Below are 115,343 nucleotides of genomic sequence, written 5' to 3'. Positions count from 1 at the left end.
GATGCAGAGTGCATTGGCTGTGAGGCTTGTGTGAGGGTTTGTCCAACTCACATTGATATACGAAAAGGCATGCAACTAGAGTGTATAAACTGCTTAGAGTGTAGCGATGCGTGTAGTGAAGTGATGGGTAAGCTTGGTAAAAAAAGTTTGATAAATTGGACAAGTGCTAAGGCTGTAAAAACTGGAAATAAGGTTAAATATTTTAGATTTAGAACAATTGCTTATATGGTTGTGTTGTGCGTAGCTATAATCGCACTTGGCGTTATGACGACTAAAAAAGAGCATATGCTACTAAACATAAATAGAGCAACCCAGCTATATAGCATTCAAGTGCTTGATGATAATAGCTTAAAAGTTCAAAACGCCTATACATTTTTAATCCAAAATACAGATAATACAGAGCACTCTTACTATTTTGATGTCAATGAGACTAAAATAGCAATCGATAGACCTCTAAAGCCTATAACTCTCAAAGCTGGTGGCAAGAAGAAGATTATAGTAGTGCTAAGCACCACCCATACTTTGGTAAATGATACTAGACACGATACGCCAATAGATATTATGATTCATGCATACGCTAATGATAATAAAGAGTTAATTAGCGTTGATCGTAAAACAATTTTTGTCTATCCTAAACAGATTGAGCTAGAAAAAGCTTTAAATTCAAAATAATTATCAAATGGAGATTTGGCTCTCCTTTTGATAACAAATATCAAGATAAAACTGGAAAATATTAATCATTTTTTTGGTTAAAACTGCTTATATTAATTTTTTTTTATTAAATTTGTTGTAGAATATCGCAAAAATTTGAAAGGCTATATATGAATAAATTAGGGAGAATTTTGGCTCTTGGCTTTACTGCTTTGATGATGGTAAGCTGCAGCGATAGTAAGAAAAATAGCACTCAGCAAACCGCTCCAGCATTGCCAGTAAGCGTATTGGTAGCAAAGATGGGAGATATTCCGATAACTCTTGAATTTAATGGTCAAGTTGTTAGTGATATGGATGTGATTATCAAAGGTAAGGTAGTTGGCTCCATTGAAAAGCAGTTTTTTACCCCTGGAAGCACGATTAAACAAGGAGAGAAGCTATATCAAATCGATGAAGCAAAATATAGAGCCAATTATAATGAGAAGCTAGCAACTTATAAAAACGCCAAAGCACAATATGATAGAGCAGTGATATTAAGATCTAAAAATGCAATATCAGCTAAAGAATTTGACGCATCTAGTAGTGCGTATGGCTCAGCACTAGCAAATTTAAATAACGCTAAAGTGGATTTGGATTATTCGGTGGTTAGGGCACCATTTGATGGGGTGATTGGCGATACTCTTAAAGATGTTGGCTCATATGTGAGTGCTACTGATAATGATCTAGTGCGTATCACAAGGCTAAATCCGATATTTGTAGAATTTGGCATTTCTGATACTGATAAGCTCAATATAGATGAAAAAAGTGCAAGCGGTCAGTGGAAGCAGCTAGATTCTAAAGTGGAGATTAGGCTAAGTAATGGCAATGAGTATAATGGGACTATTAATTTTATCGATAGCGTAATCGATCAAAATAGTGGCACGATAAAAGCAAAGGCTAAATTTGATAATAACCAAACCCAAATTCGCCCAGGAGTATTTGCCGCTGTTAAAGTGCATGGATTTTATCAAAAAAATGGATTTAAAATTCCGCAAATTGCCGTATTACAAGATTTAGTAAATCCATTTGTCTATGTCGTTCAAGATGGTAAAGTGGTAAAAAAAGCCATTAAAATTGCCTCTCAAGATGCCATAAGCGTAGTAATCTCAAGTGGATTAGAAGATGGAGATAAGGTAGTTTTGGATAATTTTAAAAAGATCAAAGATGGCTCGCTTGTGCAGATTGTAGCAACAAAAGGCGAATAGATGTTTTCTAAATTTTTTATAAATCGCCCAGTTTTTGCGTGCGTTATCTCTATCATAATTGTTTTAGCTGGTTTAATCGGGCTTAAAAATGCCGCCGTGGAGGAGTATCCACAACTCACCCCACCACAAATCGTCGTCCAAGCCACATATAGTGGTGCTGATGCTCAAACCATAGCCAGTGCCGTAGCCGCTCCATTAGAAGAGGCTATAAATGGCGTTGATGATATGATATATATGCAAAGCACATCAAGCTCATCTGGGACTATGAGCTTAAATATATTTTTTGAAATTGGCACCAATCCGCAAACGGCTTCAGTAAATGTCAATAATAGAGTAAGTCCGATACTATCAAAATTGCCAGAAGAGGTGCGTAGGGTTGGCGTAAAGGTTGATGAGCGAAGTAGTAATATATTAGAGGTTTTAGCATTTTATGATCCAAGCAAAAAGATGAATGATACAGAGCTATCTAATTATGTAAGTATCAATATAGCAGATGAGCTAAAGCGTGTAAAAGGCGTAGGGGATGCCGTAGTAATCGGTAATAAAGAGTATTCTATGCGAATTTGGATCAAGCCTGAAATGCTAAAACACTATAATATGACTATAAATGAGGTAATAGCGGCCATTAGAGAGCAAAATTCACAATATGCAGCTGGTAAGATTGGTGAGCAGCCTATGGCTACTGGTAACCCTTATGTATATTCTATCAAGCCAGAGGGTAGGCTAACGCAGATTAGCGAATTTGAAGATATTATAGTAAGGGCTGATTTAAGTGGTAATATTATTAGATTAAAAGATGTCGCTAGTATAGAGCTTGGATCGCAAAGTTATGCATTTGCTGGGCGTTTTAATGGTGGTAGTATGGTGCCAGTGCTTATATTTTTACAAAGTGGTGCAAATGCCCTAGAAACTGCTGAAGCTGTAAAGGCTAGAGTCGATCAGTTAAAAGAGAGTTTCCCAGGGGATATGACCTATAGAGTAGCATATGATACGACTGAATTTGTCAAAGTATCTATTGATGAGGTTATTAAAACCTTTATAGAAGCAATTATTTTGGTTGTGATAGTTATATATATGTTTTTAGGAAATCTTAGGGCTACTTTTATTCCACTGCTTACCGTTCCAGTATCTATTTTGGGGGCATTTGCGGGAATTTATGTAATGGGATTTTCTGTAAATTTAATTACCCTTTTTGCTCTTATTTTGGCTATTGGGATTGTCGTTGATGATGCTATTATCGTTATAGAAAATGTCGAGCGGATTTTACACGAAGAGCCAAATTTAAGCGTCAAAGAAGCCACCATCAAGGCTATGGATGAGATTATGGCACCTGTTATATCCATTGTGTTAGTGCTTTCAGCGGTATTTATCCCAGTTTCTTTTATGGAAGGTTTTGTGGGTGTGATACAAAAGCAATTTGCTCTAACTTTGGTTGTATCTGTGTGTATATCAGGGCTTGTAGCTCTTACTCTTACTCCTGCACTTTGTGCGATAATACTGCGTAAAAAGGAGAAACCACCATTTTGGTTTGTGCGTAAATTTAATGAATTTTTTGACTTTTCAACAAGGATATTCTCAGCTGGTGTAGCAAGGATTTTGCGTCATGTGATTATTAGCTTAATTAGCGTTGGGATTATAATTTTTATGATGATTGAGCTGTTTAAGATAATTCCTAGCGGACTAGTCCCAGCTGAGGATAAGGGAAGTATTTTAACTATCATAAATTTACCTCCAGCCTCAACCCTACCAAGAACTCTTGAAGATGCTGCATTTATAGAAAGTGTTGTATCTAAAAATCCAAATGTCAAAAGCGTAACCACGCTAACAGGATATGATATGATGGCTGGGTCGCTTAGAGAGAATGCTGGTATGATGTTTATCACTCTTCAGCCGTGGAATGAGCGTCCCGGTATAGAAAATTCAGCCGCTACTATGGCGGGGCAATTTATGGGTATGCTCTATGGTGCTGATAGAAACTCTTTAGCTTTTGTTACTACGCCACCGCCGATTATGGGGCTATCTATGACAGGTGGTTTTGAATTATACGCACAAAATATAACCGGTAAGAATTATAATCAAATAGAAGCCGATGTGCAAAGGGTCGTAGCAAAAGCCAATCAAAGCCCAGTTTTAACTCAAGTTAGAACCACGCTTGATACTAATTTCCCTCTATATAATCTAACGCTAAATAGAGATAAGATTAAGATGATGGGAATTTCATTTAATGATATATTTGATACTATCAATTCAACCATAGGTCAATACTATGTAAATGATTTTAACATCCTTGGTAAGACCTATAAGGTAAATATAAGAGCCTATGAGAGTTATAGAGATTCTCCTGATGATTTGGGGCTACTTTATGTGCGTAGTGCAAGTGGAAATTTAGTGCCACTTGATTCTATTGTTACTCTTACAAGGGGTCTTGGCCCTGATAATGTCGATAGATTTAATGGCTTTCCAGCCGCTAAAATTATGGGTGAGCCAAAGCCTGGATATACTTCTGGAGATTCTATTAAAGAGATTGAAAGGATTATAAAAGAAGAGCTTGGTAATGAGTATAATATAGGTTGGGCCGGTTCAGCATATCAAGAGGTCAGTAGCACAGGTAAAGGAGCTCAAGCATTTGTATTTGGTCTTATATTTGTATTTTTGATTTTGGCAGCTCAATATGAGAGATGGCTAATGCCTTTAGCAGTTGTGACAGCCGTGCCATTCTCGGTATTTGGGGCGTTAGCTTTTACATATTTGCGTGGTCTTAGCAATGATGTCTATTTTGAGATTGGATTGCTTCTTTTAATAGGCTTAGCGGCTAAAAATGCGATTTTGATAGTTGAATTTGCTATGCAAGAGCATATCGCTGGTAAAAGCATAAAAGATGCGGCCATTAGTGCTTCTAAGATGAGATTTAGACCGATTGTTATGACTTCACTAGCCTTTACTTTAGGGGTTTTACCGATGGCGTTAGCTACTGGAGCAGGTGCTGCATCACGCCACGCATTAGGTACTGGCGTAATTGGTGGTATGATAGCAGCATCTACAATTGCGATATTTTTTGTGCCACTATTTTTCTATATATTAGAGAGCTTTAATGAGTGGCTAGATAGCAAAAGAGCTAAATTTGGAGCAAAAGATGAATAGGATTATTATGGTTTTTATAGCAGCTATTATTAGTGGTTGCTCACTTCGCCCTGATATGATTGAGATAGAGCAAGAGTATAGATACCAGATGGATTATTATAGCGTTAGTCAGAAGTGGTGGGAGAGCTTTGGTGATGATAAGTTAAATATATTAATCCAAAAATCATTACAAAACAATAGCGATCTACTCATTGCGTTAAATAATATAGAAAAAGCTAGAATCAATCTAAGGCTAGATAGGCTTGAGTATCTTCCAAATATCTCATTACAAGGCGAAGCGACTAAAGATGGTAGAGCAGATACTAGTAGCAATAATATAAATAAATTTTCTCTAAGTGCTGTTTTGAGCTATGAGCTTGATTTGTGGGGTAGAGTAAGAGATAAGGCAAATGCAAGCCAGTCTATATATAATGCTACTAAATTTGATTATGAGAGTGCTAGAATTAGCCTAGCAAGTAGCGTGGCAAATACATATTTCTTGCTTGTCTCCTTAAAAGAGCAAGAGCAGATCTTGCTAGATACGCTAAATTCATATATTCAAAGTGTGGAGTATAGAGCTATGCAATTAGCTGCTGGTGAGATAGATGAGTTGATATACGCTCAAGCTGTTGCTACTGCTGATGAGGCAAGGGCTCAGCTAGCTAGCTTACAAATGCAAATCTCACAAGCTAACTCATCTCTTGTAATATTAGTTGGCGGAGATTTAAATGAAATTTTGTATTCTGATATGAATGTATCTACTAATTTACCGATGTTGCCTGAAGTTCCAAGCGGTATTAGCTCAGATATTTTATTAAAAAGAGCCGATGTAGCAAGTGCGCTTGAGAGATTAAAGTCAAGCAATTTTTTAGTCGGTGTAGTTAGAACTCAGTGGCTACCTCAAATTTCCATCACAGGTATGTTTGGCTATACTAGCAATGATTTAGATAATTTGATAAATTCTAATAAAACAGCGTGGAATGTAGGCGGGAGCTTACTAGCACCGCTTATAGATTTTGGTCGCACATATAATAGTGTTGAACTAGCAAATTTGGATCAAAACGCATCTTTTTTAGCCTATGATAAGGCTGTTAAAAATGCCTTTAGCGAGATTAGAACCGCACTTGATGATAGGAAAAATTCGCTTATGAAAGCCCGTAGTATGGAAAATTTAGTATCAAGCCAACAAAAGGTCTATGACATAGCTCAAAGTCGCTATGATGCTGGTTATAGCAGTCATTTGGAGCTACTAGATTCTCAAAGAAATTTGCTATCGGCAAAATTAAGCTTATCTAGTGCGAATTTAGAAGCTGTAAATAGCATTGTTTCTGTATTTAAGGCTTTTGGCGGTGGTTTTGAGTATGAGACAGATAATAAAACAAGAGAGAATTTAATCCAGCAAAGCTCAAATTAGTCTAAATTTCTAAAATTTATGCTATAATTGGAGCTATTTATCTAGATTTTTAAGGACATATTTTGGAGAGTTACCCCATTATTATGATAATTTTGGCAGCCATTTTCATATTTTTAAATGGCTTTTTTGTCTTGTCTGAGTTTTGTATTGTTAAGGTTAGAAGGTCTCGTTTAGAAGAGCTTGTCAAAGAGAGACGACCAAATGCTAAACTCGCCCTAAGAATGTCAAATTCGCTAGATACTTATCTTAGTGCTACGCAATTAGGCATTACCCTTAGCTCCCTTGCTCTTGGATGGATTGGGGAACCAGCCGTGGCTGATATTATTAGAGAGCCGTTAAAATCAATATTTGGCATTGATAATATCACTACTTTACACACAGTATCATTTGTTATCGCTTTTAGTTTTATTACTTTATTACATGTTGTCTTAGGCGAGCTTGTGCCAAAGTCAGTAGCAATCGCTAAGGCCGAACAAGCCGTGCTTTTGATAGCTAGACCATTATACTTTTTTTGGATTATCTTTTTCCCAGTTATTCGCACATTTGACTTTATAGCGGCTATGTTTTTAAAGCTAATTGGCATTAGACCTGCTAGAGAGAGCGAATTAGCACACTCTGAAGAGGAGATTAAAATCATCGTTGGCGAGAGCCTAAAAGGTGGTGTGCTAGATAGCATGGAGAGCGAGATTATAAAAAACGCCGTTGATTTTAGTGATACAGTGGCTAAGGAGATTATGACTCCACGCAAAGATGTTGTTTGCTTGAATAAAAAATTGAGTTTTGAAGAAAATATGAACATAATAATAAAGAGCAAATATACTAGATTTCCATATATCGATGGTAGCAAAGATAGCGTTTTGGGTATGATTCATATAAGGGATATTTTACAAAACGATCTAGATGGCAAAATAGAAAATTTGGATAAAATCGTAAGAAAATTTATCATAGTCCCAGAAAATAGCTCAATATCCAAAATTCTTGTTATGATGAATAAAGATAGAATTTCAGCCGCCCTTGTAGTAGATGAGTATGGCGGGACAGCAGGACTTCTTACTATGGAAGATATAATCGAAGAGATAGTGGGCGATATAAATGACGAACACGATGATAAAGACCAAAACTATAAAAAAATTGCCGATGATACATATGAATTCAATGGTAGATTTGAGATAGAAGCCGTTGAAGAGATAATGGGTATTAGATTTGATGAAGAGACAGAGCAGCTTACGATTGGCGGTTATGTGTTTAATCTATTTGAGAGATTACCGGTTGTGGGCGATACTATAGAGGATCAAAACTGCATTTATGAAGTTATAAAGATGGATGGAACTAGCATTGGAGCCGTTAAAGTAACGCTTTTAAACTCCAATGATGATGAAGATGAATTTGACTAGTGTGCTACGCCCTTTGGCGTGGTGCCAAGCTTTTACCATCAATTTTAATCTAAATATTAATTAAATTTTTATCTTTCTTTGGATACTATTTCAACTTCATCTTTTATATATAATCCAACTTTTTATATTTTTAAAGATGCAAGCATAAGACAAATTGGCAAATCTTATACACATACCCCATGTCATCACTTAGTTTCACCATCGCCACTAACAATATTTGAAAATGATGTATATGTATGCACAAACGCTCTTTTAAAGCCAGGAATTACTCTACATACAGGATGCGTAGTAGCTCAAAATGCCATCGTTACAAAAGATGTACCGCCATATGCTATAGTAGGCGGAAGCCCAGCTAAAATACTAAAATACCGCTTTGACGAGCCAACAAGAAATAGGCTTTTAAAATTAAAATGGTGGGAGTATCATTTTGCAGATTTTGATGGTATAGATGCAATGAAAGATATAAATTATTATTTAGATGAGCTAGAGAGTAGAATTCAAAACCAAACTATAAAGCCATTTTATCCCAGAAAAATGCAGTTTGAAGAGCTAATACAAATAAGCAAACAGCCAGTATCTGTAGTAAAACCACAAACCACGCCACAACCACCACAAGAGCCATCTTTACAAGATCAGATAATTTCTCTCAAAGAGCAGATATCTAAAAAAGATAATGAGATTAAAGCCTTACAAACTAGCTACCAAAAAGCAGCAAATTTCAAAAATCATCTAAGCTATAAACTAGGCAACTCCTTAATCAAGGCACACAAAAGTTGGTATAAGGGCGGATATATTAAATTCATATTTGAAGCGATAAAGATAAAAAATAAGCATAAGAATTAATAATATCCAAGACAGAGCGTATCTGTGATTTTGATACGCTTTTCAAATGGTGTTGGCGAAAAATATTTACATTTTTCTATATATATATGAGCTGAATATGGCAACCCAAGGTCATCATAAAGCTTTTTAAGATTGACAAATTTAAACTTATCAACCATCTTAATCTCAAGTAAATTAATTAAATTTGAGCCATTTGAAATAGTCAAATGCGAACTAGCCACGCCAGTAAATGAGCAAAATGCACTTGCTAGCACAAAACCATCTAGACTTGTGCAGGATTTTATGGCATATTGATACTTTGATGGAATTGATTTTTTATGCAAAAATACAGTGCGAGAGTTTTGATATGAAGCCGCGACCACTTCTTTCCAAAATTTATAAGCACCATTTGAAATTTTACAAATATGAGAAAATTCGCAATTCAACACATACTCATCTAAAAAATTATTAGATGCCAAGGTAAATTTAATCACGCTAACTCCAAAATTTTTAGCATATTTTAATAAATAAACAAAAAAATTTCAATAAATTCCATCCCCCTCCCCAATCATTCAGCAAACTTTAAGTATATCTCTTATATAATTCCAGCTCACGAATTGAGAAGCACCTTCTTATAGTTGGATAAATCATCTCTTTATCGTTTCTGTTTTTTAATTTTTATAATGTTAAACTATCATTTATAGTCAATCTTTGAAATCTAAACAAGTGATCGATTGAGCCAAAGGCAATTTTAATTATTTAAATTAAATAATTGCTAATTTAATAGTTACAAACAATTAAGTTTTTAGATTAAAACTTCATAATAAATTATTACTTTGCTAATTTGCGAAGTATTTTTATGGAGAGTTTGATCCTGGCTCAGAGTGAACGCTGGCGGCGTGCCTAATACATGCAAGTCGAACGGACAAGTAAGAGCTTGCTCTTATGAGTTAGTGGCGCACGGGTGAGTAATGTATAGTTAATCTGCCCTATGCTGGAGGACAACAGTTAGAAATGACTGCTAATACTCCATACTCCTTCTTAACACAAGTTAAGTTGGGAAAGTAGCTCTTAGTAATGCATATAAAATGGATTTTAAAACAAAAAGCTAAAAAGATAACAATAAACTTTTTTGAAGTCTTACATAAGTAGTAAGGCAAGAAAAAGTGAAGCAGTTAGCTTTTAAAGATTTTTGTAAAATTCTGAATTATAAAGTGGTTTTTAAATTAAAAATATTTTCTTTAAAAGAGATTAATAAAAATAATTTTAAAACCTTTTTTATGTGTATTACTAAGAGCTCTCGGCATAGGATGAGACTATATTGTATCAGCTAGTTGGTGAGGTAATGGCTCACCAAGGCTATGACGCATAACTGGTCTGAGAGGATGATCAGTCACACTGGAACTGAGACACGGTCCAGACTCCTACGGGAGGCAGCAGTAGGGAATATTGCTCAATGGGGGAAACCCTGAAGCAGCAACGCCGCGTGGAGGATGACACTTTTCGGAGCGTAAACTCCTTTTGTTGGGGAAGAACCATGACGGTACCCAACGAATAAGCACCGGCTAACTCCGTGCCAGCAGCCGCGGTAATACGGAGGGTGCAAGCGTTACTCGGAATCACTGGGCGTAAAGGACGCGTAGGCGGATTATCAAGTCTTTTGTGAAATCTAATGGCTTAACCATTAAACTGCTTGAGAAACTGATAATCTAGAGTGAGGGAGAGGCAGATGGAATTGGTGGTGTAGGGGTAAAATCCGTAGAGATCACCAGGAATACCTATTGCGAAGGCGATCTGCTGGAACTTAACTGACGCTAATGCGTGAAAGCGTGGGGAGCAAACAGGATTAGATACCCTGGTAGTCCACGCCCTAAACGATGTATACTAGTTGTTGCTGTGCTAGTCATGGCAGTAATGCACCTAACGGATTAAGTATACCGCCTGGGGAGTACGGTCGCAAGATTAAAACTCAAAGGAATAGACGGGGACCCGCACAAGCGGTGGAGCATGTGGTTTAATTCGAAGATACGCGAAGAACCTTACCTGGGCTTGATATCCTAAGAACCTTGTAGAGATACGAGGGTGCTAGCTTGCTAGAACTTAGTGACAGGTGCTGCACGGCTGTCGTCAGCTCGTGTCGTGAGATGTTCGGTTAAGTCCGGCAACGAGCGCAACCCACGTATTTAGTTGCTAACAGTTAGGCTGAGCACTCTAAATATACTGCCTTCGTAAGGAGGAGGAAGGTGTGGACGACGTCAAGTCATCATGGCCCTTATGCCCAGGGCGACACACGTGCTACAATGGCATATACAATGAGACGCAATATCGCGAGATGGAGCAAATCTATAAAATATGTCCCAGTTCGGATTGTTCTCTGCAACTCGAGAGCATGAAGCCGGAATCGCTAGTAATCGTAGATCAGCCATGCTACGGTGAATACGTTCCCGGGTCTTGTACTCACCGCCCGTCACACCATGGGAGTTGATTTCACTCGAAGCCGGAATACTAAACTAGTTACCGTCCACAGTGGAATCAGCGACTGGGGTGAAGTCGTAACAAGGTAACCGTAGGAGAACCTGCGGTTGGATCACCTCCTTTCTAGAGTACAAAGTGATAATCTCACAATTATCACTTCAATATAGTCTCAATCAGCTTGTTTAGGTTTGAGAGATTGACAAGGGGAATTAGCTCAGCTGGGAGAGCGCCTGCTTTGCACGCAGGAGGTCAGCGGTTCGATCCCGCTATTCTCCACCATAGTTTAAGTTAAAAGCAAGTTAAAAGATAGTTAAGATATATTTCTAAGGTTTAATCAGAGAGTTTGCGTTTGAGCTTTCTGATTAGACTTTATAAATGGTCTAAAGTTATTTAATTTCCCTATTGTTAAAAGTCACAATCAAGTTTTAATATTTAAAACAATTTTACAGGACTTGTTAAAGCTTTAAATATGGACTTAGTTTAGCAAATAGTTAATTAAACAATCTGTTATCCCAATAACTAAATATATTAACTATCAAGTTTAACTTCACAATCTATTAAGTTTTAAAACTTACTTAATAGTAGTTAATGCTTTCCGTCTTATAAGTTAATATTTAAACACTATAAATTTAATAGTCATATCTTTAAATAAAATATCTTATTTTTAAAAAAGATTAACTAATTATATTTATCTTTAACAAGGAAGTGATGCGAATTAGAATATATAATAATCTAATAAAAAAGGTAAGCTACTAAGAGCAAATGGTGGATGCCTTGGCTAGTAGAGGCGATGAAAGACGTGCCAGGCTGCGATAAGTCTCGGGGAGCCGTCAAGGGGCTTTGATCCGGGAATTTCTGAATGGGGCAACCCAGTATATAGTGATATATACTACCGCAATGCGGAGCGAACGTTGGGAATTGAAACATCTTAGTACCAACAGGAAAAGAAATCAAACGAGATTACGCTAGTAGCGGCGAGCGAACGCGTAAGAGGGCAAACCACTAGCTTGCTAGTGGGGTTGTAGGACTGCAACATAGACTTAAACAATCTAATAGAATAAGCTGGAAAGCTTAAGCATAGAGGGTGATACTCCCGTATATGAAAGTGCGTTTATACTTAGCAGTATCCTGAGTAGGGCGGGACACGTGTAATCCTGTCTGAAGCTGGGTAGACCACTATCCAACCCTAAATACTACTACTAGACCGATAGTGCACAAGTACCGTGAGGGAAAGGTGAAAAGAACTGAGGTGATCAGAGTGAAATAGAACCTGAAACCATTTGCTTACAATCATTCAGAGCCCTATGATTTATCAGGGTGATGGACTGCCTTTTGCATAATGAGCCTGCGAGTTGTGGTGTCTGGCGAGGTTAAGGAAACCCGGAGCCGTAGCGAAAGCGAGTCTTAATAGGGCGTATAGTCAGATGCTGCAGACCCGAAACGATGTGATCTATCCATGAGCAGGTTGAAACTGGTGTAAGAGCCAGTGGAGGACCGAACAGACGGCCGTTGAAAAGGCTCCTGATGACTTGTGGATAGGGGTGAAAGGCCAATCAAACATCGTGATAGCTGGTTCTCTCCGAAATATATTTAGGTATAGCGTTGTGTAGTAACTTTGTGAGGTAGAGCACTGAATGGGCTAGGGCATACACCAATGTACCAAACCCTATCAAACTCCGAATGCGCAAAGTGTAATCACAGCAGTCAGGCGGCGAGTGATAAAATCCGTCGTCGAGAGGGGAACAACCCAGACTAACAGCTAAGGTCCCTAAATCTCATTTAAGTGGAAAACGATGTGGAGTTACTGAAACAACCAGGAGGTTGGCTTAGAAGCAGCCATCCTTTAAAGAAAGCGTAATAGCTCACTGGTCTAGTGATTCTGCGCGGAAAATATAACGGGGCTAAAATGAGTACCGAAGCTTTAGACTTGCACTTAATTCTAACTATAATTTAGAATTTTAAATAGATTAAGTTATGTTTCTCATAATTTAATTTAGCTCATAAATTAAATTATGAGAAAGTATCAATCTAAAAGTAGAGTAGTTAGAATTAAGTGCAAGTGGTAGGAGAGCGTTCTATTCAGCGTTGAAGGTATACCGGTAAGGAGTGCTGGAGCGGATAGAAGTGAGCATGCAGGCATGAGTAGCGATAAAAGGGGTGAGAATCCCCTTCGCCGTAAACCCAAGGTTTCCTACGCGATGCTCGTCATCGTAGGGTTAGTCGGGTCCTAAGCAAAGTCCGAAAGGGGTATGCGATGGAAAATTGGTTAATATTCCAATACCAATTATTATGTGCGATGGAAGGACGCTTAAAGTTAGTGGAGCTAGCGGATGGAAGTGCTAGTCTAAGGATGTAGATTGAGTGGTAGGCAAATCCGCCACTCTTTATTCGAGATCTTAAAGGCTCTTGACGCTCTTCGGAGTAGATGGAGAATCCATGATACTATCGAGCCAAGAAAAGTTTCTAAGTTTAGTAATAATTGCCCGTACCGTAAACCGACACAGGTGGGTGGGATGAGTATTCTAAGGCGCGTGGAAGAACTCTCTTTAAGGAACTCTGCAAAATAGCACCGTATCTTCGGTATAAGGTGTGCCTAACTTTGTATTAAGATTTACTCCCAAAGCAAAGAAGGTTACAACAAAGAGTCCCTCCCGACTGTTTACCATAAACACAGCACTCTGCTAACTCGTAAGAGGATGTATAGGGTGTGACGCCTGCCCGGTGCTCGAAGGTTAATTGATGGGGTTAGCATTAGCGAAGCTCTTGATCGAAGCCCGAGTAAACGGCGGCCGTAACTATAACGGTCCTAAGGTAGCGAAATTCCTTGTCGGTTAAATACCGACCTGCATGAATGGCGTAACGAGATGGGAGCTGTCTCAAAGAGGGATCCAGTGAAATTGTAGTGGAGGTGAAAATTCCTCCTACCCGCGGCAAGACGGAAAGACCCCGTGGACCTTTACTACAGCTTGACACTGCTATTTGGATAAAGATGCGCAGGATAGGTGGGAGGCTTTGATCCATAGATTCTGGTTTATGGTGAGCCATTGTTGAGATACCACTCTTCTTTATTTGGGTAGCTAACTAGCCTAAGTTATCCTTAGGTAGGACAATGTCTGGTGGGTAGTTTGACTGGGGCGGTCGCCTCCCAAAGTGTAACGGAGGCTTACAAAGGTTGGCTCAGAACGGTTGGAAATCGTTCGTAGAGTATAAAGGCATAAGCCAGCTTAACTGCGAGACATACAAGTCGAGCAGAGACGAAAGTCGGTCTTAGTGATCCGGTGGTTCTGTGTGGAAGGGCCATCGCTCAAAGGATAAAAGGTACCCCGGGGATAACAGGCTGATCTCCCCCAAGAGCTCACATCGACGGGGAGGTTTGGCACCTCGATGTCGGCTCATCGCATCCTGGGGCTGGAGCAGGTCCCAAGGGTATGGCTGTTCGCCATTTAAAGCGGTACGCGAGCTGGGTTCAGAACGTCGTGAGACAGTTCGGTCCCTATCTGCCGTGGGCGTAAGAAGATTGAGGAGAGTTGACCCTAGTACGAGAGGACCGGGTTGAACCAGCCACTGGTGTATCAGTTGTTCTGCCAAGAGCATCGCTGAGTAGCTAAGCTGGGATGTGATAAGAGCTGAAAGCATCTAAGCTCGAAGCCAACTCCAAGATGAATCTTCTTTTAAGAGCTCTAGTAGACTACTAGTTTGATAGGCTGGGTGTGTAATGGATGAAAGTCCTTTAGCTGACCAGTACTAATAGCTCGTTTGCTTATCTTAATAAGCATCACTTCCTTGTTAAGGATAAAATATAATCCTTTTAGGTTTTTAAAATATTTTTAGATATTAAACTTAGTGATTTTTAACTTTAATGCTTTAGCAGTGTTAAATAAGATATTACTCTTATTTAGATAATGTTTTATTTAACACTGCTCGTGGCTATACATGATTAGGAAACGCCTTGCTCCATCTCGAACCAAGAAGCTAAGCTTTTCATGGCCGATGATACTCTCCCTTACTGGGATGCTGGAAAAGTAGGTTGCTGCGAGCTTTGTTTTTATTCTCTATCTTTTTTATTTTAAATCAGCTTTTTATGATTGTTAGTGAGTGGTTTTTATACTTTTAATTATTTTTCAATTTATTAAATCATTTTACAATTATTAGAAATTTTAAAAGATTTATATTATTTCATATTATTTCATATTATTTCATATTATTTCATATTATTTCATATTATTTCATATTATTATCAAAACAAAAATCAACTTATTAGAGTTAATTGGTTTTTTAAATTTAGTTTTTAGGTGTTATTTTATATGGATAACTTGTATTTTACATATTTTATATAGATTTATTTTTTAAATTTTTATTTTTCTAGTTATTAAATTTAGTTTTTAGGTGTTGTTGTTTTATATCGAGATTGAATTTATTATATTATCTTTATTCCTATTAAAATATAGATAGTATATGCTAGATTATAGTGTTTTTATTTGATTGTATGGTAAAGCTTATTTGGTTATATGGCTTATGCTATGGTATTTTTAGCTAGTTATGTTAAATTAAGGAATATGGATTGAATAATAAATGAGCTTTTATTTTATGGTGATTATGGTTATTATAATAGCGATTTATTAATATAACAAATTTAAATCAAAGTTGTAATATTAAGCAACTTGACATTTTTAAAAATAGATATTAAAATAGTATTGCAACCCATATAATATAATTAATTAGACTATGGATTAACTCTTAAAGCAATGAATGTATTTATAAATAAAAAGTTAAAATATTTTTAGATTTATAAAGAATTATTTAATATATAAAATAATAAAACCTTATTCTTTTTTATTTTATTTAAATAGTTAGGATTGATATTTGAATTTAATTTAGATACCATCTTATTATTAATTTTTATATTATTCAAATAATAATTATAAATTTTTAAAAATATTTTATATTTGGAAGTTGAATGCTTATTATAAAGTGAGTAATTTGGTAATTTATTAGATTAAACTTATAAAAGTTATAAGACTGCTTTTATTTATAATATTTAATATGGAATTAATAAGTCATTTTAAGTTTTACATTTTTGATTATGAGCTTAGTATATTATAATTAATTAAAATTTAAATTAATAAAAAAGCAAATTTGGCTATTTTAATTATGATAAGTTCATTATTTGTTACAAATTTAAATGCCTTAACTGGCGATAGAAAAACAGCTTGCGAAGTGTTGCTTTGCCTCTCAAGCGGAACACGCCCTAGTGAATGCAATCCACCACTTGCTAGATTTTTTTGCTATTAAAGCTAAGAAGCCTTGGAAAATTTTTAATCGTGCCTATGAGCTCATATCTATAACCATAGTATGATAAATTAAGTCCAAATGATAGGCATTGTGCAACAAGAAGTTACTCATATGAGCGTGGTGGTGGAAACTTGCTATATAATTATTACTATAAAAAGCAACAATTATAAAAATTTGCTGGAGTTATTAAAATTTAAGATAAAATAAAAGAAGCCATAGGGGGTTTGTATTTCCTCACTTTCGTGGGGCAAGACTAATAAGCCTTGACAACAATTATACAAAGTAGTATAATTACCGCAAATACAAATGGCATATACTTATCTCCTTTCTATAGAGACAAAATTTGCCATAGTGGTACCAGCCCTATGGCATATCCCCATAAGGGAGTTATAGCAAAATATAGTTTTAAATTCTTTTATATCGATACACAACTTTTTCTATGTGTAAAACTTAATTTATATCTCTTAAAAGTAAAATTAGTAGCCATACGCAATCCTTATTTTATTTAAATCTATTTTAATATTTTTAAATTTAAGTATATTTTTAGATAGGGGGGGGGGAGCTGTATTTGAAAATCCCGAGCTTTTAAGGCAAGAGCTTGGCAAATTTTTAGACACTCCACAAAAGGTGGAGATTTATGCCACGGCAGCTGAGAAGTTTTTTAAAGCTGGAATGAGACCTAGGCTTAAATTTGAACCTACTTGGTCGTGGTGGGGACTTATTTTTGGTGGGTAGTTTTTATTTTATAGAAAACTAAACAAAGAAGGCTTGATATATTTGATAGCTTGTATTTGTCTTGGCTGGATCCCTGTGATAAACTTTCTTATTGGGTTTTATGTTCCTATTTTTGGTAAGTATTTAGTAATAAAACGCTTTGAAAAAGCCTTGGATATGAATAATAAAATGGTTTTTATCAGATGTCTGGCGTGGCTAAATGGGCTATTTATGTAGGTATCGCAGTGCCGATTGTAGCTTTTATCATTATTATTATAGCTTTTTCAATTTTAGGTTCTGTTGTGAGCTAAGATCAAAAAGCTAAAATATCTCTTCATCATAGCAAAAATTAATCTCTTTTTTGCGATAGGGTAGAAATTATAAAAATCAATTTATAAATTGAAGTTATATTTCTAGCCTGTGCGAAATAATGCTAAATCAAGGGGCAATTAAGCCCCTTATACGCAATAAAAATTAAAATTTATATTTAACCTCTATATTACCGCTTAGATAGGTTTCATTTTTAGAATCTACTTTTCCGGCTAAAATTTGCTTAGCTCCAACTCCAGCATCTAAACTTAGTCTATCATTTAAAGCGACATTTCCGCCTATGATTAATTGTCCATAAGTCTTTTTCTTATCATCTCCTTTGATAGAAAATGCAGTATTTGAGCCCATAAAGTTTGCTATGTAGTCATCGCCATTATTGATTATATATTGCTCTATTTTAGGTGCGATAAATAGATATGAGTCTTGGCTAAAGTATTTTCTACTCTCTAGACCAAGCTCTAAACTAACAGAGTTATTAGTATTAGATCTTACCTTTCTTGATAAAGCACCAGATTCTGTGTAGTTAGGCGTATAGCTATAGTAGTAGTTTGCTCCTACAAAAGGTTTTAAAAATAGATCGTTGCTTACGCTAAAGATCTTGCCGATATTGGAGCTAAATCCAGCAAATTTTCTATTAAAATTTGAGCTATTTACATTTCCAGCTAAGCTTATATCTTGTTTTGTATCCCCTATTTGCCCATAAAGCTTAGAGTTTATCTCATAAGAGTCAAATCTATAAGAGCTATAAATACCTATTTGATAGTTATTTACTTCTTGCTCGTTTAGCTTATCTTTGATATTTGAGTTTGCATAAGTAGCATATACACCAAGAAGCAAATTATCATTAAATTGTCTATCAGCACCTACGCTAATACCATATAGTCCACCGCTATTTCCATCTATGATATTTACACCGCCAAATGTATTTGCCCATACGCTATTGTCATAGCTGCTTACCCCATAGTAGTCATAGATAGCATCGCTTGCTACATTTGCACTATTTGCTAAAAGAGTAGATTTAAGTATATTAGCAAATTTTACGCTATTATAAGGGTTATTTATACTTGCTACTCTTTTGTTTATACTCATATCATTTGATATATTAATAGCACTATTTATGCTACTTCCAGTATTTAAGATATTTATATTGCCTTTAGAGCTATCTCTAACATTTTTAAAGAAGTTTTCATCTGTAATTGCTTTTACGCCGATCGAAGGGTCGATATTAGAAGCTACTAGGCTATCAAATATATTTTTGGACTCATCTATATTTCCTGATGTTTGCATAGAGTTAGATATTTTTTTAGTATTGTTCGCTCCGCCAACTACTCCTGTGGTAAGAAGTAGTTTATAGCCATTTGCTTGTCTAGTTTGTAGGCTAGATACTTTTTCAAATATAAATTTAGAAGTTTGAGTAATCTCAATTCCGATCGCTTCCATCTTTTCTTGTGTGCTTAGCTTGCTTTCATCACCACCGCTACTATTTATCTTAGAAATAAGATTATCTTTATTGGCAATTTGTGTTTTTAGGTTTTCTAAGCTATCTTTCATAACTGGATTGAATTTGGCATTTTCTTCTAAATCATAGTCTTTAATCACAGCATTTAGATACTCTTTTTCAGTTTCAAGTATGGCTTTTATGCTATTTATTTTGCTAGTTGGACCACCACTAATGATAAGATACTCTTTATTTCCATCTTTTTCTACGCTTAGTTTATACTCTACTAAGTCTTTTAAATCCATTCTAGTAAGGTAGCTACCATTTGTTATTGATGAGAATTTATCTGCGAGTTCTTTACTAAAAACTTCATCAATTCTCTTAAAAAAGCTAGCTCCAGCTGTATTTTTGGTGGTTATATCTTCATTGAAGTTTTCTGCACTCATAAATGTAAATTTATTTAATGCTAGATTGCCTAAATCCCTATTTAGCACTAAAAATCTAGAATCTGTGATATTTGCTTTATTTCCAACATTAAAGTTCAAATTTCCATTAGTAGCTGCTCCTTCAAATTTAGTTTTACTAGCCTCTAAAGCTCCAGCTATGTTTAAGGAAGCATTAGAGCTGTCATTTGACAAGCTACTTATGACTAAAATAGAGGAGTTTGAAGTATTGGATTGCGGATCGTTACTTATTTTCACATTTGCATTTATTGAATTTGCATTTTTATAATACTCCAAACTCATATCTTTTAAATTGACATTAGAAGCGCTAAGGTTTGCATTATACATTCTAGATGCTGTATCTGCTAGCTCACTATCTCGTATGTTTTCTATATCAAGTGAGTGAGTGCCTACATTGATATATGTAAATGTATTTTCTTTATTTATTTTATCTACGACAAAATCATTTACATTGCTTTGGATATTTAACGCTTCGTTTGTATAAGTATCCTTTATCGTCATACTTGCGGTATCATTAGCTATACGCACATCAAAGTAATCTTCCAAATCACCTTGATTTGGATATATGTATTTAGCATTAGCATTGCTTACCAATCCTAAACTGATTATTGCACTTGATGCAATAAGTGATAATTTCATAATATCTCCTAAAAATAAGACTAGTTTGGTATTATATATAATTATTATTAAATATTATTTAAATAATAATTGAATTTAAATTTTCTTTGCTTAACTCAAATATTAATAAATTTAGATAGAATTTGCCAAAATTTGATTAAAGGATTAATATGAGCAGTGTTTTTGTAGGTAAAATCCCAGCTAAGGGCTATGCGATGCTATCTAAGGATTCTAAATTTACCCCTTTTGAATTTACTCGCCATAGCCTGGGTGATGGGGATATTTTGATTGAAATTTTGTATTCTGGTATATGCCATAGTGATATACACACGGCCAAAGATGAGTGGGGTGGTACTATGTATCCGTGCGTTCCAGGGCATGAGATAGCTGGACGAGTAGTCGCAGTTGGTAAAAATGTGAGCAAATTTAAAATTGGCGATTATGCTGGTGTTGGCTGTATGGTAAATAGCTGTGGGGAGTGTGAGGCGTGCCTGGCTAGCAAGGAGCAGTTTTGTCAAAGTGGTAAGACGGTTTATACCTATAATTCTACTGATTATTTCCACAATAATGAAAACACATATGGCGGATACTCTAATAATATAGTTGTGAGTGAAAAATTTGCCATTAAAGTGCCTAAAAATGCTCCTTTGGATAAGGTTGCTCCTTTATTGTGCGCAGGGATTACGACATATTCGCCGCTTAAATTTTCTAAGATAAAAGCTGGGGATAAGGTAGGTGTGGCTGGATTTGGCGGTCTTGGAATGATGGCTTTAAAATACGCTGTTAAAATGGGTGCTGAAGTTAGTGTATTTGCTAGAAATGATAAGAAAAAATCTCAAGCCTTAGAGCTTGGCGCTACAAATTTTTATACTTCAACAGACCAAAATCAGATAAAAGAGCGATTTAATCTCATCATCTCTACTATTCCAACTTCATATAATATAGGAGATTATATAGATCTGCTTAAATTTGGCGGAGAGTTGGCTATTGTAGGACTTCCGCCTTATGAGATAGCACCTAGTATAAGCGTTATTGAGCTAGTGCATAAAGCTGGTAAGAAGGTCTATGGCTCACTAATTGGTGGGATTAGCGAGACTCAAGAGATGATGGATTTTTCGCTTGAAAATGAAATTTACCCTGAGACTATTTTGATTAGTCCATCGCAAATCGATGAAGTGTATGAGAAGCTGACAAACGGCTCTGGAGAGTTTCGCTATGTGATTGATATGAAGGTTTAAATGGCGTTTATAATCTTTACTATTTCTATGCTTATGATCTACACTAGAGCGTTTAGCGTGCCTGTGTGGGCTAGTGCGGCTCTTGGGGGATTTGCTACGCTGATATTTGGCGTGATTACTTTAGCAGATGCTTTGAAGGTCCTAGCGATGGTGTGGGACTCTACTTTTGTATTAGTAGGGCTTATTATCATCGCTATGGCGTTAGAAAAGATGGGCTTTTTTGATACCTTAGCTAGTAAGATTATACTATCTTGTGCTAGATATAGTGATGGTTATAGGATTAATACGCTTAAATTTTTTGCTATTATGATGGTTTTTGGGCTGTTTGTGGCTACATTTTTAGCAAATGATGGGGCGATTTTGGTGCTTACACCACTGATGTTTGCTATATTTTCTAAGACAAATCAAGAATTTAACTCTCCTTTGGTGGCATTTTTAATATTTTTTGGATTTTTAAGCGATTTTGGCTCAAATGGCTTAATCATCTCAAACCTTACAAATATCATCACCGCTAAGCTTTTTAATATCTCTTTTGGTGAGTATTTTGGCTCTATGATTTTGGCTCAATGCTTTGCTTTTATAGCTGCGTGTGTGATATTTTGGGCTATTTTGATTAGGAAGTTACCTAAGGTTTTAAAGTTTCATTTACCAAGTAGGCAAATGGGTAAATTTGATTTTATAATCACTTTTGGGTTATTGATTTCTTTGCCTTTTGGGAGTGCGATTTTTGGGGCGATGGGGCTGCCTATTAGTGGATTTATATTGATTGTAGCGGTGATTGCTATAATGATGCAAAAGAGTGGTAAATTCGAGCTTTTTAGCAAGGCTCCATTTGGGGTAGTGATTTTTAGCATTGGGCTTTTTGTGATGGTTTATGGCGTGGGAATGGCTGGAATTTTAGAGTTTTTACGCTTAAATATCCATACTCTTGTAAATTTGGATAGATTTACCTCTATGCTTGGCATAGCAGTTGGATCTAGTATTGGCTCAGCGCTTATAAATAATCTTCCTATGGTTATGCTAGGGGATTTGGCACTTAGGGATTTTGGGGCGGATGTGGGGCTTGTGTATTCCCATCTTTTAGGGTGCAATATCGGCTCTAAGCTCACTCCCATTGGCTCTTTAGCGACACTTTTATGGCTTGTTAGTTTAAAATCGCGTGGAGTAAATATCAAACTTTTAGATTATTTTAAGCTATCATTTATATTTAGTTTTGGTGTGCTTATAGCTGCGGTTTGTGGGCTATGGATTGGAGAGAAGCTTGACATTTAAAACTCATCTTGCACTTGGGGCTTTGGGGGCGATTTGTTTTGTGGGGGCTGTGGATAGAGCTGAAAATATCTATATTTTTGGACTGATTTTACTAGGCTCTGTATTGCCTGATATTGATGAGCCTAGGAGTTTTATTTCGCGTAAATTTCCGCTAATTTCTAGGGTAACGGCGACATTTTTTACCCACCGAGGTCCTACTCATTTTCTTTTTATTCCAGTTTTGCTGTTTGTAGCGTGGGCTATTTTTGGCTATTTGGCACTTGGAGCTATAGGCTTTGGAATGATTATCCATCATTTAGGGGATATGCTAACGCCGAGTGGAATTTATGGATATTTTTACCCTTTTAAAAGGAAATTTGTAGCTAGAATTTTGCCTAAAAACTACGCCATCAAAACTGGCTCAAAGCTTGAATTAACTCTGGTTTTGCCTAGTGTTTTGATGGTTGATGGAGTGCTTGGGGCTATGGTTTTGGGATTTGATATTGATATGGCTAATATTATTAAGATTTTAAATTTAGTTTAATGGAATTTATATAGTTGTAGTGCTATTTAATTAAATACTTAATCTATAAAAATATAACAAAAGTAATATAATTAATTAATATAAATTTAATACATAATTTACCATTGATTTGCTTTGTAAAAATATACTTTTAAGAAAAAATATTAAAAGGATAGTTAAAATATGGCAAAATTTGCTATCTTATTTTTAGCAATTGTGCTTGGATTTAGTGGTTGTGCTGTGCCTAATGCGTTATCCATAGCTATGAAACCGGCTGATTATACAAATAAATTTAGCTCACTAGATTGCTTAGAGCAAAGCTATTTTGATAGTGAGCTACAAAGAGCAAAGGATGGAAAAGATCCGATTTATACAGCTATAAACGCAGGTTCTATCGCAAGAATTTGCCAAAATTTCGCACTTAGCAATGAGCTTTTAGATATTGCAGAAGATAGGTATAAGTATGATGTGGATTTAGAGAGTGCTGGTAATAAGGCTCTTAAAAATCTTGTTGGAGTGCTTTTAAATGATACATTTACTGATTATGATGGGAATTTGTATGAAAGAATAATGGTAAATGTCTATAAGGGGCTTAATTTTATGAGTTTAAATGACTTTGAGAGTGCTAGAGTGGAGTTTAATCGTGCCTTAATCCGCCAAGATAGAGCTAAAGACTATTTCGCCCCACAAATCAAAGCCGCTAAAGATGAACTAGCTAAAAATAGAAAAAATGATCCAAATTATAAGGAGAATTTAAAAAATACTAAATTAGTATATGATGAATATTCTGGGCTTTTTAAAGAGTTTAAAACTAGCGAAGTATTCATTAATCCATATGCTACCTACGCAGCTTCTGTGTTTTTTTATTTAGATAAGGATTATAAAAACTCAGCAGATAAATTCCGTGAAATAGCTATAGCTAATCCTAAAAATAGATTAGTATCAACTATAAATAAGAGATTACAAAATAGAGCCAAAAGCATAAAAGATAGTGGCAAAAGATATATATTTTTAGCCTATGAAGATGGTCTTGGGACTATAAAAGATGAATTTACTATAAATATTCCATATATGATTGGCGATGGGGTTGCGACTTTGAACTTATCCTTGCCAACGCTTAAAAAGCGTGAGTTTAGCTATAAAGATATAAGCATAAATGGGATTAAAGCAACTCAAATTAGCAATTTTGATAATATTTTTGCTACTGAATTTAAAATAGAACTCCCTTGGATAGTTACTAAATCCATACTATCAATGGTAGCTAAATCCACAGCTAGCGGTGTTGTAGCAAGCGAGGTTGGTGGTGTAGCATCTTTAGCTACAAGCCTTTTAGTATCAGCTACAAATAAAGCAGATACTAGGTCATGGCAAACACTACCTAAAATAGCAAGTATCGCTATGGTAGAAAATAGCGGCTCATATACTATTAAAGATAGTAGTGGTAAGGTTATAGATACCGCTAAAATAGATAGGACAAAAGATGCTTTGATATGGCTACGCTCAACAGATAAAGATATGATAAAATCCATTATAATACAGAGGTAAAAATGAAAAAAATAGCAATGTTTTTGGTTTGTGCTATGCTTTTTGGCTGTGCTGGAAATAGCGACATAAGATTGGAAAATCAAGGCTATAGCTCAAATTTAGTAAGCTTAGAAGCCATAGATAAAGATATAATCCAAGATATAAATCAACGATTTAATGAGCTTGGATTATTGGAGTTTCAAATCATATTAAAAAGCACTAAAGATATGGATTTGGCTTATAGAGTGGCTTGGCTAGATGAGAGTGGATTTGAGCTAAGAAATTCAATTGATGAGAGCTATAAGGTATTACGACTTAATGCTTATCGCCAAATTTCCATAAGCAAAGTAGCTCAAGATAAAAGAGCTAAGAGTTTTAAAATTTATCTAACTACAAAGGGGTTATAAGATGAGAAAATTTGCTTTAATTAGCGTTGTGGTGGCAACTTTGTTGCTTAGTGGCTGTACAAAACAGCCATTTTATACAGACAATAGTGGTAAAATCAATCAAGGAGATACAATCACGCTTGGATTAAGCAATGAGGATTTTGAGCTAGCAGCTGAGAGTATGATAAATAGCTTACTTAGCGATCCAGCCTTTGTAAATCAAAAGCCAGGCGTAAGAAAGGTTGTAGCAATGGGGCGTATCGTTAATGATACCGCACTTAGACTAGATACAGAAAAACTAACTAGAAAGATAACTCAAGCTATGAGAAGATCGGGCAAATTTATATTAACCTCTGCCGTGGCTTCTGGTGGGGCTTTGGACTCTATGAGTGAAGATGTTAGGGGTCTGAGGGATAATGATGAGTTTAACCAAAAAACAATAGCCAAAAAGGGCACTCTAGTCTCTCCTGATTTTTCTTTATTTGGTAAAATTCGTCAAGACAATATCAAGCTAAGCAATGGCAAAATAAAGGTGGAGTATCTATTCTTACTAGGATTGACTGATTTAAACTCAGGTCTAGTATATTGGGAAGATGAGAAAACAATAAATAAATCTGGATCAAATGATAGCGTAAGCTGGTGAAATTTGATTGAAATTTAGGATTTAAAACTTAAATTTACTTTAGTTAAAGGATATTTATAATGAAAAAAATACTCTTATCAATGGCGGTTTTTGCCTCTCTTGCTTTTGGGATGGAAGATAAGGTAGCTAATGAGATAACTCAAGCCGATGTGGATATTCAAAATAAAATAAGCGACGCTAGCACCCAAGATATAACGCCAAAAAGTGTGGATGATTTTTTTGATGAGTTTAAAGATGAATTTGGCATAGAGTATGGTATCACAAAAGATGGCAAGACATTTTACACTGGAAGTAGCGAAGTAATGCTAAAGCCTACTGATAAAAATTTCGCTAGGTCTTTACAAAATGCTTATAATAGAGCTATGCTAAAACTACAAGGCGAATTTATAAAAGATGCCTTTGGTAGAATAGCTACAAGCAGTATAAATAGATACAAAACAGACCAATCAGACAATGCTAGAGAATTCGAAGAGTTGCCAAAAGGTGGCACCATCTCTCAAATTTTAGGCAAGCTAACACAACTAGCAAGCGCACAAGTCGATAAGGCCTTAAATGAGCTAGGCGTAGAGACACAAGGATTACAAGAAGAGCGAAAAAAAGAGCTTTTAAAGGATGAATTTACTAAAAAAACAGTTATAAAAGCTTTTGGCAATATGAGCGGTCTTGTGCCGGTAAAAACGGTTATAACGCAGACAAAAAGGGGTAATTATAAAATAGGTGTTATCGCTGTGATGAGCGAAAAAACCAGACAAATAGCAAAAGATATGAAAAATAGAACCCCTTGGATCATAAAAGCAAAAGGTGGCAAACCAGTAGTAGAGTATCTACCAAAACAAAAAGCTGGTTTTATACAAGAGTATGGAATTAGACTTGTATATGATGAAAATGGTGCTCCTATTATTTTAAGTTATGGAAATTGGGGTTATTTACCTGATGCTAATAGCAAAATAGCAGATAGACAAGAGAGTATAGCCAAAGACTCAGCCTCATCACAAGCTGATGCTGGGATAATTGAGTTTATAAGCACTAGTGTATCGTTTGCTGATGAGAGGGAAACTGGCGAAGCTCTAAATCAAAATATAAAAGAGACAAGAAATCTTCTATCAAACGATATTCAAATCCAAGAAGAAGCACTAGAGAATATAATAGATAGAGTTTCTCAAACTATACAAACAAAATCTTCAGGTAATATCCGTGGAATTAGGACGCTAAAAAGATGGGATTATACCGATGAAAATGGCGTGGAGTATGTAGGGGTCGTTAGATACTACTCATATGCTAACTATCTAAATGTTACAAATGCCGTATCAGATAAAAAGAACTCAACCGCTACTTCAACTTCTACCCAACTAGCTAAGGCTACTCAAAGGAGCTCAAAAGTGGTAAATACGATAGATGATTTTTAGGAGCTGATATGAAAAAATATCTATTTATATTTGCTTTTTTGACTTGTTTTTTAAATGCTGAGGTTATAACTCACACTAGCACCAAAACAGCTATTGGCGAAGGATATGGATTAACAAGGCAAGAGGCTATAAATAACGCTATTATCGAGGCTTTAGGCAAGATTAAAGGCGTAGATATAAACTCAGTTAAGCTAACTCAAACCACAGCCATAACTAGCGATAAAGGCTCAAATTTAACAGATATATACAACGAGCATATAAATAAAGCCACAAAAGGTAGAGTTGATAGCTATGAGATTATCAGTGCTAATCAAGATAGCACAGGCAAATGGGTAGCAGTAGTAGAGATAAAAAACTCAAAAACAACCAAAAGCTATAAAGCACCAGGGCTAGATAATAAGCAAAGAAGAAGTCTAGTGGTATTTAACGCTACTTCTACAGATCTTAGAGCACTTGGTGAAAATCTAAAAAGCCATATAATCACAAATCTAACTAAGTCAAGAAAATTTAATATCCTAGATAGAGATAATGGTGGATACTATGAGATGGAAAAGGCTTTGATTAAAAGTAGCAATGCTAATAGCGATGAAATATATAAGCTTAAAAATGTGATCGGTAGTGATTATCTTATGATTTTTGATGTAAAATCTGCTAAAACCAGCTCAAAACAAAATAATCTCACAGGCAAAAATATCACAAAATCAGAATTGGTGGTGGATTATCAAGTGATTTTATTTGCTACAAGAGAGATTAAATATAGCAACACTTTAGCGATGAGTCTAAGCGTAGGAGATGATTTAAAATCAAATGAAACAGCCTACAAAAAAATTGCCGATAAAATCACAAGCGATATTTTAAATGCGATTTATCCCCTAAAAATCGCTAGTGTAAATGGGAAAGATGTGGTATTTACACAAAATTTAAATGTCGGCGAACGCTTTGAGTGCTTTTCTCAAGGAAAAGCCCTAAAAGATAGCTACACTAAGCAAAGCACAAGCGATATGAGAGTAGAGAGTAGGGTTGGCGAAGTTGAGATTACTAGGGCTGAGTCAAAGCTAAGCTACGCTAAAATCATAGAAGGACAAATGAAAGAGGGCTTTATTTGTCGTCCCTTAGGCAGTGGCTTGGGCTATAATCAAGGTCGTGATGCTAACTATGAGCTTAGCGAAGATGGTGGAGTGAATTTAGGCTTTTAAGCTATATAAAGTTGCGAATTTATATTTGCAACTTTATAAATTTAGGTTATAAAAAATTTTTTGTGTTATATTTTTTAAATATATTTTTCATTTTATGTGCTTTTAACAAAACGCTCAAAGCGCCCTTTTTATGCCTTCTAGCATAGATAATCATCTCGCCTAAAATACAGCAAAGCCCAAAAATATCATCTGGAATTTCGCTATTTAGATTTAGATCATTTTGTGGATTATTTATAAGCTTTTTAATGGCAAAATAGCCGTAAATTCCACCACCAACTCGTAAAATCTCACCACCTAAAGCCGCAAAAATTTTATACTCTTTTATAGCCTTTTTTATCTCTAAAAGCTCATCTTTAAACTCCAAAGTATCACTAGCATACTCCCACCAAATTTCATTTATATTTCTATTTTGGCTATCGGTGTAGCTTTGCAAGAATCTCCACGGCTTTTCTCCATAGTGGATGATTTTCGGATTTTTATAGCTTTGCATAAATTCCATTCTTGTGCAGTTTAGGCGGTGGTTTTGCTCATCTTTACAAATGGCAAAGCAAAAGCTAATAGATGAAAAGTTATAAGCAATAGGTAGCTTTAATAGCTTATCTTGCGTGATTGTGGCATTTAGTAGGTCTTGGTCGGCTGCTTTGATATAGATGGCATTTTGAGCGATCATTTGGCATTTTTGCTCTATTTGGTTATCCCTATAAGCCTTGGCGTTGATGAGTAAAAATCCAGAATTAAAGTAATCATTTGTAAATTTATGCGTAATTATTTTGTTATTATTTTTAAATTTAATCTTGCGTTTTTTGGTGCCTGGATCATTAACTGCGGCTAATATATTATCTTTTAAATCAATAGCAAAAAGCTCCCTTAAATCGCAAAGACAGAGCATATCAGAATCTAGATATAAGCACTTTTTAACGCTATGGTCTAAATACTCATCTAGCTTTAAGCGGTAATATGGCAAGAGATTGGTGTGCGCTGCACCAGAGGCAGGAAAGCTAGAAAATTTACTTTCATCTATAATATGCGTAAGAATTAAGCAAGGGTAGATTTGATTAAGCCTACTTTCTAAGGCTTTTAATTTATATTGCGTGGTGGTTGAAATTTTATCGCTTAAGATATGAAATATATAGCCTTCAGCCCTTTCCTCTTGGCTTAAATCATTGAAATTTAGATTTGTATAGCTACTAAATGAGCTATCTTTTGGTGCGTGAAATCCGCCATTTTGGCATATATCTTTAAAGCTTAAATTTAGATTTGTATTTTTGATTATACTATTTATTAGCACGGCAGTATATTTGATATAATTTTCATCAGCACTAAATATAATGTGAAACATTTTTAACCTTTTTTGGTATAATTATAGCCAAATATGGTATGGTTTGTAGTTTAAATGGGGATTTATCTTGAATGATTTAAAGATACAACTAAAATAAATTTAGCAAAGAAGTTATAATGAAGCAGTGGATAGAGCTGTTTTTAATAAAATAAAAAATAAGGAATAGTTTTTATATAATGATAAACATAGCTTTTATTTTTGGAACTCGACCAGAAGTTATTAAAATGGCTCCAGTAATTTTGGAATTTAAAAAATATCCAATGTGTTATAATGTATTAGTCATAAACACAGAACAACAAAAAGAATTATCAAATCAAACTTTAAAATTTTTTGGTATTACCCCAACCATTAGTTTAAATGTAATGAGAGAAAATCAAAGTTTAAGTTCATTACAATCTATATTACAAGCAAAGTTAGAAGAGATATTTTTAAATAACGCAATTAATTTAGCATTTGTTCAAGGTGATACTATGAGTGCATTTTGTGGTGCTTTAAGTGCTTATTATTTTAAAGTTCCAATTTGTCATATAGAAGCTGGATTAAGAAGCTACAATTTGTTTGAACCATTTCCAGAAGAAGCTTTAAGACAAATGATAGCAAGGATCGCCAATATTCATTTTGCTCCAACGAAATTATCTGTAAAGTATTTGCAAAATGAGAATTTGACACACAAATCATCTATTTATGAAGTTGGCAATACAAGTATTGATGCGCTATTTTTGTTAGAACAAGAAATTATAAATAAAGCTAAAAATTTTTGGAATGATTTTGGCATTGATTTAAACAACGATGATATTGTGTTAGTAACAATTCACAGAAGAGAGAATCATGGGGATCGTTTAGAACATATTTTAAATGCTATTAGCTATATCGCATCTAAATTTCAAAAGCATAAATTTATAATACCTATTCATCCTAATCCAAATGTAAGAGAAAAAATAAAAAATAAGTTATATAAACAAAAAAATATATATTTATGTGATGCTTTGGATTATCCAAATTTAGTATTAATTATGAAAAATTCAAAATTAATTTTAACTGACAGTGGAGGTATTCAAGAAGAAGCTCCTAGTTTTAGAGTTCCACTGCTTGTTTTACGATATGAAACAGAAAGAAAAGAAGGTGTTGAATTTGGTTTTGCTAAACTTGTTGGAGCTGATTATGATTTAATAATAAAAGAGTCTTTTGTTGCCTTAAAAAATAATCAAAAAATAGATGGGATCAATCCATATGGTGATGGGATGGCAAGCCAACGAATTGAAAAATATGTAAGAAAATTTCTAAATTTGAAAGAATATTATGCAAGATAAAATATATTTAGATAAAGAATTTGATAGAATATGGTCAAAAATTGAAAATGGACAAAATTTTGCTCTATTACGATATGGCGATGGAGAACGCGCTATTATGTGTGGTAAAATCGTTAAAGCAATAGAGGGCTGGAAATCGCCAAATTATATATCTAAATTGGGAAAAGATTTGTTATCAACATTAGAATTAGATGATGATAATATTTTTTATGGAATATCATGTCCATGTTGCGATCCTGCTGCCTATGTATGGTATTTAAGCAAAATAAAAAATAAAAATATCACCTTTGCCAATCTTTGGGTTAATGCAAATTATAAAAGATTTAAAGATAAATTTGCTACCCTAACAAGAGACGCTATCTTAATTGCCAATTATAGAGCAAAAAATAAAAAAATAGGAAATTTAAATATTTTAAAGCATTATGAAGTAGGCGATGATTGTATATCTTTTTGGAATAATAAAGGGTATGAGATGATCGAGCAAATTAAAAAAGATTTTGGCAATCAAGATAATATTTTATATATTGTATCAGCTGGACCTATGTCTGAAGCCATCATAGCCAAATTATATGAAAATAATAAAAATAATTGCTATATAGATTTTGGTAGTTGTATTGATAACTTTATACATCAAAAAAATACGAGATCTTACATGGATGAAAATAGCAATTATGCCAAACAAAATTGCGTTATGCTAAAAGATTATGATGTTGATGTTAGTGTCGTTTTAACTGCTTATAAAAAGCCGCAAAATTTACGCATTCAACTAGATGCTATAAAAAAACAAAGTATAAAACCAAAAGAGATATTGTTATTTCAAGATGGAATAGCGCAAGATTATAAAATTCATTTTAATGATGATTTGTTAAAAGAATTTGATATTGTTGAAATTTGTGATCAAAATTATGGCGTTTGGAAAAGATTTGATTTTGCCAGAAAACAAGTAAAGTCGCAATATGTTTGTATTTTTGATGATGATACTATACCTGGAGCTAAGTGGTTAGAAAATTGTTTAACACAAATGTGTATCCAAGAAGGTCTATATGGGACAATAGGTATTGTGCTGGTTAATCCAGAAAACTATCCAAATAAATGTAATAAAGATTATTTTAGAATTGGTTGGGATGGTAATTTAAATTATACTGCTAAAGTTGATTTTGTTGGTCATAGTTGGTTTTTAAAAACCCAGTGGCTAGATTATATGTTTGAAAATACTGATACATTTCAAAATTTTAAGGTTGTTGGAGAGGATATAGCTTTATCTCACAAATTAAAACAAAAAGGTATAGAAACTTTTGTGCCACCTCATTCGTATGATGATCAAGAATTATGGGGTTCTTTAAGTAAATATGCAGTAACTTTAGGCGTAGATTCTAATGCAATTTCTGTAAATGCTAATAATATATCTAAAATGAATTTGGTTATGAAAGAGATTATAAAAGATGGGTTTGTTTCAATTAGTCAAACTGATAAAAATTATATCTCTAATTTAAGAAAAAATCTTGATAAATATCATATTCGTAATTATGCAAAAAAATTAAAGCCAATGGAAAAGGTATTATCAGTAAAAAATTCACAATATAAAATATATAAAATAATTAATATATTAGGTATGCGATTTAAAATCAAAAGAGTGTAAAATACAATATATAGTTACTCACTCCACCCATCTAATGCGTTTTGTAGCGTATCGATCGTGGTTTGTACTAGTCCAGCTAAGCTAAAAAAGTAGTATCCATGCTGTTTGACATACTCAAAGATTTTCTTATCACGGTCGCTTTTACCGCTCTCAGGACGCACCATCAAAGTAGCAAACTCAAGCTCTTGGTGCAAACAAAAGTTATACGCCGCACTCATATACACGCTATCAAAGATCTTATCGCTATCTAAATTCGCCTTTAGCCTATCTATTCGCTCTTTTAACTCATAGAATTTCGCATATCTAGGCTCCTTGCCATTTGACAAATCCGCATTTGCCGCTTCTACTAACTTGCTAATTCGCTTAAATAGCTCCTTGATTAGCTCTTGTTTATCCTTGCCAACTTTTATAAAATTCTCTATTAGCTCTCTTTGAGTTTTTAATTTGTTTTGGCTTATTTGTGGTAAAATCGGCTCTGGCTTTATCAAATTCTTTTTTACCCCGCCACCTATAATCTCTCCTGCTAGCTGACTAAATGGCGCCTCTATCGTCCCTTTAATCCTAGAGCCACCCTCGGTAGCGTTATAAATTTTCACATCGCTATATGAGCTAATCGCATCTATCATCGCCTCAAAATACTCTCTAAACATATCCCAAAGCTTGATAGATCTAACCTGCGTTTTACCGCCATAGCCTAAGGCGGTGGTTATATTTGGCTCATACTCTTTAGAAGCAATAGTAGGCGAAGTCTCACCAAAGACCATTCCCCTGGCATGAGTGGTGCCATCATCTGCCATAGCTAGGTCTTGACCGATAAATATTATCTGCTTACACCCTAGCTCCACAGCTAGATCAAAGGCAAAATGAGCCGTGCTTGGTCCTTTACACATATAGTTTTTCTTATCTTCATCTAAGCCCTCTTCAAATTTCAAAGGTTTATGGGCGAAGGCTACATTTCTACCATCTAAAAGCTTAATTGTATTTGGGTGAATGAGTGAGCTAGCAATAAAGGTTATATCGCTATCAAACTCACTTACCTTACTATCAAAAAACGCCCCACTAAGCTCTATTCTCTCCATCGTAGTTACAAAATCCGGTCTTATATCATGTAGTTTTAAAATCGGATATGACGCATCAGCTGCGATTAAAATCGCATATGGCGATACCTGCCTTAATATTTCAAGCTGCTTAGTTAGGCTTGGGCCAGTTGAGACGATGATGGCGGTTTTATTATGATTTGAGTTTAAATTTAAAATATCCTTTAAGCTATAATTAGCGTAAAATTTAGGCATATTCTCCACCACATGCTTCATTCCTATAAGGGTATCTTCAGCAGAATTTCCAGCGGCTTTGATATTTAAAAGCAAGATATTTAATAGATGTTTATTTAGACTATTAGCACTATCTTTATAATTTTTCTCATAATACTCATTATATATGTGAAAGCCATAGTTTCTAGCATTATATTTAATCTCTTTTTGATTGCAAATTATATGCAAATACGCATCATTTAAGTAGCTAACGCAAAATGGGATAAATCTATTTTCACGCATATGTTTGCTAAAATCATTTAGATGAAAAGCGATGAAAAATATCTCAATTTCAGGCTCAAATACTACAATTTTCTTATGATTTTTATTTTCCAGTAGAGCTTTATAGAAGTTGCCATTACCAAGTCCATAGAAAAATAGCGATGGATAAAGGGCGTAATCTCTTTTAAATTTATTTAGCATATCGTTTGTGTGCTTTGCTGGCAAACCGCTATATATAGGCTCTTTTGTGTGGGTATTGATGATATTTATATCTAGCAAGCCTTTACCGGCAAATACATCAAATTTACTATTGCTTTTTAGATCATAAATAGCCTTGGCTAAGATGAAGTTAATAGAGCAAAGAGCGATAATATTGTGTATAAAAGCACTCGCACCGCCATTTGCTTTAATATCTTGATCTATTGCTTGGTGTAGTTCCTTGACTGATTGGGGATCTACTTGGTGATTATAATTTTTATTAAATACATTATCCATTCCATCGCCTTATTAGGTTGTGTTTGATATTTAGGCTATCTAGCCATTTTGCTATTATGAAATTCTCAATCTGGCTAACACTGCTAGGCTGAGTATAATATCCCAAAATCGGTGGCACTATCCCAACCCCCATACTAGCAAGATCTGCCATCTGACGCAAGGATATAGCACTAAGTGGCGACTCACGCACCCCTAAAATCAAATTTCTACGCTCCTTTATCATCACCGCAGCAGCCCTTAATAGCAAATTATCGCTTATCCCACAGCTAATTTTAGCTAAAGTATTAATAGAGCAAGGTGCGACTATCATCGCATCATACATAGCTGAGCCACTAGCTGGGGGTGCGGATATATCGCTATTATCATAAATTTGAATTTTCTCATTAATATCAAGGCTTAAATTCTCTTTTTGCATTGATAGCTTAGCATTTGGAGTGATTATCACGCTGGTATCTATGCCTAAATCTAGCGTGGTATTAGCTAGTTTAATCCCAAGATGAGCTCCACTAGCTCCACTTATTGCGACTATTAGCTTCACTCTATTATATGGCCTACAAATTTAGAGTAATTATCTATAATATCCTTGCCTTTTCTAAAGCCCAAAGCGCACCCCTCAAAAGCGAAAAATACCCCCGCTTGATAGCTATCGCCATTATCATCTTTAGCAAAATTAGCAAACTCTTGATATAAAAATTTGCCATTATCATACTCGCCGCCATTTTGAGTCTCTATACTGCCATCGCTATTTATGATAGATACATTTGCCCCTTCTCTTGCTAAAAACGGCTTTTTGACCTGTTTTTTGCCACTTAATGGCTGGTAGCTACTCTCTAGTAAAAGCGGATGATTAGGATATAAATCCCATAAAATTTTCATAATCCCCTTGCTTTGAAATAGTAGAGTATAAGCTGGATTTAAGATTATGGCCTTTTGATTATTCATTATGTTTTTAATTATTAGAGCCAGATCGCTCTCATCTATGGCTATCATCTCCCATGGAATAAGCTTAAACCAATACTCCCAGTTTTTCTCATTCCAAAATATCCCCCCTTCATCATCAAAGCCCACTTCATCTACAAAGGCAAAATCGCATATAAACCCAGCGTCCCTAGCAGCAGCTTCAAGCAATCTTGTGGTATTCTCATCTTCATTACTACCAGCAATAGAGCTAAATAGGATTTTCCACCCTTCATAATACTCATCAAATCTACTAGTATCCTCCTCAAGGGTTACTAAGCGTTTGAAGTTCTCCACCAAAGCCTCATACAAATCATTAAATTGCTTAGCTTCATTAAGATTATTAAATTTCAGCATCGCCCACTGGATAATCGCAGTCTCAAAAAGACTTGTAGGCGTATCAGCGTTAAATTCAATAAGCTTAATAGGCTTGCCATCTACCCCACCAGCTAAATCAAATCTACCATATATGTGCCAGTGAACATCATTTTCCCAACTAGCCTTAATAATATCAACTAGATTAAATGGAATTCCAAGCTCATGAAATAGATCATTATCAATCACATACTCAGCCGCAGCCACATACATATCATAAAGCTCATTTGCCGCTTCATAGAATTTCTCGGCCTCATCTTGGGTTATGCTTACTAGCTCATCAGCGATATATTTGCTACCATCTAGATCGGTATGCCAGCCAAATCCAATGCTTTCTAAATACCCATTATCAAGCGGTTTAATCTTTTTTAGCTTCACTTTTGTCCTTTGATGAATTGATTTAAATGGTTATTATATTTTAATAAATTAAATTTGAGCTATATTTTATCAATGATTTTATTATAGTCTTTTTCATTACAAGGAGCTTGAAAAGTGTGGCAATTTGTAACAACAATCAAATATTTTACTTATTTTTTATTTAAATTTACCTAATTTATCAAAATTTAAGCTTAGATTAATGGGGGGGGTATAATACCCACTTTAAATTTACAATTTTAAGGAGGCAATATGAAAATTTCTAAAATTACAAGTGCGGCTATAATTAGCTTTGGTTTAAGCGGCTCACTACACGCTAACTGGGTTTATGACCCTATCAACGACCCAAAAAACTCTAATAAATATATACAAGACTTTTATGAGCTTGTAAATAATGGTGTGTGTTTGACTTGCACGCCTAAAACCCAAGAGCAACGCACTAATGAAATTAATGAGTTTAATAAATTGCCTAATCTAGATGCCAGCCAAATCCAAAGTCAAATCGATAAATACGCAGATATGATAGCAAAAACTCCAGAATTTTCTGACTTAAAAGCTCTTGGTGAGGCCTTGATAACTTATCAAAATACTCGCCAAAATCCTATCGATCGTGATGACTGGGTTTATGGAAAAAATGCTTATCAAATGGGTAAGTTTTTATTAGTAGAATTTATAGAAGACCCAAATGTAAATTTAGGAGTAGATATTAGTCAATATAGTAATAATGGTGGTGGCTATAAAGTTGCCGTAGAACTCGCCCAAGAAATCTTCAACACCGCCATCAAAGAACTACAATCTTTAGAGAAAAACTCAATCCAAAACTCCCTTGAAGCATTAAAGCTAAATACAAATATAAACTCTATAATAAGCTTAAGTAAAAATGCTCTTGATGCTAGGGTTATATCTTTATTAAATCCAAATAATAGTAGTATGGCTCTAGCCTCAGCTATAAAAAACCTTGATGGGGTAGAGTTTGCCTCTTGTGATGATGAGGCTTTAGCTTGTATGATTAGAGACTATACAAAGAGATTTGAAACTAATAATAATCTATGGGCTAATATCTTAGGAGCTAAAGCATATTTAAAAAATAGCCCAGATACTAAGATATATGGTTTTATATTTGGATATGATTATGCATTTGATAGTGATATAGTTGGAGTATTCTTTAGCTATGCTAAAGCAAAAAGCAGTGGAGATAATATAGTAAATAGTAGTGATAACTACCAACTTGGTATCTACTCAAAAAGCTTCTTTGGAAATTCAGAACTAGATAGTAAAATCTACTATGGAATTAGTAAGAGTGATTATAGCAAGAATGTATTAAATAGTATCTACACAGCTGATTATGATACTAATTTTGCTGGGATTGAGCTAGAGTATGGATATGTATTTGATACTAATAATATATTTATAAAGCCACTTATTGGACTAAATTATAATTATATAAAAACAAAAGATTTTAATGAGAGTGGAGATATAAACTTACACTATAATAAAACAACTAATAAAAACGCCACTGCTAAATTAGGAGTTGAGCTTAGAAAATACTATGATGAGTATAGCTACTTCTATTTCAAACCAGCCCTTGAGAGAGATATATACAAAAGTGGCACAGATAGTGTAGCAAATTTCGTAGGAAATGAGTATAGTATAATAAGTCAAGCTGATGAGAAAAAACACACCTATATAAACACAACCTTAGGTGCTGAAGTATCTCTAAATAACTCATTTAGCATAAATGCCAACATAGGAGCAAAACTAAGAAATAATGAGAAAATCTATAATGGAACACTAGGGGTTAAGTATAAGTTTTAATTTAAAATAAATAGATAAAAAGAAAACTGAGCTATAGCTCAGTTTTTATAAAATAAAAATGCCAAACTGGGAAGGGGCTCTGATTTTTAAGGGATAGGGAAAACCCATTTTTACCTACTTTTAACGCACGAACGAAGTCCGTGCTAAAGTAGCAAATACTAAAGTCCCCATAAATGGGGTACCCCACTTGTGGGGCTTCAGGTGGGTCAAGGGAGCGTAGCTTCTTGTCGCAAAGTGGAGCTTTGCTCCACTGCGAAGTTAAAAATAGTTTCCCCTGTCCCTTAAAGAAAATTTTCGCAACAAAAAACTCGAAGGAGTTTTTGGCGAAAATTTGGAATATCAAAGAAATTTTTTCTTTTTAAGTGGGAAGGGGGACGCTTTTTGGCAGTTGAGTAGCGTGATAGTTAAATGATGGATAGCCATCATTTAACGACACTACGAAACATAAGAGCGAAGCTACCTTGCCCTTCCCCCTTAAAATTATTTTAACTTCGCAGGTCAGCGGAGCCGACCTTTGCGATAAACTTTAGAAAAGTTTAATCAAACTAAAGTCCCCATAAATGGGGTACCCCACTTGTGGGGCTTTAGGTGGGTCAAGGGAGCGTAGCTCCTTGTCGCAAAGCTGGGCTTAGCTCAGCTGCGAAGTTAGAAATAAAACAATAATTTAAACCTGTGCAAAGCACAGATTAAATTATTGTAACAATCTTAATATATTTTGTTGGACAGCGTTAGCTTGGCTCATAGCGTAGCTACCACTTTGAGCTAGGATATTAAATTTAGAGAAATTCGCACTCTCACTAGCAAAATCCACATCTCTTATTTGGCTTTCAGCGGATTTGACATTGACTTGGGTAACTGTGATATTATTAATCGTAGCTACTAATTGGTTCTGGACTGAGCCTAGATCTGCTCTTAGTTTATCTAGCGTTTTTCTAGCTGATTCAGCTACATCTACCATAGCTTGAGCTCCGCCATAAGTATTTACCCCACCGGCTTGATCGCCCCAGCCACCAGCATTAGAGGCTCCACCATCGAAATAACCCATTGCTTTAGCAAGTGCTGAACTAATAGTTCCAGAATTCATATATTTTAAATTTACCGAAGCTTGATTATAGGCATTTGAAGCTACCGAAGCAAAACTAATAGCCGCATCTGATAAACCAGAAACTTGCGAAATACCTTGAATGCCAACTTTAATATCTCTAGCATCTTGGCGGACAAAGGTTATTTGACCTAAGAATACTGCACCTTGACCAGCTACGCTTCCAGTAGAAGCACCAGACAATCTACCACCCATTGCCGTATAACTATCAGAGAATGTTCCAACAACAATCGCTCTACCATCTTTAGCTGCTAATACTAAACGACCATTATCTAAACTAGCCTCTACTCCAGTTTCATCTTTTTTAGAGTTGATTGCTCCGATTAGAGCGTTATCAGCGTCATTGGCTTGGGTTTTTATATTGCCAATTGTTACACCATTAATCATTAAATTTTTGATATCTCCAGCTTTTACGGCAGTACTAAAAATTTGTGTATTATTTACATTTACTTTTACACCAGTTTTATCGCTTACGCCATTCATCATTTCAGCGATTGCTTTGTAGCCATCGGTTTTTAAAACCGTTCCAGAGATTGTTTGGAATGTGTATCCATTAGGAAAACCATCTACGCCACTGAGTTTTACAATAACATCTTGTGCTGACAATGCGGATACAGTAGAGAATATACCATTATTCGTAGTCTCAAACCTCGTATGCCCTATAGTATTTGAATTTGTAGCCCCTATACTTACCTTAGCAGTCTCATTGCTATAAGCACCTATTTGGAAGTTTTTGTTTGAGAAGTTACCATTTAATAGTTGTTGTCCATTAAAGCTTGTAGTAGTAGCTATCATATCAAGCTCTTCAAGTAGTCTTGATATATCGTTTTGTAAAGCTCTTCTTGAATCACTATTTTGTCCATCTTGAGCTGCTTGGATAGCTTTAGTTTTAATAGTATCAAGTATTTTAATCTGCTCATCCATAGCCTTATCAGCTGTTTGGACTATACCTATAGCGTCATTACCATTAGATATAGCCTGACCTAGAGAATTTGCTTGAGATTTTAAGCTATCAGCTATAACAAGCCCTGAGGCATCATCAGCTGCTGTTTGTATCCTAAGACCAGAGCTAAGGCGACCTAGTGAGCTACTAAGAGCTCTATCATTTACTACTGAGTTAGCATGAGCATTCATAGCTGCTATGTTGGTGTTTATTCTAAAACTCATATTATATCCTTTTAAAAGAAATTTGCCTTAAGCTTAATCCTTTGCTTAGGCTTATTTGATTATATCGCAAGGTAGATTAAATTGTTTATATGGGGGGGGGGGATTTAACACTTTTTTTAAAAAAAGTGCAAATTTAATATAAATTTTTCAAATTTTCATTAAATTTGGCTTAAATTCATCACATTACTCTAGATATTAACTAGATGAAAATTTAAGAAAATTTATAAATTTAGGTTATTAAATAAATTTGTAATGGTTTTATAATTAAATTTGGAAAAGATGAGTTTTTATTTTAATAGGAATTTAAAAGTTAAATCATTTTTAATGGGGAAGGATAAGGTAGCTTCGCTCTTATGTTTCGTAGTGTCATCAAATGATAAACTTTTTTTAATTTCTTTTCTTTAAGGGACAGGGGAAACTAAAATTTGAAAGCCAAAACAGTTTCCCCTATCCTATTTTTACCTACTTTTAACGCACGAACAAAGTCCGTGCTAAAGTAGCAAACATTGAAGTCCCCATAAATGGGGTACCCCTATTTACTCCGAATTTGTTTTATTAAAACCTGAGCGTTAGCTCAGCAACCTTGAAAGGCTTTTACAAGGGGTTGGGGGTTGTTAAGGGGGAAGGGCAAGGTAGCTTCGCTCTTATGTTTCGTAGTGCCGTCAAACGATAGTTAGTATCGTTTGACTATTGCACCACTCAACTGCCAAAAAGCGTCCCCCTTCCCACTTAAAAATAAAAATAATATAGATTATTTCACTTAACATAAAAATCGAAAAATATTTAAAATTCCAAATTTTCGCCGTAAAACAACCATTTAGGTTATTTTGCTTTTGCGAAAATTTTGTCGCAAAGGTCGGCTTTACAGAAACCCACCCCTTCGGGGTCACATTCGCTGGTTTTGCTGACCTGCGAAGTAAAAAATAGGGGTACCCCACTCAAGGAAACCACCCCTAAATGGGTCGCATTCGCTGGTTTTGTGGGGGGGGGTGCTATAAAATTAAAAATTATATCTAGCCTCAAATCTTAAATGTTTATAATCTCCTATAATTGTATCTCTATTGATATATGAGTACCAAGCTTTAAAATTTAGCTTTTTGCTATATTTATAATCCACTCTAGCTACGGCTTCATACTCATTGGTAGTTGAGTTGATTCTTTTGCGTGTTACTTCGCCAGATACATAGTCAGCACCTACTCTTACTTTATTAGCAAATGTATAACCAGCTTTTAAAAACCAATATTTATTTTCGCCACTTATTAAAGAGTATTCTAGTATATTTTCACCAGCGTCTATAAAACTACCTTGGTCTTCAAATGAGATTAACGACACTGCATCTGTATCAAACCATACATAACCGGCATTCGCATCAAAGCCAAAGGCTTTAGCGCCAGCTTCTATAGCTGCAAATTTAGCATCATCTAAAGGCAATACTAAACCAAGTCTAAAATTTTCTGCCCACATACTTGAGCCAGCGTATTGAGCTTGTAAGCTGAGATCTATATCGGCTATATTTGCTCCTATTAGCAAATCAGTAGCGTATAGTTGAGCTACGCTATCAATAGCAGCATACCATAGCTGGAAGCTAACTAGATCATATGAGCCAATAGCAGCTACGCTATAGAGATTTCTATCGGTTACAAATTCTGCTTGCGGGGAGTTTCTCTTGCCAATGAAATAAAATCTCGTCCTAATATCATTATCATTTTGAAGGTTATCAAATGCCATACCAGCTAAAGTAAGCCCGTTAATATCGTTATTAAGCACTTTAATACCAGTGCCTACCATATCATCAGTAAAGAATGTGCCTAGCACTTGGCGACCAGCTGTGATAGTGGTGTTACCAGCTTTGTATCCTAGGTAGAATTGGCGAACATTGAATGTTTGACCATAATTATCATAGTTAAAGCCCGTATCATTTGTCCCTACCTGGGTAGCAGCGTCAGAATTTTCGCCAGAGTTATCGCCGCTATCATACCTAAAGCCGATAACGCCAAAGAAATTATCATCTAAAGCAGATTGAAAATTTATATCAGATGTAAATCTATGTTTATTAATATAACCTTCAATATCATTATATTCGCTATCATATCTATATCTTGAATACCCTGATATATCTATATTTTTCATGGTATCTTCAAGTATCCCAGCACTTGACACGCTTGAAGTAGTTAAAGGAGAATACCCCCCCCCATTATCTTCAAGTGTCTTAGCGTTTGATACGCTTGAGATGGTAGCTACGCTTATAATAGCAGATAAGCTTAGTTTGACTAATTTCATTTTTATCTCCATATTGAAATATAAATTCTCAAATTATAACGATTTTTCATTTAATATTTACTAAAAATTTGATAAATCATTACCTATCATTTACTAAAATTTAGCAATCTTGATAAGATTAGTTTAAAGCAATAGCGGTAAAATCGCTAAATTCATTTGCCTATTAGCAGTAAATTTAGGCTACATTAGACGCTTTTTGCGATTTTCTCCATTTTGGTAAGTAGCTTTGATCTCTCATTATCATCTAAATTTCCATATAATAGCTGATTCATTGCTTGCATAAAGTCAAATGTAGCAAAGAGTTTCGCATCGCTATTTGCTTCTTTGGTGGCATTTGAGATGGTTGAGTCTATAGAGCTAGACTCAGCTTTTATCTCTTTTAAATTTTGTAAAATTTTATCAAATTCGCCAGTTTTATCAAATTTTGCTTGATTTATAGCTAGGTTCATTAGCTGGGTATTTAGCTCATTGATTTGCATATTTTGCCTTTAATTTGTGAATTTGCAAAATATAAGCAAAAATTAGACCAAAATATCAACCCCCAGTAGCTTGGCTTGAGCCGCTACCGCTTCCGCCTCCAAAAAATCCGCTTCTAGCGTTGCTTCCAGCTTTTGAGGCAGTGGAGCTTGTGGCGGCTTTATTGAAGCTATTTACGCTTCTATTGTATGTGCTTGGGTTGTTGTATGCTCCTTGGCGAGTGTTTTGGTAGGCTGGATTGTTAAATAGCTTTGAGCCGATCCAGCTTCCTATTATCGCACCAGCTGCGCTAGCTAAGATGGCTTCGCCTAGTCCTAGACCACCGCTTCCGCTACTTAAATTTGAGTTAGTTAGACCGCTTGTTCCAGCGTCTATTTTGGCATTTTCTTCTTGTAAGAGCTTGTCTATTTCAGCTTGGCTTAGTAATCTCTCACTCATTGCTCCATTAGCATCTTTTTCTCGTAAAAATATTCTTGTCTCATTGCTTGGGAATTCATCAGCAATTTTGTAGCTTCCATCGCTGGTTTTTTCTATAAATACCGTTGCGCCTTGCTTTTGGATAGCTTGAGCCATAGATGAATCCCCAGAGCTACCACACCCCGCTAAGCCAAATGCTATGATGGCACCCACTCCACTAGCTATACCAATATCTTTTAACTTTTTAATATGCTTCATTTCCACCCTTTAATCATAAAGTTTTAGTTTAACTCATATTTTAGTTTATATTCGCCAAATTCATTCTTAATAAATATATCTTTATTATAATGTTTTTCTATTATTTGCCAAAATTTGGATTTGTTGATACCTATAAAATTACAAAAGTCATCTACGCACCTAGAGTCTAGTGCGTGGTCTTTCTCTTTTACTAATTTAACGGCTTCATCTCTACTCATTAAGCCATATCTTACTAATCTAGAGGCGTAATCAGTAGCCATAGCGTGGCCAAATTTAGGGTATTTCATCCACGCATGGACGATATATGCTACGCTATCTACTTGGTCAAAGGACTCTATAGTATGCGTTCTATCCCATTCGCTCTTTAAATCGCTAAAGCCTCTGCTTTTAGCAAAGATATAATTAGAGTATGAATTCCACTTGATAAAATAGCTTAAATATATAGGTTCAAGGCTATCTATATCCAAATTTGAGCTATTTGGGTCATAGAATAATTGTAGATCTTTAAGGTCTATATCTACGCCACTTAAATCAATATCGCTTGCTACGCCATTTAAAAATATATCTTTAGCGCTTGGAGTCTCTACTGCGTCACTACCACCATACTCGTAGCTAACATTTTCGCCATATACCAAAAGCGGAGTATTAAATTTCGCCGCCATGGCAAATGGATAACTATATATAAGGCGATCTATATACCATGTTGGTTTGCCGTATTTTTCAAATGTGTAGAGCATTAGGGCTTTTTGGGTTTTGATATTTGGTTTTAAAGATATTATATGACAACCAAATTCTTCGCTTAAATTTCTTAAATTACTCTTACCAGCTTTTGTCATTGTGAAGTTATCCTCAACGCTAAAAAGCACCGGATTCATCCCTAAAACCTCTTTCATTATATGGACTTGAAAGTGGCTATCCTTACCTCCACTTACAGCGATAGCGCAGTCATAGTCATTTTTGCCATTTCGGCCTCTGTGCTTATCACATAAAGCTTCAAGCTCTTTAAATCTAGATTTGTAATCGATATTTTTCTTATTTTCGTGATTTATACACGCACTACACTTTAGCCTTCCATCTTTTAAGGTGGTAAATTTAATCCCTGGCCTACTATCTGGCATTACGCAAAAATCACAATATCGCATTACCCCCCCCCTAAAATTTTTATTCATCTATATATCCTTTTTAAATTATTTAAATTTGAAGTTGCGTTTAAAAGTAACATATCAGCTATAACTAGCCTTGCCATTGCCGTAGCTACCACGCTCCCACGCACTCCAATACATGGATCATGTCTGCCACGAAGCTCACATATCGTCTCATCACCATTTAAATTTAGAGTTGGTTGAGCCTTAAAAATGCTTGGCGTTGGCTTAAAATAGCTCTTAATCACAATATCGCTGCCATTACTAATACCGCCTAAAATCCCGCCACAATGATTGCTCATAAATCCATTTTTATCCATATAATCATTATTTTGACTACCAAGCATACTAGCTACGCTTATGCCATCTCCTATCTCTACAGCCTTTACCCCATTTATCCCCATCATAGCACTAGCTAAGGTCGCATCAAGCTTATTATATAGCACTTCGCCTAGCCCAGCTGGAGCGTTATGAATGATGGTTAATACACTAGCCCCAAGGCTATCATTTGAGTTTTTGGTATTTAATATTAGCTCCTTAGCACTCTCTTCTGTGGATTCATCAGCCCAAAAAATCTCACTAGAATTCGCAAATTCAAAGTCGATTTTATCAGCTTTTATATCGCCAATTTGCCTTACGCAACTTTGGATATCTATATCAAATTCTCTTAAAAGCAACCCCGCAAATGCCCCGCCAGCAACCCTTGCTACACTCTCTCTAGCGCTACTTCTACCACCACCCCTATGATCTCTAATCCCAAATTTAGCAAAATATGTATAATCAGCATGCCCTGGTCGAAATAGATCTTTGATATTATCATAATCTTTGGAGTGTTGAGAGGTATTAGCCACTATAAAGCCAATAGGGCAACCGGTGGTAAAACCATCATAAATTCCGCTTAAAATCTCTATCTTATCACTCTCTTTTCTTGAAGTGGCGTATTTGCCACCGGGGCGACGCCTATCAAGCTCACTTTGGATAAAGCTCATATCGACTTTAATACCGGCTGGAATCCCATCTATCACACCACCTATAGCTACGCCGTGACTTTCGCCAAATGTGCTTAATCTAAATTTAGTCCCAAATGTATTCATATTGACCCTTTAACTATTCTAATATCTCTAAAGCCTTTAAAGCACAGGCTTGTTCGGCTGATTTTTTGCTACTTCCTGTGGCTCTTGCGATCTCTTTGCCATTTAGTAGCACAGCCATCTCAAAGCTCTTTTTATGATCTGGGCCACTTGAGCTTATTAGCTCATATTTTGGTGCTACTCCTATACTAGCTTGAGTTAGCTCTTGGAGCGTGGTTTTATAATCTTTAGTTAGCGAATTTAGACTAATATCAGGGAAATTCTCCTCTAAAAGCAAGATAAAAATTTTCTTAGCAGTATCTATCCCACTCTCTAGATATATCGCTCCTATTAGGGCTTCTAAGGCGTCGCTTATTAGGCTTGGCTTTTCTCTTCCGGCGTTATTTTCTTCAGCGGTTGAAAGGTATAAAAACTCCCCAATTCTAAGCTTTATAGCGATCTTAGCAAGGCTATCTTCATTTACTAATGAGGCTCTTAATTTGCTTAGATCGCCCTCTTTTTTGCCTTTGAATTTATGATACAAATACTCCCCAACGATCAAATCCACCACCGCATCGCCTAAAAACTCTAGCCGTTCGTTATTTGTGGAGTTTTTGATACTTTTGTGAGTCATGGCCTCTTTTAATAGATTTATATTTTTAAATTTATATTTTAAAAGCTTTTGAAATTCTCTTATCTTATCCATCTACTCCTCCTTTTGTAGTTTTGTCGCTGCGTCTTTGGCTAATTGATCGCAACGCTCATTTTGCGGATGGCCAGCGTGAGCTTTGATCCAATAAGCCTTGACTTTGTGAATTTGGATTAATCTATCTATCTCTTGCCAAAGCTCTATATTTTTGACATTTTTAAAGCTCTTTTTCTTCCACCCTTCAAGCCAGGAGTTAATCCCATTTGCTGCGTAGCTACTATCTGTATAAAGATTGACAATACAAGGCTCTTTTAAAGCCTTTAAGCCATTAATGATTGCTAAAAGCTCCATTTGGTTATTTGTGGTATTTAGCACTGCTCCGCTATCATTTTTAGTGTGTTTTTCATACTCTAAGATATACGCCCAGCCACCAACTCCAGGATTATTTAAGCAACTTCCATCGCTAAAAAGCGATACTATTTTCATCGCTCTCCTTTATAACATTTGGGATAATAGCACAGCTTCCTAGCCTAGCGCAGTGATTACACCGATAAAAAAATAGCGGATATGAGCTTTTACACTCATTGCAAATGTAGCTAAAGCTTAAGGTGGCATTTAGATTATTTGCCTTAGCAATCTTTAAAAGATTGAGATTAAAATCGCTAATTGGAGCGTTATTTTGCCCTTTGGCACTATATAACTCCTTATACTCATCACCTTCTAAAATCCCATCATTAAGATATAAAATATCTATACAACTATCTAAATTTGGCTTTAATTTTATCTCATTTATATCTTTATTATTTGCGATATAAGTTTCTAAAATCATACGATTTATCAGATTAAACTCATCAGCTAATTTATTAAATTTAGCGATTTTTTGACTAAATTCCATATTGCTATTTTTTATCTGTAGAGCTTTTGTATATGCTATTTGCCTAGATACTTCTACGCCTTGCTCATTTAGAGCATCTAAAACTTCAAGGCTTTTTTGATACATTCTAAGCTTTTCAAATCCTAGCCCAAGATGGCTAAGTGCGTCAATATTTTTGGTGCTTAATTTAATGGATTCTAAAAATACCTCCGTAGATCGCTCTATAAATCCAGCTTTTAAATAGGCTTTTCCTAAATTTAAAAATATAAACTCTTTTTCGCCCTTTTTAGCAGCCTTTTTAAGAGCGATTAAATATATACTAATAGCCTTGTTAAAATCCCCACTCCTAGCAAAAATCCCAGCTAAAACCCCAAGTGAATTTGAGTCTATATCAAGGTTTAATAGCATATTTTGGTATTTTGGGTCTAGTTGGCTTTGGGATTGAAATTTGCTAACAAATTTATCTATGCTATTTTTTTGATCTTTGAGTGAAAACACTCCCCAAAAATAGCTTAAAACCGCTATCAAAAGCAAAACACTAAAAAGAACAATAAGCCCAAAAATAGGATCCCTATACTCAATGAAAAAAAAGTCCAAATACAAAAACCTTGCTAAATTTAATGGCGATTATAGCTAAATCAATGTATAATCTCGCTTATGATTTCTAAAAATAGTATAGAAAATTTAAAAAATATAATTGATATTGTTGATGTAGTAGGTAGCTATATACCGCTTAAAAAATCAGGTGCGAACTTCGTATGCGTATGCCCTTTTCATAATGACAAGCACCCATCAATGTCGGTTAGTCCAAGCAAGGGGATATATCACTGCTTTTCATGTAAGGCTGGTGGAGATGCGATTAAGTTTGTTATGGAGTATGAGAAGCTAGGTTATGCTGAGGCGATTGAGAAATTAGCGTCTATCTATAATGTAAGCTTAGAATACACAAGTAGCAAAAATGAGCCAAAAGTAAATAAGAAAATTTTAGAGAATTTGAATCTCCATTATAAAACGCTTTTGTATAAAAATCCTGAAGCTATAAATTATTTAAAAAGTCGCTCTATCAGCGATGCCATCATAGAAAAATGGGAGCTTGGCTGGGCAGCAGGCTCGCAAAATACTCTAAATTTGCTCCAAAATGAGGGCATTGAGCCAAAAGAGGCTTTAGAAGTTGGTGCTATCAAGCAAAATGAGAGCGGATACTACGCTAGTTTTATCAACCGCATAACATTTCCTATATATAATCATCTTGGGAATTTAGTAGGCTTTGGTGGTCGCACCATTAGCGATAATCCAGCTAAATATATCAATAGCCCACAAAGCCAAATTTTTGATAAATCTAAGATATTTTATGGCTATGATAAGGCTAAAAATGAGATTTATAGGTCTCAATCAGTGGTGATTTGTGAAGGTTATATGGATTGTATTATGCTTCATGCTGCTGGGGTAAATAACGCTGTAGCAGTCCTTGGCACGGCTCTAACTCAAAAGCATATCCCGCTAATTAAAAGGGGTGATATCAAGGTTACTTTAAGCTTTGATAGCGACGCAGCCGGAGTTAATGCAGCCTTTAAAAGCTCAAAATTGCTAGTAGAGCATCAAATTGATGGTAAGGTTGTCTTAATCAGTGGTGGCAAGGATCCAGCCGAGCTAGTAGCAAGTGGTAAGGAGATGGAATTAAAAGAGCTATTAAGCGGTGGGGTTGAGCTTGGGGAGTTTTATATAACTCAGCTTGTTAAAAACCTAAATCCCAAAACCCCTTTAGAGATTTCCAAAGCACTTAAGGCTATCCAAGAATTTAGCTTTAATCTTGATCCTATAGTGGCTAACTCCTATAAAGCTCTTGTATCTACGCTTTTAGGAATTGAGATTAGCTCATTTAAATTAAGCAAAAATGTGAGCGTATCTAAAGCTGTAAATATCCCAAATAAGGCTTTAAATTTAGGAGAAAAAAGAGATATTGCCGAGCTATCAATCTTAAAAAATATGCTTATAAATCCTGAGTATTGCCAGATTGTAAAGCAGTATTATGGTATTGAAATTTTTAAAGATAAGGCTGCGTATAGAGCGGTTGTAGGCTCACAAAGCCAAGATAACGAGCATATAAGGGAGCTTGAATTGCAAGATAATTTAGAAGAGTATAGAAGTGTAAATGAGCTTCATAATGCTATTAGACCCCTTGCGGTGGGCTATTATGAGAGACTTTTAAAAAGTGCAAAGCTAACGCTTGAAGAGATAATTGAGTGTAAAAAAAGAATATCAATATTAAAAGGAAAAAGATGAAAAGAAAATGTTTAGCCCTATTTAGCGGTGGGCTTGATAGCATGCTAGCTATGAAATTAATCTCACTACAAGGCATAGAAGTTCATGCCTTAAATATAGATATAGGCTTTGGCTCAGATCCTGTTAAAAATGAGACTCTAGCTAAAAGAGCAGCGATGGCAGGAGCTAGTTTTGAGAGTGTAAATGTGCGTAGTAAATATCTCCAAGATGTGCTTTTTAATCCTAAATTTGGATATGGAAAGCAGTTTAATCCATGTATTGATTGTCATGGGTTTATGTTTAGAACAGCTATTTCTATGCTTGATGATTATAATGCAAGTTTTGTAATCAGTGGAGAAGTCGTGGGTCAAAGACCAATGAGCCAAAGAAACGATGCGATGGCACATGTGAAAAATTTAGCCGATGATAAAGATGATATAATCCTTAGACCACTTTGTGCTAAGCTACTAAAGCCTACTTTGCCAGAGCGTGAGGGCTGGGTGGATAGAGATAAGCTTTTAGGCTTAAATGGTAGAAGTAGAACGCCGCAACTAAGCTTAGCTAAGGAGTTTGGATTTAGCGATTTTGAAAGTCCTGGTGGGGGCTGTCCATACACGATGGAGGGCTTTAGCAATAGAATTAGAGATTTTATCAAATATGATAAAGATATGAGCGAAGATGACCTTCAAAGCTTAAGATATGGTAGGCATTTAAGGCTTCCTGATGGTGCTAAAATGATAATTGGCAGGGATCAAAATGATAATGAGAAGCTTGATGCTTTAAAACTTGATAAGATGGATAGCATAGATTGCGGCGGTATCATTGGCGCAAGAAGTTTTATAGATAAAAATGCTACTCAAAGCGATAGAGAATTAGCTGCGAATTTAGCCATAAGCTATTGTAAAAGTAGTGACAATCAAGAGTATATAGCCAAAATCGGCACCCATTTAATAAAAGCTACAAAATGCGATAAAAGCTTAGCTGCTAAATACTTCATATAGGCATTTTGGTGGCTAAATTTCAAAAAGTTTATATAGAGATTAGCGATATTTGTGGTTGTGAGTGTAGCTTTTGCCCCTCTGTGAGCGTGGATAAATTTGGCCCTATGGATTTGGGGCTTTATAGCGATATTTTATCACAGATAAGGGGCAAGACGAGGGCGATTTGTTTGCATCTTTTAGGCGATCCATTGGCTAATTTAAATTTGGATAAATATCTAGATTTGGCCTTTAAAAACTCCTTTAAAGTCGATTTAGTCACAACTGGCAAATATCTAAATAAGCATGATTTTACCACACTTTGTAAAGCTCATCAAATTTCATTTTCTCTAAGTGCTTTTATAGATAAAAACGGTAAATTTAAAGATGATTATATAGATAATTTACTTGATTTTTGTAAATTTAAAAAAGAGATAAAAAGCGATATTTTTGTAAATTTTAGAGTTCAAAAGCATATGATAAATGAGCCTAAATTTAAGATGATTAAAGATAGATTTGAGCAGTTTTTTGGGGTGAAAATTGATTATAATGCGGATAAAATTCGCTTAGATTATAAGACATTTTTGATTTTTAAAGAGTATTTTGAGTGGAAAAAGCCAAATTCGCAAAATCCGCATAAATATTGCCACGGCCTAATCTTGCAAATTGGCATTAAAAGTAGTGGAATTGTGGTGCCATGCTGCATTGATGCTGGGGCTAGCATAAATCTAGGTAGCCTAAAAGAGCAAAGCCTAACTACCATCATAAACTCACCTAAAGCTAAAGCCATAATAGATGGCTTTAAAGTGGCAAAAGCGGTAGAAAATCTATGCCAAAAATGTGAGTATAAAGCGGTTTTAGATTAGGCTAAATTTTAGCGTTTTAATCCGCTTAAAATTTAGCTTAGCAAATATAGAATTTAAATTATTTAAGTTAAATTCTATTAATAAATTTAGCTTTGAAATTTGGCAATTTTAAGCAATATTTAAGCTAAAAAGCTCCAAATTTCAACCCATCAAATTTTAAAAATTCGCCCTTATATGCTCTTTGTAGCTATTTATATACTCATCTACCTTTGGATTTTTTACCACATCATTACAAATAAAGCTTGGCAACGCCTTCATACCGCAAAATTCCATCGCTTTGTGCATAGCAAATGTTACACCATCGCACCCACGCCCTTCAAAAAACTCATTTTTATCATTAAATGCTGTAATTGGTGCATTCCAAGTGGTGCTTATCATATATTTTTTGTTTGTAGCTAGTCCGCCTGTGCCATATCCATACTCAGGGTTACTAGCGTGTCTGCCATCGCTTTTTATTAGATTACTAGCTGCAGCCATGAAAACTTCATCAAGATATTTTTTGACTATCCACGGCTCGCCCATCCACCAGCCAGGATATTGCCAGATGATTATATCGCTTTCTAGCACCTTTTTTGCCTCTTCATCTATATTGTAGCCATCGTCTATTTTGGTTTGTAGCACTTCATATCCTTTAGCCTTTAGCTCACTGCTTGCTATCTCGCAAAGCAAGGTATTTAGTTTGCCACCACTACTACCAAAATTTTTACCACCATCTAAAATTAATACCTTCATACTCTCTCCTTAAATTAATAAAAATTGCTTATTTTAAATAATTTTTTAAAACAAGCATTAAATTAGCATATCTTAAATTAAAAAATTTATTAAATATATTTTAATTTTAGACATATTAAAGAGATTGATAAGGCATCTTTGATGCAAAAATATAAATAATTTTTTAAGTAAAAATTTTGATATAATTACAAAAAGGTAGATTATGAAAAAAGAGTTAGATCAGTTTTATACAAAGCAAGAAGTTGCTTTGAAGTTATGCAAAACATTAAAAGAAAAATTAAATTTAGATAAATATACTTTTTTAGAGCCTAGTGCTGGGTTTGGTTCGTTTGTGAATGCTTTACGGATAACTTTTAAAGAGCCAAAAATAGAAGCTATTGATTTAGACCCAAAGTCTATTGATATAAAATCGCAAGATTTTTTCACTTACCAGCCAAAAGAGCAAAAGATAATAACAATAGGAAATCCCCCATTTGGCAAAAGAGCCACTCTTGCTATAAAGTTTTTTAATTACGCTAGTGAATTTAGTGATTATATAGCTTTTATAGTGCCTTTGCAGTTTGAAAAATGGAGCGTTCAAAAGAATTTAAATAAAGATTTTAAGCTTATTTTTACTGAAATTCTAGACCCTAATTCTTTTATATTTGGTGGCAAAGATTGTTATATTAGATGCTGTTTTCAAATATGGACTAGACTGCCTAGCAAGATAGATTTAAGACTAAAACAAGCACCGCCTACTACTCACAAAGATTTTGAGATGTGGCAATACAATAACACAATTGGGGCAAGAAAATATTTTAACCAAAAAGAGTATAAATGGGACTTTGCTGTTGTGCGACAAGGCTTTTATGATTATAAGCACCTTATTTTACAAGAAGATGATTTAAATCCAAAAATACAATATATATTTTTTAAAGCTTTTGATAATAAAACAAAGCTCAATTTAAAAAGTCTTGATTTTGAGAGCTTATCACGCAAAAATACCACAATACCAGGCTTTGGAAAAGCTGATGTAGTGGCTGAGTATAAAAGGATATTTAATGAATAATTTAAATAAATTTTTTGAAAGCATTTGTAAGGATAGAGCCAAAATAACAGGTTCACCAGATGGCAAAATCTTTGAAGAGAATTTTAAAAGCTATTTAAAACGCTCAGGCTTTAATGAAATGAGCCTTACTATTATAGATGATGGGCTAAAAAGATTTTTAAAAGAAATTAAACCTAAAATTCTAAGCAAAAATGACACGCAAATTTTAAAGAATTCTATTTATTTAAACAACACTAACCGCAAAGATTATGCTAATTTTTTTATTTGGCAACCTTATGGTAGTCAAAATTTCCCGGATTTTTTGGTATTTTGCCAAAATTATATTTTCGCAATTGAGACTAAGTTTTCATCAAAAACAAGTAATAAACCAATGTGGAATTCAAATATCCCAAAAGAAAATTCTATTTATGTTTTTGCTAGTTATCAACAAAGAGATTTAACTTTTTTCTTAGGTCATGATGTCATAGAGAAAAAAGAGCGAGAAGAGCTATTAATACTATGGCAAAAAACAGATGAGGAGTATAATAAATGGACTAAGAGCTTTAGGGATAAAATAAATGCTGGCAAATTTAGTAATGAATATGGCTTTACAACCTATATAAGAAAAGCTTACGAGCAAAAAAATACGCATAATAAAAATGCTATTTTGAATTTTTTTAAAAACAAAAATAGAAAAAAATTAGAAGATAATGTTTTTCAGTTTATAAATAAGCATAAATGAATTTAAATTTATTGATTTATCAGAATAAAATTAATTGTTAAATATCTTAAATAGATATTAAATTTGGCTAATATAATAAAGCTTAAAAATTATTAAATTTAAATCTAGCGAATTTTAGAATTGGCTAGATTTAAGCTTTTGCTTCAAGTTTCTCAAAGTCAAACTCATCAAGGTGGTTTATAGCGTAGTTAAATTATACTTTGAAATCTATCTTTGAATTTTCTATATTTGCTTCTATATTTTTTATCACAGAGCTTAAATCTTGCGTATTTTCATCCATTAGAAGTCCTGCTTTTGCTAAAATTTCTTTTTGCTCAGCATTTAGTGAGCTTACTCCGCCCATAAATTGTTGTAAAAGAGCTTTAGCTAGTAAGTCTTCGCCTAATTCAACTGGCTCGGTAAGACCATATTTTAACATATAATTTATTACATCTGTTACATCTTGCTCAGATTCGCTTTTATCCATAAGCTCCCCATAGGTTAAAGAACCATCACTATTTTTATCATTTTGTATTGTTTTGTTTAGCTCCTTTTCTATGCTATCACTTGCGTATTTTCCAGCAGAACTCATTGTTTTATGTTTGGCTTGAAAATCACTACTATATTTCATATAGGTTTCTGTGCTGTCTGTCACGGCAACTTTTAAGCCTATATAATACATTCCATGTGCTGTAAAACCAGAGTTTGTATTTGCTAATTCATCTTGGCTTAGGTATCCATCGCCATTAACATCGCTACTAGCATATCCACGCTTGTAAGCTATATCGCCAAACCACCCAGCCACAAAGCTTTCAGCCTTGCCACTAAGTATTTGCGAACCATCGCTTTTAGTAAAGAAATCTTGTTTCCCAAATACTCTTTGGAGTTTTGCTAAATTTTCATCGCTAAGTCCAATTTTTATAAATTCCCCACTTGTTTCATCTTTGAAATAGACTTGATTTTTAAAAGTGCTTTCATTGAAATTAACCTTAATGCTAGTGTTGGTAAGGCTATCTATGTTTTTATCAAGACTTTCTAATTCATTTTGACTACGCTCATTTTGATTTTGTTTTACCGCTGAGAAAATATTATTAGAGGCTATGTCTCCATAGCCAATAAAATTAATATCTTTAAGTTGCACCATAATCTAAAGGCCTAAACAACCTATCCGCGCACAAAAAGCATTTGAATAGATGCTTTGATGATCTGTTTGTGGATTGGTATTTGCGTTTTTATTATTTGAAATTGCGGTGTGAATGTCTAACTGATATCGTATATTGCCATACCTATCTATATAATAACCAGCAAAAGCAGAACTAGCCAAAGTGGCGACTAAAACTGATGAAAAAAGCAATTTTTTCATATTTTCTCTTTATTATTATTAAGTTTGTTTTATTATAGCAAAAAATCAAAATTATTAAATGATTTTTGTAATATTTGTTACAATTTTTTAATCAAGTGTTACTATTTTACACAAAATTTATTTTAAATTAATAAATTTGGCTATTTTATCGCAGAAATTTTCTTATAAACTACTTTAAAACAGATTATAGTGTTTCATTTGCTATATACTTGAGAGCTTAATAGATAAAAAATTTAAGCTTTTGCTTTAAGTTTTTCAAAGTCAAACTCATCAGGGTGGTTTATAGCGTAGTTAAATTTTTGCCTATCGATTTTTTTATCCCAAATTCCTACGATTAGACAAGCCACTGCGTTACCGCATAAATTCCCCACCGCACGCATCTCGCTCATAAACTTATCCACCCCAAGTAGCACCGTTACAGCCACCACAGGTATGACATCATGCATAGAGCCAAGCGTCCCAGCAAGCACCACAAATCCTGAGCCAGTTACTCCTACGGCACCCTTGCTTGTAACCATCAAAATTAGTAAAATACTAAGCAAATGTGAAAAACTAAGCTCTATATCAAAAGCTTGAGCCAAAAATATAACACAAGCTGAGAGATAAATATTTGTACAATCTAGGTTAAAAGAGTAGCCAAAAGGGGTAATTACACCTACGCAACCTTTATGAATTCCAGCACTTTCAAGCTTTTTCATAAGCGGAGCTAGGGCAACTTCGCTTGAGCTAGTAGCAAAGACAACTAGCACCTCTTTAGCAATAAATCGCATAAATTTAAATATATTTACCTTAGCAGTGTAGCAAATCACGCCAAGCACCACAAAAATAAAAAACAAACACGACACTAGCATAGTCCCAAGCAGACTTAGCATACCTATCAAACTCTCAATACCAAATTTACCGATAAGATACGCCATCGCACAATACGCCGCTAAGGGGCTTAGCCACATAAAGATACTAAGAGCTTTTAGCACCCAGTTTTGAGCCTTTTCAATGGGATTTATGAAAAGATCTTTGATTTTCTTTGGGGTAAAGCTTAACACAATTGCCAAAAACAAAGCCATAAAAAGCACTTGAATTGTGTTAGCTTTGATAAAGGGCGTGATAACGACACTTAGGGCTAAAAGAGCATTTTTAAGCATACCTAGCACAAAGCCAAATCCGCTAAGTGTGTTTAAATCATCATAAGGCAAAAGCGGAGTTTTTGGCACCGCACCAGCTAGTATCGACCAGATCGAGCCTACATCTTTAGAAGCTCCAGAGAATTTATCCACGCTACTAGCATCAAAGGAGCTAGGATCTAGATGCATTCCCACCCCAGGTGCTAAGAGCAATGAGCCAAAAATACCCACAGCTAAGGCTATCGTGCTAACTACTTCAAAGTAGATAAAGCCCTTTAAGCCTATGCTACCAAGATCTCTTAGACTCTCTAAGCCTACAATGCCTGAAATAATGGTAAGAAAGATAATGGGTCCTACCATCCACTTTAAAATCATTATAAAATAGTCAATTCCAAATTTACTATCAATTCCAATTTGCGGAAAAGTATAACCTACAAAAATACCAAGTATTATTGCTAAAACAACCCAAAATGCGAGATTTTTTAATACTCCAAGCATACTAAAACCTTAAAAAAATAATAAATTTTATCACAATAAATCTTAAATTTTTAAGAAAACCAAGTGGAATTTTAAATAATCTTAGATTTTTGGTTTAGGTGTTTTTGAAATGTTGTTTTATTTTTAATTTTATTTTTTGATATAATGCTAAATTTTATAATAGATTAAGCGAGTTTATAATGTTTGATATACAAAAAGCAAAGCAAGATGATAATTTTAGAGAGTTAAAGCGCTCTAAGATAAGCTCAAAATTTCTAAATTTAAATGGCAAAAATCTGCTAAATTTAGGTAGTAATGACTATTTAGGCATAGCAAGTAGTGTAGCCTTAAGAGATGAATTTTTAAAAATTTGCCTTAATAGGGATTGGTATTTTGGCTCTGGGGCTAGTAGGCTAGTCTATACTTCAAGTGATGAATTTGAGCGTTTGGAGAGTTGGTTTGAGAGTAAATTTAAAAAAAGTGCGTTAATTTTCAACTCTGGATATTGTGCGAATTTGAGCTGTATCAGTGCGTTAAATGATAGTGATACTCTATTTTTAGCTGATAAATTAATACACGCAAGTATGATTGATGCATTAAAGCTAGCAAATGCGAATTTCAAACGCTACGCCCATAATGATAATGAAGCCTTAGAGAGTTTAATTAAGCAAAATCAAGGCAATGTTAAACGCATTATAATCCTAAGCGAAGCTATTTTTAGCATGGATGGGGATAGGGCTGATATAGAGTTTATGCTATCATTAAAAAGGCGTTATGATAATGTAATGCTGTATATCGATGAGGCTCACTCGTTTTTTGCTTTAAGTGAGCTTGGAATTTGCGGCGATATGGGTTGTGATATTGACTTTATCCTTGTTACGCTTAGTAAGGCTGTAGGAAGTAGCGGGGCTGTGATTTTAAGCAGTGGGGAATTTAAAGATATATTTATAAATAGCGCTAGAAGCTTGATATATTCTACCTCTATACCGCCTATAAATGTAGCGTGGAGTAATTTTATCCTAGCCAAAGACCACTCAAAACGGCGTGAAAATCTAGCAAATTTGATAAATTTTCTAAATCTTAATTCAACCCATATCTGTCCTTTTGTGGTTGGGGAAAATGCTAAGGCTTTAGAGCTATCAAATGCCTTAAATGAGCTTGGCTGCTTCGTCCCAGCTATCCGCCCACCTACAGTCCCAAAGGGCAAGGCAAGGCTTAGAATTAGCTTAAGAGCGGATTTGGAATGTGGTGATTTAGCGAATTTAAAAAGGCTTTTAGATGAAAATCGATCTCATTAAAGATTCTAAAAAACTCATTGTATTATTCTTAGGTTATGGCTTTGATAAAAGTAGCATTAGCCACTTAGAGCTTGGAGATTATGGGCTTTTGGTGGTTAGTGATTATAGCGATTTAAGGTTTGATGGGGAGATTTTAGCTAATAAAGATATATATTTAATCTCTTGGTCTATGGGCGTTTGGGCTGCGAATTTGGCGCTACAAAACACCCCCTTAAAGGTCGCAATCGCCATAAATGGCACCCCTTTTGGTATAGATGAGAAGTATGGGATTAAAAAAGATATTTTTTATAAAAGTATAAGCGAGTTTGATTTTGAAAGCTTTAAAAAACTCTGTTTTTTAGGCATTAATGAGCAAAAATTTCAAGATTTTACATTTAATCAAAACGCTAAAATCGAGCTTATAAATCTTTATAAAAATGCTATTTTACCTTGCCAAAACCATATTTTATGGAACAGAGCTTATGTTAGTAAGCGTGATTTGATCTTTGATAATAGTGCGGTTTTAGCATATTTTAAGGATAAAGCTAAGATTATAAATGCTCCACATTTTGCATTTTTTAACTTTAAAAGCTTTGGAGAGATAGTTGAGATTTAAGGGTGCTAAATTCTATGATATTTACGCAAAACCGCAAATTTACGCTGCGGATATTTTGATAAATAGCCTTAAAAATTATAGGCAAAATTACGATGATATTTATGAGATTGGTGCTGGAAGCGGGGTTTTGACAAGGCTGATTTTAAGCCAGTTAGAGTGTAAAAATTTGATTTTAAATGACCTTTATGAGAGTGAATTTATGAGTAAATTTAGCACTCAAATAGGCGATATTACGCAGTTAAAAATTAAAAATAAACAAGATTTAATCATCTCAAGCTCAGTTTTTCAATGGATAAATGAGCTTGACAATTTAAGCTATAGCCTAAAATTTAGCTTAAAAAATGGCGGGATTTTAGCCTTTAGCACATTTATAGATGGCACACTTAAGGAGCTTTCAAGCTTTACAAATCAGAGCTTAGAGTATAAAAATCTAGCCCAGCTAAGAGCAATTTTTAGCAAAAATTTTGAAATTTTAAACGCACAAGAGAGCCAAATCAAGCTTAAATTTAGCAATTTAAAAGAGCTTTTAACCCATCTTAAACATACTGGTGTAAATAATATAAAGGGCGAATTTAAGCTTACAAAAAGCAGTTTTGAGGCCTTAAATTCGCACTTTAAGAATGATTTTAGCCTAAGTTATAAATTTGCTATTTTAATCTTAAAAAACTAAAATCCCCCAAGTACCTCATCTATGCTTTTTACGCATCTTTGTATCGCTTCATTCATCTCATCTTTTTGGATATTTAGCGGCGGATTGAAGTATATCACATCGCCAAGCGGCCTTAGTATAAGACCATTTTTTAAAGCCTTTTTATAAATTTGATATCCGGTTCTTAAGGCTGGGTTAAACGCCTTTTTACCATCTTTTTGCTCCACTAGCTCAATTGCATTTATTAGCCCGATGGAGCGAATTTGACCTACATTTTTATGTGAGCTTAGAGCGGAGTTTATCTCATTTTTTAGATAGATTGCGTTATTTTGAGCTTGGCTTAATATATTTTGACTCTCAAATATATCCAAAACCGCATTTGCCGCAGCGCACCCAAGCGGATTACCACTATATGTATGAGAGTGCATAAACGCCTTGCCTTGCGAATATGGTGCGTAAAAAGCGTCATAAATTTCATTAGTAGTAGCCGTAATAGACATTGGCATATATCCGCCAGTTAGCCCCTTTGAAAGTGTCATAATATCAGGGCTAATATCCGCATGCTCACAAGCAAACATCCGCCCAGTCCGACCAAATCCAGTAGCGATCTCATCAGCTATTAGTAGCACCTCATACTCATCGCAAATTTGCCTTAGCTTCTTAAGATATAAAGGCGGATATATCTTCATTCCAGCTGCGGCTTGAAGTATAGGCTCAACTATCAAAGCCACGCTCTCTTTGCCGTGTTGTTCAAAAACTGGCACAACATACCGCTTGAAATATTTCATAGCGATCTCATCGCTATCACCTTCAAATTCACTTCTATACATATCAGGGGCTTTTATGCGGATGGCTTTTAAGAGCATTGGCTCATAAATTTTAGCATACAAATCAAGCGCCCCAACGCTCAACGCTCCGATAGTCTCGCCGTGATAAGCACCACTTAAGCAAATAAATTTATTCTTATGCGTATTGCCTACTTGGTGCTGATACTGAAACGCCATCTTAAGCGCACTCTCTACAGCTGAGCTACCATTATCGGAAAAGTTAAATTTGCTTAGTTTAGGCGGTAAAATTTGCTTTAATCTACTAGCTAATCTCACAGCCCCTTCGTGCGTGAAATTGGCAAATATCACATGCTCAATCTCATCAAGCTGATTTTTAATAGCACTATTTATATACTCATTTGAATGCCCTAGTAGATTACACCACCAAGAGCTGATTATATCGATATACTCTTTATCATTTTCATCATAAATTTTAACCCCCTTGCCACGCTTTATCACAATTGGCGGTAGCTCCTTATAATCATACATTTGCGAACACGGATGCCATATTAGCTCTAAATCCATCTTTGCTATATCCAAAAGCATATTTTATCCTTAATTAAAAATATTTAAAATCTCATCTTTGCTTATATCTAAGCTTAGCTCATCTCTTTTTACACAAGATAAAATTTTTAGACCAAATAGCTCATTTATCATCTTTTTATTATCTACGCAAATGGGGCAATTCTCATCAAAATTATTTAATACCACACCCTTTATATCAACGCCATTTTGCCTTAGATAAAAGCTAGTTAGCCCAGTTTGATTGATCGCTCCAAGGGCTGCGTCTGCGACTATTATAACGCTTAAATTTAGAGCTTTTATCAGATCAAGTAGCATTATCTTCTCATCATCATATCTAAGCGGACATATCACTCCACCAGCCCCTTCAACCACCATAAAATCGCAAATTTCATCTAGATTATTAAGCTTAGATATGATTGTGTCCATATTTACGCTTTTATTCTCATTTTTAGCTGATAAATGCGGAGAATAGGGCTTGATAAAATTATAAGCACTCATTTGAGAGTAATTTAGCTCAATCTTAGCAAAATCACGCACGAATTTTACATCAAGCGGGATTATCTCATCATCTGCTAAATTTCCGCTTGAAACTGGCTTGAAATAGCCGACATTTAGTCCAAATTCACGCATTTTTTTAACTACCAACGCACTTATATAGCTCTTGCCTACATCAGTGCTAGTCCCAGTAATAAATATCTTTTTACTCATCTTATTTTCCTTAGATATTGTAAATTTGTATTTTAAGATTTTAAGGCTAAATTTTACATATTTTTAACCAAAATAACTCTATTTATCTATGATTATTTTAAATTTATTATAATTGCTAACTATTTTTATCTTATCGAGTGATTAATGAGTGGTTATATTTCAAATTTAAAAGGCTTTAAATATCCAGATGCTGAGCTTATACGCTATTTTTTCAAAAATCATCTAAACACAAATCCCCAAAAAGTCCTAGAACTAGGCTGTAATAATGGTAATAATCTATCTGTTTTTGCTAGTTATGATTATGAAGTTATCGGAGTTGAGCTTAATTTGCAAAATGTAGAAAATGCTAATTTTAATTTTACTAATGTATATGGATTTGATAAATTTAAATTTATTAATCAAGATATGAGGGAGTTTTGTAAGAGTGCTAAAGGGTTAAAAGCTGGTGTTTTACTAATACCAAATGTGATAAACTATATCACAAAATCCGATTTTATAACCCTTTTAGATAATATAATTAAAAATGAATTAATAGAGCCAAATAGCGACTTTTTCATAAGAGCAAGAAGTATAAAAGATCATAGATATGGTCTTGGAGAGCAGATTGATGATGGGGTATTTATCCTTAGTGGCGATGAGTATAGCGGCGAAAAGGGGATAATTTGTAGTTGCTATAAAGAGTATGAACTAGTAGAAATCTTAAAATCAAAATTAAATTTAAGAGATTTTACACTTATTACAAGCGAAAATTTAAATGTAAAAAGCGGAGTATATATCAAAGATAGTGATATAATAATTTATGGAAAAATCAATTAGGAGAGAAATATGTATAAAAATTTAAGTGGTTTGAAATTTCCAGATAGTGCTATGATACCATTTTTCTTTAAAAATGGTTTGCATAATTTGACAAATCAAAAGGTATTAGAACTAGCTTGTAGCAATGGTAATAATCTTAGCTTGTTTGCTTCATATGATAATGAGTGTATAGGTGTAGATATAAATCCGCAAAAAATCGAAGATGCCAACTATAATTTCGCAAATATCTTTGGGTATAAAAACTACTCATTTTTTGCTAGTGATATGTTTGATTTTATACCTAAAAATAGTGGTATAAATGCTGATATTTTGCTTATACCAAATGTTGTAAATTACTTTGTAAGGGCTGATTTTTTAAGGCTACTTGAACTTTTAAAAGAGCATAAAATGTATAAAAAAGATGCTATTTTTTTCCTTAGGACAAGGAGCATTAGGGACTTTAGATATGGTGTAGGCAAGATGATAGAGCCAAACTGCTTTAAGATGGCTGATGATTATGATATTACAGGCGAACCAGGTGCTATCAATACTCTATATCAAGAGCATGAATTAATCCAAATTTTACAAGAAAAACTAAATTTAAAAGATTTCAAACTTTTAACTTACGAAAACCAAAATTTGATGAAAAATAATCATATAATAAATGATAGCGATATTGTAATTTATGGGAAAATATCTTGAAAATAGCCATTATGCAGCCTACCTTTTTGCCTTGGTTGGGCTATTTTTATATGATAAATAGCGTTGATAAATTTGTATTTTTAGATAGTGTGCAATTTGAGAGACGAAGTTGGCAAAGTAGAAACAAAATTAAGCTAAATGATAGGGAATTTACCATATCCCTATCCACTCAAAAAACCGCCCAAACCACCAAAATAAGCGATATAAAGCTTTTATCTGAAGATAAATGGCGTAAAAAAATATTAAACACCATATACCACGCTTATAAAAAGAGTGTAAATTTTGATTATTATTTTCAAATTTTAAGCAGTGCAATTATGCAGTGTGAGAGCCTAGCAGATTTAAATATAAGCCTAATAACCAAATTTATGCAAGATTTGGATATTAAAACGCCGATTTACAAATCCAGCCAGCTATCTCAAAGTAACGCAAAAAGAGAGGAGCTACTACTTAGAATTTGCCAAGATTTAAAAGCAGCTTCATACCTGTCATCACAAGGATCTAAAAGCTACTTACAAACCAAGCACTCAATGGACATTTTCGCAAATAGTAAAATCGATATAGAGTATCTAAATTTCACCCACCCAGCATATAATCAAAAAGGTAAAAATTTCATACCATATTTAGGTATTATTGACTTTTTGTTTAATGAAACCAACCCAAAAGAGAGCTTTAATAAAATAATCTTAGAGCAAAATTCAAATAATATGGGGGGGGGTAGAGCCAATCTACCTAATCCTAGTGTGATTAAAGCTCAAAACCACATACCAATCTTGCTAGATAAATTTAATTTTATTAATTACTAAATTTTACATATTTTTAACCAAAATAACATAGAAATTTTACAAGCTAATTTTATAATTCCATCACAATTTATTAATGGAGTTTTAAATGCAAAGAAGAGATTTTTTACAAGCAACTTGCGGTGCGCTAGCTTATGCTGGGATATTTATGCCTAGTGGTATTAGTGCTAATGTAAATAAGCCTTTAATTGGCTTTAAGCAAGTCCCACCTAGCACTCAAGATAAGGTAATCGTCCCAGATGGATATGAGGTTAGAAAGCTCATTAGCTGGGCAGATCCGCTATTTAGCAAGGCAACGCCATTTGATGAAAATAAGATAATTGATAAAAACGCAGTTGAAAATGCCAAGCTAACTTTTGGAGATAATACTGATGGTATGGCGTGGTTTGATATAGATGAAAATCGTGCGATTTTAGCTGTGAATAATGAGTATATAAATCCAGAAATAATGTTTAACCATCAAGGTAAAAATATGAGCTTAGATGATGTTTATTACGAGCAAAACTCAATGGGTGTGAGTATATTTGAGATAGCTAAAAACCAAGATGGGTTTTTTAGCGTTGTGCTAGACTCACCATATAATCGCAAAATCACAGCTGGGACACCTATAGATATACAAGGTCCGGCTAGAGGTCATAAGCTATTAAAAACAAGAGCCGATAAGAGTGGAGTAAGGGTGCTTGGAACGATTAATAACTGTGCTAGTGGCAAGACTCCTTGGGGGACATATCTTACTTGTGAGGAGAATTTTGATGATTTCTTTGGCTCAAGCGATGAGAATTACGCATTTAATCCATCGCAAAAACGCTACGGGCTTAGTATCAAAGGCGAGAATTATGAGTGGAAATTAGATGAGAGATTTGATATAGCTAAAAACGAAAATGAGCCAAATCGCTTTGGCTGGGTAGTAGAAATCGACCCATATAATCCAAATTCCACACCAATCAAACGCACCGCCTTAGGGAGATTTAAGCACGAAAATGCTGAAGTAGTAATAGCCAAAGATGGTAAAATCGTGGTATATATGGGAGATGATGAGGCTAATGAGTTTATATATAAATTTGTTAGCAAGGCTAAATACAACCCAAATAAGCCAAATAGGGATATTCTAAACGAAGGCACCCTATACGCAGCTAAATTTATAGATACAAAGGATTTTGAAGGGGTAGGAGAGTGGGTAGCCTTAGAGTATGGCAAAAATGGTTTAGATGAGACAAATGGCTTTTATAATCAAGGAGATGTATTAATCCATGCTAGATTGGCTGCTAGTGTAGTTGGCGCTACTCCTATGGATAGACCAGAGTGGATAGCTGCTGATCCTAATGGTAAATATATCTACGCTACACTTACTAATAACACCAAACGCACCCAAACAAACGCATCAAACCCAAGAAATAAAAATATCTACGGCCATATCATCAGATGGCACCCTAAAGGCGATCACACAAGCATAAGCTTTAGATGGGATATATTTTTACTTGCTGGAAATCCGCTTAAATATCCAAATGATTTAAGAAAAGGAACGAGCAATATAAATGTAGAAAATATGTTTAATAGCCCAGATGGATTGAAATTTGATAAATTTGGCAGACTTTGGATACAAACTGATGGTAAATACTCTAATAAAGATGATTACGAAGGGATGGGAAATAACCAAATGCTATGTGCTGATCCTATCACAGCGCAAGTAAGAAGATTTCTAACTGGTCCAATCGCTTGTGAGATTACTGGAATTGCCTTTAATAGTGATTATACAACTATGTTTGTAGGTATCCAGCACCCAGGAGAAAATCTAGCAAATAGCCACTACCCAAATGGCAAAAGTTCCACTCCACGCAGCACAATAGTCCAAATACGCAAAAAAGATGGCGGAGTAATCGGCTCATAGATAATATTTAATTTTGTAGTGAAGGTCGGCTTTACAGAAACCACCCCTTCGGGGTCGCATTCGCTGGTTTTGCTGACCTGCGAAGTAAAACTATAATTTCATCCGCATTTGTCGGATGGATAACTTTAGGTGGGTCAAGGGAGCGTAGCTCCTTGTCGCAAACGGCGACTTGTTGCCGTGCGAAGTTAAAATAATTTTAAGGGGGAAGGGCAAGGTAGCTTCGCTCTTATGTTTCGTAGTGCCGTCAAACGATAGTTAGTATCGTTTGACTATTGCACCACTCAACTGCCAAAAAGCGTTCCCCTTCCCACTTAAAAAGAAAAGAATTCTTTGCTATTCCAAATTTTCGCCAAAAACTCCTTCGAGTTTTTTGTTGCGAAAATTTTCTTTAAGGGACAGGGGAAACTATAATTTGAAAGCCAAAACAGTTTCCCCTATCCCTTAAAAATCCCAACCCCTTCCCAGTTTGGCATTTTTATTTTATAAAAAGCCATATTAAACCTGAGCGTAGCTCAGCAACATTAGAAGGCTTTTACAAGGGGATAGGGGTTGTTAAGGGGGAAGGGGTAGCGTCTGCCAAAAAGCGTCCCCCTTCCCACTTAAAAATAAAAAGAATTTCTTTGTTAGCAAAGTTTTAATTTTTTTTCTTTAAGGGACAGGGGAAACTATTTTTACCTACTTTTAACGCACAAAATTTTCGCAACAAAAAACTCGAAGGAGTTTTTGGCGAAAATTTGGAATAAAAACCAAAGTCCGTGCTAAAGTAGCAAATACTAAAGTCCCTATAAATGGGGTACCCCACTTGTGGGGCTTTAGGTGGGTCAAGGGTTACATTCCAAATTTTCGCCGTAAAACAACCATTTAGGTTATTTTGCTTTTGCGAAAATTTTGTCGCAAAGGTCGGTTTTACAGAAACCACCCCTTCGGGGTCGCATTCGCTGGTTTTGCTGACCTGCGAAGTTAAAAATAATTTCCCCTATCCCTTAAGATCCCAACCCCTTCCCAGTTTGGCATTTTTATTTTATAAATTTGTCGTGAAGTTAAAATAGGGTTACCCTGCGAAGTAGGGACTTTCTCAAAGAGAGTGCAAAGCACAAGAGGTGGGTCAAGGGAGCGTAGCTCCTTGCCCTTAAGCTGGGCTTAGCTCGTGCGGCGAAGTTAAACCATAATTTCATCCGCATTTGTCGGATAGATAACTTTAGTGCGTTTCCAAAGTGCTAAACTTTGGTCGCAAAGTGGGGCTTTGCTCCACTGCGAAGTTAAAAATAGTATTGAGCGATGATTTTATTAGCATAGCTATCTTTTATAATAGAAAATTCTCCATTTTGCTTAAATGCTACTAATTTGGCATTTGATAGGGTTTGCTCTTTGTCATCTAGAATTTCACTGCTATTATCATAAAAATAGATTTTATCACATACCCCAAGTATCTCTTTTAGGTTATCAAAACTTTGTCCAAATCTCCTTTCTAAAGTTGTATTATCGATATTATGTCCGCCTTTGCTTACTCTGATTGCTACTCTTTTTTTAGATATTTCAACGCTTTTTAAACCTATATAAAAAAGTGTGATATTATAACCTTTGTTTTTGGCTAATTTTATAAATTTGACAATTCCTTTTCCACTAAGTGTAGTCTCAAGATTAAAACTAGCACCGCTATTTAAAAATTTATTTCTCATAGCAATAGCCAATTTACCTGCTTTATTTTGTATATATGGACTTTCGTAATTGCCTAATTCTTTTGCTAACTCATCGCTATTTACCCTATAGCCATAAAAATCATTTTTTAAAAGTTGATTAATATAAAATGTGCTTTTGCCACTTCCATTCACTCCAGCAAAAATATATAGTTGTTTAGTATTGTTTATATTATCCATATAGTAAAACCTTTTATATCAAGCTTTTGCGTTTTATTATATTCTTATTTTACATAATTTAATCTTTAAAGATTAAAAAAGGAAAAAAGTTTATTTGATATTTAAATTTTCTAAAAATTTAAAAAATCTTATTATAAAATCCGTGGCGTAAGCCACCCCTTGAAAGGCTTTTGCAAAATTTTCGCAACAAAAAACTCGAAGGAGTTTTTGGCGAAAATTTGGAGTAAAAATAAAAATGCCAAACTGGGAAGGGGTTGGGATTTTTAAGGGATAGGGGAAACTGTTTTGGCTTTCAAATTGTAGTTTCCCCTGTCCCTTAAAGAAAAGAATTTAAAAATTTTGAAAAAGCCTTCTAAGGTTGCTGAGCTTTCGCTCAGATTTAATATCTTATATATTCAAAGATGATTTAAATAATAAAAAGATATAATTACAACATTGATAAATTCACCCTAATCGACTAAAAAGGAGAGCGATGAAACCAAAATATCACTTTTACAATAATGCAATTTACGCATTAAGCGGCTTAAAAGCTATGTGGCGTAGTGAGAAGTCATTTCGCATTGAGGTGGTTATAATTTTGCCTTTGTTTATTGCTATTTGGTTTTTGCCAGTTAGTTATATGCAGATGATTATCCTTGGGGTGAGCCTATTGTTTATCCTTGCGATGGAGTGCTTAAATAGCGCTGTTGAGGCGTGTGTGGATCTTGTTAGTCCGGATTTTCACCCACTAGCCAAAGTGGCTAAAGACTGCGGTAGTGCGGCTGTGTTTATCTCTATTTGCTTAGCTGTGATGGTCTGGGCTGTGGTGCTATTTAATATATTTTGGTGATAGATGTGATTAGAGATAATCTATATTGGAATGAATTTTATAAAAACGAACACAAAGATATTGCCACGCCTACGCTTTTTGCTAATTTCATCTATGAAAATTATATAAAAAATAAAAGCGTTGTAAATTTAATCGAATTTGGCTGTGGTAATGGTAGAGATAGCCTCTATTTTGCTAAGAATAATCTAAGCGTAACCGCCATTGATAGCTCAAATATCGCCATTAATAGCTTAAAAAATAGGGATAAAAATATCAGATGGATTTGCGGGGATTTTACCAATTCTTTGGATATTAGCGATAAATTTGATATTTGCTATAGTAGATTTACACTTCATGCTATAGATGATAGTAGCCAAAGTGGCTTTATACAAAATGTCAAAAATCTGCTTAAAAGCGATGGAATTTTAGCCATAGAAGCAAGAAGCGTAAACGATGGGAAATTTGGCCTAGGTAAGAATGTGGGCAAAAACGCATTTATATTTGATAATCATTATCGTAGATTTATAGAGCTTGATGAGTTAAGGCAAACTTTGATAAATAGCGGTTTTGAGATAGTTTATATTGATGAGAGCAGTAAATTTGCCCCCATCAAAGATGAAAGTTGCGTCTGCGTAAGGGTAGTGGCTAGATATTAAGGCTATCTAGCTCGGATTTGGTTTTTAAATTCAAATAGTCATTTGAGCTAAATCTTTTTGGGACTTCTATATAGTTATCCCCATACATAAAGCATAGATATTGGTGGTAGTTTTTTAACACGCTTAGGCTAAAATCCTTATAATTTAAGCGTTTTAGCCCACCATCAAAAATCTCATTAGGAAAGTAAAAAAACCTCCCATCATCATAGTCGCAAACCTTGAATTTACCATAGTTATCAAATAATCCAATATCGATAACCACCCCATCGCTATTTGTAATTGTAATTCGCTTTATATCTCCAGCCTTAAGATTTAAGCCATCATCTTGGATATAACGCAAATTTACTTGATACTTACTACCTAATAAATCAGGCAAATTCCTAGCTAAATACTCTAGATCGCTGTATTTTAACACATATAAATCCACATCGCTAACTACGCTTAAAGCCTTGCTACGCAATATAGATATAAGCCCAGAGTTACAAATGAAATAATCCATATTAATCTGATTAAAATACCCATCTAAAATTCGCATAACCTCATCAGTCAAACGCTCTCTATCAGGGGTTGAAAATGAGATATCCCTATCCTCTATAAGCTTGATTTTGTCTTTTAGACCTAAATTTACAAGCTGAGCCTCCATCTCATCGACCCAGATCCCACCTATATAGATATAATCAAATTCCAATTTTACAATCTCATCAACGCTATAAATAGGAATATCCATATATTTACTGCCTTGCTTTTGCTTGTTATTATCTATAAAAGCTACTATATTATCCCTATCATTAACCGCTCTATGTATGGCTCTACCGGCTGCTCCAGTGCCAAAAATAACTATATTTTTCATATATAAACCTTTTTTATTTTTATATATTTTAACATATGTAAAGGTTAAATTTAATACAATTTAATACTAATTTTTGCATATTTTTACAAATATGGGGGGGGGGTTGGCGTGCAAATAGAGATTAAAAATTTGATAATTCAAACGATTAAAACCATCAAAAAAGATGCTATTGTAGATGAAAATTCATATATTTTTGGCAGATCTAATGCTTTATTTGATAGTATTGGGCTGCTTGAGCTAGTTGTGGAGCTTGAAGAGGCGATATATGATAAATTTGGCAAAAACATTAGCCTATCTGATAAAAAAGCAATGAGCCAAAAAACTTCGCCATTTATAAATATCAACTCACTATCTAGATATATCCAAAAGTCTTTAAATGAGTAGAGTTTTTATCATCACAGGCACGAGCAAAGGCATCGGCAATGCTCTTGCTAGATTGTATCTAGATGAGGGTCATACCATCATAGGCTGCTCTAGAAATACCCCAAATATCAATCACACTAATTACCATCATTACACATTAGATGCTAATGATGAGAAATCTGTAATTGATATGATTAGAGAGATTGGGCGTAAATTTAAAGTAGATATTTTGATTAATAATATCGGCACAACCACCCTAAACCATATCGCCACTACAAATTTGGATTTGGTAGATGAGATATATAGAGTTAATTTTAGGACTACATTTTTATTTACCAAAGAGGTGGCTAAAATTATGATGAAAAATCGCAAAGGAAGTATAGTAAATATCTCTAGCATCGCCTCTCCGCTTAGTTTAGAGGGTGAAGCAGTCTATGCTAGTATGAAATCAGCCATAGAAAAATTTACTCAAATCAGCGCTAAGGAATTTGGATATTATGGTATCAGGATAAACGCTCTAGGAGTTAGCCCTACTAAAACCAATCTTATAAAAGCCTTACCAAAAGATAAATTAGATAGCTTGCTATCTAAACTGATAATAAAAGATTATTGCGAATTTGAAGATATTAAAAATGGGGTTGATTTCTTAATCAGTGATAAAAGCAGATTTATAACAGCCCAAACCATATATCTAGGTGGAGTATGCTAAAAGCCCTAAAATCAAATCAAGATAAAATCGCCATAATAGACAAAGGCAAAGAACACTCATATCAACACCTTATAGATAGGATTAATCTTTATAAATCACTAATCAAAGATGAGCTTTCAAATGGCGATATAGTGGCGTTAAGGGCTATTTATAGCTTTGAGAGTATCGCTATGTTTATCGCACTTTATCTAAATAAAAATATAGTAGCACTACTACCAGATAGCCCAAATTTAGATGAGTATCTACAAAGCTCAAACGCAAACAAACTAATAGAGATAAAAAGCCAAATCAATATAAAAAGCCTAAATCCACCAAAGCACGATAAAATCAAAGAGCTAAATAACCAAAGTGGCTTAATAATCTTTTCTAGCGGAACCCTAAATAAGCCAAAAGCTATAATTCACAATCTAGATAATATGGTAAAAAATTTCGCAGATAAAAGGGCAAATTCATTAAGGATTATTCTATTTTTGCTATTTGACCATATCGGCGGGATAAATACCTTGCTAAGTGGCTTATTAAGCGGCTCAACGCTCATTATAGCCAGTGATTTTTCGCCTAAAAATATATGCTATTTAATATCAAAATACAAAGCCCATATCCTACCTACTACGCCTAGTTTTTTAAATTTGCTTTTAATGACTAAGGAGTATGAAAATTATGATTTAAGCTCCCTTAGGCTCATCACCTACGGCACAGAGAGAATGGACGAAAATATACTAATTAGACTTAAAAATATATTTAAAAAGGTTAAATTTATCCAGACCTTTGGCACGAGTGAGAGCGGGATTTTACCCACCACTTCTAAATCATCAATATCAACATACTTTAAGCTAAAGCCAGATGAGTATAAGATCAAAGATGGAAGGCTATTTTTAAAGTCAAAAACTATGTTTTTAGGCTATATGAATTTAGATAGTGATAACCAGTGGTTTGATAGTGGGGATTTAGTTAAGCAAGATGGCGATGGATTTTTAAAAATCATAGGCAGAAGCAAGGAGATTATAAATGTAGGTGGCAAGAAACTTCTAGCTAGCGAGGTTGAGAGCTGTATTTTAGAGCTAGATGAGATAAAAGATGCTTTGGTATATGCTTTGCCGTGTGAGATTTTAGGTCAGATGGTGGCGTGCGATGTAGTGTGCGATCTAGCTAAATCAAATGCCAAAGAGCTGATAAAATCGCATTGTAAGGCTAGATTGGAGCGGTATAAAATCCCAGTTAAGATAAATATCGTAGATGAAATTACCTTTACAAACCGCTTTAAAAAAGATAGAAAACTTAGATAAACTCCACCTTGCTACTATCTGCTAGAGATTTTACCCTATTAATTAGCTTGTTATTTAATGAGTTAAATTTGGATTTTTTTAACTCCAAAGTGTAGATCTCATTGCTTTTGACTATCTCAAAGCCAAAAAATTGATTAAATCTTAGGGCGTTTTGATTGTTTAATTTAATCTTAGAGTAGATAAGATCGCTATCTTTTAAAATTTTTGATAAAAATAGATAAGCAAAGGCTGATTTAACTAAAGGCTCTACGCCACTTTTATAAAAAATCCCCCAAAAACCATTATAAAAATTAACCCCACCCACAATCTCATCATTAAAAATCATCGCAAAATATGAATTATTTGGTAAATTTAAAATCCAATTTTTATGAGTTTGTATGTCGATTATACCGCCATCTAAGCTAATATCTCTAATTGCCTTGCTATTTCTAATGCTTAAAATCTCCAAGCTCTCACTTGGGCTTAGTAGCTTATAATCTTTAAATACAAATTTCATACCGCACCTTAAAATTTTGTAAAAGAGTATTATAGCATTAAAGATATGTTTTATGGCTGTTTTTACTTCGCACGGCAACAAGTCGTCGTTTGCGACAGGGAGCTACGCTCCCTTGACCCACCTAAAGTCCCTACTTCGTAGGGTAACCCTATTTGGTTCAAATTTGTTTTGTTAAATCTGAGCGAAAGCTCAGCAACCTTGAAAGGCTTTTTCAAAATTTTCGCAACAAAAAACTCGAAGGAGTTTTTGGCGAAAATTTGGAGTGTAAGTTAAGGGGGAAGGGCAAGGTAGCTCCGCTCTTATGTTTCGTAGTGCCATCAAACGATAGTTAGTATCGTTTGACTATTGCGCCACTCATCTGCCAAAAAGCGTCCCCCTTCCCACTTAAAATTTTTAACTTCGCAGCTGAGCTAAGCCCAGCTTTGCGACAAGGTAGCTCCGCTCCCTTGACCCACCTGAAGCCCCACAAGTGGGGTACCCCATTTATGGGGACTTTAGTGTTTGCTACTTTAGCACGGACTTTGTTCGTGCGTTAAAAGTAGGTAAAAATAATTTCCCCTATCCCTTAAAAATCCCAACCCCTTCCCAGTTTGGCATTTTTATTTTATAAAATTTTCGCAAAAGTAAAATAACCTAAATAGTTGTTTTACGGCGAAAATTTGGAATAAAAACCAAAATCCGTGGCGTAAGCCACCCATTAGAAGGCTTTTTCAAGGGGTTGGGGGTTGTTAAGGGGGAAGGGGTAGCGACTGCCAAAAAAGCATCCCCCTTCCCACTTAAAAAAAGGAAAAGAATTTTTGCGATAAAAGCTTTTTAAATTCTTTTTTTAAGGGACAGGGGAAACTAAAATTTGAAAGCCAAAACAGTTTCCCCTATCCTATTTTTTACCTACTTTTAACGCACGAACAAAGTCCGTGCTAAAGTAGCAAACACTAAAGTCCCTACTGCGTAGGGTTACCCCTTAAGATCCCAACCCCTTCCCAGTTTGGCATTTTTATTTTATAAAAAATTTTTATAAAAAGTTAAAGCAAAATCCAAAAACCAAATTTTGGAACGCTTTTTGCTTTCCCCATACCCAAAAATCAAATTCCAATATAAAGGATTACCAATGATGGGCGCATTATGGTCTGGAGTTACTGGTCTTCAGGCGCACCAAGTAGCAATGGATGTTGAAGGTAACAACATAGCAAATGTCAATACCGTAGGATTTAAGTATTCTCGTGCGAGTTTTGCGGATCTATTCAGCCAGACTCAAAAAGTCGCCACCGCTCCACAAGGCGATCTGGGCGGTAAAAACTCTATGCAAATCGGCCTTGGCTCCACAGTCAATACAGTAACCAAAATTTTCAAGCAAGGAACCATCCAAACCACAGATAAACAAAGCGATATGGCGATCCAAGGCGATGGATTTTTCGTCGTATCACCAGATGGTGGCAAGACCTATCTATATACTAGAAATGGGGATTTTAGCCTAGATTCTGTGGGGAATTTCGTAGATCGCAATGGTTATATAGTCCAAGGTTGGTTAAGAAATGAGGATACCGGCATGATAGATCCTACCGGACCGCTTAAAAATATCGTTATAGAACCAGGTATGTCTATGGAGGCTAATCCAACTAGCGAGCTAGCCATCATCGCCAATCTAAATTCCGGCTCAAACATAGGCACCAAAAGCTCCCCAATCTATGCGCTAGATGAATTCAACGACTTTTTAGACCTTAATGGCAATGGCCTTTGGGATGATGGTGAAGCGAAAAATCCAAACGACCTAAACACCAACACATATTATATAAACTCAAACAAAGAAGTAGCCGTCAAAGAAGCCGGCGTGGATCTAGGCGTGGTATTTAACGGCGCAGGAGAAGGGATAAATCTACGAGAGGGCCAAGGTATGTGGGTCAGCTACGCTGATGCGAAGGTTACATTTGGCCCTTTAAATAACAACCAAGCGCAAAATCGCACCCTACATATCTCACTAAATGGCATTGAGATACCAGCTACTACCATCGCTAGCATGGATGAAGTAGCCAAAAAGATAAATGAATTTACTAACAAAACAGGCGTCCAAGCCACCGTAATAAATGGCAACGAACTCCAACTAACAAACAACAACAACACCGGCACCACCGATGAATCCAAAAACATCAAGATCAAAGCATATGAAGATGATAGCACATCTATCAAAAGCACAAATATCATAACCGCATATAAATACACCTACTCATCAGCTGCTGGCACTGAAGCGGGCCATCTATATAGTGATAGTGCTGCTAGGGTAGTTAGAACCACAGAAGATCTAAGAAAAGCTATGCAAACAGACGCTAGAGAGTATGTCAATTATAGTGGCTCTAATGTCTCAAATGCCGTAAATGGTGCGACATATGTAACAAATAGAATGTTACAGATAATTGATGAAGAACTAGCTAAAGGTCAAAATATAGGGCAAATAAAAACTACAATAAATGGGCAAATAACTCAAGCATTACAAGACGGACAAGATACATTTAATGGCTTACGAGATAGAGGCGCCGTAACTGCCCCAATCTCTGAAGGTGCCGTAGCTACGATAGTAGAAGTGCTAAGATCAGCACAAGGAATAATGAATAATAACAATGCGAACACTACTGCCAACGATCTAAAAGAAGCTATAAGAGAGCTAGTAACTAATGATAAATTAGCTCAATTTGCTGCCAACGAGTGGAATTCTCCGCTAGATGCCGATGGAAATCCAGATGCTAATAATAACGCCGCTAATGGCTTACCAGCTCCAACCGGTAACGAACATAGCAACGCCACATATAGAGATACGAATTTAAATGATGGGGTGAAAGTAACAGTCAATGAAAAGGGTCAATTCGTCTTCGAAAACCCAGCCGGCGATGCTAGCTACGGCCAAAATGATGGCCACATGACTCAAGCAAACCCAGCTGGTCCAGGTGGAACTCCGGTAAAAGATAGCCCAAATGCCTTTACCGACGCAAATGGCCAAAAACAAGTCCCATCAAATCAAGATACATATATCAATGACTATAATATGCAAATTTCAGTTACAGGCTATAGCAATCTAGCACAAAATATCAATGAAAACTCAGCCCTAGCTGATGTATTCAAAAGCCTTAGCGGTGGCCTAAGCACAGGAACTAGCTCAAGAGTTAGTAGCAACCTTACAATGTCTAGCCACGCTGCTACAACTGAAATTTATGATAGTTTAGGCTCTAAACATGAGATTAAATTTGAGTGGAGAAAGGTGAGTTATAGTCCAGAAAATGGCACCGAGTGGTCTCTTCTCATCCAAGTCCCAGAGCCAGGTGTGCTAAATGCTGATGGCGCTGTATCAAATGTAATATCAGGCTCAGCAAGGTTTAATAACGATGGAACCTTGCTAGGCTTTACCCCATCGACGCTGACCTTCACAGCCAATAACGGATCAGCTCCCGGCCAAAATATAGAGCTAAATTTCGGTAAAATTGGCGACTCAAACGGCCTAAGAAGCAACGATAACCCAAGCTCAACTGACAATATCGTCCAAGATGGCTACGCCGCCGGTAACCTAACAGGCACAAGGATAGATGAATCAGGAACGATAATAGGTAGCTTTAGTAATGGTAGAAGCTTTGGCTTAGCGCAAGTGAGTCTAGCGGTATTTACAAATAACGAAGGCTTAGAGACTAGGGGTGGAAATATATTTAGCCAAACAGCAAATAGCGGTGATCCAGTCTTTGGCGCGGCAGGAACTAGTAGGCGTGGGACTATCACAGCAAGTGCTTTGGAGATGAGTAATGTGGATTTAAGTAGGGCTCTAACTCAACTCATCGTAGTCCAAAGAGGCTATCAAGCCAACTCCAAAACCATCACCACTAGTGATCAAATGCTAACAGCTTTATTACAAATTAAGCAATAGTATTTTTGTTTTGCTAGACTTCGCAAGAAGTCTTTATCTTATATAGGCTTGAGAAATAGTATCACAAGGCGAATTAACGCAGATAAATATGCTTGGTATGGGTTAGCTAAGTATATAATCTAGTAAATTTGCCTTTGAGATATTGCTTATTTTGCCGTCCTTTTAGTAAAAGTTACCTAATAATTTTCTAGTTACTTATTTATCTTATATCAAAAGCAAGTTAAGTCAAAATAAGCTAAAATAGCGGATATATCGTGTTATTTTAAAATATTGTAAATCAAAAGAAATTTAAAATAAGCTTAATTGGTGGAGTTAAGCGGGATCGAACCGCCGACCTCTTGAATGCCATTCAAGCGCTCTCCCAGCTGAGCTATAACCCCATCAAGATGGCGTAATGATACACTTATTTTGCTTATAATTTTATGAAATTAAATAAATTTGCCAAATTCATTTAATCAAATTAAATTTTAAGTTTTCTTTTGCTATTATTCAACTTTCAAAATTATTGCGGGAATAGCTCAGGGGTAGAGCACAACCTTGCCAAGGTTGGGGTCGCGAGTTCGAATCTCGTTTCCCGCTCCATATTTTGCCCAGGTGGTGGAATGGTAGACACAAGGGACTTAAAATCCCTCGGAAATTACTTCCGTGCCGGTTCAAGTCCGGCTCTGGGCACCACACATGGCGACATGGCCAAGTGGTAAGGCAGAAGCCTGCAAAGCTTTTACCCCCAGTTCGAATCTGGGTGTCGCCTCCATATTTTACAGGGTTAATATGCGTTATATAGTTTATACTTTTATCTTGTTATTATATGGATGTTCTAATACATGGCATGGAGTCAAAGAGGATTCTAGAAGTGCTTATGAGTGGTCTAAAGGTAAGATCAATCAAGGTGCTAGCTGGGTAGAGGAGAAAACTTCTAATTAATTATTTCGGGAGATGGCTGAGTGGTCGAAAGCGGCGGTCTTGAAAACCGTTGAGGTGTGAAAGCCTCCAGGGGTTCGAATCCCTTTCTCCCGGCCACTACTTAATCAACTGAAATTTAAGGCTATTTTATGCAAAGTAGTTCAAAAGTTCATGGATTTTCTAAATTTAAATTAATCATTATTTTAGCTTTTATGTCTAGCATTGCGCCATTATCTACTGATATGTATCTACCTGCGCTTTCTCATGTTCAAAGTAGTTTTGAGGCTAGTGAGTTTTTAACTCAGCTTAGCTTGGCTAGTTTTTTTATAGCATTTGCGTTTGGGCAGCTGATTTATGGGCCTTTGAGCGATATTTTTGGTCGTAAAATGCTGCTTATTATCGGTATTTTGATATTTATCGCTTCAAGTCTTGGGTGCGTGATGGTGGATAATATCTATGTTTTTATCACTTTAAGATTTTTTGAAGCACTTGGCGGATGTGCTGGTGTGGTGATCGCTAGGGCGATTGTCAATGATAATTTTGATATTAAAGATGCTGCTGGGATATATGCTTTGATGATGGTCTTTTCATCGCTTGCACCTATGCTATCGCCGACATTTGGCGGTATTTTGCTAAGATACTTTTCTTGGCAAAGCATATTTGCGGTGCTATTTATGCTAGGTATTTTGCTACTTTTATTCATCATTTTTGGGCTTAAGGAGTCTATGGTAGAACGAGTTAAATTCTCTCACAAAGCGACAATTAACAGCTATAAATTTGTTTTAAAAGAGCCTATTTTTATTCTTTATTGCTTGATTGGAGCCCTTGCTTCGGCGGTGCTTTTTGCTTATATTACTGGTTCATCATTTGTTTTTATGGGGCATTTTGGGCTTGATGAGACTAAATATGGTATATTATTTGGTATTAATTCTTTCTCTTTTGTTTTGTTTGCTAATATTAATGCTAGGCTTAGTAGAAAATTTGATTGCGAAATTTTGCTTAAATTTGCCTTGATTGCTATGCTTGTAGCGTTAATTTTTATTAGCTTTGCGGCATTTATCCAGCTTGGATTTTGGGCTTTTGAGATTGGAGTGTTTATAGCTATTGGAATGCTAGGATTTATCTTGCCAAATTCAACCACCTTAGCGATGGCAAGATTTAAAGACCATTCAGGCACTGCATCAGCGGTGCTTGGCGTTATGCAGTTTGGGTTAGCTGGAGTTATCGCATTTGGCGTGGGGGTGCTTGAAGCAAATACTCCGCTATTTTTAGCTTTGATTATGCTAGTGCCGTGCGTGATGGCAGTTATTTTACGTTATAAATACACTCTTGATAGATAAATTTATGCTCATTAGGGATGTTTTGGTAGATTAGATTTGCTAAATTTCTAATCTCCCAAAGAGCACTTTTAGAGCTTCTAAGACTTATAAAATTCTGAAGGCTTCTAGCGTTTATGCTCCAGCTAAGCTCGGTTTTATAGCTTTCTGGAAGGCAGTATTTGGCTATATCTAAGCTTGTATTTTGGCTTAGAATTTGGCGTAAATTCTCAAGTGCATTTATACTTGCATTATCGACAAGCTCATTGCCAGTTAGTACCAAATACCTACTTGCATTCTCAAAATCTCCAGCTTTAAATTCGCTTTGGTTTTTTAACTCTTTTAGTGTGTAGCGAGTGGATTTTACGCTTAGACTTGCTACTCTATGCCTTGCTAACTCTTGTAAGCAAGCTCTACTAATCCCCTTTATATAGAAGTTGTAAAATAGGTGCTCTAGTGTGCTTGCGTGTTTAAATTTATTTCCTACTCTATCTATGAGTTCAATATCTTTTTCTCCGCCATTATCGCCCTTATCAAAGCTTTGCCAACAAGTGCGAATAGCATTAGAGCAGATCCATAGCGGAGTGTAATTTAGCAGTGTAACTTCCATATTTTGACCTATTTGTATATTACGATTTTATCTAAGCTTTGGCGTGTTTTAGACGGAGCAATCTCATCGCTATACCCCAAAGCGATAACCAAAACAGGCTTAAAATGCTCTCCAAGCGATACAAATTTATCTAATTTTTGCGGATCAAATCCTGCTACAATACAACTTTTCACCCCTAGGCTTTGAGCGATATTTACCATATTAGCACTTGCGATATAGCATTGGAGCGAGGCGTAGTGCATTAGTTCTTCATTAGTTTGTGGATCAAATCTAGCTGCGAAGTGATCAAGTGCTTTTTGAAGTCTTTCTGGTGTTCGTGGCTTGCGATCTACTTGAGCTTTTATAAAATCACAACCACCTTTTAGATCATTTCTTGCAATTACGATTATAGCGTGGCTACATCCGCTTACTTGGGCTTGATCGTTGCAGATTTGACCTAGCTCTTTTAGATCATTTTCTTTGCTAACTACCATAAATTTCCATGGCTCAAGTCCGCATGAGCTTGGGCTTAATCTAGTAAGGTCTAGGATCTCTTCTATAATGCTATTATCTATCTTTTTGGAGTTAAATTCTCTACATGAGTAGCGTTCTTGCATTATTTTTTTCATCTATTCTCCTTTAGTTATTTTGTAGATTATAGCGGTATTTTGCCAATATTTGGTTAAAATTTTTAGACTGTATGAAATTTTAATTTTATTAATAAAAAATATGTAGAATCATTAGGCTTAAATTTTATTATTAAGGAAATATTTATGAAAAAAATATTGTTTGCATCTTTGCTATTTAGTTCAGCTATATATGCAGAAGTTATTGCGTATGGACCTGGTGGCCCAGCTCCTGTTTTAAAAGAATTAGCAACTGAATTTGAAGCTAAAAAAGGTAAAAAAGTTAAAATAGTTGCAGGTCCTACTGGTCAGTGGATCAATCAAGCAAAAGCAGATGCTGATATTATTTTTGCTGGTAACTCATCTATGATGGATGGATTTATTAAAGCATTTGATGGTAATTTAGATGTTAAAAATGTAGAGGTTTTAAATATTAGAGAGGCTGGAATAGTAGTTAAAAAAGGAAATCCTAAAAATATAAAAAGTTTTAAAGATCTACTTAAAGATAATATTAATGTAATGGTTGTAGATGGTGCTGGTCAAGTGGGTCTATATGAAGATATGGCGCTTAAAAATGGTAAAAGAAAAGATCTATTAAAACTTAGAAAAAATATAGTGTATTATGCTCCAAATTCAAAAATGGCAGTTGATCGCTGGAATAGTGATGATAGCGTAGATGCACTTATAATATGGTCTCATTGGGCTAAAGTTTTAGGTGAGGATAAAGTAGATTTTGTACAAGCTGGTAAAGATTTTATAATTTATCGTGCAGCAGAGATAGCTGTAACAAATAGCACAAAAAATAAAGAAGTTGCTATGGAATTTATAAAATTTGTCCAATCTAAAGATGCTCAAAAAGTATGGAAAAAATGGGGCTGGCAAGTAAAATAATTGAAGTAAAATAATTTAAATTTAAAAAGGCATGGAGATGACTCCTGCCTTTTTATAAGTAGGTTTATTTTTTTGCCATTCTTTTGCGTACTGTTGGGTCAAGATAGCGTTTTCTCACCCTAATATTTACTGGCGTTACTTCTACTAATTCATCTTCTTCTATCCACTCTAAAGCTCGCTCTAGGCTTAGTTTGCGTGGTGGGACTAGTTTTATAGCGTCATCGCTACCGCTTGCACGCACATTTGTTAAGTTTTTGCCTTTTATAGGATTTACATCAAGGTCATTTGGACGGCTATGTTCGCCAATTATCATACCTATATAGACTTTAGTTTGTGGCTCACAAAAGAGCACTCCACGATCTTGGAGATTAAATAGAGAATATGCTAAAGCCACGCCATTTTCCATACTAACTAAAGCACCATTACTTCTATGCTCCACTGAGCCGCTTAGTGGGCGAAATTCCAAAAAGCTATGGTTCATCACGCCTTCGCCTTTGGTATCGGTTAAAAACTGACTTCTAAAGCCGATAAGCCCCCTAGCTGGTATTTCAAACTCAATCCTAGTTTGCCCATCGCCAGTTGGATTCATGCTTACCATTTCGGCCTTTCTTTTGCCTAGTTTTTCTATTACAGCCCCAGTGCACTCATCTGGAGCATCAATGACTAAAAGCTCGTAAGGCTCACATTTAACTCCATCTATCTCTTTGACAATCACCTCAGGTCTGCCAAGGCAAAACTCAAAGCCCTCTCTACGCATATTTTCAGCTAAAATAGTAATTTGCAATTCCCCACGGCCGCTTACTTTAAATTTCCCTTCGCCTATATTTTCATATCTCATAGCGATATTGGTTTTCATCTCGCTTTCTAGACGCTCATCTAGTTTATTAGAGGTTACAAATTTACCCTCAGTGCCTGATAGTGGTCCATCATTTACGCTAAATACGACGCTTAGAGTTGGCTCTTCTATGTGGAGAGGATCAAGTGGCATAGGGTTATTTGGATCAACGACACTATCGCCGACATCTAAGGCATCAAAACCTGCAATAGCCACAATATCCCCGCTACTTGCGTTATCTATATCAGTTCGCTCAAGACCTAAAAATCCAATGAGTTTGCTAATTCTACCTGTGGTTTTGCTACCATCTGCTTTGGCTAACATAACGCTTTGATTTTTGCTGATTTTGCCATTGAAAATTCTAGCGATACCGATTTTGCCTACATAATTATCATAATCAAGGGTAAAAACTTGGAGTTGAAGTGGATTATCATCTTTGCCGCTTGGGGCTGGAACATGAGCTATAATGGTCTCAAAAAGTGGCTCCATATTGATATTTTCATCTTCTAATTTATGCTTTGCGTAGCCATTTTTAGCAGCGGCATAGACTATAGGGAACTCAAGTTGCTCATCGTTTGCATCAAGTGCGACAAATAGATCGAAAATTTCATTTACAACCCTATCTGGATCGGCGGCTGGTTTGTCAATTTTATTTACTACCACTATCGGGCGAAGACCTAAAGATAGAGCTTTTTTAACGACGAATTTGGTTTGAGGCATTACGCCTTCTTGCGCATCTACAAGGAGTAAAACTCCATCTACCATCTTTAAAACACGCTCAACCTCGCCACCAAAATCAGCGTGTCCTGGAGTATCTATAATATTGATTTTATAATCTTTATATCTTATGGCTGTATTTTTGCTAAGGATCGTAATACCACGCTCACGCTCAATATCATTACTATCCATAACTCTCTCGCCAATATTTTGGTGTTCTGTAAATGTGCCTGATTGCTTAAGTAGCTCATCTACCATTGTGGTCTTACCATGGTCGACATGTGCTATAACTGCGATATTTCTTATATTTTCCAAAAGATTTTCCTTAGATTTTTCAAATTTTTGGCCTAGATTATATCTAAAAATTGCTAAATTTGCTTTGAATTTAACTTCTATGAATTTGCTATTAAATTTGGAATAGAATTTGCTAGAAATCCGTAAAATTCACCTAAATTAGGATAGCAAATGCAAGGTTTAAATGAAGCTTTAGCTAGCTTAAATACCACAACTCAAGTCCCATCTAAGAGCGAAAATAGTAGCACAAATAATCAAGATGATAGCTTTTATAAAATGATTGAAAATAGCGTAAAAGAGTATGAAACTTCTCAAAATACGCAAGATGATAAAATCAAACAAAACCAAATAGAGCAAAACAGCACCAAATCAAATCAAAAAATTAGCAGTGATGATGCTAAAAATAGCAAGGTCTCTAACTTACAAAATATACAAAATTCAGATGAAATAATGCTTGAAAATGCTGATTTTATCACTTTACTTGGGCTTTTAGAATCGCAAGATGGAGCAATGAAAACTGGAATTAGCAATTTAGTAAGTGCAAATTTAAATAAATTTTTAGCCACTGAGAAGAATATTAAGGAGTTAAAAGGGGCTAAAAACTTGCAAGATTTACTAAATTTAAGTGAGAAATTTAATCTAGGATTAAGCAAGATAAAGATCACAAAAGATGGGATTGAGGCTTTAAAAAGCGAGTTTAAAAATTTAAATTCCAAAGGCTTTTTTAACCAAATTCCAATGATAAATCAAAAGATTGATATAAATGTGATTAAAGATATAGAAAAGAGTATTCAAAAAGCAGAAAATAGCGATAAAAATGTTTTAAGCAAATTAATGCTAGGTCAAAGTGTAGAGATAAAGACAGATGGTAAATTTATAAGTGATGATGAGCCAAAACCACAAGGCAAATCAGATATAAAATCAGAGCCAAAAGTGGATTTAAAAGAGTTATTAAAAGAGAATTTTCAAAAAAGTGAGCCTAAAAATACGCTTTTAGATGAGCCAAAGATGGAGAAAATGCAGACAAAATCTAGTCTTAAGCTAGAGAGTTCTAATACGGCTGGAAATTCACACAATTCGCAAAATAGCATTGATGATTATCTAGCAAATATTATGCAAAAAGCTATGAAGGAAACTAAGGAGTCATCTCCTACTCAAAGCCATATTTTGGAGAGTTCTAGCCAGACAAATGGCGAGCAAAATTCCAATAATTTTGATAATCAAAACGGCTCAAATCAAGCAACAAAAGATATAATTAATATGGCAAAGCTAGACGCTAAGGAGCTAAAACCGCACCTTAGACAAGTCTTTGATAACTTTGCTACACAACTACAAGAGAAAATCAGTGAATATAAACCGCCAATTACTAGATTTCATCTGACATTAAATCCAGGGAATTTAGGCGAGGTTGAGGTAACACTCATTAATCGTGGCTCAAATTTACATATAAATTTCAACTCAAATACCCAGACAATGCAGCTTTTTATACAGCACCAAGCTGAGTTTAAAGCTAGTCTTGTAAATATGGGATTTAGTGAGTTATCAATGAATTTTAGCGATAATGCAAATAAAGAGCAGAGCCAAAGCGATAATAAAAGGCAAAAATTTAACTCAAATGGCGATGAATTAAGTGAAGTAGCTCAAGATGAAGAGACTATATTAGAAGTAGTATTGCCAAAATATTTCTAAAATAGGAATGAAATTTGCTTAAAGCAATAAAAATATATAATAAATTTAGGAGAGAAGCATGGCAACATCTGTAAATTCAACACCGCAATTCACCACTGATATTTGGGCGGCAAACGAGGCAAAACAAAAAGCAGATAGCGTATCAGGTGGCGTAAATCCAAATTCGCAACTAGATAAAGATGCCTTTTTAAAGCTTCTTTTAGTTGAACTTCAACACCAAGATCCAACCGAGCCTATGGATAGTGCTAAAATGCTTGAGCAAACTAGCCAGCTAGCCACAGTAGAGATGCAAGAAAAAACTAATCAAGTTATGACGCAATTAAGTCAGCAGATGCAAGCAAGCGCCTCTTTAAACGCTATGAGCGCATTAGGCAAGATGGCTAATCTAACCAACTCAGTAGCCAAAGATACAACCTCATCTGAAGTGAATTTTAGTCTATACTTCCCAGTAGATGCTAAGGGTGGAACAATAGAGATTTATGACTCTTTAGGTAATGTAATTCGTAATGTTAGCATAAGCGATGTTAAATCTGGGGTTAATCAATTTAAATGGGATGGAAAAAATAATAATGGTGAGCCAACTCTCCCTGGCGAATACTTGATAAAAGCTAAATATATAGACGCAAGTGGGGCTAATAGAGAGACTGTTTTGGGGCAGTATCCAGTAGAGGCGGTTAAATTTGATAAAGGTGTAGCGTATATCAAAGTAGCTGGAGAGTATGTAACTATGGATAGTGTGCGTGAATTTACTGAGCCGGTTGTGTATAGTGTAAATTCAGATAATAGTAATTCTAGCACAAGCAAAGATGATGTTGTAGATGAGACAACTAAAGATGAAGTAGCCAAAGATGAGAGCAATAAAGATGAGGTATCTAGCTCATGATGGTAGGATTTTATAATGGCGTAAATGGGGTTAAGACTGCTGAGTTTGGTCATAACGCAATCGGAAATGATGTCTCAAATATCAATACCGTAGGTTATAAGACCTCAACGACTGAATTTAAAAGCCTATTTTACACCACATTAAATAGTGCTTCTAGCTCACCTGTGTATTCTCAGATTGGGCTAGGCTCAACTAAGATGGCAACTTCTTTGAATTTTACTCAAGGTAGTTTGCAAACTACAGATAATGTCTTTGATATGGCAATAGATGGAGATGGATTTTTTGGTTTGATTGGCGTTGATGGGGAGCAGTATTTTACTAGAAATGGCGAATTTGCTAAGGATAAAAATGGGGATTTAGTAAATAGAAGTGGTATGTATCTACTAGGCTCTACAGCCGCTTTAGCTCCTGCTGCTTTGGGAGAGAGTGCGTTAGGTAAGCTTGGCGTGACTGATGGTAATGTGGAGGCTTATACCTTGCCAGTTGGTCAAGAGGTAAAGCTAAATGCCATAAACGATCAAACTAAGATAAATTTGCCTGATATTTTGTATGTTCCAGCTACGCCTACAACTCAGGTAAGCTACTTGGGATATTTAGATTCTACGATTAAAACCGAGCACCAAAGCGTGGAGCTTAGTAGCGAAACTTTAGAAGCACAGATCGATAAGGATAACAATACAATTATAGTCGCTGGAAATCTCCATCAAACCCCTGAGGTGCATTATCCAAATTCAGCTGATAAAGAAGTAGCGATTACTATAACTGATAAAGATGGTAAAAGCGTAGAGATTAAGACTCAGACCTTAGATGGTGGGGCTTTTGTAATTGGCTTTGATAATGCTATGGCTGGGCTGAATTTAGATGGAGGGCTAGAGTATAAAGCCACAGCCATTGTGCCACAGCAAATTGCTAATACACAGACATTTACCACTGATTTATGGGCTCCAAATGGGGATAAAAATATTTTACAACTTGAATTTACAAAGCAAGTTCCCCAAGGTGAAAATATAGTTTTTGAAGCCTTAGCAAGCGTGCTAGGTCCAGATGGGGAGATTATTAGTGTATCTCAAGGTGAGCTTAGCTTTAATGAAAAGGGAGCGTTATTAAGCAATACTTTAGGTGGGATTAATAATGGTGGGGCAAATGTGGAGTTAAATTTAGGCACTCCATATGATGAAAATATCCCAAATAGTGGCTTTAATGGACTTCGTCCAGCCGAGCAAAGCGACCCAGAATTAGTCGTGAAAAAAAATGGTAAGCCAGAAGGACTTCTTGAAAAATATTCTATGAGTGATAGTGGAGATATTTTGGCTGTTTTTGATAATGGCGATATGACTACCGTAGCTAAGGTGGCGTTATATCACTTTCAAAACAATCAAGGTTTAAGCAAGGCTAGTGAAAATATATACCAAGCTAGTCCAAACTCAGGAGAGCCGATATTTTTTACTGATGCAAATGGCGATGTTGTTTATGGTGCTGCGATTAGAAACTATACTTTAGAGATGAGTAATGTGAATTTGGGCGTATCGCTAACTGATATGATAATAATACAAAAGATGTTTGATGCTAGCTCAAAATCAATAACAACCGCCGATGAGATGATAAAAAACGCTATAAATATGAAACGCTAAGATTGATTAAGATATTCTTATTTTTATTGATATTTGATTAGAGTGTTAAATTTTGTCTATAATTTTCTCTAATTTTATCGATTAAAATAGGCTTATCTTCTCTTAAAACTTCCCAAAATTTAAAACCATTTAAGCGAGGTGATTTGGCATTTTTAAACTTAGCTGCTAAGGTATGCATATCATAGATTTCGCCATCGAACTCAAGCTTTCCATCATCTTTTAAGATTGCAAATTTATCGCTATTTTTTAGATAAAATTTCTCTCCAATTTTAAAAAATTTAGCCTTAATCATATCGCTCATTTTTACTTTTAAAGGCTTCTTATCAAATTTAGCCATTGCTATATCGCTATTTTGAAATTCTATATTTTCTAGCCTTTTTAAGCCAAAGTTTATGTATCTCTCATTTTGCTCTATCATTATAAAATCTCTCCCAAGTCTCTTTGCCATAACAGCTGTTGTCATAGTTCCGCCAAATGGATCAAGCACCAAATCGCCAATTTTTGAGCTAATTGCAATCACTCTATAGAGTAAGGCTTCTGGCTTTTGCGTGGAGTGGAGCTTATCTTTATTTTCATCTTTTAATCTCTCATTGCCACTGCAAACTGGAAATTTCCAAACAGAACCAAGTTGTTTTCGTTTGCCTTTTTGAAATAAATTTAATTCTATATTATCGCTATTAAGCTCTTTTGCGGTTTTGTAATTAAATGTAAATTTTGATTTTTTATCTTTACAAGCCCAAATTAGAGTTTCGTGAGAATTATTTAAGCGAGTTCCCATAAAATTTGGCGTTGGGTTGCTTTTGTGCCAAATAACATCGTTTATAAACCAAAACCCTAAATCTTGCATAATCCCACCGATTGTATAAATGCACTGCATTCCACCAATCACCCAAATTGAACCATTGCTTTTTAAAACTCTTTTACACTCTTCTAGCCATAAACGAGTAAATTTGGCATAACTTTCATTATCTTTAAAACTATCCCACTCATCATCACAACCATTAAATTTGCTTCCTTCTGGTCGCTTTAAAACTCCTTGAGTTCGCATAAAGTATGGCGGATCGGCAAAGATAAGATCAACGCTTTCATTTGGCAAGGTTTTTAAAATCTCTAAAGAATTTCCTTTTAAAATTTGATTTTTTACCATTTCAAAGTCCTTTTAAATTGCATCCAGTTGGAAAAAGCTCTTTTCGCAATTCTATAAATTCTATTTTATTTGAAAGTAGATTTTTAATAAGTTTTGGCTCATTATTTTTTATTTTTAACAAGGCATTTTTAATCTCTTTGCTTGTATCAAAATCAGGCACACTCAAAATCTCATTTGAACGCTCAGCTTTATTTTGTTTTAAATGCGAAACTAATTCATTCCAAATATCAATTCTATAAAATAAATTTTCAAAAATTTCTTTGCCATAAAATAGCGAAATTTCTACCAAATCGTCAGTATTATTTGCGATTTGCTCGGTATAAAATTTTTGATTTTTCTTTAAAGAATTATCGCTAAACCACATTGCAACTTTTATTTTTTGATTTGGAAAATTTTGTTTTAAACAGCGAATTTTTTTGATTAGATTGGCGTATTGACCGCGTTTTTTTGTGCTATCATGATCGTCGCGGACTTTTTGTTCGATTAGATAAATTTCACTATTTTTTCTAAAAACTTGATCGGCACTCAAAGGTTTATTCTCTTCATCTGTGCCGATATTTTTATCTAAATTTTCATAGCCCATCTCATCGATATAAGAAGTTAAAATTTCTTCTAAAAAATCACCAAACTTAATTTCACAACTTTGAGTAAGATTTTGTATTAGTTTTGTTTTAGCATTTGTGATTCTAAATAAACCAATATATCGCTTTGGATTTTTTAAGACAGTTAGCAAAATTTCATAATTTAAATCATCGCCAAAAATTCGATTATTTAATTTATTTTTAAAAATATCATATTTCATATTTGCTATTTTGCCTTATCTCTACGCTTCTAAAATCGCTCCGTTGCTTGCGTTTGTAACTAGCTTTTGATATTGTCTTAGCCAGCGACTATTTACCACTTTTCCAGCGTATTTCCACTCTTTGCGTCTAGCTTTTATCTCATCATCGCTTAAGCGGACATTTATACTAAAATTATCCACATCAATATCGATGATATCGCCATCTTTTAAAAGTCCTATCATACCGCCTTCAGCAGCTTCTGGGCTTACATGCCCTATGCTAAGCCCCCTTGTAGCTCCGCTAAATCTCCCATCTGTGATTAAGGCTACATCGGCTCCAAGCCCACGACCTACGATTAGGCTTGTTGGGCTTAGCATCTCTTGCATTCCTGGCCCCCCTTTTGGGCCTTCGTATCTTAAGACTACGACATCGCCTTTTTGAACTTTTCCGCTTGAAATGCCTTGTATAGCTTCATCTTGAGAGTTAAAGCAAACAGCTTTTCCGCTAAATTGTCTTGAGCCGATTATCCCAGCGGTTTTTATCACGCAGCCTTGCTCGGCTAAATTCCCAAATAAAATAGCTAGTCCGCCGACTTTGGAGTAAGCATTTTTTGCCGTGTGGATTATATTTTGGTCTAAAATTTCAGCATTTTTCACTCTATCGCCTAAGCTCTCACCACTTATAGTAAGGGCATCTAAGCTTAATAAATCGCTATTAAATTTAGCTATTTCATTTATAACCGCACTTAGCCCACCAGCTTTAGCAATATCTTGCATATGCACACTAGGTAGGCTTGGGGCGATTTTGGCTATGTGTGGGACGCTTTTGCTTATATCATTTAATTTAGCGATGTCTAGTGGTGCGTTAGCTTCACGGCTGATGGCTAACATATGTAAAATTGTATTTGAGCTTCCACCCATCGCCATATCTACTACCATTGCGTTTTTTATCGTTTTTTCGTTGATGATATTTCTGATTTTATATCTCTCATCAAGGGCGATCTCGCATATCCTTTTAGCAGCTTTTCTAATTAGCTTTTCACGCTCTTTTGTCAAAGCCAAAATAGTGCCATTTCCTTCTAATGCTACACCCATAGCCTCACAAAGCGTATTCATCGAATTTGCTGTAAACATTCCAGAGCAGCTCCCACCACTTGGACAAGCATTACACTCGATATGCTTTAACTCTTTTTCATCTATTTTTTTGGTCTCATACGCACCAACGGCCTCAAAAGCTGAGTTTAGATCCAAAGCCTCTCCATTAGACCCAACTCCAGCAGCCATCGGCCCACCGCTTATAAATATCGTTGGCACATTTACTCTTAAAGCTCCCATAAGCATTCCAGGAACGATCTTATCGCAGTTTGGCATACATATAAGCGCATCAAGGCAGTGAGCATTCATCACGGTTTCAACCGAATTTGCTATAATCTCACGGCTTGGAAGAGAATAAAGCATACCCTCATGCCCCATAGCGATACCATCATCTACGCCAATGCAGTTAAATTCAAATGGCACACAGCCATTTTTACGAATTTCATCTTTTAGAATTTTTGAGTATTTATCAAGAAAAAAATGCCCCGGAATAATCTCAATAAAGCTATTTGCCACACCGATAAATGGCTTATCAAAATCCTCATCTCTAAGCCCAGTTGCCCTTAATAGCGATCGGTGCGGGGTTTTGGTGTAGCCTTTTTTAATATTGTCACTTCTCATTTTTTCTCCTTAATTTATGCTTTTTTAGGTTTGCATAGTAAAAATAGATAGATATATCCCACCACTCCAGCAGCAAAACTAGCTAATAATATTGCTAATTTATCAGCGTGATAAAATGCTGGACTATCATTATACGCTAATGCTCCTACAAATAAGCTCATAGTAAAGCCTATTCCAGTTAGGATACACACTCCGTAAAATTGTAACCAGCTTGATCCTTCAGGGAGCTTAGCAAAGCCAAGCTTGATAAATATAAGGCTAAATAAAAACACCCCTAGTTGCTTACCAAAAAATAAGCCAAAGAATATCCCCATACCAACTGAATTTATCAGCTGTTTAGGATCAACTCCAGCTAAGCCAACTCCAGCATTTACAAAGGCAAAAATCGGTAATATAAAGTAGCTTGTAACTCCGTGGAGATCTTTTTCAAGCTCTTTTAGCATACTGCCACCAGAGCTATCTCTCATAGGTATGAAAAATGCCGCTACAACCCCAGCTATGGTAGCATGGACGCCGCTTTTTAATACGCTAAACCATAAAATTAGCGTAAAGAGTAGAAATATGGATTTTTTATTTACCTTTAAGCGGTTTAGGATAAATAGAATAATTACGCAAATAAATGAAATTCCAAGCGATGTAGCCGATAGCTCAGTAGTGTAAAATAGCGCTATAATCACAATCGCACAAAGATCATCTATAATAGCTAGAGTTAGCAAAAATATCTTTAAAGAGCTAGGCACTCTATTGCCAAGGAGCATAAGCACACCAAGTGCAAAGGCAATATCAGTAGCAGTAGGTATAGCCCAGCCCCTTATGGCAAACTCATCGCTATAATTAAATCCCCAAAATATCAAAGCCGGACAAACAACCCCGCCAAGAGCGCCGATTATAGGTAGGGCTATTTGGCTAGGGTTTGATAGCTCACCTTCTATTATCTCTCGTTTAAGCTCTAAGCCCACAACAAAGAAAAATATCGCCATAAGTCCATCATTTACCCATAAAATCAGTGGCTTAGCTAGGGTAAATTCTCTAAACCCAACGCTAAATTCCGATCTTAAAATCTCTTGATAAAAGTGGCTTAAGACACCATTTTGAAATATCAAAGCCAAAATCGTAGCAATAATTAGCAAAACGCCGCCAAAGCTCTCGTGCTTAAGGAAGGTTGTGATAAATTTTAATTTCATTTTTGCTCCTGTTTTATAATCTCTTTTATTAGTAGTTGTGGGGTGATTAGCCCACGGAATGAATTTTTAGAAATTGTAACTAAAATATCTATATTTTCGCCATTTTTTGGTAAATAATCGTAGTTGAAAAATATCGCTTCTAGGGTTTTATTGTTTTTTTGTAAGATGATTTTTAGGTGCGTTTCATCTTTGCCTATTTTTTTAGCTGATTTTACCATGGCTTTTTTAAGTTCAAAGAGTGGGCGTGGATTTTTTTGACCATATGGTTCGAAAAACTCCAAAATCTCTAAAAGCTCATAATCAATCGCTGCTGGGTCAATCTCGCCTAAAATCTCATCATTTACGCTAAAATCATATAGTTCTTGTAAAAAGCAAGATTGATTTATGGCTGTTTTAAATTTGCTTAAATTAGCACTCTCTATAACTAGCCCAGCTGCCCCTTTATGTCCGCCATATCCGCATAATAGGCTCTCTTGAGAGGCAATTAGAGATAAAATATCAAATTTGCCAACACTTCTAGCGCTCCCTTTGGCTTTGTTGCCATCTATGCTAAAGACAATGGCTGGTTTTTTATACTTTTTAGCTAATCTTCCAGCGACAATCCCTATTACGCCCTCATGCCACTCATCGCCCCAAGTAACGATAATATCCTCATTTTCATTTATCTCATTTTGGCTAGATTCAAATAGTGCTTTTTCTTGCTCTTTGCGTGAGGCGTTAAATCTGCTAATGATATCTAAATACTCATTTGCCTCGCCCAAGCTTTTAGACCTTAAAAATTTAAATGATATGGTAGCATCGTCCATTCTACCAGCGGAATTTATAAGCGGAGCTATCAAAAATCCAATATCATCAAATTCAAATTTATCCTTATTATAGTAGTTTTTGATCGCTTCAAAACAGGCTCTTTTGCTAGAGTTTATACGCACCAGCCCAAGGCGGACTAAAATTCTATTTAAATCCCTTAATTCCATCATATCAGCGATAATTGCTAAGGTTAAAAGATCAAGAAATTTAGCCATATCATAGCTTTTTAGATTACATACATCTTTTAAAGCTCCAATCAAATACCAAGCCACCTGAGCACCGCAAATTTCGATATTTGGGAAGGGGCAGGTCTCTTGCTTTGGATTTATTATAGCGTATGCATCTGGAAGTGTAGGAAGTGGCATATGATGATCTGTGATGATTAGATCAATGCCCTTTTGCTTACAGATTTTTGCTGCTTCTATAGCACTTATACCATTATCAACGGTAATGATTAAAGTGGTGTTATCTAGTTCTTTGATAATCTCCTCATTTAAGCCATAACCATCTTTAAATCTATTTGGAATTTTTATCGTGTAGTTTGCTGACATATCGCTTAAAAATTCATCCATAATAGCCGTGCTTACAATCCCATCTACATCATAATCCCCCACAACTGCGATTAGCTCATCATTTTGTATCGCCTCTTTTATCCTTTTGGCTGCTTTGAATGTATCTTTTAATTCACAAGGCAATGGAATTTGAGATAATTTAGTATGGATATCGTTGCTAAAACGACTGCTTAATAACTCCTTAATAGCTTCTTTATCTAGCATTTTTATATTCTATCCCAGCTTTTATAAATCCTAATATAACAGGGTTTGGCTTAGTTAATCTTGATGTAAATTCAGGATGAAACTGAACGCCTAGGAAAAATGGGTGATTTTTGATCTCCACAGCCTCTATAAGCCCATCGCTTTCGCCACTTACTATTAAACCAGCCTTTTCAAATTCGCTTCTATATTTTGGATTTGCTTCATATCTATGGCGATGGCGCTCTTTTATCTTAGTTGCGTTATTATAAGTTTTTGCTAGTAGTGAGCCTTTTAGTACATCGCACTCATACCCGCCAAGTCTCATCGTCCCACCAAGTGGGCTAGTGTGAGTTCTTAGCTGTTTTTTACCATTTGCATCAATAAAGCTATCTATTAGATAGATTATAGGATTTTTGCAGTTTTCATCAAATTCCATTGAATTTGCGTCATCTAGCTTTAGCACATTTTTAGCAAACTCAATCATGCTAAGCTGCATTCCAAGGCAGATTCCAAGATATGGAATTTTATTCTCCCTAGCAAATTTGATAGCCTCCATCTTTCCACTTACTCCACGAGACCCAAATCCCCCAGCAACCAAGATAGCATCGCAATCTTTTAAGGTATCAGCGACATTATTTGTATCTATTTTTTCGCTATCGCACCATTTTATAGCAACCCTTGTATCTAGATTTGCTCCAGCGTGGATTATGCTCTCAGTTAGGCTTTTATAGCTCTCTTTTAAATCCACATATTTACCTACAAAAGCTAAATTTATCTGGTCATTTGGAGCGATAACTCTTTTTACTAGATTATCCCAATTTTGCATATTTGGCTTAGGATTTTTAAGATTTAAATTTTGGGTAATTGGCTCAAGGATATTTTGGTTTAAAAAGCTTAGTGGCACTTGATATATGCTTTGCATATCTGAGCTTTCTATTACGGCATTTCTCTCTATACCGCAACTTGCTGCTATCTTATCTTTTAGCTCTCTGCTTAAGGGGATCTCTGTGCGACAGATAATCATATCTGGGCTTATGCCTATACGGCGAAGTTCGCCTACGCTGTGCTGGGTTGGCTTAGTTTTTAGCTCTCCAGCAACCTTGATATATGGCACTAAAGTAAGATGGATAAACATACCATTACTTCTACCAACCTCACTTCTAAGGGCTCTAATAGCCTCTAAAAATGGAAGTCCCTCTATATCTCCTACGGTGCCACCTATTTCGACTATTAATATATCATTGTCTTTAGCGGCTTTTTTGATGCGATCTACTATATCGCCTACGATATGGGGGATTACTTGAATGGTCTTGCCTAGATAGTCGCCACGACGCTCACGCTCAATTACTGAGCTATATACCTTGCCAGTTGTGAAGTTATTATCTTGACTTAAATTTTCATCTAAAAATCTCTCATAATGCCCAAGGTCTAGATCAGTCTCAGCACCATCATCAGTTACAAAGACCTCTCCATGCTCTAGTGGGCTCATAGTGCCAGGATCTACATTTATATATGGATCAGCCTTTAGCATACTAACCTTATAGCCCACATTTTTAAGTAGTGTGGCGATACTAGCAGCTGCTATGCCTTTTCCTAAACTGCTTAAAACTCCGCCAGTAACAAATATATATTTTGTCTCTTTACTCATATTTTTTCCTTGATTAATTTGATGATTATATCAAATTTATTTTTACTATCTTATTAAATACTATAAGAATTTTTTAGCTTTTTATAATATGAATTTTTATATAATAATGAATATAAATTAATCAAGGCAAAAATATGAAATCTTCAATTAAATTGTCACTGATACTACCTATATATCTATTTGGCGTTACGGATTTTGAGCTTATCAATTATAATGATAAGAGTGTAACGGGCGATGGGGTCTTTGTGGGAGTTATAGATAGTGCGATAAATAAAGATCACCCTAGCTTATCAGGGCAAATTCAAGATCAAATTTACTCTGAGTATAAAGGCGGCGATTATACTCCAAATTTTTCAGTTGATACCCATGGTAGCCATGTGGCTGGGATCATACTAGCTAAGCCAAGTGATGGAGTAAGTGGAGTTGCTACAGATGCAAAGGCTTATGGAGTTCAGATAACTGGGCATAATACCGATGGTTCCACTAAATTTACAGCTCCAAATGTATATGATTATTTCAAAGATAAGAATATAGCAGCTATTAATAATAGCTGGAATGCTACAGTATATCCGCTATCTGGATTAAATTCGCTTACTAGCTCATCACCTTTATTTTTGCAATATGCTAATAATCCAAAACAATTTCTACCCTCAATTCAAAAGGATACAGTAGCAAATGATCTTATAAAATTATCTAAAGAGAAGCAAATTCTTAGTGTTTTTGCCTCTGGTAATGAAGGGATCATATCTCCTGGGATTATGGCTTTAGCTCCATACTATGATGAAGACATCAGATCTATAATTGTAGTAACGGCACTAGATAGCTCTCAAATTAGCAAAGATAGTGATGGTAAATTTGTAGTAACCACAAAAAGGAGTGATAATTATGATTATTTGAGTGCTCCTACTACATATTCTAATGGATTAAAGGGTGTTTATAATTTTAGTTTAGCAGCACCTGGAACTAGTATTAAAAATGTAAATGCTAGTTATGGCACTACTGATATTTTAACAGGTAAGCTAGATAAGGATCTATATAGAGTCTCTAGCGGAACTTCTATGGCAGCTCCTATGGTAACTGGCGCAGCTGCTTTAGTAGCTCAAAAATTCCCATTTATGAGTGGCAAACAGATAGCCGATACCCTGCTTTCTACTGCTAATAAAGATTATATAGGTCCTAAGGTTATAGTAAAAGAGACTGTAACGGGAAAAACTCTTTGCGATAATGGCAGTCTTTGCCCTAGCACAAAAAAATACACAATATTTTATGTAGATAGCAAAATTCCAAAAAAGGAAGATGGCAGTATAGATGAAAAAGCTGTTGAGATGGATTTATTAAATTCGGGATATTTTGGTATAAATTGGAAATATGATCGTATGAGCCATATGGCAGCTATTGATGATAAAGATTATCCATGGGTTCAAGAGGTTAAGAAAGAGGATCTATTTGGTCAAGGAATTTTAGATATTGATAAGGCTTTAAAAGGTTTAGGGATTTTAGATGCAAATAGATTAAATGATATAGATGTAAAAAGCGAATTTGGCGAGACTGCTGTGTATTACTCACTAGATACTAAGGGCAGTGATGCTGAATTTAGCAATGATATAAGCCAAAGAAAATGGGAGGCTAATACTCACAACCCTGAAGCTTATAATCTACCTAAGAATTTAGATAATTTAAATGTTGGGCTTATAAAGTCTGGGAGTGGGGTTTTAACCCTAAGTGGTGCTAATAGCTATGAGGGTGCTACTGTGATAAATGGTGGTGGCATAAGACTATTAAGCAAAGATAGTAAAAGAGCACAAATCGCTGGAAGTGTCTATGTAAATAACGGCTCAACCCTAAGTGGTAATGGGGTTATTAAGCAAAATTTAACTAATGATAACTCAATTATCCGCCCTGGTAATGAGGATTTAAGTGATCTAGTAGTAGATGGCACATATACGCAAAAGGGTCAAAACTCAAAGCTTATTTTGGATTTTGGCAATGATGATAATTCGCAATTGATCGCTAAAGATTATAGCATTAATGGCGGAGATTTGGAGTATAATCCATTAAAGCAGTATTACGCAGTTAATAAAGAGATTAAAATTCAATTAGGCGGCTTGGCTACTCATATAGGTAATTTTAATAAGGTTGAGATAGCTAGCAACAATAGTATTGATTTTGAGATTAAGCTTGATGGGGATAAAACTACGATAAATAAAGATCCGATCTCTATACCGCCAATCCACGAAACCGAAGTGCCATCTAATCCGCAAGACCCAACCCCACCATCTAATTTAGCTCCATCTCAACCAGAGCAGCCAAATACGCCATCGCAACCAGTTGCCCCTAGTGAGCCAAATAATAACCAAAACAACCAACAAGATCCTAATAACAACCAAAACAATAACCAACAAAATAGCAACCAGCAAACCCCTAACAATAGCCAAAATAGTGGAACAATAATAGTAACTCCCGTAATCAAGCCTAATGCCTATAATAGCAACTCTACTACGCTTAGTCAGACTATGAGAAATATCAGAAGCGATGTAAATTTAAGTGAGAAATATAATCAATTTTTCAATACCCTTGATAGCAGTGATTCTAATACCTATCAAGAGACTATGAGTCGTATAGAAGGTAATTCTGTATTTGATTTGACATCAATTACTACGCAAAATCACACTAGCTTTTATCAAAACAATATGCTCTTTAGCATAAATCCAGTAAGCTCAACTCTATTTTCTTATAATTCAAATCCGTATGATAATGGAATTTTTGTCGCGTCTGTGGCTAGTGATTATGCTATAGATTTGGGATTTGATAGTTTAAAACCAAAAAATTATTGGTATATCAATCCAACTTATAAAAGATATAATGGTAATGGATTTGATGGCTATCAAAGCGGAGTTAGCTTAAATTTAGCCCATAAAATAGATGATGGGACTATATCTTATGGGATTGGAGCTAGTAAATCTAGCTTGGATTTTGATATTGGTGCAAAATCCAAAAGCGATACTTTAAGCTTAGCGTTAAATTATACATATGACCTTGGCTCATTTAAGCTATTAAGCGGTGGGTCAGTTTTAGTAGCCTTTAATGAGAATGAAAGAGAGCTAAGTGGCACTATAAAAGGTAAATATAAAAGCTATAACTCAAATTTAGAGCTTGGAGTAGCTAAGGATTATAGTGTAGCTAACCTTACTATATCGCCTCTTGCATATTTAAGCTATGGCTATATCTATCAAGATAGCTTTAATGAAAGTGGAGAGATATTTGCTAAAAGCTATGATAGTATAAGCCACGATACCATCATAGCAGCAGCTGGGCTAAATGGCTCATATCAGATTAGCGATAATCTAAGATATATAGGTTATGCTCTATATGAAAGAATGCTACAAGGATATAATATGGATGCTAAGGCTGAATTTAACGACTTTAGAGGTGAGAAATTTACCCAAAGATACCACCTAGATAAAAATAGATTAAATATCGGCTTAGGGGCAGAGTATGCGGCAAATAGTGGCTATTTTTTCAAATTTGCAGTAGGTGGTGAGTTTGCTTCTACTAGCGATAATTTAAATTTATCAGCCACGATTGGCAAGAGATTTTAATAAAAGGAAATTTATGAAATTTGCCATTTTATCTATCATTTTAGCTATAAATGCTATGGCATTAAGCGTTGTTGATATGCGTGGCAAAAGCGTGGAAATTCCAGATAATTTAGAGAAAATCGCAACCATTAGCGATGGATTTGTAGAAGGGGTGCTTACCCATCTTGGCAAGATAGATAAGGTAAGCTCCATCGCATCTTGGTCGCTAAAAAGGGATTATAAATATAAAATACAAGGCAGAGATAAAGAGCTTGAATTTGCTGGATTAAATACTATGAGAGCTTTACACCCTTGGCTTGATGATTTGCCTTGTTTTAACTCTCCGCAAGGAAATATTATCAATTATGAAACCCTTATCAACTCATCTCCAGAGCTTATAATTTTGCGTGTTGGGGATTGTACTATTGGTGGGGCTGATAAAATGGCTTTAGATAAAACTATATCAACGCTAGAGGCTACTAATATACCTTTAATTGTCCTATACTCTCCTACATATACCAAGGATTTATCTACTATGAGAGATGAGATGGCTATAATTGGCAAGATATTTGGCAAGGCTGATGAGGCTTTAGGGTTATATGATTATTTAGCTAGTATAGAGAATTTGATAAAAGCCAAAGTAGCAAATGTCAGCTACGAGCCAAGAGTATTGTATCTAGGTTTAAGCCTAGCTATGAAGAAAAATGGAGCTAGTGGGATCACATATGGGATTGATACGCCAGAATCATTAATTTTAGAAAGTTTAATAAGAGCTAAAAATGCACTCACAAACGGCAAGGGATCTAGGATAATGATTAGTGCTGAGCAGATATATGGGCTTGATCCAGATGTGATTTTACTCCCTACATATAATGGCTACCATCCAGCATTTGAAATTTATGAAAGTCCAAACTACGCCAATTTATCCCAGCTAAGAGCGTTAAAAGAAAAAAGAGTATATTCTCTTCCTTGGACGCCTATGAATTGCTCAAGGAGATTAGAGTATCCTTTGGAGCTTTTGATTATTGCTAAGGCGGCTCATCAGCAAGAATTTAAAGATATTAATATAGCAGAGTTTGCAATTGAGTTTTATAAAAAGCTATATAATATAGATGATGAGAAGGCTAAAATGCTTAGAAAAACTCAATTATTAGATTGGACACAGAAGTTTTGAGAGTTGTATGGAGTTGCTTTTTTCTCTTTATTTTACTCATATTTTCAGCCTTCTTTGCTCTAATTAGTGGCAATCTAGATCTTAAAATAAGTGATGTAATTAGCGTAATTTTATACAATATTTTTGGCATTGGTAGCATAGATCCAACTACTCAAATCGTCATTTGGAATCTTAGATTTCCTAGAATTTTAATAGCGATTTTAGTTGGAATTTCTCTTGCTAGTGCTGGAGTGATATATCAAAGCATATTTAGAAATCCACTAGTTGAGCCATTTATCTTAGGAGCTAGTGCGGGAGCTAGCTTTGGTGCTAGTTTGGCAATTTTACTTCCAGCTATCTTTATTTCGCTTCAAATTAGTGCTTTTGCCTTTGGGCTTTTGGCTGTATTTTTAGCCTATATTTTAGCATTTCAAAAAGGCGTTACAAATAGCGTTGCTTTAGTGCTTTCAGGGGTTATAGTAGGCTCTATTTTTAGCTCACTTGTTGGGATAATGAAGTATTTAAGCGAGGATTCTCAATTAAGAGAGATTACATTTTGGATGATGGGTGGATTATATCAAGCTAGTTGGTATGATATAGCGGTAAATGCGTCATTTGGGCTACCTTGTTTTATTATAGCTTTTATCCTTGCTTGGAAGTTAAATTTGCTTAGCCTTGGAGATGAAGAGGCTAGATCGCTTGGGATAAATCCGCAAATTTATAAGATTATATTCATCATCATAGCAACTCTTATAAGCTCACTTAGCGTATCTAGTGTGGGGATTATAGCGTGGATTGGGTTGATGATGCCACACGCTGCTAGAATGCTTGTTGGTGCAGATAATAGAGCGATACTACCAGTAGCTGGGCTAATGGGAGCGATATATTTACTGATTTGTGATACCCTTGCTAGGACTTTAAGTAGTGGCGAGATACCTGTTGGTATCATAGTTTCATTACTTGGAGCACCATTTTTATTATGGATTTTAAAGGCTAGAAGTGCAAAACTCTTTGGATAAAATAGTTGTGGGAAATTTAAATTTTAGCTATGGTAAAAATCAAATTTTAAGCGGGATATCATTTGAGCTTGAGCGTGGTGATTTGCTTGGTTTGATGGGGTCAAATGGTAGTGGTAAAACGACGCTTATACGCTCTTTGCTTGGATTTTTAAATGCTAGTTATGATGAGTATAGCTTATTTGGAAGTAAATTTAAAAATTTAAGTATTTCGCAAATTTCAAAGCTCATATCATATGTCCCACAAGCACATAATCTAGCATTTAATTACACCCTTTTTGAAGTGGTATTAATGGGTAAAAAGCCTCATTTTGGCGGTGTATTTGGATTTAGTAAAGCTGATATAAAATCAGTATATGCGGCTATGGATATGGTGGGAATTTTACAGCTTAAAGATAGAAATTTTAGTGAGCTTAGTGGCGGACAAAAACAGCTAGGATTGATAGCTAGGGCTATTGCTCAAAACTCTGAAGTGATGATCTTAGATGAGCCTACTAGTGCGCTTGATTTTAGTAATCAAATTTTAATTTGGAAAGTTATGAATACCATATCTAAAAGTGGTAAAATTATCATAGTTTGTAGCCATGAGCCAAATCATATATTTTGGTTTGCTACCAAAGTTTTTGCTATTAAAGATGGCAAATCGTTAGCGTTTGGAAAAAATGATATAATAAATGAGATTTTGCTAGAGCAAATTTATGGAGCTAATTATAAAATTTGCTCTCTTGCAAATCAAAAAATTATATATTATTCAATCAATTAAAAGGAGACAAAATGGCAAAAGTAGCTGTAATTATGGCAGATGGTTTTGAAGAGATTGAGGCTTTGAGCGTGGTAGATATATTGCGTCGTGCTGACGCGGAAGTAAGCATGGTAGCACTTAGTAATAATCTAGAAGTAAGCGGCGCTCACGGCGTTACATTGAAGGCTAATGTGGCTTTTGATGAGTTTGAATTTAAAGATATAGATATGATAGTTTTGCCTGGTGGATTACCAGGTGCTAAGCATTTAGCCCAAAGCCAAAAATTAGCTCAAAAATTAAGAGAAGCCAAATCAAATGGCAAGAGATTAGCCGCTATTTGTGCAGCTCCATGGGCATTTAGCACGGCTGGAGTTTTAGGTGATGAATATACTTGCTATCCAGGATTTGAAGCTACTATAAATCACGCTGGATATAATCCAGATAAAAATGTAGTGATAAATGGCAATATCATCACTTCTCGTGGTCCAGCTACAGCGATGGAATTTGCTCTAGAGCTAGTAAAGGAGCTTTGTGGCAATCAAAAATATAATGAGATAAAATCTGGGCTATTATTTTAATTAGTGCGAAATTTAGAAGTTTTAGCATAATTACTCGCAAAAGTAGGGTATATCCCTACTTTATACTTACTTGTAACTTTAAAAATAGATATTTAAAATAAGCAAAATTTTAATTAAATAATTATAAAATATTTAAATTTTTACACCATAGGAGGCAGTATGGCAAATCAAGAGGAGTATGTAACAATAAAGGTTAAAAAATCAAAATTAAAATATGAAGAGGAGCTAAAAAAGCTTCAAATTGAGTTTTTGAAATTTCAAACCTATGTGAAAAAAGAGGGCTTAAAAGTCTTAATAATCTTTGAAGGTCGTGATGCTTCAGGCAAGGGCGGGACAATTAAGAGATTAATAGAGCATACAAATCCTAGAGGGTGCCGTGTCGTCGCACTAGAAAAACCAAGCGATGTAGAAAGAACTCAGTGGTATTTCCAAAGATATAATAGTCATCTTCCAAGCGCTGGAGAGATAGTAATATTTGATAGAAGTTGGTATAATAGGGCTGGAGTTGAGCCTGTCATGGGCTTTTGTAGTGAAGAGGAGCATAAAGAGTTTTTACGCCAGGTGCCAAAATTTGAAGAGATGCTAGTAAGTTCTGGTATTATCTTATTTAAATTCTATTTTTCAGTCTCAAAAGAGGAGCAAAAAAGACGCTTTAAAGAGCGTAAAAATGACCCATTAAAGCAGTTTAAACTATCTCCAGTTGATGAGAAGAGCCAAGAGTTATGGGATCAATACACACTAGCAAAATACTCAATGCTTTTAGCCTCAAACACCCCATACGCACCATGGTCGGTAGTAACTAGCAATGATAAGAAAAAGGCTAGGATTAATGTATTTAAGCATATTCTTAGCAATGTAAATTATGATAATAAAATTAGCCAAAAAGAGCTAAAAGTAGATAGCGAAATTTACAGAAGTGGTAGTGCTGAGATACAGCGAATGGAAGAAAACTTCAATCAAGAGCGTATAAAAACTAGGGATTAAGATTAAATTTGGTATAATACCACGCAAAATTTTATCAAGGAAAAATATGTCAAAAGTATGGAAATTCGGTGATAATATAGACACTGATGTGATAATAGCTGCTAGATATTTAAACACAAGCGATCCAGAAATTTTAGCTAAGCATGTGATGGAAGATGCTGATAAGGATTTTAGCTCTAAAGTAGGAGCGGGTGATTGTATTGTAGCTGGGGAAAATTTTGGTTGTGGTAGTAGTAGGGAGCACGCTCCAATAGCGATTAAGGCCGCTGGGATAAGCGTCGTTATAGCAAAATCATTTGCTAGAATTTTTTATAGAAATAGCTTTAATACCGGTCTATTGATACTTGAGTGCGCTCAAACTGATAGTATAAATGAAGGCGATGATTTAGAGATTGATTATAGCGGTGGGATAATTAAAAATTTAACCCAAAATTGCGAATATAAATTTGAGCCAATCCCTGAATTTATGCAAGAGCTTGTAAAAGCTGGTGGCTTGATTAATTATGCTAAAAGCACTCTATAAGGATAATTTATGAAAAGTTATAATATTTGTGTGATAAAAGGCGATGGTATAGGCCCAGAGATCGCAGAAGAGGCCATAAAAGTTCTTGATAGTGTTAGTGCTAAGTTTAATTTTACATTAAATTATGAGTATTTTTTGATGGGTGGAGCTGCTATTGATGTATTTGGTGAGCCTTTGCCTGAAGAGACCTTACAAGGTGCTATGAGAAGCGATGCGGTGCTTTTTGGGGCTATTGGTGGAGAAAAATGGGATAATTTGCCAAGACATCTTCGCCCTGAAAGTGGGCTTTTAAAGCTTAGAAAATCTCTTGGTGCTTATGCGAATTTGCGTCCAGCGATGATATATGATGAGCTTATCAATGCCTCAACCCTAAAGCCTGAAGTCATAAAAGGCGTTGATATTTTAGTCGTTAGAGAGCTTACTGGTGGGCTATACTTTGGTCAGCCAAGACAGAAACTAGAAGATAGAGCCTATAATACCATGGCTTACACAGCACAGGAGATAGAAAGAATTGCTAAAATCGCCTTTGACGCTGCTATGAAAAGGCGTAAAAAAGTGTGTATGGTAGATAAAGCCAATGTGCTTGAGACTAGTCAGCTATGGCGTGAAGTTACTGCTAAAGTGGCAAAAGATTATCCTGAAGTGAGCCTAGAGTATATGTATGTGGATAATGCAGCTATGCAGCTTGTGAGATACCCAACTGGATTTGATGTGGTTTTGACTGAGAATTTATTTGGCGATATATTGAGTGATGAAGCTAGTATGGTGTGTGGCTCTATAGGGCTTTTACCAAGTGCGTCAATAGGTGGAAGCGTGGGTATATATGAGCCAATTCATGGAAGCGCCCCAGATATAGCAGGGCAAGGGATAGCTAACCCAATTGCGATGATTCTCTCAGCAGCAATGATGCTAAGATATGCTCTAGGCGAGAATGAAGCGGCAAATTGTATAGAAAATGCTATAAAATCGGTGCTAAAAGATGGATATAGGACAAAAGATATAGCCAAATTTGATGCTGTAGAGATCTGCACTACAAGCGAGATTGGCTCTATAATTAGTGATTATATTAAAAAGCAATGAGAGGGACGATTACAGAGGCCTTGATATATGAAAATCAAGGTCTAAGAGATGAGGCTTTAGAGGTTTATAAAAATATTTTAAAGCACGATCCAAGCAATGAAGAGGCTCGTTCAGCAATCAGAAGATTAAGTGGCTTAAAGCGTAAAAATGGCGAGTCAAATGAGCAAATGCTAGAGTTTTATCTAAATTTAAAAGAGGGCGACGCGGCTGGGATTAGAGAATTTAAAAGGTGGTTGATAAAGATATGAGATTAGAAGATATTGCGAAATTTACTATTGATGAGGTAAATGCTCAGCTACAAGGCACGAGCGATGCTGTGGCAAAAAATGGATTTATCGTAGAAGAGGCGAATGGGTATAGTGATTTTAGTAAAAAAGAGCCTATAAAAAGCGGGATTAGCACTGCTAAAGAGCTAAGCAATCAACCTAAATTTCAATCCGAAAATATCACAATTTCCAAAGAGCCAACTACCCAAAATAGCTCTCAAATAAAAGAGGCATTAGCTGCTAAGGTGGCCTCTATAGATAGTATGCAAACCCCAAAAGATCTCGGATCAAGCGAGATGCTATATTTACAAGGATTAAAAGAGAGAATTGGTATATTATTTGAAGGGCTAAATAGTGCAGATGAGAGCAATCTTGAATTTAGGCTTGATATGACGATTAAATTTTTGGAATTTGCACTTGCGAGCATTGAAAATAGGCTATCAAATATCTCAAAATAGCGATTTTAAAGAGCTTAAAAATTTACTTTCAAAATATACAAAACGAGCATATTTAGTCGGCGGATCGGTGCGTGATCTACTTCTTGGGAGTAGCTCAAAAGATTATGATATTGAGATTTATGATATTAGCCCGGATAAATTTGATTCTCTTATGCAATCTTGCGGTGCTAGTGGCGTGGGTAAGAGCTATTTTGTTTATAAGCTTGGAAATTTTGATTTGAGTCTGCCAAGAAAGGAGTCTAAAAGCGGATTTGGTCATAAGGGCTTTAGCGTAGAGTATTGTAATGATGAAAAGATGGCTAGCTCTCGCAGGGATTTTACTATAAATTCGATTATGGTAAATATTTTTAGTGGTGAGATTTTGGATTTTTGGGGTGGAGTGGGTGATTTAATGACAAAGAGGCTTAAGATCACAAATCCAGCAAATTTCAGCGATGATAGCCTTAGGGTTTTGCGTGGGGTGCAGTTTGTATCTAGATTTAATCTAATTTGTGAGCCAAAAAGCATGGAGATTATGCGAGACATTGATATAAGTGATTTAAGCTTAAATAGAGTTTATATGGAGCTAGAGAAGTTTTTTATGGCGAAATTTCAAATGCGTGGCATTCATTTATTAAGGGATCTTGGGCTTGATATTAGGCTTTTTGGGGTTAAATTTGATGATGGATTTTTAAAATTTATCTCTAATAAAATTAGCATAAATCAAGCATCATTTTTATACCATCTTATTAATTATTATAATATTAATGGCAAGGAGCTACTAGCTAAACTTGCTTTGCCAAACTCATACTCCATAGCCTACAAACAGCCATTTTACCATAAAATTAGTAAATTTAATATGATGAAAATCGCCCTTGATATGCCACTATCAAACTGGCTTGGGCTTGATAGCAAAGCTAGGATTAAGATGGCAAAAAAGCTAGGATTTTATGATATTAAATTTGCCCCACAAATAGACATTTCATCTATAAATCTAAGTGGAAAGGCCTATGGCGATGAGCTCAAAAGGCGTAAGATCGCAGCTATAAAGGAGCATTTAAGTGATCGCAATTGACCTAGGAAGCAATACAATTAGAGCTTGTAAAATGCGTTTATTAGATAGTGGCAACTTTGAGTGCGAATATAGCTTTGAGCGGATAGTTGGCTCAGCTAGAGGGCTTAATCATAAGGGTCTAGCTGATGATGCTATGAGTAGGATTAGGGCGGCTATTAGTGAGCTTGTGAGTGAAGCGAAATTTAACTCTAGCACCGCAGTGGCGACTGAGGCTTTTAGAAAAGCGGCTAATTCAGATGAGTTTTTTGCTAGGATTTATGATGATTTTGGGATTAAATTTAAGATAATTAGTGGCGAGTATGAGGCTTTTTTAACTAGGCTTGGAGTAAGCAATAGGGCTAAAATTTTAGGTCTTAAGATAGATAATTCTGTGTTAATAGACCTTGGTGGGGCTAGCACGGAGATTAGCTTTGGCAATGATAGCAAGAGCTTTGATTTTGGTATTATTACGGCTATTGAGAGTGATAAAAGCGGCGCTATAAGTCAGGCTAAGAGCTTTATGGATAAATTTAAATTTAACAGTATTATCCTAACTTCAGGTGTGCCAACTACCGTGGCTTGTCTTAAATATGGATTAAATTATTATAATTATAATGCGAATTTAGTAAATGGAACAAGGCTTGATAGGAGTGATTTTATCAACACGATAAATCTATTAAAAACTGCTTTTAATAAAGATGAATTAGTAGGCAAAAATAGGGCGGATTTAATAATCAAAGGGTGCGAAATTTTGCTAGAATTTGTAGGAAATAGCACTTGTATTGCGATTGATGATGGATTGCGTGAGGGGTTATTTATCGCTAATCAATTAAATTTAAAGGGGATAAAATGAGCGTAAAAGAGCAAATTTTAAATGATATAAAATCAGCCATGAAGGCTGGTAATAGCTTTGAAAGAGATACTTTGCGTATGATAAGCTCGGTATTTAAGCAAATTGAGGTTGATGAGAGAGTGCAGCTAGATGATGATAGAGTGTTTGTAATTTTACAAAGCGAGATTAAACGCCGAAATGAATCAGCCACGCAGTATAAAAACGGCGGTAGAGATGACTTAGCTCAAAAGGAGCTTGATGAGATTAGCATTATCTCTAGATACTTGCCAAAGCAACTTAGCGATGATGAGTTGAAAAGTAAAATGGAGCAGTTAGTAAGTCAAAATGGCTTAAGTGGGATTAAGGATTTGGGTGCTTTGATGAAGTTAGCTAAGGAGGCCATCGGCTCAGCGTGCGATGGAAAGCGTATGAGTGATGCGGCTAAAAAGGCACTCTCATAGCTGAAATTTGCCCCGATTAATGGGGCTTTGCTATTTACAACTATATGTGGCTATGGCTGATAGAGTTTGGTTTTGTTTTGATTCTATCGGGGTTGATTTTAGGTTTGTGTATGCTACTGGGTGGATAACGCTACTAAAATCAAGGCTATTTAATAGACAATTTCTATTTAGCTCTTTTGAGTAATATTGTGCTTTTGCTATGGCGTTATTTAGGATTTTATTATGAAGTATCTCATTGTTTTGCGATATTGTAGTAGGCGATGAAGATTGGGCTATGGCTGGTAAATTTATAGCTATAAATTCACTACTTTTTACAACTTCATTTAAGGCTTTGATTAGCCCTTCATATTTATCTATATCGTTTTTAGCAAATTCACATTTAATATTAAAATTCACAAGCTGACCGCTAATAATCCTAGCTCCATCATTATAGCTATAGTTTGGCTCGATTGAGTAGGTAGAAGCTTTACAAATTTGAGAATTTCTAGCTAAATTTAATGCCTTATCTAAGGTGGCGGTTATTATCTCTAATTCATCAGTAGAGATTTGGGCTTTGGTGCGTAAGGAGTTGGTAGATTCAATATTTATATTAGCACTAAATCTATCTGGGATAAACTCCACACTCTCATCAATAGTGCGACTAAATTTAAGCTCTTTATCACTAAATTGGTCTTGAGATAGAAATTTAGCATCAAATACTACACCAGCGACAAAAACGATAAGCACAGCCAAAGCAAAAAGCGACTTAATAAGAAGATTTAACATATTTATCCTTAAGAAGTAAATTTATCTTGTATTTTACAATTTTAAATGAAATATTTGGTTAAATTTGGTTTTATTGTTGATTTTATCTAGTATTGTTTAGAAAAGAGAAGCTATAGCGATTTTATTAATTATAGATATTTATTAAATTTCTTAAACTTTGCTTGGGTATCCTTTAGCGTGAAAATAACTGAAATGATATCAAATGAAAGCTTAAATTAATGCTAGATTGCGTTTTTAAGGGCTTTTTCATAGTTTTGAAAGCTTAAGAGAAAAGTGTTGAAAAGGGCAATTGGTGCCTAGGGGGAGACTTGAACTCCCGACCTCCGGCTTATGAGACCAGCGCTCTAACCAGCTGAGCTACCGAGGCACAACTAAAATATGGTGGCTCTAACAGGACTTGAACCTGTGACCCCCACCATGTCAAGGTGATGCTCTACCAACTGAGCTATAGAACCTTTTGAGCTAAAAAGATTGTGATTATACAAATTCAAGCCTTAAATTTGTATAAATTTTGGGCTTGAAGTGAAATTTTATCCTAAATTAGCCTTAACGAGCATAGCATATAGGATAACAAACATTATAATTGTCGGGATTTCATTATATAATCTAAAGAATTTTCCACTTTTTTTGCATCTATTTTCTTTAAATTGCTTTAAAAAATATCCAAGGCTAAAGTGATAAATCACCAGTAATACAACACAGAGTAATTTTATATGAAAATAGCCTTGCTTCATTAGTTCTGGTTTTGCATGGACTAAAATGGATAATCCAGTAACAATGGCAATAATCATCGCTATCCAGCCAATTCCATGAAATAGCTTTGATTCTTGAATTTTCACTACATCGCAAAAGCCGTTATTTGCGATATTTTCAGCGTGATAGACAAATAGCCTAGGCAGATAAAAAAGCATAGCCATCCACGATATAAAAGCAGCATAGTGCAACCATTTGATCCATAAATATGTTTGGAATTCCATATTTTCTCCTTAAATTTTTTGAAAGTCTAGCATATGATTTATAAATAAATTTAAATATTTTTTAAAATCATATCCTTTCTATTTATATACTCCTCATAGCTTATGGCTCCATTTTTATATAATTCATATAATTTTTCTATATTTTCTAATTTTTTGCTATCGCTAATGCTATGCTCTAAGGATATTATCTCATTTATCCTAGCTACCCAGCTATGTATCAAAAATAGATCAATAAGCCACCACACTAGCCAAATAGCTAAAAATACATACCCTATCAAAAATACCGCCGTAGCACTACCAAACCAAAATAGCCCAAGCTGTAAAAAGCCACTTGTAATTCTACCGCAATAAAATCTATGCCCGCTAAAAGTAGATAGAAAAAACCACAATAAATATGCTATATAGACATTACGACCCATTTATCTTTTTTTCCTTAGGATTAGTGATTGGATTAATATTATTGCTACGCCTAAATTTATCATCACATCAGCAAAATTAAACACAGCAAACTCAAACCACTTATGCCAAAATATATAATCAACCACCCCAGAGTGGATAAATCTATCTAAAATATTAGAACACCCACTGCCTAAAATCAAGCCAAAAGCCGTAGTATGCGATCTTAAAAGCTCTTTTTGCCCTAGTAGATAACCAAGCAAAAGAGTGATTAATCCTAGTTGGATATATTTTAAATTCGCTCCTAAAAACGCAAACATAGAAAATGCCACGCCTTTATTATAGATAAGCACCAGATCAATGAAGCTACCATAATATCTAAATCCGTGTAAAAATACCCACTTTATAAGCTGATCTATAGCAAAAACTATAGCAAAAGAGCCTAAAAATCGTAAAATTACCCTACTCATTTAAAGCTTTTATAAAGAATTTTTCCACCTCTTCCATCTTTTTACTAACTAGATACTCATCCTTGCCTTCAAGCAGTAATCTAATCAAATTTTCTGTCCCAGAGTAGCGAAATAGTGAGCGAATATGGAGCTTTTCTAACTCTTTTTCTAGCTCTTTTATCCCTTCTATCTCATCAAGTGGGCGTTTTTGAGAGATTTTTAAATTTAGTAGTTTTTGTGGGTATGGCTTGATTTTATCAAAAATTTCACTAGCTTTTTTGCCGCTTTTTAATAAAGAAGCACTAACTTGCAAAGCTGAAACCAAGCCATCTCCAGTTTTAGAAAAATCGCTAAAAATTATATGGCCGCTTTGTTCGCCACCAAAGTTTATCCCATGCTCTTTCATCATATTTAGCACATATTTATCCCCGACATTTGAGCGTTTTATGGCGATTTTTCGCTTATTTAAAAAGTCATCTAAAGCCGCATTACTCATCACAGTTGATACAATCGCTTTTTTGCTTAGCATATTATTTTCATCTAAATAGCTTGCAAGCATACCAAGAAGCGCATCTCCATCAACCACAGCTCCCCTTTCATCGACAACTACGAGTCTATCAGCATCTCCATCAAATGCAAACCCAATATCAGCCCTTAATCTCCTAACCTCCATTGCCAAAATTTCAGGATGTAAAGCACCGCAATTTTCATTGATATTAGATCCGTTTGGCTTGTCATTTAGCACGATTATTTCAGCGCCTAACTCGCTAAAAACCGTTGGAGCGACCTTGTATGCAGCGCCATTTGCCACATCTAAAACTACTCTTAATCCTTTTAATGTTAGCTCTTTTGGAAATGAATTTTTAATATGAACGATATAGCGACCTATAACATCATCAATTCTTTTAGCGCTACCGATATTTAGAGCGGTTTTTTGATTATTTTCTATTAAATTTGAATCAAAATATATATCTTCAATATCTTTTTCATCTGTTTCAGATAGCTTATTTCCACTACCATCAAAAAATTTAATCCCATTATCATAAAATGGATTATGGCTCGCACTTATCATTATACCAGCATCGCATCGCATATCTTCGGTTAAAAAAGCAATAGCTGGAGTTGGCATTGGACCAATCTGGACTACATCATACCCAACAGCCGTAAGTCCCGCTACAATAGCGGTTTCTATCATATAGCCACTTTTTCTTGTATCTTTGCCGACTAAAATTTTATTGGTCTTAGAGTGCTCTCTAAAGTATATTCCAGCTGCCATCGCTAGACGCATAGCCGTCATCGCATCTAGCTTTTTCCCAGCTAGACCTCTTACTCCATCAGTTCCAAATAGCTTCATTTTTCCCTCATTAGATAAATTTAATCGCAATTTTATCTAAAAATATTAAACTGATGAGAATGAAGGCAAATTTAATTAGATTAAAGGATACTTAAATTCAGTTTTGATTAATAATCATTTTGGTATAATTCCGAACTAAAATTATGAAAAAGGTATGTTATGGCAAATCATAAATCTGCTGAAAAAAGAGCAAGACAAACCATAAAAAGAACAGAAAGAAATAGATTTTACCGCACAAGATTAAAAAATTTGACAAAAGCGGTAAGAGTAGCAGTCGCTAATAATGATAAAGAAGCGGCTTTGGTAGCATTAAAAGATGTAAATAAGAGCTTTCATAGTTTTGTAAGTAAAGGCTTTCTTAAAAAAGAGACAGCTTCTAGAAAAGTTAGCCGCTTAGCAAAATTAGTAAATACATTAGCTGCATAAGCTAGTTTATGCTTGCGCAAAAACTCCGCCCATTCATAGATCGCTTTAGTGAAATAGAGAATTTACTAAGCGATCCAGCAGTTATCAACGATATTAATCGTATGACTGAACTCTCCAAAGAACAAAGAAATTTAGAACCAATCAAAGAAGCTAGTGATAGGTATTTAAGCATATTATCAAGCATTGAGGAAAATCGCGAACTTTTAGGCGATAGTGAGCTAGGGGAGCTTGCTAAAGATGAGCTTAAGACGCTTGAATCATCTCTTGAGAAGTTAGAAAATGAGATTAGGATTTTACTCATTCCAAAAGACCCAAATGATGATAAAAATATATTTTTAGAGCTTAGAGCTGGGACTGGCGGCGATGAGGCGGCCTTGTTCGTGGGGGATTTGGCAAATGCTTATATGCGTTATACCGAGCAAAGAGGGTATAAATTTGAGATTGTAAGCTCTAGCCAAGGAAGCGCTGGTGGGTTTAAAGAGATTATTTTGCTTATAAAGGGCGATGGTGCCTACTCAAGATTAAAATTCGAAGGTGGCACACATAGAGTTCAAAGGGTCCCAGAGACTGAAAGCCAAGGTAGAGTTCATACATCTGCTATTACCGTAGCGGTTATGCCTGAAGTTCAAGATAGCCAGATTATTATCAATGAAAACGACCTTAAAATAGATGTAATGCGTAGTAGCGGACATGGTGGTCAAAGTGTCAATACCACAGATTCGGCTGTTAGAATCACGCATAAACCAACTGGATTAGTAGTGGTAAATCAAGATGGCAAAAGTCAGCATAAAAATAAAGAGGCTGCGATGAAGGTTTTAAAAGCTAGACTTTATGAGATGCAAGAAAAAGAGCGTCTAGCAGCTCAAAGCCAAGAGCGTAAAGACCAAGTTGGGACTGGGGATAGAAGCGGTAGAATCCGCACTTATAACTATCCGCAAAATAGAATTAGTGACCACAGGATAAATTTGACACTTTATAGGCTTGATGTGATTATGGCTGGTGGGCTCTTTGATGAGATTATCGATCCATTAATAGCTGATTATCAAGCAAATGCTATAGCAAACGCTGGGTTATAATGGAACTTCTATTTTTAGCGATTGCACTCTCTATGGATAGTGCGGCGCTTAGCATCGCAAATGGTGCTAAGTGTGGAAATTTAAAATTACTTAAGATTATCAAAATTGCTTTTATTTATGGATTTTTTCAGGCTTTTATGCTGTTTATTGGCTATATTTTGGGGCTTGAGTTTATCAGATATGCAGAATTTATCGATCACTATATAGCATTTTGTATTTTGGTATTTTTGGGATTAAAGATGATTAAAGAGTCTAGAGATAGCGGAAATTTAGAGTGTAGTATAGATTTGAGTTTAAAATTATTAATCATCGGGGCAGTAGCTACTAGTATTGATGCCTTGGCTGTTGGTGTAGCACTTAGCTTTGAAGGTGGTAGTATTTTGCTTAGTCTAATCGCAGTTGGGGTAGTTTGTTTTATTATATGTATTGGGGCTGTTTATCTTGGTAAATATCTTGGTGAGGCCTTAGAGAGTAAGGCTTTGATTTTAGGTGGAGTTATTCTTATTGGGATTGGATTTAAAATTTTAATATCTCATCTTTTTGGGCTAGATATTTAGTTGATATACTCCATTTTTTATCTTTTTTATTACACGCTTTTGAGTTAGTAAATTTATAGTCTCTATGGCTGTTGGTTTGCTGATATTTAGCTCATCGCATAGCTCTTTTATAGTGTATTTAAATCTCTTATCATCATCTAAATTATTAGCTATAAATTCTATAATTTCTGATTTTTTCTCTCCTAAAATCATAGATACAATGCTTTTATATAACTCCATATTTTTGCCTATTTAGTTTATTATATCTAGGTTTTTATCATAAATGCTTGTTTGAATATCAAAAAATCCTAAAATAGTGTGAAAAATATTATCATGTGAGAAGCTATTATCTTTTATATTTTTTAAATTTTCTAGCTGATTTTTATCTTCTAGCCATAGCATTGCAGGGACTTTAGTTTGAAAATCTGGTGCTAAAAAGTATGGTGCTCCATGGAGATAAACCCCATTTTCTCCAAGGCTCTCGCCGTGGTCGCTTACATAGAATAAACCAGTTTGCATATCGCTTTGCTCTAGCATATCTACTATTTGGTTTATTATGTAATCTGTGTATAAAATTGTGTTATCATAGGTATTTACTATCTCTTGATAGGTGCAGTTTTTCAAAGTAGCTGTATCGCAAGTCGGGCTAAATTTAGCAAATTCTTTCGGATATCTTTTAAAATATGTTGGTCCGTGGCTACCTTGGAGATGGACGACTATTAGGCTACTATCTTTAGCATTTTGAATTTGGCTTTTTATCTCTTGTAGCATAACTCCATCATAGCTATCACCGCCAAAATCCTTAATATCATCTAAACGCGTACAGATACCTTTACACGATCCAGAGTTATTTCCTATCCAGCTTACTTTTACTCCAGCAGTTTTTAAGACATCTAGCACATTACTCATATTTGAAGCGGCATTGACTGAGAAATTATCTCTATTTAAATTTGAAAACATACAAGGCAAACTTATAGCAGTTGAAGTCCCACAAGAGCTAAATTTGGAAAAACTTAGCATTTCATTTGCTTTGGAGTACGGATTTGTATCGTTTATTTCATAGCCATTTAATGAGTAGTTTGCTGCTCTAGCAGTCTCTCCAGCTACAAATACAAATAGCATTTTTTGATCTGTTTGCATTGAGGCATCAAGCCCAATCTCCTTAAATTCAGCCTTTGGCGCTAGGGAATTTATATATTTATTTGCTGAGTATAAGGGATAAAAAGGGGTTGTGTAAAATCTTATTTGATTGTAAGTTCTAAAAAATGGAATGTAATCCTTACTCAAACTAGCAAAAATCACGCCAAAAAGTATGAGAGAAGTAGCACAGAGCAAACTTCTGTATTTTAGGGCTTTTAGTATATTTGTTTTGGTTATTTTTACTTTGATTATTAAAAATATAGCTATGGCGGCTAGGGCTACCCAAAATATCATATTTAAATTTAATAGGTCATTTACCTCTTTAGCGTCCGTTTGAAGTGCGTTTCTTATCATTTCGCTATCTATGATGACTGAGTAGGCATTCATAAAATACGCTCCGACAACGCCA

97 protein-coding genes, 8 tRNA genes, 3 rRNA genes and 1 pseudogene (2 of these 109 running past the window's edge) are annotated in these 115,343 nt (G+C 35.2%); 66 read left to right on the top strand and 43 right to left on the bottom strand.

What is annotated here, in order from left to right:
• From ccoG to CSUIS_RS08405, 6 genes are all read left to right on the top strand, one after another.
• Positions 1-672 carry the 3' portion of a cytochrome c oxidase accessory protein CcoG gene (gene ccoG / locus CSUIS_RS07850; RefSeq protein WP_086237456.1) on the top strand. The gene continues 705 nt to the left of window position 1, outside the view, so the window shows 672 of its 1,377 coding nt (coding positions 706-1,377); the start codon falls outside the window, past its left edge; its stop codon occupies positions 670-672.
• 149 nt (positions 673-821) lie between these two features.
• The gene (locus tag CSUIS_RS07845) at positions 822-1,895 is read left to right on the top strand and encodes an efflux RND transporter periplasmic adaptor subunit (protein WP_086298421.1); all 1,074 of its coding nucleotides are present in this window, start codon (positions 822-824) and stop codon (positions 1,893-1,895) included.
• The gene (locus CSUIS_RS07840; RefSeq protein WP_086298420.1) at positions 1,896-5,036 is read left to right on the top strand and encodes an efflux RND transporter permease subunit; all 3,141 of its coding nucleotides are present in this window, start codon (positions 1,896-1,898) and stop codon (positions 5,034-5,036) included. It abuts the gene before it with no gap.
• Complete coding sequence (locus CSUIS_RS07835; RefSeq protein WP_086298418.1) at positions 5,029-6,429, top strand: efflux transporter outer membrane subunit; 1,401 nt, start codon at positions 5,029-5,031, stop codon at positions 6,427-6,429. Before CSUIS_RS07840 ends, CSUIS_RS07835 begins: the two co-directional genes overlap by 8 nt.
• An 83-nt stretch (positions 6,430-6,512) precedes the next feature.
• The gene (locus tag CSUIS_RS07830; protein ID WP_086237452.1) at positions 6,513-7,823 is read left to right on the top strand and encodes a hemolysin family protein; all 1,311 of its coding nucleotides are present in this window, start codon (positions 6,513-6,515) and stop codon (positions 7,821-7,823) included.
• A 78-nt stretch (positions 7,824-7,901) separates the two neighbouring features.
• The gene (locus CSUIS_RS08405) at positions 7,902-8,666 is read left to right on the top strand and encodes a CatB-related O-acetyltransferase (protein ID WP_096030652.1); all 765 of its coding nucleotides are present in this window, start codon (positions 7,902-7,904) and stop codon (positions 8,664-8,666) included.
• Here CSUIS_RS08405 and cheQ read toward each other — a convergent pair.
• Positions 8,663-9,139 (bottom strand): cheVAW transcriptional regulator CheQ, encoded by a 477-nt coding sequence (gene cheQ, locus CSUIS_RS07820; protein ID WP_086292843.1) that lies wholly within the window; start codon positions 9,137-9,139, stop codon positions 8,663-8,665. The genes CSUIS_RS08405 and cheQ overlap by 4 nt on opposite strands.
• A gap of 362 nt (positions 9,140-9,501) precedes the next feature.
• On the opposite strand from cheQ, the gene CSUIS_RS07815 reads away from it, so the two are divergent.
• The 5 genes from CSUIS_RS07815 to CSUIS_RS07795 all read left to right on the top strand — a co-directional run bounded on the left by CSUIS_RS07815 (position 9,502) and on the right by CSUIS_RS07795 (position 16,412).
• Positions 9,502-11,243: ribosomal RNA gene (locus CSUIS_RS07815) — 16S ribosomal RNA — on the top strand.
• Between the two features lie 80 nt (positions 11,244-11,323).
• Positions 11,324-11,399, top strand: a tRNA-Ala gene (locus CSUIS_RS07810).
• Positions 11,400-11,862: 463 nt separating this feature from the next.
• Positions 11,863-14,888, top strand: a 23S ribosomal RNA gene (locus CSUIS_RS07805).
• 151 nt (positions 14,889-15,039) lie between these two features.
• Positions 15,040-15,159 (top strand): 5S ribosomal RNA (gene rrf / locus CSUIS_RS07800).
• The 16S, 23S and 5S rRNA genes sit together here with 1 tRNA gene alongside, the layout of an rRNA operon.
• A gap of 1,112 nt (positions 15,160-16,271) precedes the next feature.
• Entirely contained in the window at positions 16,272-16,412 is a 141-nt protein-coding gene (locus CSUIS_RS07795) for a TrbM/KikA/MpfK family conjugal transfer protein (protein ID WP_086298592.1), read from the top strand.
• A gap of 1,188 nt (positions 16,413-17,600) precedes the next feature.
• On the opposite strand, the gene CSUIS_RS08615 is transcribed toward CSUIS_RS07795, so the two are convergent.
• Positions 17,601-19,997 (bottom strand): autotransporter outer membrane beta-barrel domain-containing protein, encoded by a 2,397-nt coding sequence (locus tag CSUIS_RS08615; RefSeq protein ID WP_236860783.1) that lies wholly within the window; start codon positions 19,995-19,997, stop codon positions 17,601-17,603.
• 149 nt (positions 19,998-20,146) lie between these two features.
• On the opposite strand from CSUIS_RS08615, the gene CSUIS_RS07785 reads away from it, so the two are divergent.
• The 8 genes from CSUIS_RS07785 (at position 20,147) to CSUIS_RS07750 (ending at position 28,143) form a co-directional block, all read left to right on the top strand.
• The gene (locus CSUIS_RS07785) at positions 20,147-21,214 is read left to right on the top strand and encodes an NAD(P)-dependent alcohol dehydrogenase (RefSeq protein WP_086298416.1); all 1,068 of its coding nucleotides are present in this window, start codon (positions 20,147-20,149) and stop codon (positions 21,212-21,214) included.
• A 33-nt stretch (positions 21,215-21,247) separates the two neighbouring features.
• Positions 21,248-22,486, top strand: a complete 1,239-nt coding sequence (locus CSUIS_RS07780) for an ArsB/NhaD family transporter (RefSeq protein ID WP_236860782.1) — start codon at positions 21,248-21,250, stop codon at positions 22,484-22,486.
• Positions 22,464-23,009: a metal-dependent hydrolase gene (locus tag CSUIS_RS07775; protein WP_180381034.1), complete on the top strand. Its 546-nt coding sequence runs from the start codon at positions 22,464-22,466 to the stop codon at positions 23,007-23,009. Before CSUIS_RS07780 ends, CSUIS_RS07775 begins: the two co-directional genes overlap by 23 nt.
• Before the next feature lie 162 nt (positions 23,010-23,171).
• A complete protein-coding gene (locus CSUIS_RS07770) occupies positions 23,172-24,533 on the top strand; it encodes a COG3014 family protein (RefSeq protein WP_086298410.1) in 1,362 nt (453 codons plus the stop codon).
• Positions 24,534-24,535: 2 nt separating this feature from the next.
• Positions 24,536-24,919 (top strand): YcfL family putative periplasmic lipoprotein, encoded by a 384-nt coding sequence (locus CSUIS_RS07765; protein WP_086238039.1) that lies wholly within the window; start codon positions 24,536-24,538, stop codon positions 24,917-24,919.
• Position 24,920: 1 nt separating this feature from the next.
• Entirely contained in the window at positions 24,921-25,541 is a 621-nt protein-coding gene (gene lpoB / locus CSUIS_RS07760) for a penicillin-binding protein activator LpoB (protein ID WP_086298408.1), read from the top strand.
• Positions 25,542-25,600: 59 nt separating this feature from the next.
• Positions 25,601-26,947: a DUF6844 domain-containing protein gene (locus tag CSUIS_RS07755; RefSeq protein ID WP_086298406.1), complete on the top strand. Its 1,347-nt coding sequence runs from the start codon at positions 25,601-25,603 to the stop codon at positions 26,945-26,947.
• An 8-nt stretch (positions 26,948-26,955) separates the two neighbouring features.
• Positions 26,956-28,143 (top strand): CsgG/HfaB family protein, encoded by a 1,188-nt coding sequence (locus tag CSUIS_RS07750; protein ID WP_086238046.1) that lies wholly within the window; start codon positions 26,956-26,958, stop codon positions 28,141-28,143.
• A gap of 46 nt (positions 28,144-28,189) precedes the next feature.
• On the opposite strand, the gene CSUIS_RS07745 is transcribed toward CSUIS_RS07750, so the two are convergent.
• Positions 28,190-29,482 carry a glycosyltransferase family 8 protein gene (locus CSUIS_RS07745; protein WP_086298404.1) on the bottom strand — a complete coding sequence of 431 codons (1,293 nt, stop codon included), beginning with the start codon at positions 29,480-29,482 and terminating at the stop codon, positions 28,190-28,192.
• Between the two features lie 176 nt (positions 29,483-29,658).
• Here CSUIS_RS07745 and wecB point away from each other — a divergent pair, with 176 nt between their 5' ends.
• Positions 29,659-30,792 carry a non-hydrolyzing UDP-N-acetylglucosamine 2-epimerase gene (gene wecB / locus CSUIS_RS07740; protein WP_086298401.1) on the top strand — a complete coding sequence of 378 codons (1,134 nt, stop codon included), beginning with the start codon at positions 29,659-29,661 and terminating at the stop codon, positions 30,790-30,792.
• A complete protein-coding gene (locus CSUIS_RS07735) occupies positions 30,782-32,431 on the top strand; it encodes a glycosyltransferase family 2 protein (protein WP_086298398.1) in 1,650 nt (549 codons plus the stop codon). Before wecB ends, CSUIS_RS07735 begins: the two co-directional genes overlap by 11 nt.
• A 14-nt stretch (positions 32,432-32,445) precedes the next feature.
• Here CSUIS_RS07735 and CSUIS_RS07730 read toward each other — a convergent pair whose 3' ends face one another.
• The 3 genes from CSUIS_RS07730 to CSUIS_RS07720 are packed head-to-tail and all read right to left on the bottom strand — an operon-like array spanning position 32,446 to position 36,168.
• Positions 32,446-34,458, bottom strand: coding sequence for a 6-hydroxymethylpterin diphosphokinase MptE-like protein (locus tag CSUIS_RS07730; protein WP_086298396.1), 2,013 nt, complete (start codon positions 34,456-34,458; stop codon positions 32,446-32,448).
• Positions 34,451-34,996, bottom strand: coding sequence for a UbiX family flavin prenyltransferase (locus CSUIS_RS07725; RefSeq protein ID WP_086298394.1), 546 nt, complete (start codon positions 34,994-34,996; stop codon positions 34,451-34,453). Before CSUIS_RS07725 ends, CSUIS_RS07730 begins: the two co-directional genes overlap by 8 nt.
• Complete coding sequence (locus CSUIS_RS07720; protein WP_086298391.1) at positions 34,993-36,168, bottom strand: glutathionylspermidine synthase family protein; 1,176 nt, start codon at positions 36,166-36,168, stop codon at positions 34,993-34,995. The genes CSUIS_RS07725 and CSUIS_RS07720 overlap by 4 nt, the downstream gene beginning before the upstream one ends.
• A 249-nt stretch (positions 36,169-36,417) precedes the next feature.
• Here CSUIS_RS07720 and CSUIS_RS07715 point away from each other — a divergent pair, with 249 nt between their 5' ends.
• Positions 36,418-37,980: an autotransporter outer membrane beta-barrel domain-containing protein gene (locus tag CSUIS_RS07715; protein WP_086298389.1), complete on the top strand. Its 1,563-nt coding sequence runs from the start codon at positions 36,418-36,420 to the stop codon at positions 37,978-37,980.
• A 691-nt stretch (positions 37,981-38,671) separates the two neighbouring features.
• Here the strand turns inward: CSUIS_RS07715 and CSUIS_RS07710 are convergent.
• The 9 genes from CSUIS_RS07710 to CSUIS_RS07665 form a co-directional block, all read right to left on the bottom strand.
• Complete coding sequence (locus CSUIS_RS07710; protein WP_086298387.1) at positions 38,672-40,249, bottom strand: flagellin B; 1,578 nt, start codon at positions 40,247-40,249, stop codon at positions 38,672-38,674.
• Positions 40,250-41,249: 1,000 nt separating this feature from the next.
• On the bottom strand, positions 41,250-42,530 hold the full coding sequence (locus CSUIS_RS07700; protein WP_086298383.1) for a major outer membrane protein: 1,281 nt from the start codon (positions 42,528-42,530) through the stop codon (positions 41,250-41,252).
• A gap of 185 nt (positions 42,531-42,715) precedes the next feature.
• A complete protein-coding gene (locus CSUIS_RS07695) occupies positions 42,716-43,009 on the bottom strand; it encodes a hypothetical protein (protein WP_086237285.1) in 294 nt (97 codons plus the stop codon).
• Between the two features lie 55 nt (positions 43,010-43,064).
• Complete coding sequence (locus CSUIS_RS07690; protein WP_086298381.1) at positions 43,065-43,682, bottom strand: UPF0323 family lipoprotein; 618 nt, start codon at positions 43,680-43,682, stop codon at positions 43,065-43,067.
• A 23-nt stretch (positions 43,683-43,705) separates the two neighbouring features.
• Positions 43,706-44,824 (bottom strand): N-acetyl sugar amidotransferase, encoded by a 1,119-nt coding sequence (locus CSUIS_RS07685; RefSeq protein ID WP_086298628.1) that lies wholly within the window; start codon positions 44,822-44,824, stop codon positions 43,706-43,708.
• Positions 44,825-44,847: 23 nt separating this feature from the next.
• Positions 44,848-45,918 carry a chorismate synthase gene (aroC, locus tag CSUIS_RS07680; RefSeq protein ID WP_086298379.1) on the bottom strand — a complete coding sequence of 357 codons (1,071 nt, stop codon included), beginning with the start codon at positions 45,916-45,918 and terminating at the stop codon, positions 44,848-44,850.
• Positions 45,919-45,931: 13 nt separating this feature from the next.
• A complete protein-coding gene (gene rnc / locus CSUIS_RS07675; protein ID WP_086298377.1) occupies positions 45,932-46,600 on the bottom strand; it encodes a ribonuclease III in 669 nt (222 codons plus the stop codon).
• Positions 46,601-47,029 (bottom strand): ribonuclease HI, encoded by a 429-nt coding sequence (gene rnhA / locus CSUIS_RS07670; RefSeq protein ID WP_086237289.1) that lies wholly within the window; start codon positions 47,027-47,029, stop codon positions 46,601-46,603.
• Positions 47,007-48,020 carry a tetratricopeptide repeat protein gene (locus CSUIS_RS07665; RefSeq protein WP_192940186.1) on the bottom strand — a complete coding sequence of 338 codons (1,014 nt, stop codon included), beginning with the start codon at positions 48,018-48,020 and terminating at the stop codon, positions 47,007-47,009. Before CSUIS_RS07665 ends, rnhA begins: the two co-directional genes overlap by 23 nt.
• Positions 48,021-48,074: 54 nt before the next feature.
• On the opposite strand from CSUIS_RS07665, the gene dnaG reads away from it, so the two are divergent.
• The 3 genes from dnaG to CSUIS_RS07650 are packed head-to-tail and all read left to right on the top strand — an operon-like array spanning position 48,075 to position 51,522.
• Positions 48,075-49,700, top strand: a complete 1,626-nt coding sequence (dnaG, locus tag CSUIS_RS07660; RefSeq protein WP_086298373.1) for a DNA primase — start codon at positions 48,075-48,077, stop codon at positions 49,698-49,700.
• On the top strand, positions 49,697-50,680 hold the full coding sequence (locus CSUIS_RS07655; protein WP_086237292.1) for an ATP-binding protein: 984 nt from the start codon (positions 49,697-49,699) through the stop codon (positions 50,678-50,680). The genes dnaG and CSUIS_RS07655 overlap by 4 nt, the downstream gene beginning before the upstream one ends.
• 8 nt (positions 50,681-50,688) lie before the next feature.
• Complete coding sequence (locus CSUIS_RS07650) at positions 50,689-51,522, top strand: radical SAM/SPASM domain-containing protein (RefSeq protein WP_192940185.1); 834 nt, start codon at positions 50,689-50,691, stop codon at positions 51,520-51,522.
• Between the two features lie 156 nt (positions 51,523-51,678).
• On the opposite strand, the gene CSUIS_RS07645 is transcribed toward CSUIS_RS07650, so the two are convergent.
• Positions 51,679-52,254: an NAD(P)H-dependent oxidoreductase gene (locus CSUIS_RS07645; protein ID WP_086298371.1), complete on the bottom strand. Its 576-nt coding sequence runs from the start codon at positions 52,252-52,254 to the stop codon at positions 51,679-51,681.
• Between the two features lie 202 nt (positions 52,255-52,456).
• On the opposite strand from CSUIS_RS07645, the gene CSUIS_RS07640 reads away from it, so the two are divergent.
• A complete protein-coding gene (locus tag CSUIS_RS07640; RefSeq protein ID WP_086298369.1) occupies positions 52,457-53,302 on the top strand; it encodes a hypothetical protein in 846 nt (281 codons plus the stop codon).
• Positions 53,295-54,023, top strand: a complete 729-nt coding sequence (locus CSUIS_RS07635; protein WP_086298367.1) for a hypothetical protein — start codon at positions 53,295-53,297, stop codon at positions 54,021-54,023. Before CSUIS_RS07640 ends, CSUIS_RS07635 begins: the two co-directional genes overlap by 8 nt.
• Before the next feature lie 193 nt (positions 54,024-54,216).
• Here the strand turns inward: CSUIS_RS07635 and CSUIS_RS07630 are convergent, their stop codons facing one another.
• From CSUIS_RS07630 to CSUIS_RS07620, 3 genes are all read right to left on the bottom strand, one after another.
• Positions 54,217-55,143 carry a hypothetical protein gene (locus CSUIS_RS07630; protein ID WP_236860781.1) on the bottom strand — a complete coding sequence of 309 codons (927 nt, stop codon included), beginning with the start codon at positions 55,141-55,143 and terminating at the stop codon, positions 54,217-54,219.
• Positions 55,144-55,149: 6 nt separating this feature from the next.
• Complete coding sequence (locus tag CSUIS_RS07625; protein ID WP_086298363.1) at positions 55,150-55,365, bottom strand: hypothetical protein; 216 nt, start codon at positions 55,363-55,365, stop codon at positions 55,150-55,152.
• A gap of 233 nt (positions 55,366-55,598) precedes the next feature.
• Entirely contained in the window at positions 55,599-56,984 is a 1,386-nt protein-coding gene (locus CSUIS_RS07620) for a cation:dicarboxylate symporter family transporter (protein WP_086293223.1), read from the bottom strand.
• 179 nt (positions 56,985-57,163) lie between these two features.
• Between CSUIS_RS07620 and CSUIS_RS07615 the strand changes: the two genes are divergently transcribed.
• From CSUIS_RS07615 to CSUIS_RS07605, 3 genes are read left to right on the top strand one after another with little or no spacing between them, the layout of a single operon-like run.
• Positions 57,164-58,261 (top strand): aminotransferase class I/II-fold pyridoxal phosphate-dependent enzyme, encoded by a 1,098-nt coding sequence (locus tag CSUIS_RS07615; RefSeq protein ID WP_086298361.1) that lies wholly within the window; start codon positions 57,164-57,166, stop codon positions 58,259-58,261.
• Positions 58,242-58,856, top strand: a complete 615-nt coding sequence (locus tag CSUIS_RS07610) for a pimeloyl-ACP methyl esterase BioG family protein (RefSeq protein WP_086298359.1) — start codon at positions 58,242-58,244, stop codon at positions 58,854-58,856. Before CSUIS_RS07615 ends, CSUIS_RS07610 begins: the two co-directional genes overlap by 20 nt.
• Positions 58,846-59,526 (top strand): methyltransferase domain-containing protein, encoded by a 681-nt coding sequence (locus CSUIS_RS07605; RefSeq protein ID WP_086298357.1) that lies wholly within the window; start codon positions 58,846-58,848, stop codon positions 59,524-59,526. The genes CSUIS_RS07610 and CSUIS_RS07605 overlap by 11 nt, the downstream gene beginning before the upstream one ends.
• Here CSUIS_RS07605 and bioA read toward each other — a convergent pair.
• Both bioA and bioD read right to left on the bottom strand, forming a co-directional pair.
• Positions 59,523-60,878, bottom strand: a complete 1,356-nt coding sequence (bioA, locus tag CSUIS_RS07600) for an adenosylmethionine--8-amino-7-oxononanoate transaminase (RefSeq protein ID WP_202819629.1) — start codon at positions 60,876-60,878, stop codon at positions 59,523-59,525. The two genes, CSUIS_RS07605 and bioA, sit on opposite strands and share 4 nt — an antisense overlap.
• A 9-nt stretch (positions 60,879-60,887) precedes the next feature.
• Positions 60,888-61,565 carry a dethiobiotin synthase gene (bioD, locus tag CSUIS_RS07595; RefSeq protein ID WP_086298355.1) on the bottom strand — a complete coding sequence of 226 codons (678 nt, stop codon included), beginning with the start codon at positions 61,563-61,565 and terminating at the stop codon, positions 60,888-60,890.
• A 144-nt stretch (positions 61,566-61,709) separates the two neighbouring features.
• Here bioD and CSUIS_RS07590 point away from each other — a divergent pair, with 144 nt between their 5' ends.
• The 4 genes from CSUIS_RS07590 to CSUIS_RS07575 all read left to right on the top strand — a co-directional run bounded on the left by CSUIS_RS07590 (position 61,710) and on the right by CSUIS_RS07575 (position 65,753).
• Positions 61,710-62,381: a class I SAM-dependent methyltransferase gene (locus tag CSUIS_RS07590; protein ID WP_086293214.1), complete on the top strand. Its 672-nt coding sequence runs from the start codon at positions 61,710-61,712 to the stop codon at positions 62,379-62,381.
• A gap of 9 nt (positions 62,382-62,390) precedes the next feature.
• On the top strand, positions 62,391-63,062 hold the full coding sequence (locus tag CSUIS_RS07585; protein WP_086298352.1) for a methyltransferase domain-containing protein: 672 nt from the start codon (positions 62,391-62,393) through the stop codon (positions 63,060-63,062).
• Positions 63,063-63,073: 11 nt separating this feature from the next.
• A complete protein-coding gene (locus CSUIS_RS07580; RefSeq protein ID WP_086298622.1) occupies positions 63,074-63,868 on the top strand; it encodes a WbqC family protein in 795 nt (264 codons plus the stop codon).
• Between the two features lie 85 nt (positions 63,869-63,953).
• The gene (locus CSUIS_RS07575; RefSeq protein WP_086298350.1) at positions 63,954-65,753 is read left to right on the top strand and encodes a PhoX family protein; all 1,800 of its coding nucleotides are present in this window, start codon (positions 63,954-63,956) and stop codon (positions 65,751-65,753) included.
• Between the two features lie 1,259 nt (positions 65,754-67,012).
• On the opposite strand, the gene CSUIS_RS07570 is transcribed toward CSUIS_RS07575, so the two are convergent.
• Positions 67,013-67,630 carry a zeta toxin family protein gene (locus tag CSUIS_RS07570; RefSeq protein ID WP_086237306.1) on the bottom strand — a complete coding sequence of 206 codons (618 nt, stop codon included), beginning with the start codon at positions 67,628-67,630 and terminating at the stop codon, positions 67,013-67,015.
• A gap of 472 nt (positions 67,631-68,102) precedes the next feature.
• On the opposite strand from CSUIS_RS07570, the gene CSUIS_RS07565 reads away from it, so the two are divergent.
• A complete protein-coding gene (locus tag CSUIS_RS07565) occupies positions 68,103-68,459 on the top strand; it encodes a diacylglycerol kinase (RefSeq protein WP_086298348.1) in 357 nt (118 codons plus the stop codon).
• Positions 68,456-69,094, top strand: coding sequence for a class I SAM-dependent methyltransferase (locus tag CSUIS_RS07560; RefSeq protein WP_192940183.1), 639 nt, complete (start codon positions 68,456-68,458; stop codon positions 69,092-69,094). Before CSUIS_RS07565 ends, CSUIS_RS07560 begins: the two co-directional genes overlap by 4 nt.
• Here CSUIS_RS07560 and CSUIS_RS07555 read toward each other — a convergent pair.
• Complete coding sequence (locus CSUIS_RS07555; protein ID WP_086237309.1) at positions 69,084-69,944, bottom strand: nucleoside-diphosphate sugar epimerase/dehydratase; 861 nt, start codon at positions 69,942-69,944, stop codon at positions 69,084-69,086. The genes CSUIS_RS07560 and CSUIS_RS07555 overlap by 11 nt on opposite strands.
• A gap of 108 nt (positions 69,945-70,052) precedes the next feature.
• Here CSUIS_RS07555 and CSUIS_RS07550 point away from each other — a divergent pair, with 108 nt between their 5' ends.
• Genes CSUIS_RS07550 through CSUIS_RS07540 form a run of 3 tightly spaced genes read left to right on the top strand, consistent with a single transcriptional unit; the run spans position 70,053 to position 72,302 of the window.
• The gene (locus CSUIS_RS07550) at positions 70,053-70,328 is read left to right on the top strand and encodes a hypothetical protein (RefSeq protein ID WP_086298343.1); all 276 of its coding nucleotides are present in this window, start codon (positions 70,053-70,055) and stop codon (positions 70,326-70,328) included.
• Positions 70,321-71,016 carry an SDR family NAD(P)-dependent oxidoreductase gene (locus CSUIS_RS07545; protein WP_086298341.1) on the top strand — a complete coding sequence of 232 codons (696 nt, stop codon included), beginning with the start codon at positions 70,321-70,323 and terminating at the stop codon, positions 71,014-71,016. The genes CSUIS_RS07550 and CSUIS_RS07545 overlap by 8 nt, the downstream gene beginning before the upstream one ends.
• Positions 71,010-72,302 carry an ANL family adenylate-forming protein gene (locus CSUIS_RS07540; protein ID WP_086237311.1) on the top strand — a complete coding sequence of 431 codons (1,293 nt, stop codon included), beginning with the start codon at positions 71,010-71,012 and terminating at the stop codon, positions 72,300-72,302. The genes CSUIS_RS07545 and CSUIS_RS07540 overlap by 7 nt, the downstream gene beginning before the upstream one ends.
• Here CSUIS_RS07540 and CSUIS_RS07535 read toward each other — a convergent pair.
• A complete protein-coding gene (locus CSUIS_RS07535; protein WP_086298339.1) occupies positions 72,295-72,798 on the bottom strand; it encodes a hypothetical protein in 504 nt (167 codons plus the stop codon). The two genes, CSUIS_RS07540 and CSUIS_RS07535, sit on opposite strands and share 8 nt — an antisense overlap.
• Positions 72,799-73,906: 1,108 nt before the next feature.
• On the opposite strand from CSUIS_RS07535, the gene CSUIS_RS07530 reads away from it, so the two are divergent.
• Positions 73,907-76,699 (top strand): flagellar hook-basal body complex protein, encoded by a 2,793-nt coding sequence (locus CSUIS_RS07530; protein WP_192940182.1) that lies wholly within the window; start codon positions 73,907-73,909, stop codon positions 76,697-76,699.
• Between the two features lie 304 nt (positions 76,700-77,003).
• On the opposite strand, the gene CSUIS_RS07525 is transcribed toward CSUIS_RS07530, so the two are convergent.
• Positions 77,004-77,079 (bottom strand) — tRNA-Ala (locus CSUIS_RS07525).
• 127 nt (positions 77,080-77,206) lie between these two features.
• Between CSUIS_RS07525 and CSUIS_RS07520 the strand changes: the two genes are divergently transcribed.
• From CSUIS_RS07520 to CSUIS_RS07500, 6 genes are all read left to right on the top strand, one after another.
• Positions 77,207-77,281: transfer RNA gene (locus CSUIS_RS07520), tRNA-Gly, on the top strand.
• 6 nt (positions 77,282-77,287) lie between these two features.
• Positions 77,288-77,374: transfer RNA gene (locus CSUIS_RS07515), tRNA-Leu, on the top strand.
• A 5-nt stretch (positions 77,375-77,379) separates the two neighbouring features.
• A tRNA-Cys gene (locus CSUIS_RS07510) sits at positions 77,380-77,453 on the top strand.
• Between the two features lie 17 nt (positions 77,454-77,470).
• A complete protein-coding gene (locus tag CSUIS_RS08520) occupies positions 77,471-77,623 on the top strand; it encodes a hypothetical protein (protein WP_192940181.1) in 153 nt (50 codons plus the stop codon).
• A 6-nt stretch (positions 77,624-77,629) separates the two neighbouring features.
• Positions 77,630-77,719, top strand: a tRNA-Ser gene (locus CSUIS_RS07505).
• Positions 77,720-77,751: 32 nt separating this feature from the next.
• The gene (locus CSUIS_RS07500; RefSeq protein ID WP_086298337.1) at positions 77,752-78,942 is read left to right on the top strand and encodes a multidrug effflux MFS transporter; all 1,191 of its coding nucleotides are present in this window, start codon (positions 77,752-77,754) and stop codon (positions 78,940-78,942) included.
• Here the strand turns inward: CSUIS_RS07500 and thyX are convergent.
• Positions 78,908-79,528: an FAD-dependent thymidylate synthase gene (gene thyX / locus CSUIS_RS07495; RefSeq protein WP_086298335.1), complete on the bottom strand. Its 621-nt coding sequence runs from the start codon at positions 79,526-79,528 to the stop codon at positions 78,908-78,910. The genes CSUIS_RS07500 and thyX overlap by 35 nt on opposite strands.
• Positions 79,529-79,536: 8 nt before the next feature.
• Positions 79,537-80,136 (bottom strand): nitroreductase family protein, encoded by a 600-nt coding sequence (locus CSUIS_RS07490; RefSeq protein WP_086298333.1) that lies wholly within the window; start codon positions 80,134-80,136, stop codon positions 79,537-79,539.
• Positions 80,137-80,280: 144 nt separating this feature from the next.
• On the opposite strand from CSUIS_RS07490, the gene CSUIS_RS07485 reads away from it, so the two are divergent.
• Positions 80,281-81,024, top strand: coding sequence for an extracellular solute-binding protein (locus CSUIS_RS07485; RefSeq protein ID WP_086298331.1), 744 nt, complete (start codon positions 80,281-80,283; stop codon positions 81,022-81,024).
• Between the two features lie 64 nt (positions 81,025-81,088).
• Here CSUIS_RS07485 and typA read toward each other — a convergent pair whose 3' ends face one another.
• Positions 81,089-82,891 carry a translational GTPase TypA gene (gene typA, locus CSUIS_RS07480; protein ID WP_086298329.1) on the bottom strand — a complete coding sequence of 601 codons (1,803 nt, stop codon included), beginning with the start codon at positions 82,889-82,891 and terminating at the stop codon, positions 81,089-81,091.
• Positions 82,892-84,220: 1,329 nt separating this feature from the next.
• Between typA and fliK the strand changes: the two are divergent.
• The 3 genes and pseudogenes from fliK to CSUIS_RS07465 all read left to right on the top strand — a co-directional run.
• Positions 84,221-84,559, top strand: a pseudogene (gene fliK, locus CSUIS_RS08735) (flagellar hook-length control protein FliK); the annotation flags it as partial.
• A gap of 58 nt (positions 84,560-84,617) precedes the next feature.
• The gene (locus tag CSUIS_RS07470; RefSeq protein WP_086237320.1) at positions 84,618-85,442 is read left to right on the top strand and encodes a flagellar basal body rod modification protein; all 825 of its coding nucleotides are present in this window, start codon (positions 84,618-84,620) and stop codon (positions 85,440-85,442) included.
• Complete coding sequence (locus tag CSUIS_RS07465; protein WP_086298325.1) at positions 85,439-87,073, top strand: flagellar hook-basal body complex protein; 1,635 nt, start codon at positions 85,439-85,441, stop codon at positions 87,071-87,073. Before CSUIS_RS07470 ends, CSUIS_RS07465 begins: the two co-directional genes overlap by 4 nt.
• Positions 87,074-87,110: 37 nt before the next feature.
• On the opposite strand, the gene CSUIS_RS07460 is transcribed toward CSUIS_RS07465, so the two are convergent.
• From CSUIS_RS07460 to CSUIS_RS07435, 6 genes are read right to left on the bottom strand one after another with little or no spacing between them, the layout of a single operon-like run.
• Positions 87,111-88,220 carry a DNA-methyltransferase gene (locus tag CSUIS_RS07460; protein ID WP_086237322.1) on the bottom strand — a complete coding sequence of 370 codons (1,110 nt, stop codon included), beginning with the start codon at positions 88,218-88,220 and terminating at the stop codon, positions 87,111-87,113.
• A gap of 1 nt (position 88,221) precedes the next feature.
• Positions 88,222-89,022, bottom strand: coding sequence for an HpyAIV family type II restriction enzyme (locus CSUIS_RS07455; protein ID WP_086237323.1), 801 nt, complete (start codon positions 89,020-89,022; stop codon positions 88,222-88,224).
• Positions 89,023-89,043: 21 nt separating this feature from the next.
• Complete coding sequence (gene ilvD, locus CSUIS_RS07450; protein ID WP_086298323.1) at positions 89,044-90,717, bottom strand: dihydroxy-acid dehydratase; 1,674 nt, start codon at positions 90,715-90,717, stop codon at positions 89,044-89,046.
• Between the two features lie 14 nt (positions 90,718-90,731).
• A complete protein-coding gene (gene nhaA, locus CSUIS_RS07445) occupies positions 90,732-91,901 on the bottom strand; it encodes a Na+/H+ antiporter NhaA (RefSeq protein ID WP_086298321.1) in 1,170 nt (389 codons plus the stop codon).
• Positions 91,898-93,484, bottom strand: coding sequence for a single-stranded-DNA-specific exonuclease RecJ (gene recJ, locus CSUIS_RS07440; protein ID WP_086242452.1), 1,587 nt, complete (start codon positions 93,482-93,484; stop codon positions 91,898-91,900). Before recJ ends, nhaA begins: the two co-directional genes overlap by 4 nt.
• Positions 93,474-95,111, bottom strand: a complete 1,638-nt coding sequence (locus CSUIS_RS07435) for a CTP synthase (protein ID WP_086298319.1) — start codon at positions 95,109-95,111, stop codon at positions 93,474-93,476. The genes recJ and CSUIS_RS07435 overlap by 11 nt, the downstream gene beginning before the upstream one ends.
• A 134-nt stretch (positions 95,112-95,245) precedes the next feature.
• On the opposite strand from CSUIS_RS07435, the gene CSUIS_RS07430 reads away from it, so the two are divergent.
• The 13 genes from CSUIS_RS07430 (at position 95,246) to CSUIS_RS07370 (ending at position 107,815) form a co-directional block, all read left to right on the top strand.
• Positions 95,246-98,710 carry a S8 family serine peptidase gene (locus tag CSUIS_RS07430; protein WP_086298317.1) on the top strand — a complete coding sequence of 1,155 codons (3,465 nt, stop codon included), beginning with the start codon at positions 95,246-95,248 and terminating at the stop codon, positions 98,708-98,710.
• 13 nt (positions 98,711-98,723) lie between these two features.
• Positions 98,724-99,863, top strand: coding sequence for an ABC transporter substrate-binding protein (locus CSUIS_RS07425; protein ID WP_086298316.1), 1,140 nt, complete (start codon positions 98,724-98,726; stop codon positions 99,861-99,863).
• On the top strand, positions 99,845-100,861 hold the full coding sequence (locus tag CSUIS_RS07420; protein WP_236860780.1) for a FecCD family ABC transporter permease: 1,017 nt from the start codon (positions 99,845-99,847) through the stop codon (positions 100,859-100,861). The genes CSUIS_RS07425 and CSUIS_RS07420 overlap by 19 nt, the downstream gene beginning before the upstream one ends.
• Positions 100,842-101,621, top strand: a complete 780-nt coding sequence (locus CSUIS_RS07415) for an ABC transporter ATP-binding protein (protein WP_086237331.1) — start codon at positions 100,842-100,844, stop codon at positions 101,619-101,621. Before CSUIS_RS07420 ends, CSUIS_RS07415 begins: the two co-directional genes overlap by 20 nt.
• An 11-nt stretch (positions 101,622-101,632) precedes the next feature.
• Positions 101,633-102,178, top strand: a complete 546-nt coding sequence (locus CSUIS_RS07410; protein ID WP_086237332.1) for a DJ-1 family glyoxalase III — start codon at positions 101,633-101,635, stop codon at positions 102,176-102,178.
• 159 nt (positions 102,179-102,337) lie between these two features.
• Entirely contained in the window at positions 102,338-103,162 is an 825-nt protein-coding gene (gene ppk2 / locus CSUIS_RS07405) for a polyphosphate kinase 2 (RefSeq protein WP_086298312.1), read from the top strand.
• Between the two features lie 46 nt (positions 103,163-103,208).
• Positions 103,209-103,685 (top strand): 3-isopropylmalate dehydratase small subunit, encoded by a 477-nt coding sequence (locus CSUIS_RS07400; RefSeq protein ID WP_086298311.1) that lies wholly within the window; start codon positions 103,209-103,211, stop codon positions 103,683-103,685.
• Positions 103,686-103,694: 9 nt separating this feature from the next.
• Entirely contained in the window at positions 103,695-104,765 is a 1,071-nt protein-coding gene (leuB, locus tag CSUIS_RS07395) for a 3-isopropylmalate dehydrogenase (protein WP_086293179.1), read from the top strand.
• A complete protein-coding gene (locus CSUIS_RS07390) occupies positions 104,762-105,013 on the top strand; it encodes a tetratricopeptide repeat protein (RefSeq protein WP_086237336.1) in 252 nt (83 codons plus the stop codon). Before leuB ends, CSUIS_RS07390 begins: the two co-directional genes overlap by 4 nt.
• A complete protein-coding gene (locus tag CSUIS_RS07385) occupies positions 105,010-105,489 on the top strand; it encodes a CiaD-like domain-containing protein (RefSeq protein ID WP_086298308.1) in 480 nt (159 codons plus the stop codon). The genes CSUIS_RS07390 and CSUIS_RS07385 overlap by 4 nt, the downstream gene beginning before the upstream one ends.
• Positions 105,449-106,543: a tRNA nucleotidyltransferase/poly(A) polymerase family protein gene (locus tag CSUIS_RS07380; protein ID WP_086298306.1), complete on the top strand. Its 1,095-nt coding sequence runs from the start codon at positions 105,449-105,451 to the stop codon at positions 106,541-106,543. Before CSUIS_RS07385 ends, CSUIS_RS07380 begins: the two co-directional genes overlap by 41 nt.
• Positions 106,530-107,375 (top strand): Ppx/GppA phosphatase family protein, encoded by an 846-nt coding sequence (locus CSUIS_RS07375; protein WP_086298304.1) that lies wholly within the window; start codon positions 106,530-106,532, stop codon positions 107,373-107,375. The genes CSUIS_RS07380 and CSUIS_RS07375 overlap by 14 nt, the downstream gene beginning before the upstream one ends.
• On the top strand, positions 107,372-107,815 hold the full coding sequence (locus CSUIS_RS07370; RefSeq protein ID WP_086237340.1) for a GatB/YqeY domain-containing protein: 444 nt from the start codon (positions 107,372-107,374) through the stop codon (positions 107,813-107,815). Before CSUIS_RS07375 ends, CSUIS_RS07370 begins: the two co-directional genes overlap by 4 nt.
• A 30-nt stretch (positions 107,816-107,845) precedes the next feature.
• On the opposite strand, the gene CSUIS_RS07365 is transcribed toward CSUIS_RS07370, so the two are convergent.
• The 7 genes from CSUIS_RS07365 to glmM all read right to left on the bottom strand — a co-directional run bounded on the left by CSUIS_RS07365 (position 107,846) and on the right by glmM (position 111,756).
• On the bottom strand, positions 107,846-108,580 hold the full coding sequence (locus CSUIS_RS07365) for an SIMPL domain-containing protein (protein WP_086298301.1): 735 nt from the start codon (positions 108,578-108,580) through the stop codon (positions 107,846-107,848).
• A 290-nt stretch (positions 108,581-108,870) separates the two neighbouring features.
• Positions 108,871-108,947 (bottom strand) — tRNA-Met (locus CSUIS_RS07360).
• A 12-nt stretch (positions 108,948-108,959) separates the two neighbouring features.
• Positions 108,960-109,035, bottom strand: a tRNA-Val gene (locus CSUIS_RS07355).
• A gap of 75 nt (positions 109,036-109,110) precedes the next feature.
• Positions 109,111-109,557 carry a protoporphyrinogen oxidase HemJ gene (hemJ, locus tag CSUIS_RS07350; RefSeq protein WP_086237342.1) on the bottom strand — a complete coding sequence of 149 codons (447 nt, stop codon included), beginning with the start codon at positions 109,555-109,557 and terminating at the stop codon, positions 109,111-109,113.
• A 50-nt stretch (positions 109,558-109,607) separates the two neighbouring features.
• Positions 109,608-109,976, bottom strand: a complete 369-nt coding sequence (locus tag CSUIS_RS07345) for an NINE protein (RefSeq protein ID WP_086237343.1) — start codon at positions 109,974-109,976, stop codon at positions 109,608-109,610.
• Entirely contained in the window at positions 109,977-110,423 is a 447-nt protein-coding gene (lspA, locus tag CSUIS_RS07340; RefSeq protein WP_086298298.1) for a signal peptidase II, read from the bottom strand.
• Positions 110,416-111,756 carry a phosphoglucosamine mutase gene (gene glmM, locus CSUIS_RS07335; RefSeq protein WP_086237345.1) on the bottom strand — a complete coding sequence of 447 codons (1,341 nt, stop codon included), beginning with the start codon at positions 111,754-111,756 and terminating at the stop codon, positions 110,416-110,418. Before glmM ends, lspA begins: the two co-directional genes overlap by 8 nt.
• Positions 111,757-111,915: 159 nt before the next feature.
• Between glmM and rpsT the strand changes: the two genes are divergently transcribed.
• The 3 genes from rpsT to CSUIS_RS07320 are packed head-to-tail and all read left to right on the top strand — an operon-like array spanning position 111,916 to position 113,815.
• Complete coding sequence (gene rpsT, locus CSUIS_RS07330) at positions 111,916-112,182, top strand: 30S ribosomal protein S20 (protein ID WP_086237346.1); 267 nt, start codon at positions 111,916-111,918, stop codon at positions 112,180-112,182.
• 8 nt (positions 112,183-112,190) lie between these two features.
• Positions 112,191-113,258, top strand: a complete 1,068-nt coding sequence (gene prfA, locus CSUIS_RS07325) for a peptide chain release factor 1 (RefSeq protein ID WP_086298295.1) — start codon at positions 112,191-112,193, stop codon at positions 113,256-113,258.
• The gene (locus CSUIS_RS07320; RefSeq protein WP_086298293.1) at positions 113,258-113,815 is read left to right on the top strand and encodes a manganese efflux pump MntP; all 558 of its coding nucleotides are present in this window, start codon (positions 113,258-113,260) and stop codon (positions 113,813-113,815) included. The genes prfA and CSUIS_RS07320 overlap by 1 nt, the downstream gene beginning before the upstream one ends.
• Here the strand turns inward: CSUIS_RS07320 and CSUIS_RS07315 are convergent.
• Both CSUIS_RS07315 and CSUIS_RS07310 read right to left on the bottom strand, forming a co-directional pair.
• Positions 113,804-114,034, bottom strand: coding sequence for a replication/maintenance protein RepL (locus CSUIS_RS07315; RefSeq protein ID WP_086237349.1), 231 nt, complete (start codon positions 114,032-114,034; stop codon positions 113,804-113,806). The two genes, CSUIS_RS07320 and CSUIS_RS07315, sit on opposite strands and share 12 nt — an antisense overlap.
• Positions 114,035-114,046: 12 nt before the next feature.
• Positions 114,047-115,343, bottom strand: the 3' portion of a protein-coding gene (locus CSUIS_RS07310) for a phosphoethanolamine transferase (RefSeq protein ID WP_086293169.1). 215 nt of this gene lie beyond the right edge of the window; only the last 1,297 of its 1,512 coding nucleotides appear in the window; its start codon lies beyond the right edge, outside the window — the gene reads right to left on this strand; the stop codon is at positions 114,047-114,049.

The organism is Campylobacter porcelli (assembly GCF_002139855.1).
Taxonomy (GTDB): domain Bacteria; phylum Campylobacterota; class Campylobacteria; order Campylobacterales; family Campylobacteraceae; genus Campylobacter; species Campylobacter porcelli.
The sequence above is the reverse complement of the archived record's forward strand: the minus strand, read 5'-3'. Positions and strand labels throughout refer to the sequence as shown.

Excerpts from the sequence above, each read along its gene's own strand:
- CSUIS_RS07845 (WP_086298421.1), top strand. The coding sequence starts at position 822 with ATGAATAAATTAGGGAGAATTTTGGCTCTTGGCTTTACTGCTTTGATG.
- CSUIS_RS07840 (WP_086298420.1), top strand. The coding sequence starts at position 1,896 with ATGTTTTCTAAATTTTTTATAAATCGCCCAGTTTTTGCGTGCGTTATC.
- CSUIS_RS07835 (WP_086298418.1), top strand. The coding sequence starts at position 5,029 with ATGAATAGGATTATTATGGTTTTTATAGCAGCTATTATTAGTGGTTGC.
- CSUIS_RS07830 (WP_086237452.1), top strand. The coding sequence starts at position 6,513 with ATGATAATTTTGGCAGCCATTTTCATATTTTTAAATGGCTTTTTTGTC.
- CSUIS_RS07795 (WP_086298592.1), top strand. The coding sequence starts at position 16,272 with ATGATAAGTTCATTATTTGTTACAAATTTAAATGCCTTAACTGGCGAT.
- CSUIS_RS08615 (WP_236860783.1), bottom strand. The coding sequence starts at position 19,997 with ATGAAATTATCACTTATTGCATCAAGTGCAATAATCAGTTTAGGATTG.
- CSUIS_RS07785 (WP_086298416.1), top strand. The coding sequence starts at position 20,147 with ATGAGCAGTGTTTTTGTAGGTAAAATCCCAGCTAAGGGCTATGCGATG.
- CSUIS_RS07780 (WP_236860782.1), top strand. The coding sequence starts at position 21,248 with ATGATCTACACTAGAGCGTTTAGCGTGCCTGTGTGGGCTAGTGCGGCT.
- CSUIS_RS07770 (WP_086298410.1), top strand. The coding sequence starts at position 23,172 with ATGGCAAAATTTGCTATCTTATTTTTAGCAATTGTGCTTGGATTTAGT.
- CSUIS_RS07765 (WP_086238039.1), top strand. The coding sequence starts at position 24,536 with ATGAAAAAAATAGCAATGTTTTTGGTTTGTGCTATGCTTTTTGGCTGT.
- lpoB (WP_086298408.1), top strand. The coding sequence starts at position 24,921 with ATGAGAAAATTTGCTTTAATTAGCGTTGTGGTGGCAACTTTGTTGCTT.
- CSUIS_RS07755 (WP_086298406.1), top strand. The coding sequence starts at position 25,601 with ATGAAAAAAATACTCTTATCAATGGCGGTTTTTGCCTCTCTTGCTTTT.
- CSUIS_RS07750 (WP_086238046.1), top strand. The coding sequence starts at position 26,956 with ATGAAAAAATATCTATTTATATTTGCTTTTTTGACTTGTTTTTTAAAT.
- CSUIS_RS07745 (WP_086298404.1), bottom strand. The coding sequence starts at position 29,482 with ATGTTTCACATTATATTTAGTGCTGATGAAAATTATATCAAATATACT.
- wecB (WP_086298401.1), top strand. The coding sequence starts at position 29,659 with ATGATAAACATAGCTTTTATTTTTGGAACTCGACCAGAAGTTATTAAA.
- CSUIS_RS07735 (WP_086298398.1), top strand. The coding sequence starts at position 30,782 with ATGCAAGATAAAATATATTTAGATAAAGAATTTGATAGAATATGGTCA.
- CSUIS_RS07730 (WP_086298396.1), bottom strand. The coding sequence starts at position 34,458 with ATGGATAATGTATTTAATAAAAATTATAATCACCAAGTAGATCCCCAA.
- CSUIS_RS07715 (WP_086298389.1), top strand. The coding sequence starts at position 36,418 with ATGAAAATTTCTAAAATTACAAGTGCGGCTATAATTAGCTTTGGTTTA.
- CSUIS_RS07710 (WP_086298387.1), bottom strand. The coding sequence starts at position 40,249 with ATGAGTTTTAGAATAAACACCAACATAGCAGCTATGAATGCTCATGCT.
- CSUIS_RS07700 (WP_086298383.1), bottom strand. The coding sequence starts at position 42,530 with ATGAAATTAGTCAAACTAAGCTTATCTGCTATTATAAGCGTAGCTACC.
- CSUIS_RS07695 (WP_086237285.1), bottom strand. The coding sequence starts at position 43,009 with ATGCAAATCAATGAGCTAAATACCCAGCTAATGAACCTAGCTATAAAT.
- CSUIS_RS07690 (WP_086298381.1), bottom strand. The coding sequence starts at position 43,682 with ATGAAGCATATTAAAAAGTTAAAAGATATTGGTATAGCTAGTGGAGTG.
- CSUIS_RS07685 (WP_086298628.1), bottom strand. The coding sequence starts at position 44,824 with ATGCGATATTGTGATTTTTGCGTAATGCCAGATAGTAGGCCAGGGATT.
- aroC (WP_086298379.1), bottom strand. The coding sequence starts at position 45,918 with ATGAATACATTTGGGACTAAATTTAGATTAAGCACATTTGGCGAAAGT.
- rnc (WP_086298377.1), bottom strand. The coding sequence starts at position 46,600 with ATGGATAAGATAAGAGAATTTCAAAAGCTTTTAAAATATAAATTTAAA.
- rnhA (WP_086237289.1), bottom strand. The coding sequence starts at position 47,029 with ATGAAAATAGTATCGCTTTTTAGCGATGGAAGTTGCTTAAATAATCCT.
- dnaG (WP_086298373.1), top strand. The coding sequence starts at position 48,075 with ATGATTTCTAAAAATAGTATAGAAAATTTAAAAAATATAATTGATATT.
- CSUIS_RS07655 (WP_086237292.1), top strand. The coding sequence starts at position 49,697 with ATGAAAAGAAAATGTTTAGCCCTATTTAGCGGTGGGCTTGATAGCATG.
- CSUIS_RS07645 (WP_086298371.1), bottom strand. The coding sequence starts at position 52,254 with ATGAAGGTATTAATTTTAGATGGTGGTAAAAATTTTGGTAGTAGTGGT.
- CSUIS_RS07640 (WP_086298369.1), top strand. The coding sequence starts at position 52,457 with ATGAAAAAAGAGTTAGATCAGTTTTATACAAAGCAAGAAGTTGCTTTG.
- CSUIS_RS07635 (WP_086298367.1), top strand. The coding sequence starts at position 53,295 with ATGAATAATTTAAATAAATTTTTTGAAAGCATTTGTAAGGATAGAGCC.
- CSUIS_RS07625 (WP_086298363.1), bottom strand. The coding sequence starts at position 55,365 with ATGAAAAAATTGCTTTTTTCATCAGTTTTAGTCGCCACTTTGGCTAGT.
- CSUIS_RS07620 (WP_086293223.1), bottom strand. The coding sequence starts at position 56,984 with ATGCTTGGAGTATTAAAAAATCTCGCATTTTGGGTTGTTTTAGCAATA.
- CSUIS_RS07615 (WP_086298361.1), top strand. The coding sequence starts at position 57,164 with ATGTTTGATATACAAAAAGCAAAGCAAGATGATAATTTTAGAGAGTTA.
- CSUIS_RS07610 (WP_086298359.1), top strand. The coding sequence starts at position 58,242 with ATGAAAATCGATCTCATTAAAGATTCTAAAAAACTCATTGTATTATTC.
- bioA (WP_202819629.1), bottom strand. The coding sequence starts at position 60,878 with ATGCTTTTGGATATAGCAAAGATGGATTTAGAGCTAATATGGCATCCG.
- bioD (WP_086298355.1), bottom strand. The coding sequence starts at position 61,565 with ATGAGTAAAAAGATATTTATTACTGGGACTAGCACTGATGTAGGCAAG.
- CSUIS_RS07590 (WP_086293214.1), top strand. The coding sequence starts at position 61,710 with ATGAGTGGTTATATTTCAAATTTAAAAGGCTTTAAATATCCAGATGCT.
- CSUIS_RS07585 (WP_086298352.1), top strand. The coding sequence starts at position 62,391 with ATGTATAAAAATTTAAGTGGTTTGAAATTTCCAGATAGTGCTATGATA.
- CSUIS_RS07580 (WP_086298622.1), top strand. The coding sequence starts at position 63,074 with ATGCAGCCTACCTTTTTGCCTTGGTTGGGCTATTTTTATATGATAAAT.
- CSUIS_RS07575 (WP_086298350.1), top strand. The coding sequence starts at position 63,954 with ATGCAAAGAAGAGATTTTTTACAAGCAACTTGCGGTGCGCTAGCTTAT.
- CSUIS_RS07570 (WP_086237306.1), bottom strand. The coding sequence starts at position 67,630 with ATGGATAATATAAACAATACTAAACAACTATATATTTTTGCTGGAGTG.
- CSUIS_RS07565 (WP_086298348.1), top strand. The coding sequence starts at position 68,103 with ATGAAACCAAAATATCACTTTTACAATAATGCAATTTACGCATTAAGC.
- CSUIS_RS07555 (WP_086237309.1), bottom strand. The coding sequence starts at position 69,944 with ATGAAAAATATAGTTATTTTTGGCACTGGAGCAGCCGGTAGAGCCATA.
- CSUIS_RS07545 (WP_086298341.1), top strand. The coding sequence starts at position 70,321 with ATGAGTAGAGTTTTTATCATCACAGGCACGAGCAAAGGCATCGGCAAT.
- CSUIS_RS07540 (WP_086237311.1), top strand. The coding sequence starts at position 71,010 with ATGCTAAAAGCCCTAAAATCAAATCAAGATAAAATCGCCATAATAGAC.
- CSUIS_RS07535 (WP_086298339.1), bottom strand. The coding sequence starts at position 72,798 with ATGAAATTTGTATTTAAAGATTATAAGCTACTAAGCCCAAGTGAGAGC.
- CSUIS_RS07530 (WP_192940182.1), top strand. The coding sequence starts at position 73,907 with ATGATGGGCGCATTATGGTCTGGAGTTACTGGTCTTCAGGCGCACCAA.
- CSUIS_RS08520 (WP_192940181.1), top strand. The coding sequence starts at position 77,471 with ATGCGTTATATAGTTTATACTTTTATCTTGTTATTATATGGATGTTCT.
- CSUIS_RS07500 (WP_086298337.1), top strand. The coding sequence starts at position 77,752 with ATGCAAAGTAGTTCAAAAGTTCATGGATTTTCTAAATTTAAATTAATC.
- thyX (WP_086298335.1), bottom strand. The coding sequence starts at position 79,528 with ATGGAAGTTACACTGCTAAATTACACTCCGCTATGGATCTGCTCTAAT.
- CSUIS_RS07490 (WP_086298333.1), bottom strand. The coding sequence starts at position 80,136 with ATGAAAAAAATAATGCAAGAACGCTACTCATGTAGAGAATTTAACTCC.
- CSUIS_RS07485 (WP_086298331.1), top strand. The coding sequence starts at position 80,281 with ATGAAAAAAATATTGTTTGCATCTTTGCTATTTAGTTCAGCTATATAT.
- CSUIS_RS07470 (WP_086237320.1), top strand. The coding sequence starts at position 84,618 with ATGGCAACATCTGTAAATTCAACACCGCAATTCACCACTGATATTTGG.
- CSUIS_RS07465 (WP_086298325.1), top strand. The coding sequence starts at position 85,439 with ATGATGGTAGGATTTTATAATGGCGTAAATGGGGTTAAGACTGCTGAG.
- CSUIS_RS07460 (WP_086237322.1), bottom strand. The coding sequence starts at position 88,220 with ATGGTAAAAAATCAAATTTTAAAAGGAAATTCTTTAGAGATTTTAAAA.
- CSUIS_RS07455 (WP_086237323.1), bottom strand. The coding sequence starts at position 89,022 with ATGAAATATGATATTTTTAAAAATAAATTAAATAATCGAATTTTTGGC.
- ilvD (WP_086298323.1), bottom strand. The coding sequence starts at position 90,717 with ATGAGAAGTGACAATATTAAAAAAGGCTACACCAAAACCCCGCACCGA.
- nhaA (WP_086298321.1), bottom strand. The coding sequence starts at position 91,901 with ATGAAATTAAAATTTATCACAACCTTCCTTAAGCACGAGAGCTTTGGC.
- recJ (WP_086242452.1), bottom strand. The coding sequence starts at position 93,484 with ATGCTAGATAAAGAAGCTATTAAGGAGTTATTAAGCAGTCGTTTTAGC.
- CSUIS_RS07435 (WP_086298319.1), bottom strand. The coding sequence starts at position 95,111 with ATGAGTAAAGAGACAAAATATATATTTGTTACTGGCGGAGTTTTAAGC.
- CSUIS_RS07430 (WP_086298317.1), top strand. The coding sequence starts at position 95,246 with ATGAAATCTTCAATTAAATTGTCACTGATACTACCTATATATCTATTT.
- CSUIS_RS07425 (WP_086298316.1), top strand. The coding sequence starts at position 98,724 with ATGAAATTTGCCATTTTATCTATCATTTTAGCTATAAATGCTATGGCA.
- CSUIS_RS07410 (WP_086237332.1), top strand. The coding sequence starts at position 101,633 with ATGGCAAAAGTAGCTGTAATTATGGCAGATGGTTTTGAAGAGATTGAG.
- ppk2 (WP_086298312.1), top strand. The coding sequence starts at position 102,338 with ATGGCAAATCAAGAGGAGTATGTAACAATAAAGGTTAAAAAATCAAAA.
- CSUIS_RS07400 (WP_086298311.1), top strand. The coding sequence starts at position 103,209 with ATGTCAAAAGTATGGAAATTCGGTGATAATATAGACACTGATGTGATA.
- leuB (WP_086293179.1), top strand. The coding sequence starts at position 103,695 with ATGAAAAGTTATAATATTTGTGTGATAAAAGGCGATGGTATAGGCCCA.
- CSUIS_RS07390 (WP_086237336.1), top strand. The coding sequence starts at position 104,762 with ATGAGAGGGACGATTACAGAGGCCTTGATATATGAAAATCAAGGTCTA.
- CSUIS_RS07385 (WP_086298308.1), top strand. The coding sequence starts at position 105,010 with ATGAGATTAGAAGATATTGCGAAATTTACTATTGATGAGGTAAATGCT.
- CSUIS_RS07370 (WP_086237340.1), top strand. The coding sequence starts at position 107,372 with ATGAGCGTAAAAGAGCAAATTTTAAATGATATAAAATCAGCCATGAAG.
- CSUIS_RS07365 (WP_086298301.1), bottom strand. The coding sequence starts at position 108,580 with ATGTTAAATCTTCTTATTAAGTCGCTTTTTGCTTTGGCTGTGCTTATC.
- hemJ (WP_086237342.1), bottom strand. The coding sequence starts at position 109,557 with ATGGAATTCCAAACATATTTATGGATCAAATGGTTGCACTATGCTGCT.
- CSUIS_RS07345 (WP_086237343.1), bottom strand. The coding sequence starts at position 109,976 with ATGGGTCGTAATGTCTATATAGCATATTTATTGTGGTTTTTTCTATCT.
- lspA (WP_086298298.1), bottom strand. The coding sequence starts at position 110,423 with ATGAGTAGGGTAATTTTACGATTTTTAGGCTCTTTTGCTATAGTTTTT.
- glmM (WP_086237345.1), bottom strand. The coding sequence starts at position 111,756 with ATGAAGCTATTTGGAACTGATGGAGTAAGAGGTCTAGCTGGGAAAAAG.
- rpsT (WP_086237346.1), top strand. The coding sequence starts at position 111,916 with ATGGCAAATCATAAATCTGCTGAAAAAAGAGCAAGACAAACCATAAAA.
- prfA (WP_086298295.1), top strand. The coding sequence starts at position 112,191 with ATGCTTGCGCAAAAACTCCGCCCATTCATAGATCGCTTTAGTGAAATA.
- CSUIS_RS07320 (WP_086298293.1), top strand. The coding sequence starts at position 113,258 with ATGGAACTTCTATTTTTAGCGATTGCACTCTCTATGGATAGTGCGGCG.
- CSUIS_RS07315 (WP_086237349.1), bottom strand. The coding sequence starts at position 114,034 with ATGGAGTTATATAAAAGCATTGTATCTATGATTTTAGGAGAGAAAAAA.